Genomic DNA, 113,488 nt, shown 5'->3' on the forward strand with positions numbered 1-113,488 from the left:
CGCCGGAGTCGTCTCCTCGAGACGACACGGCGCACCACGCGCGACACGGCGGCCTCGGAGCACCGACGCTTTCTCGCTCGACTCGACCACGAGTTGAAGAATCCCGTGACGGCGATCCGCGTCGCCGTCGCCGCGAGCGAGGCCGATACGCCCCAGCTCGCGACCATCGATGCCCAGACGGCCCGGCTCTCGCGGCTGGTCGCCGATCTTCGCAAACTCTCCGAACTGCAGACGTCCGAGATCGAGCGCTCGCGTGTGTCGGTCGCCGCGCTGGTGACGGACGTCGTCGACGCGGTCCGGGACGCTCACGGGCGCGAGGTGGCGGTGACCCTGCCGGCGGCGCCCTGGCCGCTGCCGGACGTGGTGGGCGATCCCGACCTGTTGTTCGTGGCCCTGTTCAACGTGGTGGCGAACGCGGCCAAGTACTCCGAGCCGAGCGATGTGATCGAGATCCGCGGCGACGAGAAGCACGGTGCCGTCGTCCTCGACGTCGCCGACACCGGCCGCGGCATCCCCGCCGACGAGATCGATGCGGTCTTCGACGAGTTGGCTCGGGGCCGCAACGCGCGTGATCGCGCAGGCAGCGGTTTGGGCCTGGCACTGGTGCGCACCATCGTCGACAGGCACGGCGGCGAGGTCACGATCGCCTCGCGCGAGGGCGACGGCACGCGTGTGCGCCTGGCGCTGCCCGCCGCCGGATGAGCGGCAGTCAGGTCAGACGGTGAGAGCCTTCTCGAGGATCGCGGCCTGCTCGCGCGCGTGCACCTTCGGTGAGCCGGTCGCGGTGGAGGCGGCGGCGGCGCGGGACACGCGGCGGATCGTGCGTCCGTGCAGGTGCTTGACGACCTCGAGCGCGATGAACGGCCAGGCGCCCTGGTTCTCGGGCTCGTCCTGCACCCAGACCAGCTGGGCGTTCGGGTAGCGGTCGATCACGGCGTTCAGCTGATCGATCGGAGCCGGGTACAGCTGCTCGAGGCGGACGAGAGCGACCTGCGGGTTCGGCTTCTTGTCGAGCTCGGCCTTGAGGTCCCAGTGGATCTTGCCCGAGTGCAGCAGCACCTTGGTGACCGCCGACGGGTCGAGGTTGCGATCGTCGTCCAGCACGGGCTCGAACCGTCCGGTGGTGAAGGCCTCGACGGGACTCGTCGCTCCGCGAAGGCGCAGCATCGCCTTGGGGGTGAACACGATCAGGGGACGACGGGGACGGGCGTACGCCTGGCGCCGCAGCAGGTGGAAGTACGACGCCGGGGTCGAGGGTCGCGCAACGGTCATGTTCTCCTGCGCACACATCTGCAGGTACCGCTCGATGCGGGCGGAGGAGTGGTCGGGACCCTGGCCCTCGTAGCCGTGCGGGAGCAGCAGCACGACACTCGACTGCTGGCCCCACTTCTGGTCGGCCGCGGAGATGTACTCGTCGATCACCGACTGGGCACCGTTCGCGAAGTCGCCGAACTGCGCCTCCCACAGGGTGAGCGTGTCGGGCCGCTCGACGGAATACCCGTACTCGAACGCCATCGCCGCATACTCGCTGAGCAGGGAGTCGTAGACGTAGAACCGGCCCTGGCTCTCCGACAGGTTCGCCAGCGGAAGCCACTCCTGTCCGTTCGCCCGGTCGTGGAGCACGGCGTGGCGCTGGACGAACGTTCCACGGCGGGCGTCCTGGCCGGCCAGGCGCACGTTCGTGCCTTCCATCAAGACCGACCCGAAGGCCAGCAGTTCGCCGAAGCCCCAGTCGATCTGGCCGTTGCGGCTCATGTCGAGGCGCTTCTCCAGCAGCTGCTGCAGCTTGTTGTGCACCGTGAAGCCATCGGGCTTGTTCACGAAGGCGTCGCCGATCTGGTGCACGACCTCGGTCGCGACGCCGGTGGTCTCCGGCTCGCCGACCGCCTGCTCCACGCCGCCCGTGACGGCGGGGGAGACGATGCCGGTGGCACCGGTCTCGGCGGCGTGGGTCTCGGCGAAGGCGATCTCGAGACGGTTCTGGAAGTCCTGCTTGGCCTTCTCGTACTCTTCCTCGGTGATGTCGCCGCGACCGACGAGCGACTCGGTGTAGAGCCGGCGCACGGATCGCTTCGCTTCGATGAGGTTGGTCATCAGCGGCTGCGTCATCGACGGGTCGTCGCCCTCGTTGTGTCCGCGGCGGCGGTAGCAGACGAGGTCGATGACGACATCGCGGTTGAACTCCTGGCGGTACGCGACGGCGAGCTCGGCGACGCGGACCACGGCTTCGGGGTCGTCGCCGTTCACGTGGAAGATCGGCGCCTGGATGGTCTTGGCGACATCGGTCGCATAGACCGAGGTGCGACCGTCCTGGGGCAGCGTCGTGAAGCCGACCTGATTGTTGACGACCACGTGCACGGTGCCGCCCGTGCGGTATCCGCGCAGCTGCGACATCTGCAGCGTCTCGACGACGACGCCCTGCCCGGCGAAGGCCGCGTCGCCGTGGACGAGGATCGGCAGCCAGGAGAACGAGCCGATCGGCATGCGGTCCTGCTTGGCGCGGACGATGCCCTCCAGCACGCCGTCGACCGTCTCGAGGTGCGACGGGTTGGCCGCCAGGTACACCGGCAGCTCCTCACCGGCATCCGACACGAACGTGCCCTGCGTGCCGAGGTGGTACTTGACGTCACCCGAGCCGCTCTTCGAGCCGATCGCGACGGAGCCCTCGAACTCGCGGAAGATCTGGCTGTAGGTCTTTCCGGCGATGTTGGTCAGGACGTTCAGGCGCCCACGGTGCGCCATGCCGATGGCGGCGCCGTCGAGACCCGCGCCCGCTGCCCCCTGCAGGATCTGATCCAGCAGCGGGATGAGCGACTCGCCGCCCTCGAGGCTGAAGCGCTTCTGGCCGACGTACTTCGTCTGCAGGAACGTCTCGAAGGCCTCGGCCTGGTTGAGCTTGTCGAGGATGCGCAGCTGCTCGTCGTGGCTCGGCTTCTGGTACTTGACCTCGACGTTGTCCTGGAACCACTTGCGCTGGGCCGGGTCCTGGATGTGCATGTACTCGACGCCGATCGTGCGGCAGTAGGAGTCGCGGAGCACGCCGAGGATGTCGCGGAGCTTCATGAGCCTTCTGCCGCCGAAACCTCCCGTGACGAACTCGCGGTCGAGGTCCCAGAAGGTGAGGCCGTGGTTCTCGATCTCGAGGTCGGGGTGCGTGCGCTGCACGTACTCGAGGGGATCCGTGTCGGCCATGAGGTGGCCGCGGACGCGGTAGGAGTTGATGAGCTCCTGCACGCGGGCGGTCTTGTCGACGCGCTCGGCGATGTCGACGTTGATGTCGCCGGCCCAGTGGATCGGGGCGTACGGAATGCGCAGGGCCGCGAAGATGCCCTCGTAGAAGCCGCGCTGACCGGTGAGCAGCTCGTGCACGATCTTCAGGAACTCGCCCGAGCCCGCGCCCTGGATGACGCGGTGGTCGTACGTGCTGGTCAGCGTGATCGTCTTGCCGATGCCGAGCTCGACGAGGGTCTTCTCGCTCGAGCCCTGGAACTCGGCCGGGTACTCGAGGGCGCCCGCGCCGACGATGCAGCCCTGTCCTTTCATGAGGCGCGGCACGGAGTGGACCGTCCCGATGCCGCCGGGATTGGTCAGCGAGATCGTGGTGCCCTGGAAGTCGGCCGCCGTCAGCTTGTTGCCGCGGGCGCGCTTGACGAGGTCCTCGTAGGCAGCGAGGTACTCGCCGAAGGTGAGCGACTCGGCCTGCTTGATCGAGGGGACCATCAGCGCGCGCGAGCCGTCGGGCTTGGGCAGATCGATCGCGATGCCGAGGTTGATGTGCGCCGGCGCGACGACGGAGGGCTTGCCGTCGATCTCGGCGTAGGACACGTTCTGGCTGGGGAAGGCCTTGAGGGCTTGGATCAGCGCCCAGCCGATGAGGTGCGTGAAGCTCACCTTGCCGCCGCGGGTGCGCGACATGTGGTTGTTGATCACGATGCGGTTGTCGATCATGAGCTTCGCCGGCACGGTGCGCACGCTCGTCGCGGTGGGCACGGTCAGCGACTCGTCCATGTTCGCGGCAAGAGTCTTCGGCATGCCGCGCAGCGGTGTGACGACGTCCTCGCGGGCGGCGGGAGTCGGCGTCGGCTCGGTGCTCGGCGCCTGCGCCGGCACAGGCTGGGGGGAGGCGGGGCGGGCCGTCGTGCGGGCGACCGGCTGGGCGCCGACGACCGGGATCGGTGCCGTCATCGGGCGCGGCTCGGCGGCCGCCGCCGGCGACGCGGCGGGAGCGGGCGCGGCGGGCGGAGCGGTGGGAGTGGGCGCAGCATCCTTCTGCGTCTTCTCGTACGCCTCAAGCACAGGCCACCACGCCCGGTCGACCGAGTCGCGATCCTTCGCGAACTGGTCGTACATCTCGGCGACGAGCCATTCGTTGGCCCCGAATTCGCCGTCGCTCGAAGTTCCCACGCCGGTCACCTGACTGGACACGGTTGCGCCTGCTTTCATCGATGAACTTCAGATCGTGCGAGGCCCGCTGCCGTGTATGGCGCGGCCCACACGCACACGTTCATCAAGGGTATCCCAGGTTTTCTGTCGGTACCGTGGGAGTCATGCAGTTCTCCGGCGCACAGCCCACCGTCGACCTCACGTACTCGGACGTCTTCCTCGTCCCGCGACGGTCCGGTGTGACCAGCCGCCTCGACGTCGATCTGTCGCCGCGCGACGGCACCTCCGCGACGATCCCTCTCGTCGCCTCCAACATGAACTCCGTCACCGGACCGCGTCTGGCCGCTGCCCTCGCCCGACGCGGCGGGCTCGGCGTGCTGCCGCAGGACATGGCGCTGCAGGACATCGACGCGGCGATCCGCTGGGTCAAGGACCAGCCCGTGCGGTGGGACACGCCACTCGTGCTGGGCGCCGACGCGACCGTCGCCGAGGCCGCGGCGCTGCTTCCCGCGACGGAGGGCCACGGCATCGTCGTAGTCTCCGGCGACACCGCCCGCGTCCACGTGGACGACATCCTCGGGGTCGTGCCGGCCACGCGCCTCGGCACGGCCCTTCCCGACGCGCGCCTGGGCGATCTCACCCGCGGTCGCGGCGTCTCGATCGACGCCGACGACGTCGCCGATGCCCGGCACGCTTTCGACCTGCTCGTCGCCGCGGATGCCGAGACCGTGTGCGTCCTGCACCACGGATACCTCGTGGGCACCCTGTCGCAGCGCACCGCGTTGCGCTCGACGCTGTACCGGCCCGCGGTCGACGCGCACGGTCGACTGATCGTCGCGGCGGCGGTCGGCATCAACGGCGACGTCGCCGCGAAGGCGAAGGCCCTCGCGGCCGCCGGTGTGGACGTGCTCGTCGTCGACACCGCGCACGGCCACCAGGAGGGCATGCTGCGCGCGCTGCAGACCGTGGCGGGGCTCGGCCTCGGCAGCCCCATCGCGGCCGGGAACATCGTGACGGCGGAAGGCGTGCACGACCTCGTCGGAGCCGGCGCGTCGATCCTGAAGGTCGGGGTGGGGCCCGGCGCGATGTGCACCACCCGCATGATGACGGCCGTCGGCCGCCCCCAGTTCTCCGCGGTGCTGGAGACTGCGCGGGCCGCCGCCGAGCTCGGGGCCCACGTCTGGGCCGACGGCGGCGTCCGCTATCCGCGCGATGTCGCGCTCGCCCTGGCGGCGGGGGCGGCATCTGTCATGATCGGCTCGTGGTTCGCCGGCACCATCGAAGCGCCCGGGCAGCTGCAGGTCGACGAGGGGGGCCGCGTCTATAAGGAGTCGTGGGGCATGGCGTCCACGAAGGCGGTCCAGGGGCGGTTCGGTCGGCTGGACGCCTACGAGCGTGCGCGCAAGGAGCTGTTCGCCGAGGGGATCTCGTCGTCGAAGATCTACCTCGATCCGCTGCGGCCGTCGGTCGAGGACCTCGTCGACATGATCACCTCGGGCGTGCGCTCGTCGTTCACCTACGCGGGGGCGTCGACCGTCCCCGAATTCCACGAGCGTGCCACGGTGGGACTGCAGTCCGCAGCCGGCTACGAAGAGGGCAAGGCCCTGCCCGTCAGCTGGTGACAGCCCGCGGCATCCACTCCCGCTCGCGCGGCCGAAATCGGCTCGCGCTGCGTTGATTTGAGGAGCGGATGCCGATAGCGGCAGCGCGAGCGCGGTCAGCGCAACACCGGATCGCCGGAATGGGGCCGCGGCTTGGTGCTGCGCAGGCCGTCGGCGGTGAGGATGTCGTAGACGCGTTGCGGGCGGTCGGCGTCGGTGGCTTCGAGGCGCGAGAACCCGCGCACCTCGCGGCGGATCTCGTTCTCACGGTTCTTCTCGTCGATGACGATGGCCGCAGGCGTCCGCCCCGCCGTGTATTCGGGACTGAGATACTTCCCGCGCCCGTCGATCTCGAGCCAATGATCGGCATCCGGGAAGTACAGATCGCCGTACACCAGCCGACCGCTGCGCAGCACGCGCCGCTCCTGCAACCGCGTCGGCGGAAACCCGAGCGCCGCCACCAGCAGCCGCACGTGGGTCTCGCGGACGTTTGCCGACAGCGGTGCCGACGATGCGAGCGCACGGCACGCACGAGCATCGCCCCGCACGGGCCTCTTGTCGTCGAGGAGCGCTTCGATCTCGGCCGCTGTCGTGAGCGCTCCTCCGGCGCGTCCGGTCCACAACGCCTGATCGATCGCCGTCACTGCGCGCAGGAACGGCAGCAGACGGGCGATATCCAGCGCGGTCTGGGCGGGAGTGGTGATCCGGTGGCGCCCGAACGGCACCGACATCCGTCCATCGCGCCCGAGCGCTCGCCGAGTGATCGCTCCTCCAGAGCGACCGCCTGTGGCCCGGTCCACCGTCACCTCGACCCGCGTCGGCCAGGCGCCGAGCACATCGATGCCCCACACGGCCGCCGCCGCGAAATGCGAAACGAGCGCGGGAGTGCGTACCCGCGCCATCACCTCCTGGACCCGAAGGCAGTGCTGCGCCACGGGGGACAGCTGCCGCCAGTCGGCGCCCATGACGAATGCCCCCGGCGCGACGCGCACCCAGGTGCCGTCCGCCAGCATCCGCCGTGCGCGCCGATCGTCCAGCGGTTCGCGCAGTTCACGTCGGCGCAGAACCGCGATGCCCACGGAAGCCGTCATGTGTCGACCCTCGCAGGCGCCGACGCCCCGGCATCCACGCCGACCGGACCCCGTGGACACCCGCGCCCGCAGCCCTGCCGGGGGAGGAGGCTGTGTGCTCCCTATCGCGCGGTCGAAATCGGCTCGCGTGGCGTCGATTTCGGGCGCCGATGCAGATTTCGGCAGCGACTGCCCGGTGGATGCCGAGCCGCGGCATCCAGCCCCGACACGGGCCGGGTGCCGTAAACTTCTTCGCACCATGGACGACCCTCCCAGTTGCAGACGATCGCCCCACCGACCCTCCCCGAGCATGATCGGGGGTGACGTGTGATGGAACTCGTCATGCTGGGCGTGGGGCTCCTGCTCACCATCGGAACCGGCCTTTTCGTCGCGAGCGAGTTCGCGCTCGTCAACCTCGACCGCGCCGACCTCGAGGCCCGCCAGGCGGCCGGGGAATCGCGGTTGTCGCTGACCATCAGCGCGTTGCGGATCACCTCGACGCACCTGTCCAGCGCGCAGCTCGGCATCACGCTGACCACGCTGCTCACCGGCTACACGATGGAACCGGCCCTCACCACCCTGCTCAGCCCCGTGCTGACCGCGTGGGGCGTTCCCGACGCGGTGGTTCGCGTCGTCGCCACGACCGTCGCCATCGCCGTCGCCACGACGTTCTCCATGATCCTGGGTGAGCTCGTGCCGAAGAACTTCGCGCTGGCCATCCCGCGTCAGACCGCGAAACTCGTCATGCCGTTCCAGGTCGCGTTCACCACGGTGTTCCGTCCTGCGATCACCGTCCTGAACGGCTCGGCCAACGGCATCCTGCGGGGGATGGGGATCGAACCCAAGGAGGAGCTTTCCGGAGCACGCACGGCAGAAGAGCTCTCCAGCCTGGTGCGACGCTCGGCCAGTGCCGGTGTGCTGGAGGAGGACACCGCCTCGCTGCTGGATCGCACGCTCACCTTCGCACGACTGACGACCGCGGATGTCATGACGCCGCGTCCCAGCATCCATGCGGTCGCTGCCGGCGACAGTGTCGAGGACGTCATCCAACTGGCCCGCCGCACGGGTCACAGTCGCTTCCCGGTGTTCGACGAGTCGATGGACGACATCACCGGCATCGTCCACCTCAAACAGGCCGTCAGCGTGCCGCGCGAGCGTCGCGGCGACGTTCCCGCGGCCGCCATCGCGGAAGAGCCGCTGCGCGTGCCCGAAGCCGTGCACCTGGATGCCGTCATGTCGGAGCTGCGCTCGCGCGGCTACCAGATGGCCATCGTCGTCGACGAGTACGGGGGCACCGCGGGTGTCGTCACCCTGGAGGATCTGGTCGAGGAGATCGTCGGCGAGGTGCTCGACGAGCACGACCGCTCGCGCGCGGGCGTCGTGCGGGTCGCCGGCGCCGTGACGTTCCCGGCGGAGCTGCGTCCCGACGAGGTGCTCGATCGCACCGGCATCCGAGTGCCCGAGGGCGACGTGTACGACACCGTCGGCGGCTTCTTCATGTCGATGCTGGAGCGCATTCCCGTCGTCGGCGACCGCATCGATCTGGAGGACGGCACGCTGGAGGTGCAGCGCATGGACGGCCGGCGCGTCGACCGCGTCAAATTCACGCCGCACCCGCTGCCTCACGCGGCGCTCGACGGTGCCGATGCGTCCGACGCGGCGAACGAGGCAGGTGAGGGTCGATGAGCGACTGGGCCGGAATCGCGTGGCTGGTGGTGCTGCTCGCGTTCAACGCGTTCTTCGTCGGTGCCGAGTTCGCCGTCATCTCCGCGCGCCGATCGCAGATCGAGCCGCTCGCCGAGAAGGGCTCCAAGACCGCGGTGACCGCGCTGTACGCGATGGAGCACGCCACGCTCATGCTCGCCACGAGCCAGCTCGGCATCACGATCTGCTCGCTGCTGATCCTGAACGTGTCGGAGCCGGCGATCCATCACCTGCTCGAAGTGCCCCTGGGACTGACGGGCTGGAACGAGGCGGTCATCGGCGGCGTCGCGTTCGCGATCGCCTTGATCCTGGTGTCGTACCTGCACGTGGTGTTCGGGGAGATGGTGCCGAAGAACCTCGCGTTCTCGCTCCCGGACCGGGCCGTGCTTCTGCTGGCGACACCGCTGGTGTGGACCTCGAAGCTCTTCTACCCGATCATCGTCGCGCTCAACTGGCTGGCCAACCACATCGTGCGCCTGTTCCGCGTCGAACCGAAGAACGAGGCGGCGTCGACGTTCACCCTCGACGAGGTGGCCACGATCGTGAACCAGTCGCGGATCGAGGGTGTGCTCGATGACGCCTCCGGCGCCGTGACGGCCGCGCTGGAGTTCACCGACAAGAAGGCGGGCGACGTCGCCGTGCCCCTGTCGGAACTCGTGACGCTTCCCGAGTCGACGACGCCCGAAGAGATCGAGCGCGCGGTCGCCAAGCACGGATTCTCGCGCTACGTGATCGTAGATGCCGAGGGCATCCCGCTCGGCTACGTCCACCTCAAGGACGTGCTCCGCGCGGCCGAGGGCGCCGGCGCCGAGGAGACGGTCGCCGCGCCGATCAAACCGAAGCGCATCCACCACATGGTGCCGGTCGCCGAAACGACCGACCTCGAGGATGCATTGGCCCTGATGCGCCGCAGCAGCCGGCACCTCGCTCAGGTGCGCAACGCCCGGGGCGAGACGACGGCGGTGCTCTTCCTGGAGGACATCATCGAAGAGCTCGTCGGCGAGGTACACGACGCGACGCGCCGGGGCTACTGAGCCCGTTGCCGCCGCAAGGCCGGGTGTGTGGACCCCGCCCTGCGGCGCTCGCTCACCGAACGGGAGCGATACGGGCGCGTCCGCGCTCGTACTGCGGGGGCCACAGCGCGGCGTCCGCGCCGCCGAGCTCGACCTCGGCACGCAGCGCGAAGTGCGGGTCACGCAGCCATTCGCGACCGGCCAGGATCACGTCGGCGGCTCCGGACGCCAGGATCTGCTCCGCCTGCACACCCGAGGTGATCTCCCCGACGGCACCGACCGCGACGTCGGCGACGCGGCGCACCTCGGCGGCGAGCGGGACCTGATAGCCGGGGCCGGTGGTGATGCGCTGGTGGGCGACGAGTCCGCCGCTGGAGATGTCGAAGACGTCGGCACCGCGCGCGGCAGCCCATCCGGCGACGGTCGCCGTCTGCCCGACGTCCCACCCGCCGTCGGCCCAGTCGGATGCCGAGAAGCGCACGAGAAGCGCGGCGTCCGGCGCCGCACCGCGCACCGCGTCGACGACCTCGAGCAGCAGCCGGGCACGGTTTTCCAGGGTGCCGCCGTACTCGTCGCCTCGCTGGTTGGACAGCGGCGACAGGAACTGGTGCAGCAGATAGCCGTGGGCGGCGTGGATCTCGAGCACCTCGAATCCGGCCGCGACCGCCCGCACCGCGGCAGCGGCGAAGGCATCGACGATACGGCGGATGCCCGCGGCATCCAGCGCCTCCGGCGCCTCGAAACCGTCGTAGGCGATGGCCGAAGGGGCGAACGTGGTCCATCCACCGTCGGCGATGGGGACGGTGCCGCGGCGTCCGGAGAACGGCGACCAGGTCGACGCCTTGCGTCCGGCGTGGGCCAGCTGCACACCGGCGCGCGCACCGCGGGCGCGGATCGCGGCGACGATGGGCGCCCAGGCGTCGCGCTGCTCGTCGTTCCAGAGGCCCACGTCCTCGGGAGAGATGCGCCCTTCCGGAGTCACCGCGGTCGCCTCCGCGATGACGACGCCGGCGCCGCCGGACGCGAACTGGGCGAGGTGCACGTGGTGCCAGTCGTTCGGTACGCCGTCGGTCGCCGAGTACTGGCACATCGGCGCGACCCACAGGCGGTTGCGGACGGTGCGTCCGGCCAGTTCGTAGGGGGTGAACAACAGACTCATCGCGACTCTCCGTAGGGGTGAGGACATTCCGACGCGCGGCGGCGGCGCGCCCGACGACCGGGGGACGGGGACGGGTAGGGTGGCGCGCATGAGCACACCCTCGCCGTGGACGGCACCCGAGACGGCCACCTTCCTCAGGATGCCAACGGCGAGCGACGACAAGTATTCCCGAGGCGTTGTGGGCATGCGCACCGGATCGGAGGAGTTTCCCGGCGCGGCTGTTCTCGGCGTCGAGGCCGCGTGGCGGACAGGCACGGGAATGGTGCGCTACCTCGGTCCGCGTCGGGCCGCCGACCTCGTGCTCCAGCGTCGCCCGGAGACGGTGACGGCCGACGGACGGGTGCAGGCGTGGGTGGTCGGTTCGGGGACGTCCCCCGACGCCCGCACCGCTGTCGAGACCGCGGCGGTCCGGACGATCCTCTCCGGGGACGTGCCCGTCGTCGTCGATGCCGGCGCGCTCGATCTCGTCGTCGCGGCATCCGCCGTCACGGGCGATCGCGCGCCGCTGGTGCTGACGCCCCACGATCGCGAGCACGCCGCATTGCGCGATCGGCTGGGGCTGGCCTCGCTGGACGACCGTGAACAGGCCGCTCTCGACACCGCCGCGGCCACGGGCGCCGTGGTCCTGCTGAAGGGGGCGACGACGCTGATCGCGACGCCCGCGGGCGCGGTGCGCTCGGTGACGTCGGGCGTCGCATGGCTGGCGACGGCCGGCACCGGCGACGTGCTCGCCGGCATTCTGGGAGCGCTCGTGGCAGGGGCTCCGGATCGTCTCGCGGATGCCGCCGCGTGCGCGGCCTGGCTGCACGGCAGCGCCGGAGCTGCCGCCTCCGCCCGACACGGCGGAGGGCCGCTGGTCGCTCTCGACGTCGCCCGTGCGGTGTCGAGCATCGTGGGCGAGCTCGTCTCGGAACACTGAGGTCGCCTCCCTAGGATGGGGGGATGATGAGGCGGAGCGTGCTGTGGGCCGCCTTCGCGATCGTTCACGTCGGTGTCGCCTGGCTCGGCTTCGTCCTGCCCAACGAGCCCATGGGAGACGTCTACCGCGTCTACGAGCCGTGGTCGACGAGCGCGCTGCAGGGGCACGGCATCGTCGGCATCGACCAGTCGTGGGTGTATCCGCAGCTCGCGCTGTTGCCCATGCTGCTGGCGCACGCGTTCGCGTGGATCGCCGGGTACACCGTCGGCTGGGCGATCGTCGTCATCGCCGCGGATGCCGTCGCGTTCGCCGTCCTCATCGGGCGCGCCCGCTCGGTGGGACGCGTGACGGCGGGATGGTTCTGGCTCGCCTACGTGGCGCTTCTCGGTCCGGTCGGGTTGTACCGGCTCGACGGGTTCACCGTGGCGCTGGCCGTGCTCGGCTGCCTCTGGCTCGTCGGCCGTCCGTGGGCGGCGTCGGTGCTGCTGTCGGTCGCGACATGGATGAAGGTGTGGCCGGCCGCGGTGCTGGCCGCTGCGGTCATCGCGCTGCGTCGCCGTGGCGCGCTCGTGGGAGGTGCCGTGCTGGTGAGCGCGGCGACGCTGCTCGTGATCGCCGCTCTCGGGGGTGGGGCGCACGCTTTCGGCTTCATCGGCGACCAGACGACGCGGGGACTCCAGGTGGAGGCGCCGGTCAGCATGCCCTACCTCTGGGGCGCGCTGCTCGGCATCCCGGGGTTCTGGGTGTACTACGACCAGCATCTGCTGACGTTCCAGGTCACCGGCACTCAGATCGATCCCGTGATCGCCGCGATGACTCCCGCGCTCGTCGTGGCGATGCTCGTGGTCGCCGCTCTCGGGCTGTGGGCCGTGACGCGCGGCGTGCGGTACGCGACGCTGTTCCCGACGCTCTCGCTCGCCTTCGTTCTCGGGTTCATCGTCTTCAACAAGGTGGGCTCGCCGCAGTACCTCTGCTGGCTGGTGCCGTCGGTGGTGCTCGGGCTCGTCATCGATCGCCGCCGCTGGATGGCCCCGGCGTCGACGGCGCTGTTCGCCGCGCTGCTCACGCAGCTCGTCTACCCCCTGACCTACAACGGCGTCCTCTACCCGCAGCTCGTGCCCGTGAGCCTTCTGACCGTTCGTAACCTCGTTCTCTGCGCGATGTTCGTGTGGATGATCGTGCGCCTCGTCTCCGTTGCCCGCCATGCCCCCGCCTCGACGCTTTCGACGCGGGCGCTCCCCGAGAACGCCGCGACGGGGCTCGTTCCCTGATCCCGTTCCCGCCGACCCGAACCCGCCGACCCGAAGGAGCCCCATGCTCGTCGCTTTCTCCGTCGCTCCGAGCGGCACCGCCACTCCCGTCGGGGCCGCCGCCGACGGCTCTGTACACGACGCGGTCGCGGCGGCCGTGAAGGTCGTCCGCGACTCGGGACTACCGCACCGCACGACCTCGATGTTCACCGAGATCGAGGGGGAGTGGGACGAGGTCTTCGCGGTCGTGAAGGCCGCGACCGATGCCGTCATGCCCTTCGGCTCACGCGTCTCGCTGGTACTCAAGGCCGACATCCGCCCCGGTCGCGTCGGAGAGCTCGACGGCAAGATCGAGCGGTTGGAAACCGCGATCGCCGCCCTGGAAGCCGACACCGATGGCGGCCCGGAGGCTGCCGGCGACCGGTAGCATGAGCCGGTGATCTCCTCGACCCCGTCGAGGGGTGCGGCGGTGTGGGCGCTCCTCTCCCTCGCCATCGGCTCGTTCGGCATCGGCATGACCGAGTTCGTCGTCATGGGCCTGCTCCCGAACATCTCCGCCGACCTGCTGCCGGCGACGTGGGCCTCCTCTCCTGAGGACGCCGTCGCGCAGGCGGGGTGGCTCATCACCCTCTACGCGCTCGGCGTCGTCATCGGCGCGCCGACGATCGCGGGCGTCGTGGCGAAGTATCCACGCCACCGTGTGATGCTGGCGCTGGCGGCGGCTCTGACGCTCGGCAACGCGCTGACGCTGCTGGCTCCGACCTTCGAGCTGGTCGGGGCATCCCGCGTGCTGGCCGGGCTGCCGCACGGCGCATACTTCGGTATCGGCGCCCTTGTCGCCGCCGACGTCATGGGGCCGGGAAACCGCGCCAAGGGCGTCGCCTTCGTGCTCACGGGCCTCACGGTCGCCAACGTCGTCGGTGTGCCGTTCGGCACCTTCCTCGGCCAGCGCTTCGGGTGGCGGATCGCATTCCTCGTCGTCGCCCTCATCTTCGCCCTCGCCGCAGTGATGATCGCGCTGACCGTGCCGGCCCATGCCGGCGATCCCGGACGGACGCTCCGCGCCGAGCTGCGCGCGCTGCGGATCGGCCAGGTATGGCTGACCCTGGGGGTCGGTGCGATCGGGTTCGGCGGGTTCTTCGCGGCCTACAGCTACGTCGCCTCGATCGTCACCGATGTCGCGGGAGCTCCCGCCGCGGTGGTGCCGGTGATCCTCATCGTCATGGGCATCGGTATGACGATCGGAAATCTCGTCGGCGGCCACCTTGCCGATCGCGACCTGAAACGCACGATGCTGGCGGGCCTCGGCGCTCTCATCGTGGTGCAGGTGCTCCTCGCCCTCACTGCGGGCGCGCTGATCGCGCTCGGGCTGTTCATCTTCTTGGTCGGCTTCGTGTCGTCGGTGTTGAGCCCGTCGATTCAGACACGGCTGATGGACGTCGCGGGCGACAACCAGTCCATCGCCGCGGCGCTGAACCACTCCGCGCTGAACATCGGCAACGCCACTGGCGCGTTCCTCGGTGGCGTGGTGATCGCGGCCGGCTTCGGCTTCGTCGCACCGGTCTGGGTGGGAGCCCTGCTCGCGGCATCGGGTCTCGTGCTCGCCCTCGTGAGCTTCGGGATCGAGTCGCGCTCCGCGCGAGCCACCGCCGCGGCGGCGTGACGCCGGATCAGCTCTGCAGCAAGCGGCGCAGGTGCGCTCCGACGGCGGCCGTCTCGATGAGGAAGCCGTCGTGGCCGAAGTCGCTGGAGAGCACGACCGCGCCGTCGTCGATCGTCGAGCGGATGCCGCGCGCGATGCGGTGCTGTCCATCGATCGGGAAGAGGCGGTCGCTATCGGTGCCGAGCACGAGCGTCGTCGCGGTGACGCGCGCGAGGGCATCCTCGACCCCGCCACGGTCGCGTCCCACGTCGTGGGAGTTCATGGCCTCGACCAGCGTGATGTAGGTGTTCGCGTCGAAGCGGCGCGTGAACTTGTTGCCGTGGAAGTCGAGATAGCTTTCCACGGCGAAGCGGCCCCCGTGACCGAGCGGGCTCTTTCCCGACTGCCACGAGCGCTGGAAGCGCTGGTTGAGTTCGGTGGGGCTCCGGTAGTTCAGCAGGGCCATGCGGCGGGCGAGCGCGAGGCCGCGGTGCGGTCCCTCGCCGTCGGGAGCGTCGTAGTACTCGCCGTCGGCGAAGCGCGGATCGATCTGGATGGCTTCCAGCTGCACGCCGTTGAGCGCGATCTGGTCGGCCGTCGTCGTCGGCGGAGAGGAGAGTACGGCGAGCCGCGCGACGCGCTCGGGCTGACCCACACCCCACTCGAGCGCGTGCATGCCGCCCATCGAGCCGCCGACGACCGCGGCCCATACGTCGACGCCGAGCGCATCCGCAAGGCGCACCTGGGCGGCGACCTGGTCGCGGATGGTCAGGTACGGAAAGCGTCCCGCCCATTCGTACCCGTCGGGGGCGATCGACGACGGCCCCGTCGAGCCCTGGCATCCGCCGAGCATGTTCGGGGCGACGACGAACCAGCGGTCGGTGTCGATGGGGGCGCCCGGGCCCACGATGTCGTCCCACCAGCCCGCGGTGGGATGACCGGGTCCCGCGGCGCCGCGCACGTGACTGTCGCCGGTGAGGGCATGAAGCACGAGCACCGCGTTGTCACGGGCGGGCGACAGCTCGCCCCAGGTCTCGTAGGCCAGGCGGATGCCGGGAAGCTCCCGACCGCCCTCGGTCGTGAAGGCGCCGAACGCGGCGAAGCGGCGGTCGCCGGCGGGATCGCCGTCGCGCCAGGCGCCCGTCGCCGGCGGGCGGCCGCGCAGCAGGCGCGCGTCGGCCTCCGTGATCGGTGCGCTCGGCACCGTGTCTTCGGAGGTCTGCCAGTCCATGGCGTCCATTCTCCCGGGTCTCGGATAGCGCAAACGGACTGTTACGACCACCATGTCCGCAGAAACGCACGAACTCCGCAGCGGGAAGCGTTTCCGGCTGCGGAGTTCGCGGCATCCTGCGGAGTTCGTGCACCCGTTGCGACGGGTGCGGTGCTCCGCGGAGGGGCAGGGCTCAGGCGCGGGCGGCCTCGGAGACCTTGCGCGCGGCGGCGAGGGCCTGCTCGAGGTCGGCCTTCAGATCCTCGACGTTCTCCAGACCCACCGACAGGCGGACCAGGCCCGGCGTGACACCGGTCGTGAGCTGCTGCTCCGGCGTCAGCTGCGAGTGCGTCGTGGATGCCGGGTGGATGACGAGCGAGCGGACATCGCCGATGTTGGCCAGGTGGCTGAAGAGCTCGAGCGCGTTGACGAACTCCCGACCGGCCTCCACCCCTCCCTTCAGCTCGAACGACAGCACGGCGCCCACGCCCTTCGGCGCGTAGCGGTTCGCGGCCGCGTACCAGGGAGAGGTCGGAAGGCCGGAGTAGTTGACCGAGGCGATGTCGTCGTGGTTCTCCAGCCACTCGGCGATCTCCTGCGCGTTCTGCACGTGACGCTCGATGCGCAGCGACAGGGTCTCGATGCCCTGGATGAGCAGCCAGGCGCTCTGCGGCGAGATGGCGGCGCCGAGGTCTCGCAGCAGCTGCACGCGTGCCTTGATGACGTACGCCAGGCCGTCGCCGACAGCCTGCGTGTAGACCGCGCCGTGGTAAGAGGGGTCGGGGGTGGTCAGGCCCGGGAAGCGGTCGGCGTGCTCGGACCACGGGAACGTGCCGCCGTCGACGATGGCGCCGCCGATGACGGTGCCGTGGCCGCCGAGGAACTTGGTGGCCGAGTGCACGACGATGTCGGCGCCGTGCTCGAACGGGCGGATGAGGTAGGGCGTTGCGATTGTGTTGTCGACGATGAGCGGCACACCGGCCTCGTGGGCGACGTCGGCGACGGTGCGGATGTCGAGCACGTTGATCTGCGGGTTGCCGATCGTCTCGGCGAAGAACAGCTTCGTGTTGGGGCGGACCGCGCGGCGCCACTCCTCCGGGTCGTCCTGGTTCTCGACGAACGTGACCTCGATGCCGAGCTTGCCCAGCGTGTACTTGAAGAGGTTGTAGGTGCCGCCGTAGATCGAGCTCGACGACACGAAGTGGTCGCCGGCCTCCGCGATGTTGAGGATCGCGAATGTCTCCGCCGCCTGGCCCGACGCGACGAGGAGGGCGCCGGTGCCCCCCTCGAGGGCCGCGATGCGCTGTTCGACGACGTCCTGCGTGGGGTTCTGGATGCGGGTGTAGATGTTGCCGAACTCCGCCAGCGCGAACAGGTTCGCGGCGTGGTCGGCGTTGTCGAACACGTAGGAGGTGGTCTGGTAGATCGGCGTGGCTCGCGCCTTGGTCACGGGGTCGGGCTGCGCGCCCGCGTGGATCTGCGTGGTCTCGAAGCGCCAGTTCTCGGATGCGGACATGTCGGGCTCCATCGGGTGAATCGGAAGTGGTGGGGAGCCGGGGTCGGATGCCGCGGCCATCACCGACAGTAGAGTTCGCGCCGGTTGTCAACAACGGTCGGGAAATGTGACGTAATGAACGCACTCGCCTCGGCATCCGACTGCCGTGACGTAGCGTGGGGGCATGACTTCGCCGCAGGAGAGTTCTCAGGACCATCGTCGTCGCGCCGTGGTGACGGGAGCCAGCTCCGGCATCGGCGCGGCGACCGTCCGTGCCCTGCGGGCGTCGGGCTGGGACGTGGTGGGCGTGGCTCGCCGCGCGGAGCGGCTGGTCGCGCTGGATCGCGAAACCGGGTCGGCATCGTTCGCCGCCGACCTGTCGAACGAGGCCGACGTGGCGGCGCTGGCCGAGCACCTGGCGCGCACCGGGGCGGTGCACGCCCTCGTGCACGTCGCCGGCGGCGCGCGGGGCACCGACCGGGTCGAAGACGGCGACCCGGCGGACTGGCGCTGGATGTTCGAGGCGAACGTGCTGTCGGCGCAGCTGGTCACGGCGGCCCTGCTGCCGTTGCTGCGGGCAGGGATCGACGACGGCGGTCACGCCGACACGCTGTATGTCACCTCGACCGCGGCGCAGACGGCGTATCCCGGAGGAGCCGGCTACAACGCGGCGAAGGCGGGCGAGGCGATGCTCGTGCACGCCCTGCGTCTGGAGCTGAACGGCGAGCCGATCCGCGTGACCGAGGTCGCGCCGGGCATGGTCTACACCGAGGAGTTCACCCTCAACCGACTGGGCGGCGACCGCGCCACGGCTGAGAAGGTCTACGAGGGCGTCGAGCACCCGCTCACCGCGGACGATGTCGCGGATGTCATCGCGTACGCCCTTCAAGCTCCCGGCCACGTCAACCTCGACCTGGTGACGATGCGCCCGGTCGCCCAGTCCGCGCAGCACCTGCTCGCGCGCGGTCGCCTCCGCCCGCGCGCCTGACCCCGCGGAAGAGGCCGGCGGCATCAGGACGCGGGGGCGTCGGCGAACGCGACCTTCGGAACGAACACGAGCAGCAGGGCGGCGAGGAATCCGCCGCCGGCGCAGATCGCCCACACCGTCAGGTAGCCACCGAGGGAAGCCGCGGTCTGGCTGGCCACGGCGCCGGCGCCGGCCGCGAGCACCACGCCGAACACGGCTGAGGAGAACGACCCGCCGATCGTCTTGGTCGTGTTGGTCAGTGCCGTCGCGATGCCGGTCTGCCCGCGCGGGGCGGCGGCGGCCGCGGCGGCGGGAAGCGCACCGACCAGCGCGCCGCAGCCGAGCCCGGCGATCGAGAGGTTGAGCAGCACCTGCCACAGCTCCACGTGGAACGGCAGGAAGAGCAGATAGCCGATACCCACGAGCAGGGATGCCGCGATCAGTACGACCCGTGGGCTCGCCCGCCGCGAGGTCACGGCGAACAGCACGGCGCCCACGATGAGTGAGACGAGGTAGACCCCGATGATGTTCGAGCGCTCCGTGGCATCCAACCCGAGCCCGTAGCCGAGCGAGGGATCGGTGCCGGCGTACGTCGACAACGGTCCCTGCGCGCCGAGCAGGCTGATCCCGATGAGGAAGGCCGTCGCCTGCACCGGCCACATCTCGGGTCGGCGCAGCACCCGGATGTCCACCGCCGGGTCGTCCTGGCGTAGTTCGAAGCGCACGAACCACACGAACACCGCGACCCCGGCCAGCAGCAGGGCAACGACCCAGATCCAGGCGGTGGCGCCGAGCGCCAGCTCACCGATCATCCGCATCCAGGCCAGACCGCCCGTCACGAGCAGCAGTGCCCACGCGAGGAGCACGAAGCCCCTCGTGTCGAGGCGTCGTCCACCCTCCGGGGCGGATTCGGGAACACCGATCCAGATGACGAGTGCGACGAGCGTCACGGCGATCGCCGGCACGATGAGCGTCGCGGTGAGGTTCTGGCCGCTTGCGGCGAAGATCCGTCCGGCGGCGAGAGCGCCGACGATCGCGCCGACCTCCAGCCCGACGACCAGCAGACCCGCCGCGCGGCGGGTCGTCGACACTCCGCGCTGCTGCACCCGGCCGCGCTCGAAGATGAGGGCGATCTCCAACGGCAGCCAGACGACGTAGAAGCCCTGCAACGCCCAGGCGACCAGAAAGCTCCAGAACGAGGTCGCGAACGCCAGCCACCACGTCGCCCCGGCCGTGAGGACCGCGGCGATCAGCAGGATGCGCTTGTGGCCGTACATGTCGCCGAGTTTCGCGAGCACCGGGACGACGAGCGCCGACAGCAGCAGCTGCGCCGCCTCGAACCAGTTGACGTCCGAGTCGTGGATGCCGAGGGAGACGACGATGTCGCTGAACAGCGGCACGTAGTACCCCTGCAGGATGCCGCTGACGATCTCGACCAGGATGAACCATCCGATGAGGCCGGCGGTGATGCCGAGGCCCCGGGGAAGGCGGTCCGAGCGGGTGCGGGGGCTCTTCGCCGTCGAGGAGCCTGCGGAGGAGGAGGTCACGGCGTTCACTCTAGCCACGCGTGTGTGTCGCGCACCGCAGCGGCGCCTAGGCTGAATGCCGTGACGAGCGAGCGCGAAGTACTGACATGGGACGGTTTCGGCGAGGCGACCCGGGCGCTGTCCCGATCGATCGTGGCGGACGGGTTCGTTCCCGACGTCGTGGTGGCGATCGCCCGCGGGGGTCTGCTGCCCGCCGGCGCGATCGCCTACGGCCTGGGCGTCAAGAGCTGCGGTGCCCTGAACGTGGAGTTCTACACCGGCATCGGCACCGTGCTGGAGGCTCCGGCACTCCTTCCCCCCGACCTCGACCTCGGCTACCTTCCCGGCAAGCGCGTCCTGCTCGTCGACGACGTCGCCGACAGCGGTCGCACACTCGCCCTCGCGGTGAAGATGCTGCGCGACGCCGATGCCGACGTGCGATCGGTGTGCATCTACACGAAGCCCGGCAGTGTCGCCCAGCCCGACTTCTCCTGGCGCGAGACCGACCGTTGGATCGATTTCCCCTGGTCGGCAGCCGGTTCTGTGATCGAGGAGGATGCGGGCGCGGAGGCGAGCGCCTGATGGCGATGGCCCTCGACGAGCTGGCCGATGCCGGACTCATCGACGCCGATTGGGCGCACGCGCTCGCTCCGGTGGCGCCCGACATCGCGGCGCTCGGCGAACGCCTGCGCGCCGAGACCGCGGCAGGGCGGCCGTATCTCCCCGCGGGCGACAAGGTGCTCCGCGCCTTCGCGAGACCGCTCGCGGACGTCAAGGTCCTCATCGTCGGGCAGGACCCCTACCCGACCCCGGGCCACCCGATCGGGCTCTCGTTCGCCGTGGACGCGCACGTGAGGCCCCTGCCGCGAAGCCTCGCCAACATCTACCAGGAGCTGGAAACCGACCTCGGCATCGCACGGGCACCGCACGGCGACCTCTCCGCATGGAGCGACCAGGGCGTCATGCTGCTCAACCGCGTGCTGACGGTGGCCCCCGGCGCCCCCGCATCGCACCGCGGGTGGGGATGGGAGAAGGTCACGGAACACGCCATTCGCACCCTCGTCGCCCGCGACCGACCGCTCGTCTCGGTGCTCTGGGGGCGGGATGCCGCGAACCTGCGGCCCCTTCTCGCGGGGACCCCGACCGTGGAGTCCGCCCACCCTTCGCCGCTGTCGGCCAGTCGGGGCTTCTTCGGCTCGCGTCCCTTCTCGCGTGTCAATGAGCTGCTCGTCCAGCAGGGTGCGACGCCGGTCGACTGGCGTTTAGGCTGAGCGACATGCTGGAGGAGGAGTACGACAAGAGTCGGCGGCGGCTGCCCGTGCACCTGCGCCGCAGCGAGCAGGAGCGCCCCTTCTCCTACGAGATCCGGCCCGTGCGGGACGGCGATATTCCGGACATCCGCGAGATCTACAACTACTACGTCACCAACTCGGTGGTGACCTTCGACGAGAAGAAGTGGTCGCTCGCCCAGTGGCGCGAGAAGCTCGAGCATCTCTCCAAGCTCGGCATGCCGTTCCTCGTGGCGCAGTCGCCCAGCGGGCAGATCCTCGGCTATGCACTCGTGCAGCCGATGTCGGCCAAGTCAGCGTACCGCTACAGCGTGGAGAACTCGATCTACCTCGGCCAGGCGGCGACGGGAAAGGGCCTCGGCCGCGCGCTCCTGGAGGCGCTGATCGCGGCCAGTGAGGCGGCCGGCATCCATCAGATGGTCGCGGTGATCAGCGACAAGGGGGCCGAGTCCTCCATCGCCCTGCACGAGAAGCTCGGCTTCGTCGAGGTCGGACGCATGGGACGCGTCGGCTTCAAGTTCGGCCGCTGGCTCGGCACGATCTACCTGCAGAAGCAGCTGTCGCCGGTGAAGAAGAAGCGCTCGCTGTTCTCGCGCTCGGAGCGCTCAGAGGGGTGAGGGCGCGGCGTCGCGGACCGCGTCGATCAAGGTGCGCCAGGCGCCCTCGGCGTCCGCCTCGCTGACGATCGCACGGTGGGAACGACCGTCGACGTGAGCTTCGATGGTCCAGGTGAATCGGTCGGCGCCCTGCGCGGTGGGGGCAGCGGCCGAGCCCGGGAGATGATCGCCCCTGTCCTCGGCATCCCAGGGGCAACGTTCCACGAGCTGCTTCCAGCGCGCACTCTCGTGGGGAGGTGCCGAGAGGTGCCAGCGGCGCGTGAATCCCGCGACGCCGCCGGAGCGGACCATGCTCACGGTCAGGGCGTGCGCATCGGCGTCATTCGCGGTCTCCGGCAGATCGCGCGGATCGGGATGGTTCGTCACGGCCGGTCACACCGACGGCGTTCCACGCGGTGCGGACGGCGTCGGCTTCCTCCGATCTCTCACCGTACTCCCGCTGCGCGACCGCCGTGGTCGCCGCCGCGAACGCCGAGAAATCCGCCGTCGGCGGCACGGCGCCCTGCGTCACCGTGAGGTACCAGATGCGGCCCGCTCGTTCCCACGCGTGACCGCCGAGCGCGGTGGCGACGAGGTGGAAGGCCTTGTTCGGGATGCCGGAGTTGATGTGCACGCCGCCGTTGTCCTCGCTCGTGCGGACGTAGTCGCGCATGTGGGCGGGCTGCGGGTCTTTGCCGAGAACATCGTCGTCGTAGGCCGTGCCGGGTGCCTTCATCGAGCGCAGCGCCACGCCCTGAACGGCGTCGGTGAAGATGCCGGCCCCGATCAGCCACGACGCCTCCGCGGCGCTCTCACCGGCGCGATGCTGCTCTGTCAGCGCGCCGAAGACGTCGGCGACGGATTCGTTGAGCGCTCCCGACTGTCCCTGGTACTCGAGACCGCCGCCGTGCTCGATCACGCCGTGGCCGAGCTCGTGCCCGATGACGCTGATCGAAGAGGTGAAGCCCCGGAACACCTCACCGTCGCCGTCGCCGAAGACCATCCGCTCGCCGTTCCAGAACGCGTTGTCATAGCGGTCGCCGTAGTGCACGCTCGCCGCGAGGGTTCCGCCGGCGCCGTCGATCGAGCGGCGTGCGAACGCGTCCCAGAACAGCTCGAAGCTCGCGCCCAGCCCCTCGAAGGCCTCGTTCACGGCGACGTCGGCGACGGCCGGGTCGTCTTCGCCGCGCACGCGCACGCCGGGAAGCGTTTCGCGGTGCTGCGCGTCGGAGATCACGCGGTCGGGCGCCGGCTCTCCCTGCAGGATGAGGGCGTCGCCGTCGACCGACAGATCGAGCCGTGCCCGACCGCGCGCGGGCGCTGGGTGGGAGGGCCGTGCGATCGCCAGGGTCGCGCGGGCGGCCTCTGCGGCGTTCGCGAGGTGCGGCGCGTCGGTGGCGGCCAGGCGAGACAGCAGGTACGGCGGAACGATGGCGAACATGGCGTCACCCTACGCCCGGCATCCGACGTGCGCGCCTGTCCGATGCCTCGCCCACGCAACGATCAGTCCCGCGGTGGGTCGATCACCGGGATGGAGGCGAGCAGCCGACGCGTGTAGGCGACCTGCGGCGCGAGCAGGACCTTCTCCGTCGGGCCCTCCTCGACGATGCGGCCGTCCTTCATGACGATCACCTCGTCGCAGAGGTTCTGCACCACGCCGATGTCGTGCGACACCATCACGAGGGTGAGCTGTTCGCGCTGGCGCAGCTCGCGCAGCAGCTCGAGGATCTGCGCGCGTACGGTGACATCGAGCGCCGAGAGCGGCTCGTCGCCGACGAGGATGCGCGGGCGGTGCACGATCGCGCGCGCCAGGGCGATGCGCTGGCGCTGCCCGCCCGAGAACTCGTGCGGGTAGCGGTCGGCCATCGCCGCCTCGAGGCCGACCGCTTCGAGCACCTCGCGCACGCGCGCACGACGATCGCCCGGGATCTCCAGCGCCCAGAGCGGCTCGCCGATGATCCGTCCGACGCTCATCCGGGGATCGAGCGAGGCGTAGGGATCCTGGAACACGATGCCGGTCTCGCGTCGCAGCCAGTGCAGCGAGCGGGCCGAGGCCCTCGCATCCACCGTGCGTCCGGCCACCGTCACCGTGCCGGTCGTGGGCGTGTCCAGCCCCAGCAGCACACGCACGAGCGTGGACTTGCCCGAGCCCGACTCGCCGATGATGCCGACCGCGGAGCCCTCGAAGACGTCGATGTCGGCGTCCTCGAGCGCCGTGGTCCATCGTGCCCGCTCGAACAGTCCGGTTCCGCGTTGGCGGAAGCGACGGCTGACGGCCCGCGCGCTCAGCAGGGCGTCCGCACTCATGCCGCACCCCCCGGTCGCCACAGTGTCGCGGTGGCATCGCGCAGCAACCCCTGGGTCACCGGTGATGCCGGCGCGGTCAGCAGACGCGAGAGCGGACCGTGCTCGACCACGCGCCCGTGTTCGAGTACGACGGCGTGCGTGGCGATCTGGGAGAGCACCGCCAGGTCGTGCGTGATGAACACCAGCGACATGCCGTCCCTCGCGACGAGGCCGGCGAGCAGCTCGAGCACCTCGGCCTGGATGGTGACGTCGAGCGCCGTCGTCGGCTCGTCCGCGATCAGCAGGCGAGGACGGCAGGCGAGGGCCATGGCGATGGCCACCCTCTGGCGCTGACCGCCGGAGAGCTGGTGCGGGTAGCGACGGACGATCTGGGCGGGTTCGGGAAGCCGAACCCGCTCGGCCTCTGCGATGGCGCGGGCCGCGGCATCCCTGCGTCCGAGGCCCTCGTGGATGCGCACGGACTCGGCGATCTGGCGGCCGACGGTGCGGATCGGATTGAGGGCGGTGCGCGGCTCCTGGAAGACGATGCCGATCTCATCGCCGCGCAGTCGGGCGAGCTCGCGGTCGGGCAGACCGATCAGCTCGCGCTCGTTCCATCGGATGCTGCCCGTGGCCGTGGCGGCATCCGGCAGCAGGCCGAGGATCGCGAGGGCGGTGAGTGACTTGCCCGACCCCGACTCTCCGATCAGGCCCACGCGCGCGCCGTCGGGGACGTCGAAGGAGATGTCGTCCACGACGCGGCGACCGTCGATCTCGATCGACAGATTGCGCACCACCAGGCTCACGAGATCACCGCCGTCGTGTGGGTCTGCGCCGCCGTGCGCCGGCGCGTGAGAGTGGGGTCGGTCGCTTCGCGCAGTGCGTCCCCGAGGAGGTTGAGCCCCAGCACCGTGATCGTGATCGCCAGTCCCGGCCAGACGACGCTGAGCGGGTGCACGGAGATGTACTGCTGCAGATCCTTCAGCAGCAGCCCCCAGCTGGGCTCGGTGAGTGGGGCGCCGAAGCCGAGGTAGCTGAGCCCGGCCTCGGCGAGCACGGCGACGGCCATGCCCCACGACAGCTGCACGATGAAGACCGGCGCGACGTTCGGCAGCAGGTGGCGGTACAGGTTCTGGAACGGGGTGAGGCCGGCGGCGCGACCGGCGAGCACGAAGTCGCTGTGCAGCACGCGGCGGAGTTCCGGGCGCGTCACCCGCGCGATGTTGACGCCGAAGCCGATGCCGACCGAGACGATCACCACCCACAGCGAACCACCCCACACCGACGAGATCATCATGGCGATCAGAAGAACGGGGAACGCGATGAGGATGTCGACGAGCACGGCGACGCTCTCGCGCAGCCACCGCGCGGTGAGTGCGCCGAGGGCCGCGAGGACGACACCGATCACCGTCGCCACGAGACCGGCGCCGAGCGCCACCCAGACCGTCGTGCGAGCTCCGGCCATCAGCAGGCTCAGGATGTCGCGGCCCGCGCCGTCCGTGCCGAGCAGATGCGGCCACCCCGGCAGAGCCCACCGGCCGTCGACGTCGACCGCCTGCGGATCGAACGGCAACCAGAACCGTGCGACGAGTGCGACGACGCCGATCGTCAGCACGACGAGGAGACCGAAGCGTCCCGTCGACAGCGCCCACAGCCGACGCAGCCAGGCGAACCTGCTCATTCCGCCTCCCGCTGCCGAGGGTCGATCAGCCGGTGGACGAGGTCGACGGCGAAGCCGACGACGAGCACGAACCCGGTGAGCGCGAGCAGTTCGCCCTGAACCTTGAGCAGGTCACGCTTGCCGACGTCCTCCACGAGCATGCGTCCGATGCCGGGCAGGCTGAACAGCTGCTCGATGACGACGGCGCCGACGATGATGCCGGCCACCTGCAGCCCCAGAACCGTGATGATCGACAGACCCACCGTGGGAAGTCCGTGCCGGATGAGGGCCTGCGTGCGGGTGAGCCCTTTCGCCGCCGCGGTGCGGACGAAGTCCTCTCCCGTCGCCTGGAGGGTCGCCGAACGGACGAACCGCATGAGCATCGCACCCTCGACGACGCCGATCGTGATCGCCGGCAGCAGCAGCGCCCGCACGGCGGATGCCGGGTCGCTCCACCCCGCGCGGGGAAAGCCCTGGGCGGGCAGCCACCCGAGCCAGACGGCGAACACCAGCACCAGCATCATGCCGGCCCACACCACGGGGACCGCGGCCACGGCCTGGGCGCCGACGGAGAGGGCGGTGCCGTCGGGACGGCCGCGGCGAACGGCGGAGAGCACTCCGAACGGCAGTGCGATCAGCAGCGCAACGGTCATCGCCATGAGCCCGAGTGGAATCGTCACCTGCGCCTTCTCGGCGAGCTGCCCCGCCACGGGGGCGCCCGTCAGCAGCGACTGGCCGAGATCTCCGCGAACCACGCCGGCGATCCAGCTCAGGTACTGCACCGCGATGGGCTCGCCAAGGCCCAGGCGCTCACGGATCGCGTCGACCTGCGCGGGGCTCGCGTCGATCCCGGCGATGAGCTGAGCGACATCGCCGGGAAGGACCCGGAGCGTCAGGAAGATCAGCGCACTGGCGACGAACAGGCCGAGCAGCAGCAGGGCCAGTCGCGTCAGCGCGTAACGGATCACCCCTTGCTCTTGGCCAGCTCGGCGAGGTTGATGCGCTCGTTGACGTTGACCGACGGGAAGCCGCTCACGTTCGTGCCCACCGCGACGATGGACGCACCGTTGTACAGCCAGTCGGCGGCCTGATCGTTCGCGACGATCTTCGCGGCCTGCTTCAGCAGGTCGGCGGATGTCTGCTCGTCGGTCGCGCTGAGCGACTGCTGGTAGAGCTTCTGCACCTCCGGGTTGTTGTAGGTGAAGTAGTAGTTGGGGTTCGCCCAGTTCTCGAAGTCACGGGCCTCGGTGTGCAGCACGAAACTGAGGTCGTAGTTCTTGTTGGTGTAAACGTCGTTGACCCACGTCGGAAACTCAACCTGCTTGACTTTGAGAGTGATTCCGACGTCGTTGAGGTTCGATACGAGGATCTGAGAAACTGTCGTTCCGTACCAGGACGGGATGGTGAGCGTCAGCGTCAGGTCCTGTACACCGGCCTCCGAAAGAAGCTTCTTCGCAGCGGTCGGGTCGAACGGAGCGGTGGAGGACAGATCCTCGTAGCCGGGGTCCAACTCAGGGATCGGGCCGTACAAGGTCTGCCCGGCTCCGAGCGCCTTGACGATCGCGTCGTGGTCGATGGCCTCGCGGATCGCCTGGCGCACCCGCTTGTCGGACAGAGGGGCCTTCGTCGAGTTCATCGCCAGCGTGCCCTTGTCGGTCGACTTTCCGACCTCGACAGTGAACTCGCCGCTTGCCTTGATCTGATCGCTGAGGTTTGCGTCGAAGCCAGTGACGACGTCGAGTTCTCCTGCTAGGGCGCCGTTGAGCGCTGCCTGGTTGTCGGGGATGTAGCTGAACACCACCTCTTTGACCTTCGCCTTGTCGCCCCAGTACCCGTCGTTGCGGTCGAAGGTGATCGAGTCGCCCTGCTTCCAGTTCGTCAGCTTGTACGGCCCGGTGCCGTTCGCCTTCGTCTTGCGATCGGTGGGGTCGTCCTTCTTAAGCACGAGACCGGCGCGCCCGGTGAGGTTCCACAGCAGCCCCGAATCGGGCTGGCTGAGGGTCAGCACGACGTCCTTGCCGTTCGCGGCGATGCTCTGCACGCGAGAGAGCGTGTCGGAGTCGCGGTACGAAGCGTTGGCCTTCACCTGCTGCAGAGACCACACGACGTCGTCGACCGTCAGGGGCGACCCATCGTGGAAAGTCACGCCGTCACGCAGGGTGAACGTATAGGTGAGCTTGTCGGACGAGACGGTGTGGCTGGATGCGAGCGTGTCGACGATCTGCTGGTCGGGCGTGCGCGAAACGAGACCCTGGTAGACGTTGTCGATGAGGATCTGGTCGAGAGCCGAGCCCGCCGTGGTCCTGATGTCGAGGTTGCCGGGTTCCGCGACAAGACGTACGTTCACGACCGCGTCGGGGTCGGGCGTGACCGCGGTCGGGGACGCATCGGGTGCGGACCCGCCGGAGCAGGCGCTCAGCAGCAAGGCCCCGGCGGCGAGAAGCGCGGCGGCGGCGACGGTGGTGCGGCGAAGCATGTGAGAGGTGTCCTTTCGGCAGCGCGGGCGTGCGCGTGTGCTGTGCGCAGCGGCCCGCGGACTCGGGTGCGCGTTACAGCCTAGGCTTTGCGGCGGTCGGTGCGGTCATCGGTCTTCGCTGAAGTGACACCGAGCGTCATGCGACCGGTCGACTCAGCCGCGCGCGACCTGTGCGATGAGGCGGGCAAGCTCCACCGGCTGCTCCTCCTGCACGTTGTGGCCCGAGTCGACCTCGACGACGGATGCCGTCGGGAGGCGGTGCTGGAAGTCGTCGGCATCCGTTGGCGTCACGAACCCGCGACGTCCGCGCACGAGCGTGATCGGAGCGGTGGTGGCGGCGAGATGGTCCCATCCCTCGGTGGTGAGGGCGCCGCGGATCGCGTGTCGTTGTGCCTGCGCGCTCGCCGCGGCATCCGCGTCGCCGGCCATCGCGTTGGCGAGGTGCGCGAAGTGGTGCTTCCACTCGACGCGGCCGTCCGCGCGCACGCGCGAGTTGAGGGTGACGCCGCGCGTCGCAGCCCCACGGGATCCGCCGAGGCCGAACGAGAGCGCCCGTTCGACGAGCTCGTCGCGGCTGGCCCAGTCGGTGGGGCCGGCGAAGAAAGCGGCGATCTGTGCGGCATCGCCGTCCGGGTCGATGCCGGGGGTGATGTCGACGACGATCAGCTCGCGCACCAGCTCCGGGTGCGCGGCGGCGAGCGCGGCTGCTGTCAGGCCCCCGAGCGATTGGCCGACGAGCACCTGCGGCGTGTCCCGGGTCCACGCGGCGACAGCGGGCGCGATGTCGGCCGCGAGGACGCCTCCGGTGTACGCGGCATCCGCCCGCCATGACGAGTCGCCGTGACCCGGGAGGTCCACGGCAAGGGCGGGGACGCCGAGGGCGAGCACCGTCGTATCCCAGGTGTGGGCATTGAGGCCCGCGCCGTGCAGCAGCGTCACCTGCGGGGCCGTGAAGGCGGCGGTGACCGGATCCCCGTACTGCAGAGCGCTGACGGCGCGGCCGTCGTCGAGGAGGTGCGTGAGACGGCGCACGGGCGGGACGGCGTCGATGCCGAGCTCGGCCGCCTGGTCGGCGAGGAAGGAGAACTCATCCATCCGGCCATTGTGCCTCGATCCGCGCTCGCAGCGGTCGTCGCCTACCCGTCCTAGGCTGATCGCATGAGCACCGAGCGTCGCGTCCACCTGTCCCGGTCGGCCCGTCCCGCGTATGACGCCCTCGAGGCGTTCTCCCAGACGGTCGGCACGCTCGCCGCCGAGGCGGGCATCGATGCGCGGTTGCGTGAGCTGGTGCTCATCCACGCCTCGCAGCTCAACGGCTGCGCCTACTGCGTGCGCGTGCACGTCGACCGTGCCGCTGCCGCGGGGCTCGGGGTCGACGAGATCGCCCAGCTCGCCACCTGGCGGGAGTCGGGGGTCTTCTCGGCCCGCGAGCGCGCGGCGCTCGAGCTGGCCGAGTGCTACGTGTTCATCCACGAGGGCGGCGTACCCGACGAGGTCTACGATCGCGTCGGCGGCATCCTCTCCGAGCAGGAGTACGTCGCGATCAGCTGGCTGCTGGTGTCGATCAACGCCTTCAACCGCATCACGATCGCCGGCAAGTACCCCGTCCCGCCGCGCGCGGTCCAGAGCGGCGTGGGAGAGGATCCGGCGTGAGCATCGTCTCCGGCGCCCTGAACTTCCGCGACGTCGGCGGCCTCCCGGCGAGCGGCAGCGTGACGCGAGCCGGAGTGCTGTTCCGTTCCGGCAATCTCGCCGGGCTGGACGATGCCGGACGCGACGCGCTCGTCGCTCTCGGCATCCGTCGCGTCGTCGACCTCCGCGCCGACGATGAGGTCGCCGTCGAACCCAGCCGTGTCGGCGATCTGGACCTCGAGACGATCCGGATCCCCCTCTTCCTCGGCTCCGTCGCTTCCTTCTTCGTCGAGGATCGCTCACTCGCCGACGTCTACCGCGGCCTCGTCGACGAGTCGGCCGATCGCATGGTCGCCGTCGCCCGCGCCGTGATCGCGGGTGCACCGGCGCTTGTGCACTGCACCGTCGGAAAGGACCGTACGGGCGTCGCCGTTGCGCTGCTGCTGGACGCCGTCGGCGTCGAGCATGACGCGATCGTGGCCGATTACGCGCGCACCGAAGCCATGCTTCCTGCCCGGCGCAACGCTCGCGTGCTGGCCTATCTGCGCAGCGTGCACCCGGACGCCCGCCATCTCGAAGACCTCGCCACGCGCTCGCCGGCACCGGTGATGCACGAGCTGCTCGAGGACGTGCGCGAGCGCTTCGGGTCGGGCGCCGGCTATCTCGTCGCGCACGGTCTGCGCGTCGACGAGGTGGACGCGCTCGCGGAGATCCTCATCGAACGCTGAGGTAAGGCTCGCCTTAATGAGCGTATGATGGGGCATCATGACCTCATCCGCCCCGCACGCCGTGCACGACGAGTCCGCGTGCAAGGCCTCTCGTCACGCGCGGGTGCAGCAGCTCATCACGGCGGACGAGCACGCCCTCGTCGAACTCGAGGCGCTCCTCGCGACGCTGCCGATCTGTTCGACGGGCCGCGTCTTCATCGAGGTTCCCGACGCATCGTGGATCACTCCGATCACGGTCCCGGCGCGGATGGTCGTCACCTGGCTCGATCGCTCGCACCGCAGCGGAGAGCCCGGAACCGGTCGTCCCTGTGCTCCCGGCCAGGCCGTGAGTCGAGCGGTGACCGCGTGGGCGGACGAGATGCTCTGCGCCGACGGCGACGAGTCGGCATGTCAGGACGGCACGCGCATCCACCTTCTTGGCGGCTTCCTCGGCACGGCCGACATCTTCGACCACCTCACCGAGCGCCTCGGCATCTCGCCGGCGGCAGTGCATACACCGGCGCGCTTCGGGCTGCTCAGCTCTCGCTGACCGCGCCCGCCGACGCTCCGTGGGGCACGTAGTTGCCCTCTTCGAGCCCGGCGAGGATCTCGAACCTGTTCGTCAGCGGGTTGCGCCCCGCCAGGGCGTACAGCATCGGCATCAGAAAGCCGTAACGGCGCCACTGGCGGGCGTGCACCGCTTCATGCCGCAGCACGGCCTCGCTGATGCGGGGTGAGTCGGTCAGGAAGCAGCCGCCGACGCAGACACCTCCGCGGCCGAACGTCCACGACGGCATCCCCGTGAACACCCAGAGGCCCCCGCGACGCTCGATGCGACCCGTCGACCACAGCGACCCCCAGATCCAGCCGACGGCCGTTCCCCACCAGAAACCCACGAGGCTGACGGGGGAGTCGAGCAGGATGCCGGGGATCAGTGCGTCCAGACGGCGTCCGCGCTCCACCGCGCGGGCCGCACGCTGCTGCCAGCCGGGCGGCGGCGACGCGATCACGCGAGAGCTCCGACGACTCGCAGGATGGTCCCCAGATCGTCGACGGCGGCGGCGGGCGAAGCCGGCGCGAAGCCGGCGATGGACGCTCCCACCAGCGGAGCCGTGCGTCGCACGGCGGCGATGGCTGCGGTCAGCTCCCCGAGCGTCGCACCGAACGGCGTCGGCTGGGTCACGCCGGTGAGCTCGGCGGGATCGAGCACGTCGAGGTCGACGTGGATGTAGACGGCGTCGGCGCCCGTCGCCGCCACGGCGGCGGCGACCGCGGCGCCGTCGCCGATCGCGTCGGCCGGGATCCCGCGGATGTCGCTGCCGGCGAGGTACGCAGCCTCAGCGGGGTCGAGGTCACGGGCGCCGACCAGTACCACGCGATCGGCCGTCACGGCACCGCTTCCCTGCACCGGTCCGCTTTCGCACGCCGCCCGCAGCGCCATGCCGCCGAACGCGCCCGACGGTGACGTCGCGGGCGTGTGGAGGTCGCCGTGCGCGTCGAACCACACCACCGCGAGGTTCCGGTGTCGGGCGGCGGCATGGGCGATCGCGGGGACGGCGATGCCGCAGTCTCCGCCCACGACCAGCGCCGGCTCACCTCCGGTCGCGAGTTCCGCGGTGAGAGCGTCGGCGACCCGGCTCATCGCGCTGAAGCGGCGCACGCCGGTCCCCAGCGCCTCGCCGGCCTCGGCGGGCACCTCGACACGGGCAGTCGCCGCGCGGGGCAGATCGCCGGCGATCGCCTCGGCGCCGTCCACGAGCAGCATCGCACGCGCGGCGGGGGAGCCCTGCCATTGCGGAACCACCACGAAGCGGGTCATCTTCCCGATCCTCCCTGCGCGTTCGCGCGGCGCGAGGCCGGCGTCCCGGCGCCCACGTGCGGGCGGACGCCGGAACGCCGACCGTCCTGTCTACTGCTCGAGCGCTGCCGTGCCGGTGCCGCCGCTCTTCAGGGCGGCCAGGCGCGCCTCGACCTCGGTGAGCTCGCCGACATCCTCGAGCTCGTTGAACTGGGCGTCCAGACTGGATGCCGCGAGCTCCGCCTTGCCGGCGGCGAGAGCCTCCTGGCGGCGCACCTTGTCTTCGAAGCGACCGAGCTCGCTCGTGGGATCGAGCACGTCGATCGACTTGACCGCGTCGTGCACCTTGTTCTGCGCCTCGGCCGTCTTCGCCCGCGCCAGCAGCTCGCTGCGCTTGGCCTTCAGCTGCTCGAGCTTCTGCTTCATGCCGTTGAGGCCGTCCTTGAGCTTGTCGACGACCTCTGTCTGAGACGCGATCGTGGGAGCCACGGCCTTGGCCTCGTTCTCCTCGCTGATCTGGCGCTGCAGGGCGATCTTGGCGAGGTTGTCGAACTTGTCGGCATCCGCCGTGTTGCCGCTCGCGCGCAGCTCATCGGCCTTGCGGCTGGCGGCGAGGGCCTTGTTGCCCCATTCGGCCGCGGCGCGCACGTCTTCCTCGTGGTCGCGCTCGAGCAGACGGAGGTTGCCGATGGTCTCGGCGATCGCCGACTCGGCGTCGGCGATGGAGTTGGTGTAGTCGCGCACCAACTGGTCGAGCATCTTTTGCGGGTCTTCGGCGGCGTCGAGCATCGCGTTGACGTTCGCCTTCACGAGCGTCGAGATGCGACCGAAGATGGACTGCTTTGCCATCGTTTTTCCTTTCCTAACGGGAGAATTCCCAGCGTGCGAGGGGATCGTGCGGTCGGAGGGGGCGAGCGGATGCCGAGCTCAGAAGCGACCTCCGCCGCGTCGCGAGCGGCTGCCGGCGCCGCCGAAACCACCGGGGGAGATGCTGCCGCCCCCGCCGAGGCCGCCGAAACCTCCACCGGAGCGCGAGCGGCCGCCCCCGCCGCCGTTCAGCAGCGAGTTGATGACGATGCCGCCCAGGATCGCTCCCATCATGTCGCCGCCCGTGCCCGTACGCGGCGATCCGCCGGATCCTCCGAACATGCCGCCCTGGAAGACGCCGACGTCGCTCTGCGCCGCCTGCAGGGACTGCGTCGCCAGCTCGTGCGCGCGCTGCGCGGCGGCCAGCGCCTGCGCGGGATCGTTCTGTTGCAGCTGGCGGGCCTGCACGAGTGATGCGCCGGCTTCGGCGAGGCGGGTACGGGCCTCAGCGCCGACCGCACCTCGGCGCGAGGAGATGAAGTCCTCCGCCGCGGAGATCTCGCCCTGCGCCTGTGCGATGAGTCCGCCGAGCTGCGCCGACGCGCGCGCGGCACGCTCCTGCTCGTCGCGGATGCCGGCGAGGACCTCGTCGATCTGTGCGTTGGCGCGGTCCAGGCCCTCGCGGGCGAAGAGCGGGCGCTTCGCGGGGCCGGAGACCAGCGGCCGTGCCGCCTCCACCTGGGCGCGCGTGGCCGCGATCACGGGAGCCAGGCGGCCGTCCCGATCCGGCAGGGCCGTCGCCGCGGCGATGTCGGTCTCGAGGTCGGCGATGAGGGCCGCTGCATCCGTCTCCGCCTGTGCGAGGTCGGCGCGCGTGCGGGCGATGGCGTTCTGCAGCACCTCGGCCTGTGTCACGGCATCCTCCGCGGCGCGGATGCTGACCGCCGCGGCTGCCGCATTGCCGGCGGCGATCTGGGCGGCGGCGGTGCCGAGCAGAGTCTCAGCGAACGCGAGGCGCTGCGATGCCTGCTCGGGGTTGTCGGCGATCGCGGCGAGGGCGAGCGGGTCGTACGCGCCCGTCAAGTCGGTGAGTGTCGCGGCGGCCGCGTCGTGCGCGCCCGCGACGCTCACCTTCTTCTCGCGGAGGCGCGCAAGCGCGTCGGGCGCGTTCTGCTCGAGCTTGCGCAGTTCGTCGAACGCCGCCGCCTTCTCGTCGAGCTGCGCGTTGGCGGCTTCGCACAGTTCGATGATGCGCGTATTCCAGGCGCGCGCGTCGTCGTCGCTGTCGGGAGTCTCATCGTCGAGCTTCTGCTTGAGGGAGAAGGCCTCGTCGAGCTGAGCCTTCGCACTGGCCAGCGCCGTTTCGAACTCCCGGGAGGCCTCGTCGCCGAACTGCGCCCGGGCGAACCCGAGCTCCTGCTCGCTCGTCTTGACGGCGTCGTCTGTCTGGACGAGGGCCGAGGACGCGCGGCGCGCGAGATCTTCGAGGCTCACCGGCGGGGGCGAGGGTGATCCCGGGAACGAGCTCGCCGGCGATCGACGCCTGCGCGAGCGGATCACGATCCAGATGACCAGCCCGGCCAGGGCGACGACGACGATGACGAGCAGGATCGGCGTGATGATGCCGACGGGGTCGACCGCTGCGCCACCGGTGCCGCCGGCGATCGCGTCGGCCAGTCCGTCTGCGGCGGCGGTCGCGGCGCCGACCCAGTTACCCGCTGACAGTGCCGGCTGCACCCGTTCGCGTTCGATCGTGGTGAGCTCATCACCGGTCACGGGGCCGGCGGAGGAGCCCGACAGGTAGTACTGACGGCCATCGGTCGAAATCGCCAGGAGGTACTGGTGCGGTCCCAGACCGTTGTTCTGCGCCGTCTCGTTCGCCCAGTCCTCGGGCGCCGACGGATCGGTGAACTGGGGGACGTACGCGACCCAGAGATCGACGCCCGACTTTGCGGTGAGGGCGCGCAAGCGCGTATCGACCTCGGAGATCTGCGCACCGGTCAGCACGCCGGACTGATCCACGACGCGCGACGAGCTGAGAGCCACGGGGCCCGTGGCGATCGCCGCGGTCGCGGCGCCCAGGACGATCGACGCGGCGCCCAGGACGATCGCCGCTGCCGCCGTCAGCGCCAACCACAAACGCGCACGCATGCGTGTTCCTCCCCTGCGCGAGGTGCGGGAACCTCGCTCCTCACGCCGATCCTATGTCGCGAACGGCATGACCCGATAGGCGAGCTGCGGGCATGCCGTGGGTCTTGCCCTCCCCGGCCTGTCCGTGCGCCCGCGGCGGCGGGGGCGGGTATGGTGTCGCGTTCGGAGGAACCATGAACAACGACGGATTCGGCCCCGATCGCTATGGCGCAGACGTCCTGGCCGCGGGATGGCGGGACGCGGGGCGCCGCGCGGTGCCGCGCGTGGCGGCCGCGCCGGACCTCGTCGTGGAGATCGCCAGCGACGGCTTCTGCGGCGCCGTCATCGGCATCCAGTCGGGTCATGTCGAGCTGGAGGACCGCCGCGGTCGCCGTCGACTGTTCCCCCTCGGCGGCGGCTTCCTGATCGATGGACAGGCGGTCGTCCTGGAGGCGCCGAAGGCCGCGGCATCCGGACCCCGCCGCACCGCTTCCGGCTCGTTCGCCGCCGACACGACTCGCGCCCGCGTGGCCCGCGCCTCGCGGATCCTCGTCGAAGGCCGCCACGACGCCGAGCTCGTCGAGAAGGTGTGGGGCGACGATCTTCGGGTCGAGGGCGTCGTCGTCGAGTACCTGCAGGGCGTCGACCTGCTCGAAGAGGTGCTGCGCGAGGAGCCGCCCGGACCGGGACGACGCTACGGAGTGCTCGTCGATCACCTCGTGCCCGGGTCGAAGGAGTCGCGCATCGCCGACGCCGTCGCCCGGGGGCCGCACGGCCCTCACGTGCGGATCGTCGGCCACCCCCACATCGATGTGTGGCAGTGCGTGACCCCGCGTGCGCTCGGCATCGCGGCGTGGCCGGACGTGCCCCGCGGCATCGAGTGGAAGGTGGGCGTGAGCCGGGCTCTCGGGTGGCCCGCCCGCGACCAGGCCGACATCGCCCGCACATGGCAGCGCATCCTCGCAGCGGTGCACAGCTACCGCGACCTCGACCCGGCGCTGCTGGGACGCGTCGAAGAGCTCATCGACTTCGTCACCGCGTGAACCCGTCGTCACCTCTATAACCGGAGTGCTCGCCGGTACCCTGGTCGGATGCCGCACGAGACAGATGCTCCCCGTTTCCGCGACAAGCCCGTCTCGTTCGTGCGCCGCAGCGGCCGGATGAGCGACGCGCAGGAGCGCGCCTGGGCGGAGCTGGCCTCGCGGTACGTCATCGACGTGCAGCGCGATGCCGCGGCGACCAGCGTGCTTCCGGGGACCTCGATCGTGCCCGCCGAGGTGTTCGGCCGCGCCGCGCCCCTGACCGTGGAGATCGGATCGGGCCAGGGTCATGCGATCGTCAGCGCTGCGGCCGCCGCGCCCGACCGCGACTTTCTTGCGGTGGAGGTGTTCCGCGCGGGGCTGGCCCGTACGATGCTCGACGCCGACCGCGCCGGCATCCGCAACCTCCGCCTCGTCGAGGCGAACGCGCCTGAGGTCCTCGAGCACCTGCTGCCGGAGGCCAGCGTGGACGAGTTGTGGATCTTCTTCCCCGACCCGTGGCACAAAGCCAAGCACAACAAGCGCCGACTGATCGCGCCGCCGTTTCCGCCGCTGGCGGCACGGGCGCTGCGCGACGGCGGACGCCTGCGACTCGCGACCGACTGGGAGGACTACGCGCGGCAGATGCGTGAGGTCCTGGCCGCTGCCGAGGAGTTCGTCCCGGCGTTCGACGGTGAATGGGCCGAGCGGTTCGACGGTCGCGTGATGACGGCGTTCGAGCGTAAGGGCATTGCGAAGGGTCGCGAGATCCGCGACCTGGATTATCGCCGTCTGCCGCGCACGGCGTCGGGCGCGTGAGCGCGCCGCCGACCGTGACAGAGGGCGCCGGCGCGCGGCGGCTCGGGATGGGCGTCATTCCCGCCGGGGCGGTGTGCCTGGCCGCCCCGGCGTTCTTCGTCTTGCGCCAGCCGCTGCTCGGCATCGCCCTTCTGGTCGTCGGGGTCGCGGGCGCGATCGCCCTCGAGCGGGGCCGGGTCGCGGCATCCACGCCGTCGCTCGCGCGGGATCTGTCGCTTATCGCGATGGGGATGCTCGTGGTGAGCTCGATCTCGTTGGAGGCGAAGCTCGACACCGTCTCGATGCTGCGGTTCACTCTGGCGCTGGGCGGCGCGGTCGCGCTGCCGTATGCCGTGTCGCGATGGGTCTACCGCGATCGCGCGATCCGCTTCCCCTGGCGCGGCGGGGGACGATGGCGCGGCTGGCAGTGGGGGTGGCTCGGGGCCGTGCTGGCGCTCGGCTGGCTGATCCTGCCGTTCTACTTCATCACGTCGGGCGTGTACCGCAACTGGCCGGTGGTGGACACTCCCGACCTCATCGCCCGGCTCTTCGTCGGCGTCGGCGCCGTGGGCATCTGGGACGAGCTCTTCTTCATCTGCACGGTGTTCGCGCTGCTGCGCCGTCATCTCCCGGATGCCGCGGCCAATCTGCTGCAGGCGGTCGTGTTCGTCTCCTTCCTCTGGGAGCTCGGCTACCGCGCCTGGGGGCCGGTGCTCACCATCCCGTTCGCTCTCCTGCAAGCGGTCATCTTCCTCAAGACCCGTTCGCTGGGCTACGTCGTGACGGTGCATCTGCTCTTCGACGCCGTCGTCTTCGCGGTCCTCGTGCACGCACACAATCCGGGGCTGTGGGACGCGGTTTTCCTCGTCGCGCCCGGGTCGTGATCAGGAAGAACCGCTAGTCTGCACGAAGACCCCGACAGGGTCTCCGGACGAGGGATCCCAGTACCCGGTGAGCGACAAGACTGGCCGGAAGGTCACGTCATGTCCTGGGTCATCCTCATCGTCTCCGGCGTTCTCGAAGCGGTCTGGGCGACCGCGCTCGGCAAGTCCGAAGGTTTCAGCCGACTTGTTCCGACGATCGTGTTCGCCGTCTCGCTGACCGCCAGCATGGGCGGTCTGGCGTGGGCCATGCGCGACATCTCCACCGGCACCGCGTACGCCGTGTGGGTCGGTATCGGGGCCTCGCTCACCGTCGCCTACGCCATGATCACCGGCGACGAGCAGTTCTCGCTCGTGCGGCTGCTGCTCATCCTCGGCCTCGTCGGGTGCGTCGTCGGACTCAAGCTCGTCGGTCACGACTGAGCGCGCCGCGGCATCCGTCGACGCTCAGCGCTCGCCGCGCAGCAACTCCAGCCCCGCGCTCGCGAACTGCCGTGTCGTCGCGGAGGGCAGGAACGCACGCGTGAGTCCGGCGCCGATCCGCGGCAGGTCGGCCTCGTCGCGGAACAGCAGCGACATGGTCTCGTAGCGCGGGTGGAACTTCTGCTTGAAGCGGTGCAGCGACTGGAACCCGTACACCGGCTCGAGCGCATCGGACAGGCGCGTGCTCAGCGCCGCGAGCCCCTGGGCCTCGGGCGGGTACTCGTGGGTGAGCGGTGCGCCGGACAGCGACATGAACTCGGCACCCTCGTCGCGGAAGGCGACGGCCGAGCTGCCGATGAGGTACTCCATCACCGGCCCGAACCCGTGCTCGCGGCGACGCATCAGGTCGAGGGTCCATCCGCGCACGACGCCCTCGCCGTACACCGGCATCCACGACAAGAAGCCGTGCACGTCGCCCCGTGCGTCGAGGGCGAGCGCGATGCGCACCTCGGGGTCGTCCGCTTCGGCGAGCGTTCCGAGCGTGAAGCGCATCTCGGGCAGTTGCTTCTCGCCGACCCACTGGTTCGAGATCGCCTGCAGCTGTGTACGCACACCCCACGACTCGTCGCGCAGATGCGTCAAGCGGAAGGTCATCTCCTCGCGTCCGGCGCGGTTGAGGGTCGTGCGCACCGAGTTCCACCGCTTGCCGGTGTACGCGAGCCCGGGCAGATCGACGATGGTGTCGTCGGCGACGACGAGTGCGCGCCACCCGCCCGGCACGGCCGCCTGCGTGGCCGCCCCGGCGCTGAAGAAGCAGGGGATGAGCGCCGCCTCCTCGGCTGCCGCGATGAACTCGGCCACCGACGCCGCCCGACCCTCCTCGGGACCCAGGGGATCGGCCAGAGCGATCGCCGCCCCCGCACGGATCTGGTAGGCGACGATGCCGGTGCTCGTGCGCAGGTAGCTGTTGCCGTCCCACGTCGTCATCCATGACAGCGTGCCACCGCCGTGGGCGCGGATGAGGTCGGCCACCTCCCGGGAGTCCGGTTGAGCGTCGGGCGTCCCGAGCCCGCTGCGCCGCGCACCGGAGAAGGCGCCGCGCACCACGATCAGATAGACGAGCAGCACGAGCGCGATCAGGCCGCTGCCGATCTCGATTGCGGTCTCGCCGTCGACGGGGACACCGAGGTCGAGACGCACGTCCAGCGTGACGATGACCGCGAGCAGCGCCGCGGCCAGGATGTTCAACGCCAGCAGCACGAGAGCGCAGATCCACGCCCAGCGCCGCGCGCGCCGCAGTCCCTGGGCGATCACGAGCACCACGACGACGTCGATGGCCGTCGTCGTCCAGTCGCTGGAGAGCGGGTCGGTCGTCCCGAACGGGCCGTAGGTCGGGATCAGCGTCAGGATCACTTCGATGCCGACGAAGGCGAGCATGCCGAGGAAGGCGATCAGTCGCTGCTCGCGGATGGTGGCGCGACGCGGTCGCAGGGTGCGGTCGAACACGAGCACGACGAGCACGGCGATGAGGTGGGAGAGGTCGGCCACGGTCCCCAGGACCAGGACCCCGACGATGACAACCGCGATGAGAACGAGCCACGCCCGCAGACGCCACGGCGAGGCCAGCAGGCCGATCACGGCGGCGATGCACGCGAAGGTACCGCCGCTGGCGCCCACGTCGAGGGTGGTCGCGGTGTCCTGCACCCACTCCCAGCCGGAGAAGACGCTCAGCACGGCCAGGAGCAGTGAGGTCGCCAGGACCGCCACGACCTGCCCGATCCAAAAGTACGCGAGTGCGACGCGGGTGCCGCGGGCGTATTCGAGCAGGCCCATCCCGACGAAGCCGAGCAGGGTCGGCACGAACAGCCACGGCTCGGCGACGAAGAAGGTTCCGGTGAGGGGAGTCCACCATCGACCGGCCTCCAGCGCCGGCAGGCCGTACGCCCAGGTGTCCATTCCCGTGCTCTCGTCGAACGGCGACCACAGCCCTTGCGAGAGGATGCCGACGACGAGGATCGCCCCGACGGTGAACAGTGTCGCCGGCACGTGGCGCACGATGCGGATGAGAGCGTGTGCACGGCCCGCGGGGTCGGCGGGCGCGGGGGAGGCGGCGGGGACGGTCTCCGTCATCCCTTCACCGTAGCGGCCCGCAGGCGTCGCATCGAGGACGCGACGCCTGCGGGAAGGCTCACAGCCGTTCCAGCAGTGCGGGGCCGAACACGAGCGCTGCGGCGAGAGGGACGACGAGCAGACCGATCGCGATGACGGCGATGGCGAGCATGCTGCCCAGCACCGAGAGGACCGCGGCGCCGGCGGTGGACGAGGAACGGGTGAGGGTCGAGGTGGTCATGTCTCGACGCTACGAACCGCGGGGTGGGCTCCACATCGTGCCGCGGATGCATCGGCATCCTTCGGGAGGATGATCCTCCCAGGCCTCTCACACCGGGGCGATAGGTTGCCTCTGACACGATCTGTCGGTGTCTCGAACGTCTCGTCCCGTCTCACGCCGCGTGCAGATCCGGCGCCGCCGGGTGACCGTGGGAGTTCTCGCCGTGCTCGCCGCCGCCGTCATCGCGGTGGTGGCCGTCGTGGCTTCCGACCTCAACGGCATCCACCGCTCCGACATCGCGATGCCGTCGGCCAGCCCCGGCGTCGCGCAGAACACGGGAGAGGTCAACATCCTGGTGATGGGACTGGACAGTCGCGTCGATCAGGACGGCAAGCCCTTCCCGCAGGAGATCTACGACGCGATCCACGCGGAGGATGAGAGCGTCGGCGGCTACAACACGAACGTGCTGATGTTCATCCACATCCCCGCCAACGGCGGCAAGGCGGTCGGAATCTCGATCCCGAGGGACGACTACGTCGACTACGCGAACGCGCCCGACGGAGTCACGAAGGGCAAGATCAAGGAGGACTACGGCCGCACGTTCCAGGCCACGTACGACGAGCTGACCGGCAACGGCACCGACGATGCGACGGCGTATCAGCGAGCCCGCGACGCCGCGCGGCAGGCGCAGATCCAGACCGTCTCGTCGTTTCTCGGCGGCGTGCGCATCGACCACTTCGTCGAAGTGACGATGGCCGCGTTCTATCGCGTCGCACAGGCGGTGCAGCCGATCACGGTGTGCCTGAACCAGGCGACGGCCGACACGTTCTCGGGTGCGAACTTCGCCGCGGGGATGCAACAGATCGATGCCGCGCAGGCGATGGCGTTCGTGCGGCAGCGTCGCGACACGCAGTACGAGAACGTCGATCTCACCGACCTCGACCGCACGCGCCGGCAGCAGGCGTTCATGATCTCCCTCGCCGTCAAGCTGAAGAGCGCCCAGACCTTCACCGACTTCGGCGCGATGCGCTCGCTCATCGACACGGCGAAGCAGTACGTCGCGATCGATCAGGGCTTCGACCTGCTGAGCCTTGCGAGCACCGCGCAGCGCCTCGCGGGCGGGGACATCACCTTCCAGACGCTGCCGGTCGAGCGGTTCGGCACGATCGACGGAGAGAGCGTCAACATCGTCGACCAGGACAAGATCGCGGGCATCGTGCGCGACCTGCTCAACCCGCCGTCGCCGACCGCCGCGCCGACCGACGCGCCCACCGACGCCGCGAGCGACGCGCCGAGCTCTCCCTCCGACGGGGCCGACGGGTCATCGCCGTCGCCCTCGGGGTCGCCGACCCCGCAGAGCTACACCAACTCGCAGCAGCCGATGGTCTCGGGTGCGGTGCCCTGCGTGAACTGACGCGGGGCAGATCCATAGCCGCACGCCCTCCCGGTGCCGTCCTGATCGGCGTACCGTCGAGATGACAGCGACGATCCGGCCGCTGCCGTTGCATGCGAAGGAGCAGCCATGGAACAGGCGTCGGGATTCACGGGGCAGACGATCATCGTGACGGGGGCGGGATCGGGCATCGGTCGGGCGACCGCGTTGCGCTTGCATCGTGAGGGCGCTCGCGTGATCGGCGCCGACGTCTCCGCCGAACGTCTCGACGCACTGCGTGCCGAGGCGTCGGACGAGCGAATGGTGACGGTGGCCGGCGACATCGCCGAGGCGGCGACGATCCAGCAGATCATGGATGCCACCGGTTCGACCGTGGAGGGTCTCGCGAACGTCGCCGGGATCATGGACGCGTTCCTCCCGCCGGCCGAGGTCGACGACGAGACGTGGGATCGGGTGTTCCGCGTGAACCTGACGGCGCCGATGCGGCTGGCCCGTGCCGTGCTTCCCGGGATGATCGCCCGTGGCGGAGGCGCGATCGTCAACGTCGCGTCGGAGGCGTCACTGCGCGCATCGGCGTCGGGCGTCGCGTACACGTCGTCGAAGCATGCGCTGGCCGGGTTCACGAAGAGCGTGGCCTTCTTCTACGGACCGCAGGGCATCCGCGCCAACGCCGTGGCCCCGGGCGCCGTCGCGACCAACATCGAAGCGCCGATGAGGAGCGAGTACGCGGCCGGCCGGATCGGACCGATCATGCAGGCGCTGATGACCCCCGTCGCGACCGCCGAGCAACTCGCCTCGGCGATCGTGTGGCTGCTGAGTGATCAGTCCGCCAACATCAACGGCGTGATCCTGCCGAGCGACGGCGGCTGGTCGACGATCTGAGGGTTCAAAACGATGCGCGCGGTCGCAGGGCGAGGGCCGTCGACCAGACGATTCCCGCGATCGCACACGCGAGCGAAGCAAGCCACCATGTGAGGGCGAGCTGCAGCGTCCACGACCCGTAGCGGTGGGGCTCTTCTGCGCCCAGCTCGGAGAAGGGCAGATCCCAGGCGACCAGAACGATGAACCACGACGTCGCGATCGCCGCCCAGATCCACACCGACCCACGCAGCAACGTCATGCGGATCCACGGCTTCGTGCGGATGATGACTCGCGCTCGCACGACCGCGGCGGCGAGCACACCCATCGCAAAGATGACCCACACCACCGTCGCCGCCACCGTTCTTCCCGTCACAAGCGTGAGCGCGTGGGCCGGGGTGTAGCCGTAGCTTTCGGGAACGCCGACTGTCGCCGCCACCACACCGATAACGATGCTGGCGGTCGCGACCACCGTGAAGACGACGATGATGCGCGTGCGCGCGGTCACCATGGGCGAGATCGTACGCCAGGTGACCTCGGATATGTGGAGTGCCCCCGACAGGAATCGAACCTGCGACCTTTGGTACCGGAAACCAACGCTCTATCCCCTGAGCTACGGAGGCGTACCGATCGAGGGTATCACCGACGGGGCGTCCGCTACGCCGCCGGTCGGCCTGGATCGGGGGTGATCGACGGCCGGCGCCGGCGTGCCTCGGCATCCCTCTGGAGGGTGTCGACACCGGTGTACGCGGACGCCGTCGCGGCGTGCGAGGATACTCCGGTGCAACGCCTCGTGACCGCCGAACTGGACCTCGATCTCGGGGCTTCCGTCGACCTCATCTTCCAGATCGCCGCGGCCCAGCCGGCGCCCGTTCTGCGGGAGGAACTGACGTTCACGCAGGGTGATCGCGTGTACACGCCCACGGAGATCATCGACCAGTCCGGCAGCCGGCTGCACCGTCTGCTCGGCGAGGCCGGACGCCTCGACGTGCGCTACGAAGCGCTGATCGACGGACAGGTCGCTCAGCGCGCCACGAGTGACCTCGAAGCCATCACCTACCTGCGTCCCAGTCGCTATTGCCAGTCGGACGAGGTGTTCTCGCAGGCGCGCCGCCAGTTCCGCGGCCTGCAGGGGCTCGAGCTGATCACCGCGGTCAGCGAGTTCGTCGCCTCCAGCACGACCTACACGCCGGGTCTGAGCCAGGGCACCGACTCCGCCGTCACCACACTCATGACCGGTCAAGGCGTCTGCCGCGACTACGCGCATGTCGTGATCGCGCTGCTGCGGGCCATGGACATGCCCGCCCGCTACGCCGCGTGCTTCGCTCCCGGCCTTCGCCCCATGGACTTCCACGCCGTCGCCGAGGCCTACCTCGACGGCAGCTGGTACGTCATCGACGCGACCCGCCTCGCCAACCGTCGCTCGCTCGTGCGCATCGCCACCGGTCGCGACGCCGCCGACTGCGCATTCCTCAGCTACCACGGCGGCTACGTGGGCCTGCAGCGCATGCGCGTCGACGCGTGCGTCCTGCCCGACGACGCGGCCGACGCCGAGGCGCAGGATGCCGCCGCCGCGGCATCCGATCCCGCCCTCGACGACTTCGCCGAGCTCGTCCAGCTCGTCTGATCCGCACCGGGTGCCGCCGGGCCGGCGTGCGCAACTCCGCCTGAATCGGCCCCGGCCGCACGGGTGGGCGCCTCGCGCCCTTCTCAGATGGAGTTGTGCACGCGCCCCGGTCCGCGGGCGTGCGGGGGCGGAGCGGGGCGGTCGTGCCGTGGCCGCACCGGCCGCCGCCGGGCCGGCGTGCACAACTCCGCCTGAATCCGCGCGGACCGCGGGGTTGGGCTCCCTGCGCCGGCCTCAGACGGAGTTATGCACGCCATCGGGGATCCCACAGGCCCGCGCGCCGGCGCGGATGCCGAGGGACGCGCGCAGGCTGCGGACAGCGGGCGCCCGTAGACTTGACGGGCTATGAATCCCGATGCCCTCGCCGCCGCCCTCCTCGCCGCCATCGCCCCGCTCGCCGAGGCGCGACGACCCGGCGCGAGCGCCGGGCTGACCGCGGCCGACTTCCCGCTGGAGCGTCCGCGCAACCGTGATCACGGCGACTGGGCGTCCAACGCCGCTTTGAAGCTCGGAAAGGCCGTCGGTGCCAACCCGCGCGAGTTCGCGCAGGAGATCGCCGACGCGCTCGCCGCGACCGACGGCGTCGCCAGTGTCGAGGTCGCCGGGCCGGGGTTCATCAACATCCGCCTCGAGGCGGGAGCCGCCGGCGCCCTGGCGAAGACCATCGTCGACGCCGGCGCGGCCTACGGCACCAACGACAGCCAGCGCGGACAGAGCATCAACCTCGAGTTCGTCAGCGCCAACCCCACCGGGCCCATGCACATCGGGCACACCCGGTGGGCAGCCCTCGGCGACGCGATCGCCCGCGTGCTGCTGGCCAGCGGCGCGACGCTCGTCCGCGAGTTCTACATCAACGATGCGGGCGCGCAGATGGACCGCTTCGGGCGGTCGGTGCTCGCCGCGATCAAGGGTGAACCGACACCCGAGGACGGCTATCCGGGCTCGTACATCGGCGATCTCGCGAGCCGCGTGCGCGCCGAGCTGCCCGGAATTCTCGATCTGTCCGACGACGAGCAGCTGGTGCAGGCGCGTGACCGTGCCTACGCCCTGCAGCTTGCAGATCTGCAGGCGTCGCTCGAGAAGTTCAACGTGCACTTCGACGTCTTCTTCAGCGAGCGCGCGCTGCACGCCCACGGCCCGAACGGCGAGCCCAGCCTCGTCGACGAGGCCGTCGACCGCCTCCGCGCGCAGGGCCACGTGTTCGAGCAGGACGACGCCATCTGGGTGCGCACGACCGACTTCGGCGACGACAAGGACCGCGTGATTCGTCGTTCCAACGGCGAGTACACGTACTTCGCCTCCGACGCCGCGTACTACCTCAACAAGAGCGACCGCGGCTTTGCGCACAAGATCTACCTGCTCGGCGCCGACCACCACGGCTATGTCCACCGGCTCAAGGCGCTCGCCGGTGCCGCCGGCGACGACCCCGACAAGGACATCGAGGTGCTCATCGGCCAGCTCGTGTCGGTCAACGGTGCCCGCCTGTCCAAGCGCGCCGGCAACATCATCGAGCTGGACGACCTCCGCGACTGGCTCGGCACCGACGCGCTGCGGTACTCGCTGGCGCGCTATCCCGCCGATTCGCCACTGACCCTCGACCCTGAGATCCTCACGAAGCGCACGAACGACAACCCGGTCTTCTATGTGCAGTACGCACACGCCCGGACGCACAACGTCGCTCGCAACGCCGCCGACTCCGGCGTCGATCGCAGTGTCTTCGCGCCCGAGCTGCTCGACCACGAGAGCGAGTCGGCGCTGCTCGGAGCACTGCAGGAGTTCCCGCGCATCGTGGCCTATGCCGCCGAGGTCCGCGAGCCGCACCGCGTCGCCCGCTATCTCGAAGAGCTCGCGAGCCTCTACCACCGCTGGTACGACAACTGCCGCGTCACGCCGCTGGGCGACGAGCCGGTCACCGACCTGCACCGCACCCGCCTGTGGCTCAACGACGCCACCGGCCAGGTGCTGCGCAACGGCTTGGACATGCTCGGAGTGAGCGCGCCGGAGCGGATGTGACGTGAACGACCAGCACCCCACGCAGCCGCTTCCGGACCCGTCGGCGCGGTGGGTGCTGTCGACGGATGCCGCGGCATCCGCCCCGCGACGGCGAAGCCGCCGCTGGCCCTGGCTGATCGCCGTGATCGCCGTCGCGGTGCTCGCGACGGGCGCGTGGTTCGCGGGGGAGTACATCGCCCGCGGCATCGTCGAGCGGACGATCCGCGATCAGATCGTCTCGCGCCTGGACATCCCCGCCGACCAGCACGTCGACGTGGATGTGCGCGGCGCGGTGATCCCGCAGCTGATCGGCGGACGTCTCGACGACGTCACGGTCTCGGCCGCCGATGTGAGCCTCGGAGCGCTGACCGGCGACGTCGAGGTCCACGCGGCCGGGGTGCCGATCCGCGGGGACGCGCCGCTGACGAGTGCCGCCGCGACCGTCCGCCTCGACCAGGATCAGGTTCGTGCCCTGCTGGGCACCGTCGACGGGTTTCCCGCGGATGCCGTGACGGTGGAGGCGCCCGACATCGTCATGTCGACGGAGCTGAAGGCGTTCTCCCTCTCGGTGCCCGTCGGCGTGAGCCTCACGCCGTCGGCATCAGGCGGCGATCTCGTTCTCACCCCTCGCACCATCCGTGTCTCGGGAGCCGAGGTGTCCGCCGATGTGCTGATCGACCAGTTCGGAGCGCTGGCGCGCACCGTGGTGCGCGACTGGAACGTGTGCGTGAGGCAGTACCTGCCGGCCGGGCTCACGCTCACCGCCGTGCGCGTGGACGGCGCGCAGGTGGTCGCCGACATCGCCGTGGACCCGCGGATCACCGTCGATGCCGCCCTGCAGCAGAAGGGAACGTGTAGCTGAGCGGGCGGTGACGGCGGCGCGGAGCGTCTCGACGCGCTGCGCTCGCTCACCGACCGGGGCGCGCGGGCACCGACGGGAGGGCGTCACATACGCGGGCCGGTATGCGGCGGTGCCCTAGACTTCTAGGACTGCCGGGCGTGACGTCACCGACGGCAGCCCGACCCCACACGATTGGTTCCGCACGTGTCCGCCGCCTCCGACCGCCCGCTCGTGCCCGCGTGGCTCGCCGAACCGGCCGACGCCAACGCGCTCGCCCCGCTGGTGTGGCCGTCCTCGGCCGCGCGTGACGACGACGGCCAGCTCGAGATCGCCGGCGTCGGCGTTCGGGACCTGCGCGCGCGGTTCGGCACTCCTTTGTACGTCCTCGACGAGGACAGTGTCCGCTCACGCGCGCGCGAGGTGCGTGACGCCTTCACCGCGGCCGCGGCCCGTCGCGGCGTGCAGGCACGCGTCTACTATGCCGGCAAGGCGTTCCTGTCGACCGACGTCGTGCGCTGGGTGACCGAAGAGGGCCTCGCGGTCGATGTGGCCACCGGAGGAGAGCTCGCTGTCGCGCTCGCCGCGGGTGCTGACCCCTCCCGCCTCGGCCTGCACGGCAACAACAAGTCGGTCGCCGAACTCGAACGCGCCGTGGAGATCGGCATCGGCTCGATCGTGATCGACTCGCGGATCGAGCTCGAACGACTTGCCGCCATCGTCGAGCGGCGCCTCGCGGACGATGCCGCTCCCCAGGCGGTGCTCGTCCGCGTTAACAGCGGCGTGCACGCGGAGACGCACGATTTCCTGGCGACCGCGCATGAAGACCAGAAGTTCGGCTTCGCTCTGTCCGACGCGCCCGCTGTCGTCGCCCGCATCCGCGAACTACCGGGCCTGCGCTTCGTCGGCTTGCACTGCCACATCGGCTCCCAGATCTTCGGCACCCGCGGATTCGAGGAGTCCGCTGCGCGTGTGGTCGACCTCCACGCGCAGCTTCTCGCCGGCGGTGAGATCCCGCTGCTCAACCTGGGCGGCGGTTTCGGCATCGCGTACACCTCCGTCGACCAACCCACGCCCATCGCCGACCTCGCCGACGGCATCGTCGAGGCCGTCGCGCGCGAGTGCGAGGTGCGCGGCATCGCGCTGCCGAACCTCGCGTTCGAGCCGGGCCGCACCATCGTCGGACGCGCCGGTGTCACGCTCTACGAAGTCGGCACGGTCAAGCCCGTCCGCGCCAGCGACGAGGTGACCCGTCTCTACGTGAGCGTCGACGGCGGCATGAGCGACAACGCCCGACCGGCGCTATACGGCGCGCAGTACTCGGCGCGCCTCGCCTCGCGCACGTCGGATGCCGCGCCCGCCCTGTCGCGCGTCGTGGGCCGTCACTGCGAGTCCGGCGACATCGTCGTCGACGCGGAGTACCTCCCCGGCGACATCACACCCGGCGATCTCCTCGCCGTGCCCGCGACCGGCGCATACTGCTTCTCGCTGTCGAGCAACTACAACTACGTGCCCCGTCCGCCGGTCGTCGCCGTGCGGGGCGGCACCGCCCGCGTGATCGTCCGCGGCGAGAGCATCGATGACCTGCTGGCGCGCGATCTGGGGGTCGCGACCCCCGCATCCGCCGACACGTCCCCGGCCGAGGAGAAGGAATGACCGACTACCGTCGACTGCGCGTGGCCCTGCTCGGAGCCGGAGCCGTCGGATCCCAGGTGGCCGACCTCCTGCGCAAGCACGCCGACGAGCTCTCCGACCGTGCCGGGGCGGCTCTCGAGCTCGTGGGGATCGCCGTACGCAACCCCGACGCTCCGCGCGACGCCGATCTGCCGCGCGAGCTGTTCACCACCGATTCGGAACAGCTGATCGTCGGCGCCGACATCGTCATCGAGCTGATGGGCGGCATCGAGCCCGCGCGCACCGACATTCTGCTCGCGCTGTCGTCGGGCGCCGATGTCGTCACCGCGAACAAGGCGCTGCTGGCCACACACGGCCCCGAGATCTTCGACGCTGCCGACCAGGTGGGCGCCTCCGTCTATTACGAGGCCGCCGCCGCCGGCGCCATCCCGATCATCCGCCCGCTGCGCGATTCGCTGGCCGGCGACCGCGTGCAGCGCATCATGGGCATCGTCAACGGCACGACGAACTACATCCTCGACCGCATGGACACCGAGGGCAGCGAGTTCGCAGACGTCCTCGCCGACGCGCAGCGGCTGGGCTACGCCGAAGCCGATCCGACGGCCGATGTCGAAGGCTTCGACGCGGCTCAGAAGGCCGCCATCCTCGCGTCGCTCGCGTTCCACACGGCCGTTCCCTTGGAGGCGGTGCACCGCGAGGGCATCACCGCCATCGACCGTCAGACGATGGAAGCGGCCCGCCACGCCGGGTACGTCATCAAGCTGCTCGCGGTGTGCGAGCGGATCACGGATGCCGAGGCGAACTCGCCCACCGGCGAAGCCATCTCGGTGCGGGTGTACCCCGCGCTGATTCCGCGCGAGCATCCGCTGGCGAGCGTCCACGGCGCCAACAATGCGGTGTTCGTGCAGGCCGAGGCCGCGGGAAACCTCATGTTCTACGGTGCGGGCGCCGGTGGCGTCCAGACCGCTTCCGCTGTTCTTGGCGACGTCGTCTCGGCCGCCCGACGCCACATCGCCGGCGGTGTGGGCGTCGGTGAGTCCACGCGCGCGAACCTTCCGGTCGTGCCGATCGGCCGCGTGACGACGCGCTACCAGATCACCCTCGAGGTCTCCGACGAGCCTGGCGTCCTCGCCACCGTCGCCGGCATCCTCAGCGAGGGGCGGGTCTCGATCGCGACGATCGAGCAGACCATCGAACCGATCGACCCGCAGCACAACCTCGTTCCGGTCGAACAGGACGTCGCGGGCATCGCGCGTCTGGTCATCGGCACCCATACGGCACGCGAGCAGGACCTCAGCGACACCGTCGACCGTCTCGCCGCCAGCGGCGTGGTCGACCGGGTCGTGTCGGTTCTGCGCGTCGAAGGCAACTGAACTCGCGGTCGCGGCACCGCAAGAAGGAGACATGGAGATGGCACACGTCTGGCAGGGAGTCCTGCGTGAGTACGCCGATCGACTCGGAGTCGCCGAGACCTCGACGGTCGTGACGCTCGGCGAGGGCGGTACACCGCTCATTCCGGCGGCGGCGCTGTCGCAGCAGACCGGCGCGAACGTCTTCATCAAGTTCGAGGGCATGAACCCGACGGGCTCCTTCAAAGACCGCGGCATGACGGTGGCCCTCTCTCGCGCCGTCGAGCACGGCGCGAAGGCCGTCATCTGCGCGTCGACCGGCAACACCTCGGCATCCGCTGCCGCCTACGCGGCGCACGCGGGCATCACGGCAGCGGTGCTCGTGCCGGAGGGCAAGATCGCGATGGGCAAGCTCAGCCAGGCGGTCGTCCACGGCGGCCGGCTGATCCAGGTGCGCGGCAACTTCGACGACTGCCTGGAGATCGCGCGAGAGCTGGCGGACAACTACCCCGTCCACCTCGTCAACTCGGTCAACCCCGACCGCATCGAGGGGCAGAAGACGGCCGCCTACGAGGTCGTCTCTCAGCTCGGCGACGCGCCCGACTTCCACCTCATCCCGGTGGGCAACGCCGGCAACTACACGGCGTACTCGCGCGGATACCGCGAAGAGGCCGCACGCGGCGTCGCGACCAAGGTGCCGCGGATGTTCGGCTTCCAGGCAGACGGTTCGGCGCCGCTCGTGCGCGGCGAGGTCGTCCGCAACCCCGAGACGATCGCCTCGGCCATCCGTATCGGCAACCCGGCGTCGTGGGAACTCGCCCTCGAAGCCCGCGACGCGACGCAGGGCTGGTTCGGCGCGATCGACGACGCGCGCATCCTCGCGGCCCAGAAGCTGCTCGCCAGCACGGCCGGCGTCTTCGTGGAGCCGGCGTCGGCCATCGGTGTTGCGGGCCTGCTCGACCGTGCCGCCGCGGGCGTCATCCCCGCGGGCGCCACGGTCGTCATCACGGTCACCGGACACGGTCTGAAGGACCCCCAGTGGGCCCTGCGCAACGCCGATGGCACCGAGGTCGAGCCCACGGTGGTCGATGCGACCACCAGTGAGGTCGCGTCCGTCCTCGACCTGGCATGACCACCCTCGCTTCCGTGGAACGCTCCGTCGCGGTCCGTGTACCCGCCACGAGTGCCAACCTCGGTCCCGGGTTCGACACTCTGGGCCTCGCTCTGAGCTCGTATGACGAACTCACCGTCACCGCTCTGCCGGAGCGTGGACTGGAGATTCTCGTGTCGGGCGAGGGGGCGGCCGATGTCCCGACCGATGCTTCGCACCTGGTCGTGCGCTCGATGGCCTACGCCTTCGAGGCGGTCGGGCGCGAGATGCCCGGCATCCGTCTGGAGGCGCACAACACGATTCCACACGGGCGGGGCATGGGATCGTCGGGTGCCGCCGTCGTCGCGGGTCTGCTCGCGGCGAAGGGCCTGCTCGCCGGCGAGGTCGAGATCGGCCCCGATGCGCTGCTGCGCCTCGCGACCGAGCTCGAAGGACATCCCGACAACGTCGCTCCCGCGCTGTTCGGCGGACTGACGATCGCGTGGATGGACGAGAACGGTCCGCAACACAAGAAGCTCCTCGTGCACCGCGGCGTCTCGCCGCTCGTGTTCGTTCCCGATTTCACGATGTCGACCGCCGTCGCCCGAGGTCTCGCACCTCTTCAGGTGCCTCGTGAGGATGCCGTGTTCAACGTCTCTCGCTCTGCGCTGCTGATCGCAGCCCTCACGCAGAGCCCGGAGCTGCTGATGGCCGCCACCGAGGACAAGCTGCACCAGTCGTACCGCGCGCAGGCGATGCCGGCGACCGATCAGCTCGTCCGCGCGCTGCGGGCACGCGGCTTCGCCGCCGTCGTCTCCGGCGCAGGGCCCAGCGTGCTCGTGCTCGCGGACGGCCCGGGTCAGCGTCTGGAGGCGGCGGAGGTCGCGGCATCCGTGACGGACACCCCGTGGGAGCCGCGCATGCTCGCCGTCGACGTCAAGGGTGGTACAGTGAGGAACCATACGGAGGGTGCCACGGCGTGACCGTGAATCTGGCCTCCGTCGCAATTCTGCGAACCACCGCATAACCCTCACGTTGCACCATCGCGCGTCTGAGCTAAGACGTGCATGCGCGCACGAGAGCGGTAGCGCCTGTCGTGGACGGCGCGATGCGGACGGTATCCGTCCACATGCCTACGAAGGAGAACTCGTGGAGTCCCTCTCCGAGATCCAGACTGAGAACACCGAGAACGTCGAGGGCGCGCAGTCCGCCGGCGCCGAGGAGACCACCGCCGACGAGACCACCGCTGCCGCAGAGGAGTCGGCTGCCGAGGCCGTCCAGACCGAGGCGCCCGACGTGGAGGTGCCTTCGGATGCCGAGGCACCCGCCGCGGCGGAGCCCGAGGCCGCGGCGGAGCCTGAGGCCGCGGCGGAGCCTGCGGCGGTCGAGCCGGCTGCCGCGGAGGTCGAGCCCACCGCCGAGCCCACCGCCGCTGAGGCCGAGCCCGTCGCTGCGGAGGCACCGGCTGTCGCCGAGGAGAAGCCCGCGAAGGCTCCCCGCAAGCGTGCGCCGCGCCGCGCGAAGAGCACCGATGTCCCGCCGGCCGAGCCGGCCGCGGACGAGGCTGCTGCCGACGTGACCGAGGGCTCGACCGCAGAACCCGTCGCCGCGACGCCGACGACCGCCGACGAGGCTCCCGCCGCCGAGACCGCGCCCGAGAGCGCCGAGAGCGACACGGGCGCCGCCGTGGCGGAGACCGCAGACACCGCCGAGACGGCCGAAACCGAGGGTGCAGCCGCCGACGCGACGGCCACCGCGGAGGGCGCGTCGGAGACCGAAACCCCCAGCCGCAGCCGCTCGCGCAGCCGCAGCCGCAGCCGCAACCGTGGGCAGCGCGGTGAGAACGCCCAGGGCGCGCAGAACGCTCAGGGCAATGCGTCGCCCGCCGCCGCCTCCGACGAGAGCGCCGACAGCGACGACGAGCAGTCCCCGGGCCGCGGTCGCCAGCGCAACAAGCGTCGGGGCCCGGCGCAGAACGGCGACGAGTTCGAGACCGAGATCGGCGAGGACGACGTCCTCATCCCGATCGCCGGCATCCTCGACGTCCTCGACAATTACGCCTTCGTGCGCACGACCGGCTACCTGCCGGGTGCGAGCGACGTCTACGTCTCGCTCGGCCAGGTCAAGAAGTACAACCTGCGCAAGGGCGACGCCGTCGTCGGCGCCATCAAGCAGCCGCGCGAAGGCGAGCAGTCCAGCCGCCAGAAGTACAACGCGCTCGTGAAGGTCGACGCCATCAACGGGCTGTCGGTCGACGACGCCGCCGAGCGTGTCGAGTTCGGCAAGCTCACGCCGCTGTACCCGCAGGAGCGCCTGCGCCTGGAGACGGCGCCCGAGAAGCTCACGCAGCGCATCATCGACCTGGTCGCCCCCATCGGCAAGGGCCAGCGCGGCCTGATCGTCGCGCCCCCCAAGGCCGGCAAGACGATCGTGCTGCAGCAGATCGCGAACGCGATCGCGACGAACAACCCCGAGGTCCACCTCATGGTCGTGCTCGTGGACGAGCGTCCCGAAGAGGTCACCGACATGCAGCGGACGGTCAAGGGCGAAGTCATCGCCTCGACCTTCGACCGTCCCGCCGAAGATCACACCACGGTCGCTGAGCTGGCCATCGAGCGCGCGAAGCGACTCGTCGAGCTCGGTCGCGACGTCGTCGTGCTGCTCGACTCGATCACGCGACTGGGGCGCGCGTACAACATCTCCGCGCCCACCAGCGGTCGCGTGCTCAGCGGCGGCGTGGACGCGTCGGCGCTCTACCCGCCCAAGCGGTTCTTCGGCGCGGCCCGCAACATCGAGAACGGCGGGTCGCTGACCATTCTCGCCACCGCGCTCGTGGAGACCGGCTCCAAGATGGACGAGGTCATCTTCGAGGAGTTCAAGGGCACCGGCAACAGCGAGCTGCGCCTGTCGCGCCAGCTGGCCGACAAGCGGATCTTCCCGGCCGTCGACGTCAACGCATCCTCGACCCGCCGCGAAGAGATGCTGCTGAACCCGGACGAGGTCAAGATCACCTGGAAGCTGCGTCGCGCCCTCGCCGGCCTCGACCCGCAGCAGGCCCTCGAGGTGGTGCTCGGCAAGCTCAAGGAGACGAGCTCCAACGTCGAGTTCCTCTACCAGATGCAGAACGTGCAGATGAAGTCGGTGTCCACGGCCGGCGGCGGCCACAGCCACGGGCACGAGAACAGCATCCGCTGAGCGGGCTCGCCGTGTTCGAGTCCGTCCAGGCGCTGATCGACGAGCACCGCGCGGTTCAGGAGGAGCTCTCCGACCCCGCTGTGCACGCCGATGCTGCGCGCGCCAAGCGCGTCAATCGTCGCTACGCCGAGCTGTCCCGGATCGTCGCTGCCCACGATGCGTGGCGAGCGGCGGACGACGACCTCGCGGCGGCGCGTGAGCTCGCCCGTGAGGACGACGCCTTCGCCGAGGAGGTTCCGGCGCTCGAAGAGCGGGTCGCTGCAGCGCAGGAGAAACTGCGGCGCCTGCTCATCCCGCGCGATCCGGACGATGCGCGCGATGTCATCCTCGAGGTCAAGGCGGGGGAGGGCGGAGCCGAGTCGGCGCTGTTCGCGGCCGATCTGCTGCGGATGTATCTGCAGTACGCGGCATCCATGGGCTGGAAGACCGAGCTGCTGGAGCGCAACGAGTCCGACCTCGGGGGCTACAAAGACGTCCAGGTCGCGATCAAGGGTTCCTCCAGCGACCCGGCGCAGGGTGTCTGGGCGCACTTGAAGTACGAGGGAGGGGTGCACCGCGTGCAGCGTGTGCCCGCCACCGAGTCGCAGGGCCGGATCCACACCTCGACGACGGGCGTGCTCGTCTTTCCCGAGGTCGATGAGCCCGAAGAGGTGCAGATCGATCCCAACGACCTGAAGATCGACGTGTTCCGCTCCTCCGGTCCCGGCGGCCAGTCGGTCAATACGACCGACTCCGCGGTGCGCATCACCCACCTGCCCACCGGCATCGTCGTGTCGATGCAGAACGAGAAGAGCCAGCTGCAGAACCGCGAGGCCGGCATGCGCGTGCTCCGCGCCCGCCTGCTCGCCAAGCAGCAGGAGGAGCGGGATGCCGCGGCATCCGATGCCCGTCGTTCGCAGATCCGGGGGATGGACCGTTCGGAGCGCATCCGCACGTACAACTTCCCCGAGAACCGCATCGCGGACCACCGCACGGGCTACAAGGCCTACAACCTCGATCAGGTGATGGACGGGGCGCTCGGCCCGCTCATCGAGTCGGCGATCGCCGCCGACGAAGAGGCGCGACTCGCGGCGCTGGGCGCCGACTGACCCCCGCGGACGGATCGAGGCTCCGAGGGGCGCTACGCTCGCGTCATGATCACGTTCCTGCTGCGAGCCGTCGTCTTTCTCGCCTCCGCTGCGGTCGGCCTCATCGTCGCCGACATCGTGCTGCCGGGCTTCAGCATCGATTGGCGCAGCCCGGTGGGGTTCATTCTCGCAATCGTCATCTTCGCCGTGCTGCAGAGCGTCCTCGCGCCGTGGTTGGCCCGGGTGGCGCAGCGAAACGCTCCCGCCTTCCTCGGCGGCATCGGGATCGTCTCGACCTTCGTCGCGCTGGTGGTCACAGCGCTCATCCCGGGCGCCGGACTCACCATCGGCCTCCCGTGGTGGACCTGGATCGTCGCGCCGATGATCGTCTGGGTCGTCACCGCGATCGCGGCGTTCCTGCTGCCGGCCGTGCTGCTGAAGAAGAAGGTCCAGGACCGACGCGAGAGCTGAGGCGCCGGGTCCGGCGGTGGTGGCGGCGCGGTGGTCCTCGTCCCACTTTCGGTGACCGTTGTCCCCTTTGCTGCGGCGAGTGTCCCGGAAGGTGCTGTTGTGGCGGCGTGTCGCCAGCGTTTTGTGGGACATGGACGGCGGGCCGGCGTCCGCCACCACCGGCATCCGCACCGTCACCGTTACTCGGCACCCCACGCCGCCACCCGTAGCAGCGGCCATCACCCGCATCGCCACCCGGCGCGCGTCTCAGATGAAGTACTCGGGCGTCGTCAGCAGCGCGCGCGTCTCTTCCCCCGCGCGGCGGGAGCGAGCCGTGGCGGGGACGCCGACCAGCACGGAATCCGCGGGAGCATCGCGAGTGACGACGGCATTGGCGCCGACGACCGAGCCGGCGCCGATCGTGATCGGGCCGAGGATCTTCGCTCCCGCGCCGACCGCGACGCCGTCACCGAGGGTGGGGTGCCGCTTACCGGCGTCGCGTGTACGTCCGCCCAGCGTCACGCCGTGGTAGAGCATCACGTCGTCGCCGATCTCGGCGGTCTCACCGATCACCACGCCCATGCCGTGATCGATGAAGAAGCGGCGGCCGATCGTCGCGCCGGGGTGGATCTCCACGCCCGTCACCCACCGCGCCGCCTGGGAGAGAGCCCGCGCGGCAAAGCGCCACCCGCGACGCCACAGCGCGTGCGCGACGCGGTAGATCCAGATGGCGTGCAGACCGGAGTACAGAACCGCGATCTCCGCTGCGCCGCGGGCTGCGGGGTCTCTCAGCTTCGCGGCCGCGATGTCTTCACGGACGCGTGCGAAGGCCCCGAGCCGCGGCGCAGCGGTATCGGTAGAGGTGCCACTCACGCGGGGGATCAGTCCTCGCGCAGGTGCTCGTAGAGCGCGGTGGAGAGGTAGCGCTCGCCGAAGGAGGGGATGATCACGACGATGTTCTTGCCCTCGGCCTCCGGACGCGCGGCGATCTGCAGGGCTGCCCAGATGGCGGCGCCCGACGAGATGCCGACCAGGATCCCCTCGGTGGTCGCCACCTCTCGTGCCACGCGGATGGCGTCGTCGAACTCGACATCCACGACCTCGTCGATCACGCCCTGGTCGAGGATCTCCGGAATGAAGTTGGGACCGATGCCCTGGATCTTGTGGGGTCCGGGGGTTCCCTTGGTCAACAGCGGGGAGTCGGCGGGCTCGACGGCGATGACCTTCGCCTCGGGCACGCGCTCCTTGAGGACCTGGCCGACACCCGTGATGGTTCCGCCGGTGCCGATGCCGGCGACGAAGTAGCCGATCTCCCCGTCGGTGTCGCGGAGGATCTCCTCCGCCGTCGTCTTGCGGTGGATGGCGGGGTTCGCCTCGTTCGCGAACTGCTTGGCCAGGACCGCGCCCGGTGTGGCGGCGGCGATCTCCTCGGCCTTCGCGACCGCGCCCTTCATCCCGAGTGCGGGCTCGGTGAGCACGAGCTCCGCCCCGTATGCCTTCAGGAGCATGCGGCGCTCGACCGACATCGATGCCGGCATCGTGAGGATGACCTTGTAGCCGCGTGCGGCGCCGACCATCGCCAGTGCGATGCCGGTGTTGCCGCTCGTGCCCTCGACGATCGTGCCGCCGGGCTGCAGTGCACCGGAGGCTTCGGCCGCATCGACGATGGCGATGCCCAGACGGTCCTTCACGGAGGACGCGGGGTTGTAGAACTCGAGCTTGGCGAGCACCGTGCCGGGCAGGCCCTCGCTGATGCGGTTCAGGCGCACCAGTGGGGTGTTGCCGAATGCGCTCGTGATGTCGGAGTGGATGCCGGACATGGCTTGCCTTTCGTGCGGGGCGGGTGTCGCCGGGTCGCGCGTTCGTGCGCGCCCTCGTCAGCGTGTCGAACCAGCCTAAGCGTCGCCTGTATTCCCGAGTCGAATGTGACGAATCTTCACGGTGGGTGCGGGGCTCCCGCGGCGGGTCCGAGCGCTCGCGGCTAGGGTGGAGAAGCTGATGACCTCTCCGCCTGTCTCCGGCCCGCCCGCCGATCTGTCCGCGCTGCTGCGCGCCGCATCGGCGACCCTCGCCGCCGCGGGCGTCCCCACGCCCGACGTCGATGCCGAGCTGCTCGCCGCCCATGTGCTCTCCCTTACGCGGGGTGAACTGCTCGCCGCCGCTCTGCGCGGCGATCGGGCGCCGGACGATACCGCGGCGTTCGACGAGCTCATCCGCCGCCGTGCGACGAGGGAGCCTCTCCAGCACCTCATCGGCGTCGCACCGTTCCGCCATCTGGAACTGCGCGTCGGGCCCGGGGTGTTCGTCCCGCGTCCCGAGACGGAGATGGTCGCCCAACTCGCGATCGACGCGTTGCGTGCCGTGCCGGATGCCGCGCCCATCGCCGTCGACCTCGGGACGGGATCCGGGGCGATCGCCCTGGCAATGGCGACCGAGGTTCCGCACGCGCGCGTGCACGCCGCAGAGAACGCCGTCGACGCGTATGTCTGGGCGAAGGAGAACTTCGCGGCCCACGCCCCCCAGGCGCGACTCGCGTTCATCGACCTCGCCGATGCCTTCCGCGAACTCGACGGCACGGTCGCGGTGCTGGTGTCCAATCCGCCCTACGTTCCCGATGCCGCCATCCCGCGTGACCCGGAGGTACGACACTGGGACCCTCCGAGCGCCCTCTACGGCGGAGCGGACGGCCTGGACGTCGTCCGAGTGCTCTCCGAGGTCGGTCTGCGCCTGCTGCGTTCCGGCGGAACGCTCGTGATCGAGCATGGCGAGTGGCAAGGAGCGCCCATCCGTGCTCTCCTGGATGCGGCCGGGTGGCGGGCCTGCGCCACACATCCCGACCTCACCCTCCGCGACCGCGCGACGACGGCCATCCGTCCCTGACCGCTCCCGTCGCTGAGCGCGTCGAGCCGCTCGAAACGTAGACTGGTGGGGATATGTCTGAGTTCTTCGACGCACGCGACGCCGAGCAGCTGCTTCCCGGGCTGCGCAAGGCGCGCCAGGCCATCGGTCGCGGCGAGCTCATCGTGATGCCGACCGACACGGTCTACGGCATCGCCGCAGACGCCTTCAGTGCGAGCGCGGTCGCCGCGCTCCTGGCCGCGAAGGGCCGCGGGAGGCAGTCGCCACCGCCGGTGCTCGTCGCCGGTCTGTCGACGATGCGCGCGCTCGTCGCGGAGGTCCCGGCCCCGGTCGAACGTCTCGTCGAGGAATTCTGGCCCGGCGGGCTGACGATCGTGCTGCCGTCGCAGCCCTCGCTGTCGTGGGATCTGGGAGACACGCACGGCACCGTCGCGGTGCGCATGCCCGCCGATCGCATCGCGCTCGAGCTGTTGGAGGACTGCGGGCCGCTCGCGGTCTCCAGCGCCAACCTCACGGGCAAGGCCGCGGCCGTCGACGCGCACAACGCCTACAACATGCTGCGTGACAGTGTCGCGGTGTATCTGGACGGCGGCCCCTCCACGCACGGCGTCGCTTCGACGATCGTGGACGCGACCGGACTGGTCGGCGCCGGCGATCGTCCCGTCCGGGTCCTGCGTGAGGGCGCCGTGTCGCGCGCGCGCCTGCGCGAAGTGCTCGGTGACCTGCTCGAACCCGATCCCGAACCGCTCGACGACGCCTCCGCGTCATGAGGTTCTATCTGCTCACCGTCCTGCTGACGGGCGCGGCGACGCTCGCCTTCACGTGGGCGGTGTGGCGGATCGGCATGCGCTTCAAGCTCTATCCCGAGATCCGCGAGCGCGACGTGCACACCACACCCAAGCCGCGCGTCGGCGGCGTCGCGATGTTCCTCGGCGTGCTCGTCGCCTTCGCGCTGTCGTCGCAGATCCCGTACTTCTCCATCTTCTGGGCCGATCCCGCCGTGATCTGGTCGCTGCTGGGCGCCTCCGCACTGATCGTCGTCGTGGGCGTCGCCGATGACCTCTTCGACCTGGACTGGATGATCAAGCTCGGGGCGCAGTTCCTGGCCGCCGGCATCGTCGTCGGCTTCGGCGGCATCCAGATCTTCTTCATCCCGTTCGGCCAGCAGTTCGTCGTGTCGAGCTTCGCCAGCTTCGCGATGTCGGTCGTGGCGATCGTCATCGTGATGAACGCGGTCAACTTCATCGACGGCCTCGACGGTCTCGTCGCCGGCGTCGCGCTCATCTCCAACGCCGTCTTCTTCGTCTACTCGTATCTCGTCGCCCGCGATACCGGCGCGTCGAGTTACTCGAGCCTGGCATCGTTCATCGCCGTCGCGCTGATCGGCGTGTGCATCGGGTTCCTTCCCCTCAACTGGAATCCGTCGAAGCTGTTCATGGGCGACTCCGGAGCGCTGCTGCTCGGCCTTCTCATGGCGTCGTCGGCGATCGTGTTCACGGGCAACCTGCCGCCGGCGCTGCTGGGCGACAACGACGTGTTCGGGCGTTCGCAGCTGCTCGGCGCGTTCATCCCGATCCTGCTGCCGGTCGTGGTGGTCCTCCTGCCGCTGCTCGACTTCGGGATGGCGATCGTGCGTCGCATGGCTCGCGGCAAGTCGCCGTTCTCGCCCGACCGCAAGCACCTGCACCACCGCATGCTCGATATGGGACACAGCGATCGTGATGCGGTGCTCATCTTCTACGCGTGGACCGCGGTCGTCTCGGTGGGCGTGCTGCTCATGTACATCGGCACGACCCAGGGGTGGCCGGGCGATTACACGGTCGGCGTGGTCTTCGTCCTCATCGGCGTCGCGGCCTGCCTCGTCGTCACCCTGCAGCCGTCCGTGCGTCCGCCCGCGTCACCGACCGGTGCCGCCACGTTGTCCGATCCGACCCCGAGGAATCCATGACCTCCCTCTCCAGCACCCCCGTCCTGCGCACCACACTGCTGTGGTCGGCCGCGGCCACGGCCGCGCTCGCGGTGGCCGGCGCGATCATCGGATTCGCCGTCGCCGGCGCCTCCGGGCTGTGGAGTGCGATCATCGCCATCGTCCTCGCCGCCGTGTTCCTCGGCTTCACCGCGGGGACCATACTGATCGCGAACCGGTGGTACGGCGACGCGCTCTACGTGCCGATCTTCTTCGGCGCCGTCATGGGCGGCTGGCTCCTGAAGTTCGTCGTCTTCCTGGTCGTGCTGTTCCTGCTGAGGGGACAGCCGTGGCTCAACCCCGGAGTCTTCTTCGTGGCGCTGGTGGTCAGTGTGGTCGCTTCCCTCGTCATCGACGCGGTCGTCATGACCCGGATGCGCATCCCTGCCGTCAGCGACGTGACGCTGCCCACCCTTGCGGATATCGCCGACGAGGCGCGTCAGCCGGCACCGCCGGAGGAGGGGGATGCCGCGAGCGGTACGTCGCACGCGGACGATAATGCCCCGCGGGGCTGATAGGCTGTCTCTGCGCCCGTTCGCGCTCCGCGAAACGCGTGCGCAGTGACGCTCACACCGACCATCGTCGCACCGGATCACTCCGGTGCCCCGAAGCTGGAGCCAGCGCTGTTTACCCAAGCTGCGACACTGATCGCCAAGACCGCCGAAGACGGCGGCTTCCACGGCCCGTCCATCGATGAGTTCTTCCCGGACGTCCTTTTCAGCGTCCTGGGTGTCCCGGTCACGCGGATCCACCTCATCCAGTTCATCGCGACGATCGGTCTCGTGCTCTTCCTGTGGCTCGGCACTCGCCGTATGCGCGTGGTTCCGGGTCGGTTCCAGAGCATCGCGGAGATGGGCCTCGACTTCGTGCGGGTCAACATCGCCGAAGACCTGCTGGGCAAGAAGGACGGCCAGCGGTTCCTGCCGATCCTGACGACCATGTTCTTCATGATCCTGTTCTTCAACATCACAGGAATCATCCCGTTCATGAACCTGGCGGGCACGAGCATCATCGCCGTCCCGCTCATGCTGGCGGTCATCAGCTACGTCACGTTCATCTACGCCGGGATCAAGAAGAGCCCGAAGAACTTCTTCAAGAACGCACTGTTCCCCTCGGGCGTGCCCCCGTTCCTGTACATCATCGTCACGCCGCTCGAGTTCCTCTCGACGTTCATCATCCGACCCGTCACCCTGACGCTGCGACTGCTGATGAACATGATCGTCGGACACCTGATGCTCGTCCTGTTCTTCTCAGCGACGCAGTTCTTCCTCATCACCCTCGGTGGCTGGTGGTCGGCTCTGGCGGCGGGTTCGCTCGCCTTCGGTCTCGCCTTCACGCTGTTCGAGATCCTGGTGGCCTTCCTCCAGGCGTACGTCTTCACCATCCTCACCGCGGTCTACATCCAGCTCGCGGTCGCAGAAGAGCACTGAGCGGGAGCGGCTTCCGCCTCTCCCACCCAACCCCGAAAGGAAACACCCCGTGGACGCAATTACGGTTCTCGCCGAGCTCAAGGGCAACGTCGCGACGATGGGCTACGGCCTCGCCGCCATCGGCCCCGCCATCGGCGTGGGCATCGTCGTCGGCAAGACGATCGAGGGCGTCGCCCGTCAGCCCGAGCTGGCCGGTCGCCTGCAGGTCCTGATGTGGATCGGTATCGCCTTCACCGAGGCGCTCGCCTTCATCGGCATCGCCGCCGGCTTCATCTTCGTCTGATCGCCCGCACCAGTTCTTAAGGAGACAGGATGCGCAATCTTGTCGCGTACGCCGCGGAAGAGTCGGGTCACAACCCGCTCATCCCCGCCTGGTACGACATCATCTGGTCGGGTGTCTGCTTCGTCGTCATCCTCATCGTTGTGTGGAAGGTCGCCCTCCCCAAGATGAAGGTGCTGCTGGATCAGCGCGCCGCCGCCATCGAAGGCAACATCGCGAAGGCCGACGAGGCCCAGCGAAAGGCCGAAGCCGCTCTTGAGGAGTACACGGCGCAGCTCGCCGAGGCTCGCAAGGAGGCCGGCGAGATCCGTGACGCCGCCCGCGAGGACGGCAAGAAGATCGTCGCCGAGGCCAAAGAGACGGCATCCGCCGAGGCCGCGCGCCTCACCGCCACCGCGCACACGCAGATCGAGGCGGAGCGCCAGTCGGCGCTCGTGTCGCTGCGCAGCGAGGTCGGCACCCTGGCGCTCGACCTGGCCGGCGGGGTCATCGGCGAGTCGCTGACCGACGACGCCAAGGCGAAGGGCGTCGTGGACCGCTTCCTCGCCGACCTCGAGAAGGCGAAGTAATGGGCAGCGCGACCACTCAGGCACTGGCGACGACCACGGCGGAGCTGACGACGGCGAACGTGGGGGACCTCGCGGTCGCTCGCGAGCTGTTCTCGGCCGCGCGCGAGATCGCCGACTCGGCGCAGCTGAGCGGCGCGCTCTCCTCGTGGGGTGCGCCCGCAGAGGCGCGGGCACAGGTCGCCAAGGTCGTCTTCGCCGGGTACAGCCCCGTCGCGGTCCAGCTGCTGACCTCGGCCGTCTCGCAGCGCTGGTCGTCCACGACGGATCTGATCTCCGGCATCGAGGAACTCGCGATCCGCGCCGCTGCGATCGGCTCACCCGCGACCGACGTCGAGGGCGAGCTGTTCCAGATCGCCCGCCTGGTTGCGGCGAACCCGGAGCTCGAGCTCGCGCTCGGCAGCCGCCTGGGCGATGCCGCTGCGAAGGGCGAGCTCATCGAGAAGCTCCTCGGCGGACGCGCGGGTGAGGCGACGGTGCTCATCGCGTCCCAGCTCGTGCAGCAGCCCCGGGAGCGCCGCGTGCGCTTCCTTCTGAACCGCGCGCTGCAGCTGGTCGCCGATCAGCGTGGCAAGAAGGTCGCGACCGTGCGGGTGGCGGGCCCGCTGGATGCCGCGCAGCAGGAGCGCCTCGCGGGCGCGCTCAGCACCCGATACGGCGCCGACGTCACGGTCAACGTGGTCGTCGATCCCGAGGTGCTCGGCGGTATGCGCGTGGAGATCGGTGACGACGTCATCGACGGCACCGTCTCCTCTCGAATCAACGACTTGCGCCAGCGCCTCGCTGGCTAGAACAGAAGGAACACCATGGCAGATCTGACCATCAGCCCCGACGTCATCCGTGACGCGCTGAAAGACTTCGTCGCCGCTTACGAGCCCACCGGCGCCGCCGCCACCGAGGTCGGCACGGTCGTCGACGCCGCCGACGGCATCGCTCACGTCGAGGGTCTTCCCGGCGTCATGGCCAATGAGCTCGTGCGATTCGAGAACGGCGTCGAGGGTCTGGCGCTGAACCTGGACGAGAACGAGATCGGTGTCGTCGTCCTCGGCGAGTTCTCCGGCATCGAGGCAGGCCAGAAGGTCACCCGCACCGGCGAGGTTCTCTCCGTCGCCGTCGGCGATGGCTACCTCGGGCGCGTCGTCGACCCGCTGGGCAACCCCATCGACGGCCTCGGCGAGATCGCGACCGAGGGCCGCCGTGCCCTCGAGCTGCAGGCCCCCGGCGTCATGCAGCGTAAGAGCGTGCACGAGCCCATGCAGACCGGCATCAAGGCCATCGACGCGATGATCCCCGTCGGACGTGGCCAGCGTCAGCTGATCATCGGCGACCGCCAGACCGGCAAGACCGCGATCGCGATCGACACGATCATCAACCAGAAGGCCAACTGGGAGTCGGGCGACGTCAACAAGCAGGTGCGCTGCATCTACGTCGCGATCGGTCAGAAGGGCTCGACGATCGCCTCCGTCAAGGGAGCGCTCGAGGATGCCGGCGCGATGGAGTACACGACGATCGTCGCGGCCCCGGCATCCGACCCGGCCGGCTTCAAGTACCTCGCCCCGTACACCGGCTCGGCCATCGGTCAGCACTGGATGTACGGCGGCAAGCACGTCCTGATCATCTTCGACGACCTGTCGAAGCAGGCCGAGGCCTACCGTGCCGTGTCGCTGCTGCTGCGCCGCCCGCCGGGCCGCGAGGCGTACCCCGGTGACGTCTTCTACCTCCACTCGCGTCTGCTGGAGCGTTGCGCCAAGCTGAGCGACGAGCTGGGCGCGGGATCGATGACGGGTCTGCCCATCATCGAGACCAAGGCCAACGACGTCTCGGCGTACATCCCGACCAACGTGATCTCCATCACGGACGGCCAGATCTTCCTGCAGTCCGACCTGTTCAACGCCAACCAGCGCCCCGCGGTCGACGTGGGTATCTCGGTCTCTCGCGTCGGCGGTGACGCCCAGGTCAAGTCGATCAAGAAGGTCTCCGGAACGCTCAAGCTCGAGCTGGCCCAGTACCGCTCGCTCGAGGCGTTCGCGATGTTCGCCTCCGACCTGGACGCGGCCTCGCGCCGCCAGCTCGAGCGTGGTGCCCGTCTGACCGAGCTGCTCAAGCAGCCCCAGTACGACCCGTACCCCGTCGAGGAGCAGGTCGTGTCGATCTGGGCCGGCACCAACGGCAAGCTCGACACGATCGCGGTCGAGGATGTGCTCCGTTTCGAGCGCGACCTTCTCGACTACCTCAAGCGCAACACGACCATCCTGGACACGCTGCGTGACACCAACGTGCTCGACGACGCCACCGTCGCAGAGCTCACCAAGGTCACCGACGAGTTCATCCTGGAGTTCCAGGGCGGCAAGGGCCAGGCGATCAACAAGCCGGGTCACGAAGAGGTCGCCGCCGCGCACGAGGAGGACGTGAACCAGGAGCAGATCGTCAAGGGTCGTCGCGGCTGAGGCCGGGCGCAATCTGAGACCGAGAACTCATGGGAGCACAACTCAGGGTCTACAAGCAGAAGATCGCTTCTGCTCAGACGACCAAGAAGATCACGAAGGCGATGGAGCTCATCGCGGCTTCGCGCATCCAGAAGGCGATGGCGCGCGTGCGCGCATCCTCGCCCTTCGCGCGGGCCGTGACGCGAGCCGTCTCCGCCGTGGCGACGCATTCGAACGTGCAGCACCCGCTGACGACCGAGCGCGAGACGATCCGCCGGTCGGCGGTCGTCATCTTCGCCTCGGACCGGGGCCTGGCGGGCGCGTTCAACTCGCAGATCCTGCGCGAGGGGCTGCAGCTCGGCGAGCTGCTGCGTTCGCAGGGCAAGGAGGTCGAGTACTTCCTCGTCGGGCGCAAGGCAGTGGGCTACTTCCAGTTCCGTCGGATGGCATCGGCAGGGGAGTGGGTGGGTGACACCGACACGCCGCACTTCAACACGGCGGAGCAGATCGCCGGCGCCCTTCTGGACGCCTACGACCGCGGTGGCCAGGAGCAGGGCGGCGTCGACGAGATCCACCTCGTGTTCAACCGCTTCGTCAGCATGATGACGCAGGAGCCGCAGACCGTGCGTCTGCTGCCCCTGGAAGTCGTCGAGGCCGACGAGGTCGTCGAGTCCGCCGGAGCGAGCAGTCAGGTCTATCCGCTGTACGAGTTCGAGCCCAGCCCCGAGGTCGTGCTCGATGCGCTGCTGCCGGTGTACGTGCAGAGCCGCGTGTTCAACGCGCTTCTGCAGTCGTCGGCCGCGAAGCACGCTGCGACCCAGAAGGCGATGAAGAGCGCCAGCGACAACGCCGACAAGCTCATCACCGACTACACCCGCCTGCGCAACAACGCGCGTCAGGCCGAGATCACTCAGCAGATCGCCGAGATCGTCGGCGGCGCCGACGCGCTGGCGTCCGGCAAGTAACGACCACACCGAAAGAGACAGACAATGACTGCCACCGCCACCGCCGATAAGGCCGAGACGACGGTCGTCGGGCGCGTTGCACGCGTCACCGGCCCGGTCGTCGACATCGAGTTCCCGCACGATGCGATCCCCGACATCTACAACGCGCTGAAGACGACCATCACGATCGGCGACGAGTCGACCGAGATCACGCTCGAGGTCGCACAGCACCTCGGCGACGACCTGGTGCGCGCCATCTCGCTCAAGCCCACCGACGGCATGGTCCGCGGTCAGGAAGTGCGCGACACCGGCGGCCCCATCACGGTTCCCGTCGGCGACGTCACCAAGGGCAAGGTCTTCAACGTCACCGGTGACGTGCTGAACGCCGCCCCCGGTGAGACCATCGAGGTCACCGAGCGCTGGGGCATCCACCGCCAGGCGCCGAACTTCGACCAGCTCGAGTCGAAGACCGAGATGTTCGAGACCGGCATCAAGTCCATCGACCTGCTCACCCCTTACGTCCAGGGCGGAAAGATCGGCCTGTTCGGCGGCGCCGGCGTCGGCAAGACCGTCCTGATCCAGGAGATGATCCAGCGCGTCGCTCAGGACCACGGCGGCGTGTCGGTGTTCGCCGGCGTCGGTGAGCGCACCCGTGAGGGCAACGACCTGATCGGCGAGATGGAGGAGGCGGGAGTCTTCGACAAGACGGCCCTCGTCTTCGGCCAGATGGACGAGCCGCCGGGGACGCGTCTGCGTGTCGCTCTGTCGGCCCTCACGATGGCGGAGTACTTCCGCGACGTGCAGAAGCAGGACGTGCTGCTGTTCATCGACAACATCTTCCGCTTCACCCAGGCCGGCTCGGAGGTCTCGACGCTGCTCGGCCGTATGCCGTCCGCCGTGGGCTACCAGCCCAACCTGGCCGATGAGATGGGTGTGCTCCAGGAGCGCATCACCTCGACCCGCGGTCACTCGATCACCTCGCTGCAGGCGATCTACGTCCCGGCCGACGACTACACCGACCCGGCCCCGGCGACGACGTTCGCCCACCTCGACGCGACGACCGAGCTTTCGCGCGAGATCGCGTCGAAGGGTCTGTACCCCGCCATCGACCCGCTGACGTCGACCAGCCGGATCCTCGACCCCCGTTACATCGGTGAGGACCACTACCGCGTGGCCACTGCGGTCAAGCAGATCCTCCAGAAGAACAAGGAACTGCAGGAGATCATCGCCATCCTGGGTGTCGACGAGCTCTCCGAAGAGGACAAGATCGTCGTGTCGCGCGCACGCCGCATTCAGCAGTTCCTCTCGCAGAACACCTACATGGCGAAGAAGTTCACCGGTGTGGAAGGCTCCACGGTTCCGATCAAGGAGACCATCGAGTCCTTCGACGCGATCGTGAAGGGCGACTTCGACCACGTCGCCGAGCAGGCGTTCTTCAACGTCGGCGGCATCTCCGACGTCGAGGAGAAGTGGGCGCAGATCCAGAAGGAGAACAGCTGACATGGCGCTGACCGTCACCCTCGTCTCCGCGGAGGAGGAGGTCTGGCACGGCGAGGCGAACCTCGTCGTGGCGAAGACCGTCGAGGGCGAGATCGGCTTCATGACCGGTCACGAGCCCGTCCTCGCGATCCTTGCCGAAGGCCAGGTGCGTATCACGCAGTCCGACGGTACAAAGGTCGTCGCCAGTGCGCAGGACGGCTTCCTTTCGATGGAAGGCAATGAGCTGACCATCGTGGCCGGACACGCCGCGCTCGAGTCCTGATCGCCCACGGAGAACTGTCCGTCACCACTCCCCGCTCGAGAGGCATCGCTCTCGAGCGGGGAGTGGTTTCTCGTTGTGCGCGAGGAGAGCACCCATGTTGATCCTGTTGCCGCCGTCGGAGACCAAGCGCCCGGGCGGTCGCCCGCGCGCTGTCGACATCGCCGGGTTTGCGCTTCCCGAGCTCCGCGCCGCACGCGAGTCAGCCGTGGACGCCCTTGTGGCATTGAGCGCCGACGAGGAGCGCGCTGCGCACGTGCTCAAGCTGTCGCGGCGCCAGCGCGAGGACATCACCCACAATGCGACGCTGCGCAGCGCACCGACGTTGCCGGCGGTCGACCGCTACACGGGGGTGCTCTTCGATGCGCTGGATGCTGCCACCCTGACCGCGGCGTCGCGGCGCTGGCTGGGCGCTCACGTGCTCATCCACTCCGCGCCGTTCGGACCGGTCGCCGCGCTCGATGCGATCCCGACCTACCGGCTCGCCGCCGGAACGGCGCTTCCCGGCATCCCGCCCCTGAGGCGTCACTGGGCGGGTGAGGTCACCGAGGCTCTGCGCACGGCCGCGCCGTCGTTCGTCCTGGATCTGCGCTCCGAGGCGTACGTCGCCCTCGGCCCCGTTCCGTCGGACGTGGCGTCCGCCTACGTGCGCGTGGTGACGATCGGCGAGGACGGCGCGACACGCGCACTCAACCACTTCAACAAGCACGGCAAGGGAGCCTTGGTCAGAAGGCTCGCGGAAACCCGCCCGCGCATCGCGACGCGCGAGGCGCTCCTGGCGTGGGCCGAGACGGCGGGCGTGACGCTGCAGGACGGCGCGCCGGGGGAGATCGATCTCGTCGTGTGATCAGTCGCGCGCGGTGTGGGCGGCGGTTCGTTCTGTGTTCTCGGCAATGGCCACGAGGGCGACCCCGGACTCGATGATGAAGCGCAGCACGACGACGGCGAGGAACGCGACGACGGGAACGACGATCAACGTCGACAGGATGAGCGCGATGCCACCGCCCAGGTTCCACCACAGCGAACCGATGCCGGAGATGAGACCCCACAGGAACGTCGCGATGAAGGCGATGCCGATCGCGACGAGGCCCACGAGATAGAAGACGCTTGCCAATCTGCGAGTGATGAACCGCGTGAACGACAGGTCGAACAGGGCGGAGAGGAAGCCGCGACCGATGTCGTCGAGGTCGCCGACCAGCCGTGGAACCCCCGTGTCGTCGACACCGGCGATGCCCGCCCCGGATGCCGTGTCGCGCGCCACCTCTTCCGCGGGACGCGGCGGCAGCGGCGGGAGAGAGGACTCGGTCATCGGCGTTCCTTCCGGCGCGGACGGCAGTGCGCCCAGGCTATCGGCTGCGTCGCGGACGGGTGGGGACACGCGCGCGAAAGAGACGTCGCGCCGGTGTGCTCGCTACCAATACGATGTGAGCCGGAGCCGGCCAGGGTGGTCGCGCTCGACGGCGAGAATCGCCGGGGGAGGTACTCATGGATGATTACTCGGGCGGGAGCGCTGCCGCCGCTGCAGCTGCCCTGATCGTGTTTGCGTTCTTCGTCTTCATCTTCGCGGTGATCGGCTATGTGATCAGTGCGTTCTTCCTGATGAAGATCTTCGACAAGGCGGGAGTCCAGGGCAAGTGGCGCGCCTGGGTGCCGATCTACAACTTCATGGTGTTCGCAAAGCTCGGCGATGTCAGCCCATGGGTCATGCTGGGCGCCGTTGTGGCGTCGGGCCTGCTGAGCCAGGTCCCCGTTCTCGGTTGGATCATCGCGCTGCTCCCGATCGTCGTGGGCGCCCTGGCCGCGTGGCGCGTGGGGCAGAAGCTTCAGAAGGAGACGCCCTGGGTCATCCTCTACGTCCTGCTCGGACTCGTGTGGCTCGGCATCCTCGCCTTCGACAAGTCGCGCTGGAACCCGAACGTGCCGCCCGCGCCGTGGGCGGCGAACGGCTTCCTCGCCGACCGCACCGTCTGGCAGGGCGTTCCCGTCCAGACGTCGGCGGCGCCCGCGGGCTACACCCCTCCTGCGGGTTACCAGCCGCCGGCGGGTTACCAGCCGCCGGCGCCTCCGGCCGGATATCAGCCGCCCGCGCCGCCGGCAGCCACCGCACCGCCTGCTGCTCCCGAGCCGCCGACCACGGAACCGCCGACCGCGGAGCCGCCGACCGCTCCGGAGCCGCCGCGCTCCTGATCGTCCTCACCGCTCAACCGCCCGGGTTCGCTGACAGCGCACCCGGGCGGTTGAGCGTGGCAGCCCGGCGGGCGTAGCGTCGATTCGCGCTTGTTGTGGCGGGCGCGGAAAGGCGGCGCCGTGCTCGGCAGGATCCTCGTGCGCTATCTCGCGCCCACGTGGCCGTTGCTCCTCCTGGTGGTGATTTTCCAGCTCGGCCAATCGGTCGCGTCGCTGCTGTTGCCCACGCTCAATGCCGACATCATCGACAACGGCGTGATCACGGGCGACATCGGCTACATCTGGCGGACCGGCGGCGTGATGCTCGGGATCAGCGTCGTCCAGATCGTCTGTTCGCTGGTCGCGGTGTACTTCGGTTCGCGGCTGGCGATGGGCCTCGGTCGTGCGGTGCGCGCCGATCTCTTCCGCCGCGTCGTCGCCTTCTCGCAGCGCGAGGTCGGGCAGTTCGGGGCGCCGTCGCTGATCACCCGCAACACGAACGACGTCCAGCAGGTGCAGATGCTCGTTCAGATGTCGGCGACCGTGATGGTCTCCGCGCCGATGCTCGCGATCGGAGGCATCGTGATGGCGGTGCGCCAGGACGCGGGATTGTCGTGGCTGGTGGCGGTGTCGGTGCCCGTGCTGCTGGTGATCGTGTCGCTGGTGGTCGTGCGGATGGTCCCCGCCTTCACCACCATGCAGGCGCGCATCGACCGGCTCAACCAGATCATGCGCGAGCAGCTCACCGGCATCCGCGTCGTCCGCGCCTTCGTCCGAGAGAACGAGGAACGGCACCGCTTCACGCGCGCCAGCGAGGACGTGATGGAAACCGCCCTTCGCGCCGGAAACCTCATGGCCGTGATGTTCCCGGCGGTCATGCTCGTCATGAACCTGTCCTCGGTGGCGATCATCTGGTTCGGGGCCGCCGAGGTGCAGAACAACGGCGTGCAGATCGGCACGCTGTTCGCGTTCCTGAGCTACATGATGCAGATCCTCATGGGTGTCATGATGGCGACGTTCATGTTCGTGATGATCCCGCGCGCGGCGGTGTGCGCCGATCGCATCGGAGCCGTGCTGGAGACGGAGCCGTCCGTGCACGCCCCCGAGGCGCCCGTGCGAGCCGCCGGGGCCGGGGGACGCGTCGTCTTCGACGACGTCGAGTTCACCTACCCCGGTGCCGAGTCGCCAGTGCTCCAGGGCATCGCCTTCGCCGCCGAACCCGGAACCACGACGGCGATCATCGGTTCGACCGGCGCAGGAAAGTCGACGCTCGTCGGCCTCATCGCTCGGCTCTTCGACGTCACGGGGGGAGCGGTCACCGTCGACGGTGTCGACGTCCGCGAGCTCGATCCCGACGACCTCTGGGCCCGCGTCGGTCTCGTCCCCCAGCGCGCATTCCTGTTCGCCGGCACCGTCGCGTCCAACCTCCGCTACGGCGACGCCGCCGCCAGCGACGCGCAGCTCTGGGCGGCGCTGGATCTTGCGCAGGCGAAGGACTTCGTCGCGGCCCTGCCGGGCGGACTGGACGCCCCGATAGCGCAGGGCGGCACCAACGTCTCGGGTGGCCAGCGCCAGCGCCTCGCGATCGCTCGGGCATTGGCGCGGCAGCCCGAGATCTACATCTTCGACGACTCGTTCTCCGCGCTCGACCTGCGGACCGACGCCGCCCTTCGTCGCGCGCTCGATGCGCATCTTCCCGAGGCGACGCGGATCGTCGTCGCGCAGCGGGTATCGACCATCCGCCACGCGGACCAGATCGTCGTGCTCGATCACGGCCGGATGGTCGGACGCGGCACGCACGACGAGCTGGTGGAGACCAACGAGACGTACCGCGAGATCGTCGAGTCGCAGCTCGCGGCGCAGGAGGCATGATGAGCGGTCCGGGACCTCGAGGACCGCGCGGCGGTCCGATGGCGGGCGGTGCGCCCGTCCAGAAGGCGCAGAACTTCGGTCCGAGTGCGCGGCGGCTGCTGGGCACGTTGCGTGTTGATCGTGCCAGCCTGGCACTGGTGTTCCTGCTCGGTGTGCTGTCAGTGGGTCTGTCGGTGCTCGGTCCGAAAATCCTCGGCGACGGCACCAACGTCGTGTTCGCGGGCTTCATCTCGATGCAGGTGCCGGCCGGGGCCACGAAACAGCAGGTCATCGATCAGCTGATCGCCAGCGGCAACCAGCAGCAGGCCGACATGCTCTCGGCGATGGACTTCACGCCCGGAGCGGGCATCGACATGTCGCGACTGGGGGCGATCCTCATCGCGGTGCTGGCGATCTACATCTTCGCCGCGCTGTTCAACTGGCTGCAGGCGCGCCTGCTCAACGGCATCGTGCAGCGCGCGATGCACCGGCTCCGTGTGCGCGTCGAAGAGAAGGTCCATCGTCTGCCACTCGCGTACTTCGATGGCGTGCAGCGCGGGGAGCTGCTCAGTCGCGTCACCAATGACGTCGACAACATCGGCCAGTCGATGCAACAGACGCTGTCGCAGGTGATCATGTCGCTGCTGACGGTGATCGGCGTGCTCGCGATGATGTTCATCATCTCCCCGCTTCTGGCGGTCATCGCGCTCGTGACCATTCCGTTGACGGTGATCGTGACGATGCTCGTCGCGCGCCGCTCGCAGAAGCTCTTCGTCGCCCAGTGGAAGGCGACCGGCATCCTGAACGCGCGTGTGGAAGAGACCTTCTCCGGCCATGCGATCGTGAAGGTGTTCGGCCACCAGCGGGCCGTCGAGCAGGACTTCGCCGCGGAGAACGACGAGGTCTATCGCGCGAGCTTCGGCGCGCAGTTCCTCTCCGGCGTGATCATGCCGGCCATGATGTTCATCGGCAACCTGGTCTACGTCGCCATCGCGGTGGCGGGCGGCCTGCAGGTCGCCGCCGGGGTGCTGTCGATCGGCGACGTGCAGGCCTTCATCCAGTACTCGCGACAGTTCACCCAGCCGCTCAGCCAACTGGGCTCGATGGCCAACCTGCTGCAGTCCGGCGTTGCCAGCGCCGAGCGCGTCTTCGAGCTTCTCGATGAACCCGAGCAGACGCCCGATCCCACCCCGGCGGACAGCGTTCCCGCCGACACCGCAGACCTGGCCTTCGAGGACGTCTCGTTCCGCTATGCATCTGACAAGCCCCTGATCGACGGGCTGTCGATGCACGCCCGCCCGGGCAGCACCGTCGCCATCGTCGGTCCGACGGGCGCCGGCAAGACGACGCTGGTGAACCTGATCATGCGCTTCTACGACGTGGATGCCGGTGTCATCGCCCTGGGCGGGCTGGACACTCGGCGGATGACCCGGGACGACCTGCGCGCACGCACGGGCATGGTGCTGCAAGACACCTGGCTGTTCTCCGGAACCATTCGCGAGAACATCGCCTACGGCAGACCCGACGCCTCCGAGGAGGACATCGTCGAGGCAGCGACGGCCGCGTACGTCGATCGTTTCGTGCACGCCCTGCCCGACGGCTACGACACCGTGCTCGACGACGAAGCGACGAATCTGTCGGTGGGGGAGCGGCAGCTGATCACGATCGCCCGCGCGTTCCTGGCGGATCCGAGGATCCTGATCCTCGATGAGGCGACGAGTTCGGTCGACACACGCACCGAGTTGCTCATCCAGCGCGCCATGTCGCGGCTGCGGGCCGACCGCACCGCGTTCGTCATCGCGCATCGCCTGTCGACGATTCGCGACGCCGACCTCATCCTCGTCATGGAGAACGGCACGATCGTCGAACAGGGCACCCACGAGCAGCTGCTCGCCGCCCACGGCGCGTACCGCCGCCTCTACGATGCCCAGTTCGAGGCTCCGGTCGACGACGAGGCCGACGCCGCCGCTTCGCAGCCTGTCGGCGGGGTGCAGCCCCGACCCGTCCACTAGAGTGGGACCGTGCCCGAAGCCGCGACTCACTCGCGCACCATCCCGCTCGCGGACGGTGCCGTCGACCTGCAGTGGGCGGAGCTGACCCATACGGGCCGTCGGCGAGAGATCAATCAGGATGCCGTCCTCGCTCGCTATCCGCTGTTCGTGGTCGCCGACGGGATGGGTGGCCACATCGGCGGTGAGATCGCCAGCAGCAGCACGATCGCACGCCTCGAATCGATGGTCGGCAAAGGCGAGGTCAGCCCGAAGAACATCGAGAAGGCGCTTTCCAAGGCCGTCGGCGACATCGCCTCGCACCCCGAAGCCACCGATGACGGCACGGGGACGACGGTGACCGGGGTCTACCTCGACACCTCCACCCCCGAGCCCACGTGGGTGACCCTCAACATCGGCGACTCGCGGGTCTATCTCTTCCGCGACGGCGGCCTCGCCCAGGTCACGACCGATCATTCCGTCGTCCAAGAGCTCATCGCCGCGGGGCGGCTCAGCCCTGAAGAGGCCGAGAACCACCCCTACGGAAACGTGATCACACGCGCCGTCGGTCCCTCCGACGGCGTCGCGCCCGACTACGTGCGACTCGAGGTCATCGACGGCGACCGCTTCGTGATCTGCAGCGACGGCCTCACCAAGGAGCTGACGGACTACGGCATCCTGCACTTCCTCCTGCAGCACGACGATCCGGCCGCCGCAGCGGCTGACATGCTCGACGCTGCGCTGGAGAACGGCGGTCGCGACAACATCACGATCATCGTCCTGAACGTGCACCGCACCGGTTCCTCCCCAGCGACGGACTGACGTCCTTCGCGCACCGGTCGCTCCGGTGCGCGTCGCCTCGTGGCGCCGGCGCGCTTGACTGCCGACATGACCGATGTCGACGATCTCGACGACGAGCCGCTGCGCCTTCCGCCCGCCCCGACACCGCCGGCGCGGGCACCGCTGCCGGTCGTGACCGCCATTGTTCCCGTCGTCGGTGCGCTCGTGCTGTGGCGCGTCACGGGGTCGGCCCACGCCCTCTGGTTCGCAGCTCTCGGGCCGCTCGTCGCGGTGGCGTCCTTCGTCGACGGGCTGCGGACGACCAGGCGTGTTCGGCGGCGTGCGCGCCGCGAACACCTCCGTCTGCTGGCGCACCTGGACGAAGCGGTCGATCGGCGCCACGACGCGGAGCGGCGTGGAGCGTGGCGGCGCACGCCCGACGTGGCGACGCTGTGCGCCGATGAGGCGGAGGTATGGCGTTCGGTGCCCGGCCGCGAGGAGGTGCTGGTGGTCGGGCGTGGAGAGGGGCCGAGCAGCCTGCGGATCGAGGGTGAGCCCGCCGACGATGCCGCGCGTGAGGTGCGACGGCGAGCTCGGCGCCTCGATGATGCGCCCGTGACCGTGCCCCTGCGGGCGGGGCTGGCCGTACGCGGTCCTCTCACACAGACAACGGCGGTGGTCCGAGGGCTCGTGATGCAGATCTGCCTCGTCCATGCTCCCGGCCGCGTCCGGATCGTCGACCTCGACGCCGTGGAGGCGATCGTGGGTCACGTGCCGCTCCCGCACGCGTTCGCGAGCGCCGGCGATGCTCTCGTGGTCGCGGAGGGCGCGGCCCGCCTCCCTTCGGATGCGCAGATCCCGATCGTCGTCGTGGCGGGCGACGCGCCGCCGCCGCCGCGCTGTCGCGCCGTTCTGACCCTCGTGGGCGGCGACGAAGCCGTCCTGGACCATGAGGGCTCGACGCGGACGGTGCGGATCGAAGCGTTGTCAGCGGTGCAGGCAGCCGAGGTCGCGGCGATGCTGTCGGAACGCGCGCGTGAGCTGGGCCACCGCGGCGACGCTCCCGTGGGGTTCGAGGAGCTCGTCGGCGGTCGCGCCGGCCCGGGACTGAGCGCCGCCATCGGTGTGAGCGCAGGGGAGATCGTCACCGTCGACCTCGTGGCCGACGGACCCCACGCCGTCGTGGTGGGCATGACCGGCTCCGGCAAGAGCGAGCTGCTCGTCACGTGGGCGGCCGGCCTGTGTCGCGGTCGAGATGTCGGGGAGGTCTGCCTTCTTCTCATCGACTTCAAGGGCGGCCGCACCTTCGACGCCCTCACCGTTCTTCCGCACGTCACCGGCGTCGTCACCGATCTCGATGACCGTGCGGCCGTGCGGGCGGTCGAGAGCCTGCGAGCCGAGATCCGGCGCCGAGAACGCGTCCTCGCCGCTCACGATGCCCGAGATGTGGACGAGGCCCCGGGGGCGCTGCCGCGACTCGTCGTGATCGTGGACGAGTTCGCCGCGCTGGTCGGCGCTCACCCCGAGATGCACGAGCTGTTCTCGGATGTCGCGGCGCGTGGGCGCGCACTCGGCATCCATACGATCCTGGCGTCCCAGCGCGCGGCCGGAGCCTTCCGTGACGGGCTGCTCGCCAATGCACCGCTGCGGATCGCACTGCGTACCCTCGATGCCGCAGACTCGCGCGCCGTGATCGGCCTCGACGACGCGGCGCGATTGTCCGGCCGCGCCGATGCCCGAGGGACGGCGCTCGTGCGTCGCGCGGCCGACGTCGATCCACAGCGCGTGCGGATGGCGCGATGCTCCCCGGTGGCGCTCGCGGCGATCAGAGACGCGGCGGGAGACGAACGCGCGACGGCGCCGTGGCTGCCTCCGCTCCCGCTCGCGGTGGAGCTGGATCGGGTAGCGGTGACCGGTCGTATCGCGCTGGGACTCTCGGACGAGCCGCAGCGGCAGCGCCAAGCGCCCGTGCTGCTGCCGCGGGCGGCGACGGCGCTGGCGGTGATCGGAGCACCGGGAAGCGGCCGCTCGTCCTTGCTGCGCGCCGTCGCCCGCCAGCTGCCGCACGCGCCGACGTGGGTCCCCGGCGACCCCGAGGCTGCGTGGGACGCTGTCGCCGCCGCCGTGGACCGGCGCGCGGGGACGGGCGTGGTCGTCGACGACCTCGACGCGCTCCTGGCGCGCTATCCCACCGACTATGCGGCGGAGATGATGTCGCGCATCGAGCGGCTCGTGCGTGACGCGGGGCAGACCGGAGGCCTCGTGGTCTTCTCGGCGGCGCGATGCGCAGGGCCGCTCGCCCGCCTGCTGGATCTGGTTCCGCACCGCGCCATCCTGTCGTTGGCGACGCGCGCCGACCACGTGGCGGCTGGGGGTGAGGGGGCCGACCACGACCGCGATCAGCCGCCCGGGCGGGGGCGATGGGGTCGCCTCCTGGTGCAGTTCCTCCACGACGGCGCCCGCGCGACCGCGCCAGGGCACGCCTCCCCGCCGCCGACCTGGAATCCCGGCGAAGCCGGCCCGGCCGGTCTGGTGGTCGCGCCCGGGTTCGCCCGTGACGCGCTGAATCGCGCGAGCGTGGAACGCGATGTTCCGATCGTCGGCGTCGCCGACGCCGCGACGTGCAGCGCGACCGGGGGACGGGCACTCGTCGTCGGCACGCCCGAGGAGTGGCTCGCCCACTGGAAGCTCCTGGGCGAACTGCGCACGCGTCATGAGCTGGTCGTCGCCGCAGAGTGCATCGCGGACTATCGTGCCCTCACGGGCCGACGGGACCTGCCCGTCTACGCCGCTGCGGGTGCCGGCCGCGCCTGGCGACTCGCGCCGGACGGCGTCGCTCAGCGCGTCCTGCTGCCCCGGCCGTGAGCGGCCGTGGACCGGAACGCGAGGGATCAGACGGTGGGACGGATGCGCCCCACCTCGCGCCCTCCACCGGTGATCTCCAGCGGCAGCTGGTCGAGCGTCGCGGCGACGTCCGCCGACGACAGGGCGCCGACGCGCTCCAGCAGACGGATCGCGACGGCCGTCGCGACGCGGCCACTGCCGTCCAGCGTCTTCAGGGCCACCGTCGCGCCGTTGGGGGCCGTCATGATCATGATCCCCTCGGCGCCCCCCTTGGCGAAGACGCCGAGCCGCTCGATCGCGATGGTGTCCGGGCGGCCCGGCCCGTCGATCGCCCACGGGTTCTCGCGGACCGCGCGCACGAGCGCTCCGGCCAGACGGTGCAGGGCGAAGGGGGAGCGCTCCGAGGCGGTGCCGATCCGATGCGCGGCGCGGGCGAGGGCGGTCAGGCTCATGGCGTACACCGGTGCTCCGCAGCCGTCGATCGCGGTCGTGGAGATCTTCGTCCCCGTGAGCCGTTCGATGACCTCACGGATATGCACCTGCAGCGGATGCTGCGGGTCGAGGTAGCTCTCGATGTCCCACCCGTTCGCGGTGCAGGCCAGCAGCATCGTCGCATGCTTTCCGGAACAGTTCATGCGAATTCGCCCCGGCTGTCCGAGTTCGCGCACGAGCTCATCGCGCGTCGCCGTGTCGCCGGGCCACGCGGGCGGGCACTGAAGGTGGTCCTCGCCGAGACCGGCGGTCGCGAGGATCTCCCGGACGACGGCGGCGTGGCGGTCGGTTCCGCTGTGGCTGGCGGTGGACAGCGCGAGCTGCTCGCCTTCCAGGGAGACACCCGCGGTCAGGCAGCCGAGTGCCTGCAACGGCTTCATGCTCGAGCGGGGCAGGATCGGTGTGTCGACGTCGCCGAGGCTCAGTTGGACGACGCCCTCGGGGTCCAGCACGATCGCCGCTCCGGCGTGCCGCGACTCGATGAAGCCGCTGCGCTCGACGACGGCGAGTTCCACCGCATCGGTGACGGCGATGGTGCCGGAGGGTGCGGAGGGACGGGACACGGTGAGAGGATCTGACACGCACAAGAGCCTACTTTCTTCGCGTGCCGCGGAAAGGGTCGGCTGGGACCACCGAGGAGACGGGGATGCGCCAGCTGGACGAGGTCGCCGATGGGATCTGGGTCGCGACGAGCCGGCGCATGGCCACCACGAGCACCGTCATCGTGGGTGGAGCCGAGGCTCTGCTCGTCGATCCCGCGTGGGACCCGGACGAGCTCGACGCGCTGGCAGCCACGCTGAACGCCCGCGGGCTGCACGTTCGCGCGGGCTTTGCGACCCACGCCCATCACGACCATCTGCTGTGGCACCCGGCGTTCGGGGACGTCTCGCGCTGGGCCTCCGACACCACTGCCGCGCTCACCGTCTCGCAGCGCGCTGAACTCGTCGCTGCGTTGGACGACGAGGCGCCGCCGTGGTTCGCCGAGCTCATGGGCCGTGTCAACGGCATCGGAGACCGCTTCCCCGCCGACGGTCTGCCGAAGGGGGTGCACATCGTGCCGGTCGTCCACGACGGTCACGCGCCGGGACACACGGCGCTGTGGCTGCCGGAGCGGCGTGTGCTGATCGCCGGCGACATGCTCAGCGACGTCGAACTGCCGCTGCCGTTCTCTCCCGACGACCTGCCGGCCTACCTCGACGCTCTCGACCGGCTCGCGCCGTTCGCGGCGCGCGCCGCGGTGGTCGTTCCCGGTCACGGAAACGTGGGCGCGGACGCGCGTGCTCGCCTCGACGCGGACCGACGCTACCTCGATGACATGATCCGCCGAGGACGCTCCGACGATCCACGTATCGCCAACCCCGGCATGGCCGAGGAGCACGCGCATCTGGCGGAACTGGCGGCCGCGTACCGCGCTGCGGGTGGCAGACTGGCGAGATGATCGGTGAACACCGTTACGCACTGCAGGCGCGGTGGACAGGAAATCGCGGTACCGGAACGAGCGGGTACCGCGACTACGACCGCTCGGTGACGCTGTCGATCGACGGCAAGCCGGCTCTGGAGGCTTCGAGCGATCGTCCCTTCCGCGGCGATCCTTCGAAGTGGAACCCCGAGGACATGCTGCTGGCCGCGCTGTCGGAGTGTCATCTGCTGTCCTACCTCCACGCCTGCGTGCAGGCCGGTGTCGTCGTCGTGTCCTACACCGACGACGCGACGGGGCGGATGACCGAGGACGGTCGAGGCGGCGGCGCCTTCACCGAGGTCGTGCTGCGACCGCGGGTCGAGGTCGCCGCAGCGTCCATGGTCGCCGCGGCTGAGGCCGCACACGCGCAGGCGCACGAGTGGTGCTTCATCGCGAACTCGGTCAACTTCCCGGTTCGTCACGACGCCGTCGTCACGGTGGCCCCGGATGCCGCGGTCAGCGGCGTTCGTGCGGAAGGACCTGCTTGAGGCGTTCGACGGGATTGGACGCCGGAGCCTCGTTGTAGGCGTTTGCCAGCTCCTGACCGGAGAGCGCGTGGATCGCGGCCATGATCTCATCGGTCGCCTGACGGCGGGCGCGCCCGGAGTCGGCGGAGCCGTGATGAGAGAGGTCGAGGGGTTCGCCGAAGCGCACCGTCACCCGCGGGCGCAGGCGGGGAAACTTCGCTCCGACGGGCATGATCTCGTTGGTTCCGACCAACCCCACGGGAATCACGGGTGCGCCGGTCTGCAGCGCGAGGAACGCGACACCGGTGCGGCCTTTGTACAGACGCCCGTCGAGGGAGCGCGTCCCCTCCGGATAGAGCGCGGTCGACCACCCCGCGTCGAGCATCCGTCGCTGCTGCTCGAGAGCATCCAACGCCGCCTGGCCCGCTCCGCGCTGAACGGGGAACGCGCCGACGGCGTAGAAGAACTGTCGGGAGAACCACCCCTTCAACCCGGCGCCGTCGAAGTAGCTCGACTTGGCGAGGAAGCGCACCGGCCGCGGAGCGGCCATGGGGATGACGAAGGAGTCGATGAACGACAGGTGGTTGCTGGCGAGGATCACCGCGCCCTTGCGGGGGAAGTTCTTGCGTCCCTCGATGCGCGGACGGTACAGCAGCCGCGCGAGCGGGGCCACGACCCACCTGCCGATGACATAGGTGGGGCCGATGCCGGTGACGTCATGGGCGTCGGCCGAGGCCTGCAGCTCGCCGGCGGCGTCGGGGGCGGGCTCTGCGGATGTCACCAGACGAGGGTACTCCCGATCGCATGCCGCCATGAGCATGGCGAGAGCGTGGCGCTCCCAGCGCACGCAGAACAAAGTAGGGGAGGATGGGTGTGAATCCGTCTTCCATCTGTGAGGTCCTATCGTGCGCCTGCGCCCGCTCGTCGCTGTTTCCGTCGCCGCTGTGTCCGTCATCCTGCTTGCGGGCTGTTCCGGCTCCAACGGCGCCACCGCGTCCGGGAGCCCGACCGCCGCGCCGGCGGCGGATCTCTGCGACGCGCAGGTCTCGTCCGGCGCCGCGGCCGACGCGGTCACGGTCAGCGGAGACGCGGGAGCAGCTCCCACCCTGTCGTTCACGGCGCCGATCCAGATCGACAAGCTGCAGGCGAAGACCATCGACAAGGGGTCGGGTACCCCGGTGACGGCGGGGCAGTTCATCTCCTACGCCATGACGGCCTACGACGCCGAGACGGGCCAGAAGCTCGGCGATATCGGCTACAAGCCCGGTCAGCTCCTGCCCGCGCAGATCTCGGCATCCAGCCCCCTCGGCCAGGTCCTCGGTTGCGGCGCGCCCGGCGAGCGCGTCGTCGCGACCTTCCCGGCGAGCGAGCAGGGTGCGGCCCAGGTGTACGTGGTCGACCTGCTCGGAATCGTCCCGAGCGCCGCCTGGGGCGCCGAGCAGGCTCCGGTGGCGGGGATGCCGACGGTGTCGCTGGCCGACAACGGCGCGCCGACGATCACGCTTCCCGGTGGCAACCCGCCCACCGAGACGCAGATCGCCACCCTGAAGAAGGGCGACGGTGCCACGGTCCAGAGCGGCGACCAGGTGCTGGTGCAGTACACCGGCGTGCGCTGGTCGGACGGCAAGACCTTCGACTCGACGTGGGACAAGGGCGGCGTGCCGACGAGCTTCACCACCACCGGTGTCGTCCCCGGCTTCCGCAAGGCCCTGGAAGGCCAGACCGTCGGCTCGCAGGTGCTCGTGACGATGCCCCCGGCGGACGGCTACGGCGAGGGCGAGATCAACACGAACGACCTCAAGGGCGAGACCCTGGTGTTCGTCGTCGACATCCTGGGCGCCCAGACCTCCGCGGCCCAGTAACCGGCCCGCCGGTAGGCTGGCCGCATGCGGCGCATCCTGATCCTCGGTTCGACCGGTTCCATCGGCACCCAGGCTCTGGATGTGATCCGCACCCGCCGTGATCAGTTCGAGGTGGTGGGACTCGCCGCCGGACGCGACGCGGCGGGCGTCGCCGCGCAGGCGATCGAATTCGGGGTCGAGCACACCGCGCTGGGCGCGGTCGAAGCCGAGCAGCTCGTGCGGGATGTGGAGGCCGATGTCGTGCTCAACGGCATCACCGGATCGGTCGGCCTCGGCCCGACGCTCGCCGCGCTCGAGACGGGGCGTACTCTTGCGCTGGCCAACAAAGAGTCGCTCATCGTCGGTGGCGATCTGGTCACCGCCCTCGCTGCGCCGGGTCAGATCGTCCCGGTCGACTCCGAGCACTCTGCGATCGCGCAGGCCCTGCGCGCCGGGACGAGCGACGAGGTGCGTCGGCTCGTGCTGACCGCCTCGGGAGGGCCGTTTCGCGGTCGCACCCGCGCCGAGCTCGAACGGGTGACGCCAGCCCAGGCGCTGGCTCATCCGACCTGGGACATGGGACGTGTGGTCACCACGAACTCGGCGACGCTGGTCAACAAGGGGCTCGAGGTGATCGAGGCCCATCTGCTGTTCGACGTCGACTACGACCGCATCGACGTCGTCGTGCACCCTCAGTCGATCATCCACTCGATGGTCGAGTTCATCGACGGGTCGACGATTGCACAGGCGTCTCCGCCGGATATGCGGCTGCCGATCTCGTTGGGCCTCGATTGGCCACACCGCATCGGCGGCGTCGGTGCGCCCCTGGACTGGACTCGGGCGAGCTCGTGGGGCTTCGAGCCCCTCGACGAGGAGGCCTTCCCGGCGGTCATGCTCGCCAAGCAGGTGGGGCGCGCCGGCGCGACCTACCCCGCCGTGTTCAACGCGGCCAACGAGCAGGCTGTCGATGCGTTCCACGAGGGACGCCTGAGCTTTCCCGGCATCCTGGACACCGTCCAGCGGATCGTCGATATGCACGAGGCGCCGTCCACGCTTTCGCGCGAGACCCTCGCCGCCGCGGAGGCCTGGGCACGTGCTGCCGCCGATGAGGCGATCGCCGCCGCCTGACATCGATGCGCCCCGCGCCGGCAGAGGGGACCGGACCGCCCGCAGAGGATGGGGAGGGCGGTCCGGTCAGCGCCCGATTCGGGGGACGATCGGGGCGCGAGGCCGCGAGGGGAAGCGGCGGCCGAGACGAGGGAGAGCAGGGAAGGTCAGTACGTAAGCAGGCCGTGTGCGCGGAACTGATCGCGGACGCGGTCGACGAGTTCCACCGAGGGCGGTTCGGTCTCGGCCAGACGGTAGTCGCGTCCGAGGGCGTCCCACTTGTCGCGACCCATCTGGTGGAACGGCAGCACCTCGACGCGGGTAACCGTCCCGGAGCGGATCTCGTTGAGTGACGCGGCATACGCGGCGACGGCCTCGACGTTGTCCACGTCGTCGGTCAGACCGGGGACGAGGACGAACCGGATCCACACCTCGGGACCGTCGGGTCGTGTCGCCAGACGGCGGCCGAAGGTGAGCGTGGGCTCGAGTTCCCGTCCCGTCACCTCGCGGTACGTTTCGGGGTCGCCGCTCTTGACGTCCAGAAGGACGAGGTCGACGTCGTCGAGCATGGCGTCGGAGGCCGCGGCGCCGAGGTAGCCGGACGTGTCGATGGCGGTGTGGATGCCGAGCTCCTTCGCGCCGCGCAGGATCCGCGCCGCGAAGGCGGGTTGCATGAGCACCTCTCCGCCGGAGAGGGTGATGCCGCCGCCGGTCGCCCGGAACACCGCGGTGTAACGCTCGATCCGTGAGAGCAGCTCGTCGCTCGTGACGGGCTGTCCATCCTTCATCGCGAGGGTGTCGGGGTTGTGGCAGTAGAGGCACTGCAGCGGGCACCCGCTGAGGAACGTGGTCAGCCGCGTTCCCGGCCCGTCGACGGCGGTGACGAGCTCCCAGGAGTGCACGGAGCCGAGTCGCCCCTCGCGCATCGCGGTGAGGCGCTCGTGACGGTCGACGTCCGAGACGGCGAGACCGTCGAGGCCGGCGCCGGTGCGCCGATGGGCGGGCGCCTGGAGGGGGACCTCCAGGCGCACCGCGTCATCGGGCAGGGCGGGGCGGGCGGACGGCACCGCGTTGCACGGGTGGCGGCGGAGCATCGCCCTGGCCATTGTCCTCAGCTTCTCTCTGCGTGTCGGTTCGTGTGCCGGGGATGCGGATCACATGGAGCCGTGGAACGTACGCGACAGGACGTCGAGCTGCTGCTCGCGTGTGAGGCGGACGAAGTTCACGGCGTAGCCGGAGACCCGGATGGTCAGCTGCGGGTAGTTCTCCGGGTGCTCCATGGCATCCTCAAGCGTCTCGCGGTTCAGCACGTTGACGTTCATGTGATAGCCGTGCGAGCCCACGTAGGCGTCGAGCAGACCGGCGAGGTTGCGCACCTGCTCCTCGGCGGTGCGCCCGAGGCCGCTCGGGACGACGGTGTTGGTCAGCGAGATGCCGTCCTGCGATTGGGCGTAGGGGATCTTGGCGACCGACAGCGCCGAGGCGAGCATGCCGTGCGTGTCACGACCGTTCATGGGGTTGGCGCCCGGGGCGAACGGCTCGCCGGCGCGGCGACCGTCGGGCGTGTTGCCCGTCGCCTTGCCGTAGACGACGTTCGAGGTGATCGTGAGCACCGACTGCGTGGGCAGGGCGCCCCGGTACATCGGGTGACGGCGGATCTTCGACATGAAGCTCTCCACCAGGCCCACGGCGATCTGGTCGGCGCGGTCGTCGTCGTTGCCGTAGCTCGGGAACTCGCCCTCGGTGACGTAATCGACCACGATGCCGCGTTCGTCGCGCACCGGGGTCACGGTGGCGTACTTGATGGCCGACAGCGAATCCGCCGCCACCGAGAGCCCCGCGATACCGCAGGCCATCGTGCGCAGCACGTCCTTGTCGTGCAGAGCCATCTCGATGCGCTCGTACGCGTACTTGTCGTGCGACCAGTGGATGCAGTTGAGGGCCTCGACATAGGTCTCGGCCAGCCAGTCCATCGTCTTGTCGAAGCGTTCCATGACGTCGTCGAAGTCCAGCGGTCCGTCGCCGACGGGCGCGGTGGCGGGCGAGACCTGCTTGCCGGTGACCTCGTCACGTCCGCCGTTGATGGCGTACAGCAGAGTCTTGGCGAGGTTGACGCGAGCACCGAAGAACTGCATCTGCTTGCCGACACGCATCGGGCTCACGCAGCACGCGATCGCGGCGTCATCGCCCCAGGCGGGGCGGATGATCTCGTCCGACTCGTACTGCACGGCCGACGTGTCGATGGACACCTGTGCGCAGTAGTCCTTGAAGCCCTGCGGCAGCTCGGGGCTCCAGAACACGGTCATGTTCGGCTCGGGCGCCGGACCCAGGTTGTACAGGGTCTGCAGGAACCGGAAGGAGTTCTTCGTCACGAGGGGACGACCGTCTTCACCCATGCCGCCGATCGTCTCGGTGACCCAGGTCGGGTCGCCGGAGAACAGGCTGTCGTACTCGGGGGTGCGCAGGAAGCGGACGATGCGCAGCTTGATGACGAAGTCGTCGATGATCTCCTGCGCCTCGGTCTCGGTGATCAGGCCCGCCTGCAGGTCGCGCTCGATGAAGACGTCGAGGAACGTCGAGGTGCGTCCGAGCGACATCGCGGCGCCGTTCTGCTCCTTCACGGCGGCGAGGTAGCCGAAGTACAGCCACTGCACGGCTTCACGCGCGGTGGTCGCCGGCCCGGAGATGTCGAAGCCGTACGCCGCTGCCATCTGCTTCAGTTCGCCGAGCGCGCGGATCTGTTCCGCGTGCTCCTCGCGCATGCGGACGACCTCTTCCGAGAACGGCGTGGTGTCCAGACCGAGCTTGTCGACCTTCTTGGCGGCGATCAGCTGGTCGATGCCGTACAGCGCGACGCGGCGGTAGTCGCCGATGATGCGGCCGCGGCCGTAGGCGTCCGGGAGTCCGGTGATGACGTGCGAGCTGCGCGCGGCGCGGACGTTCGGCGAGTACACGTCGAAGACGGCCTCGTTGTGCGTCTTGCGGTAGCTCGTGAAGATCTCCTTGAGGGTCTGGTCGACCTCGTAGCCGTAGGTCTCGAGCGCGCCCTCGACCATGCGCCAGCCGCCGTTGGGCATGATCGCGCGCTTCAGCGGCGCGTCGGTCTGCAGGCCGACGATGAGCTCGTCGTCCTTCGCGATGTACCCGGGGCCGTGGGCGGTGATGCCGGCGGGCGTGTGCGCGTCGACGTCGTAGATGCCCTTCTCGCGCTCGACCGGGAACATCGCCGACAGGGTGTTCCAGATGCGCGTGGTGCGTGCCGTGGCGCCCGTCAGGAACGACGCATCGCCGAGGTAAGGGGTGTAGTTGCGCTGGATGAAGTCGCGCACGTCGACCGCATCCTGCCAGGGGCCGGCGGTGAAACCGTTCCATGCGGCGGGCTGGGTGTCCTGTGCGGAGGGGGTGACGGTAGTCATGATTCGCTTCCTCAAATCCTCGTGGGAGCGGCCCGTCCACCCATCCGTGGGCGAGTCGTTGAGGTCAGCCTAGCGCTTGTGGTCAGACCACAAAGAGAGCATGGATGCCGCCGACAATCGACTCTCCGGAAAGACGGACGCCCCTTGTGGTCAGTCCACAAGGGGCGTCGCGGGGTCGCGGGTGTCGCTGGTCTCAGGCGGGGCGCGTCGGATCGGAGTCCGGCGTGGAATCCCGCGGGTAGGGCACCACCCACGACGGTGCCGGCGGGGCCCATCCGGCCGCGGCGAGGGCTCGGCGTGCGAGCTCTCGCGCCGAGTACGGCACACGAGCGCCTCGGATGTCGCGATAGTCCTGGTGGCCGGGGCCCGCCCAGAGAATCGCGTCGCCGTCGCCGACGCGCGAGATCGCCTCGACGATCGCCCGTTCCGGCGGCGAGATCTCGAGGATCTCGGTGGCCGACACGGCGGCGCGAGCGCCGGTGAGCAGTTCGGCGCGGATGTCGTCGGGGTTCTCGTGTCGCGGATGGTGATCGGTGATGATGAGGATGTCGCTGCCGAGCGCGGCAGTGCGTCCCATATCGAATCTCTTGGTCGTGTCGCGGTCGCCGTCGGCGCCGAACAGCATCAGAACGCGTCCCGGGGTGATGCGCCGCACGGCGGCGAGTGTCTTCTCGAACGCGTCGGGGGAGTGGCCGAAGTCGACGTAGACCGCCGGGCCGCTCTCTCCGGACACGCGCTGTGTCCGCCCCGGGACAGCCGCCTCGATCCGGCGGCCGTCGAGGGCCGCGGCCAGCCGCTCCCACGCGTAGCCCGCCTCTCGGAGCATCACGATGGCGAGCGCCGCGTTGGAGGCCATGTGCGGGCCGATCACCGGAACAGTGGTCGTCAGCGACTGCCCATCGGGGCCGTGAAGAGCGAAGGTGGTGCCGTGTTGTCGCTCGGCGACGATGTCCACGGTCCAATCCGCCGCGACCGGCTCCACGGCCAGGGCCGGGGTGATGATCGTCGTGGTGGGAACCCTCGCCGCCGCGACGACCTCGGCGCCGTATTCGGAGTCGAGGCTCACCACCGCCCGACGACTGCGTTCGGGGGTGAACAGCGGCAGCTTCGCGCGGAGGTAGGTGCCCATGTCGCCGAAGTCGTCGAGATGGTCGTGCGTGAGGTTGGTGAAGCCCGCGACATCGAAGACGATCCCGTCGACCCGGTGACGTGCCAGCGCCTGCGCGCTCACTTCGTCGGCCACCGCCTCCACCCCGCGCTCGCGCATGTGCGCGAGCAGAGCGTGGAACTCGGGCGCCTCCGGCGTCGTGAGCCGTGAGGTGATCACCTCGGAGCCGATGTGGCGCTCCGCCGTCGACGACAGACCCGCGACGACGCCCAGCTGCTCCAGAACCGCCTTGAGGAGATGCGCGACGCTCGTCTTGCCGTTCGTTCCCGTGACGCCGAGCATGATCGGCACGTTCTGGTCCGTGCCGTAGATCCAGGCCGAGATCTCACCGAGGATGCCGCGCGGGTCGTCCACCACGGCGATCGGCACGCCCGCGCCGGCTGACAGCTCCGCGCCCGCACGGTCGGTGATCACGGCTGCCGCCCCCGCCGCGACGGCAGCCCCCACGAACTGCGCGCCGTGATGGTTGCGGCCGGGGAGCGCGACGAACAGATCGCCGGGACGCACGTCGTCCGTTGCCAGCGTCACTCCGGAGACGATGACATCGCCGTCTCCCTCGCCCTGTTCGCCCCCGAAACGGCGCACCAGATCTCCGAGTCGGACGTGGGGCGCACGCAAAGGACGGACGGTAGGCGGGAGATTACTGTCAGCGTCGGAAGTCATAGTTCTCTCATGCTTTCGCATATATCTATGCGAGAGCTATGACCAGGCTACCTCGTTCATTTCGGCACGCGGCCCGGTCGCCGCATGAGCGGCGGCCGGGCCGCGTGCCGGGACGAGCCGGGTATCCGTCAGGCGCGGCGTCGACGCACCAGCGCGACGACGAGCGCTGCGATCGCGGCGGCGAGGGCGCCACCGCTCAACCAGCGTGCGACCGGGTCGGCATCCGACGCCGCCGCGGCGGTCGTGGCGGCGTGCGCATCTGCATCGCCGTCGGTCGTCGACGCGTGCTCGTGGTCGCCGGAAGCGGTCGACACCGCGCCCACCGCGACGATGGGGGCGGGCGACGTCAGGTCGTCTTCCGTCTGCCCCTCGGCAGCGACCTCAGACCAGTCGGTCGACCCCGTCTCGCACGTCTGGAGCACGGGGAAAGCGACCGAGGTGTTCGCGGCGCTCGACGAGAAGATCACGTCGAGCGCGACCGAGGCCGCCACGCCGGAGTCGACGGGCGTGACCGCCGTGAAGGTGACGGACGACGGGATGCCGTCGGTGTTGAGCTCACGGGAGATCTTCCAGGCGCCGTCGAGCACCGGCTTCACGCCGTCGATGCCTTGGGGGATGGTGATCTTCACTGCGGTGGTCGGCGAGTCCTCGCAGCCGTGGCTGAACGAGAACGCGAGCCGTGTGGTCGATCCGGCATCCGACGCGTCCGGCGTGACGTGCACGTGGGCCGACGCGGCGAGCGGCGCCGCGAGCACGAGCGCCGCGCCGGCGAGAACGCCGGCGATCGTGCGCGCGCGGCGGCGGGAGGGGGAGGTGACAGTCATCAGGGTGCTCTTTCTGTTCGTTCGGTGCGCGGCGGATGCCGCGATGACGGGTGCGGCGACGCCGCGGGGTGCCGCGGAATGCGGCGGTGCTCAGCGTGCGAACGCCGGCGGACCCCGTCGAGTGAGAACGGACAGGTGGGCCTTGTCACGCGCGACGCGTGGTGCGAAGGACGGAAGGACGACCCACGGGAAGGCGGGCGGCGCCACCGCGCGCGGGCGGCTCAGGACGCGCCGGATACCGCGACCCAGCACCGCCAGAAGCTGCTCGCCGTAGGAGACGAGTGCGACGGTGGTGACCGCGGCCAGGACGTGGGCGATCAGCATGCCGAGGGTGAAGTGCGCGGCATGGTGCCCTGCGTCGGCCGCGGTCGGCCCGACCGTCAGCGCGCCGTGCACGTGCCCGGTGCCGGCCGCGGGCAGCGACGCGGGGCCAACCTCGGCGAACACCGTGTGCAGCGCGATCTGAGCCGCCGCGATGGCCGCGGCCGTCCTCGGCAGACTGCGTCGCCGGCCGACCAGCGCGACGGCCACCGGCGACGCGAGGATCGTGACAGCGACGATCAGCCACAGCGGGGGCGCGTCCGCGCCGCCGAAGGTGTGCCCGGTCGAAGCGATCGTGGTGGCGATCGCGGCGGCGCTCGTGCCGCGCAGAGCACGCACGCGGCGGCTCATCGATCGCTGGGGCACCTGACGAGCCTATCGGGGCCGGGGACGTGCGCGCCGCGGGGACGGAGCGCACTCGAGCGCTGAGCGAACTCAAAGCGGCGACCGGTACCCTCTTGGCTCGTGACCCTCATCGCCTTCATCGTCGGCGTCGTGCTGCTGGTCGTGGGGCTCGCGGCATCCATCGCTCTCCACGAGGTCGGGCATCTCGTGCCCGCCAAGCTCTTCGGCGTGCGAGTCGGTCGCTACATGGTGGGTCTCGGGCCCACGCTGTGGTCACGTCGGATCGGCGAGACCGAGTACGGCGTGAAGGCGCTGCCGCTCGGTGGCTACATCTCCATGGCGGGTATGTATCCGCCGGTCCCGCAGACGGTCGCGGCCGCGGCATCGTCGCAGCGGCGCGCCGGCTTCTTCGCGTCGATGGTGCAGGACGCGCGGGCCGCCAACGAGGAGACCCTCGACGGTGAGGACCGCGCCGGCACCTTCTACGGACTCCCGGTGTGGCGGCGGATCGTCATCATGCTCGGCGGGCCCGTGATGAACCTTCTGCTGGCGATGCTCCTCTTCGCGATCGTCTTCAGCGGCATCGGTGTGCAGACCGCGACGACCACCATCGCGGCTGTCAACCAGTGCGTGCTGCCCGCAGGATCGACCCAGACCGCGTGCGCGGCGGACGATCCCGTCTCACCCGCGGCGGCCGCCGGCATCCAGCCCGGTGACGTGATCGTCTCCGTGGACGGCACATCGGTGTCGACGTTCGAGGAGGCGTCGGCGATCATCCAGGCCTCGCCCAACCGTGCCATCGCTGTCGTCGTTCGCCGCGACGGTGTCGAGCAGACCCTCCAGGTCACCCCGATGCTCGCCCAGCGTCAGATCGCGGGGCCTGACGGCACCACCGTCACCGCCGACGTCGGCTTCGTCGGAATGACGGCGACGACGGACTACGTGCACCAGCCGCTGTGGGCCGGTCCCGCCGCCGCGGTGCAACAGGCCGGTCAGGTCGTCGGGATCATGTGGCAACTGCCGGCGCGGGTCTACCAGACAGCGTCCGACATGATCACCGGGGCTCCGCGCGATCCGAACGGGCCGCTGTCGGTGGTCGGCGTCGGCCGGCTCGCCGGCGAGGCCGCGGCCACCGATGCGCCGGTGCTCAACCGCGTCGCCACCATTCTCGGGCTGTTGGGCTCGCTCAACCTGGCACTGTTCGTCTTCAACCTCATCCCGCTGCTGCCGCTGGACGGTGGACACGTGGTGATCGCCCTCTGGGAGGGCGTGAAGCGCGCCTGGGCCCGGCTGTGGCGCCGCCCGCCGCCGCGCCCCGTCGATGCGACCACGCTCGTCCCGGTGACGTTCGTCGTGGTCGTCGCGATCGTCGTGATGGGCGGCATCCTGATCCTGGCGGACATCGTGAATCCGCTCAAGATCTTCGGCTGAGTCAGTCGAGAGCCCAGGACACCAGTCGTTCGAGCGTGGCGAGGCCGTCGCGCGAGAGGATCGACTCCAGGTGCCCCTGCACCGAGGCGTAGCCCGGTCCGCGCAGGGCGTAGACGTCACCGGAGGCCCCATCCGCCGAGATCTCCGTGCGCCCGAGGCGGGCCGTTCCCGGGTTCACGCGGGCCGTGAACGTGTTGTAGAACCCGATCGACGATGGTTCTCCGAAGACGTCCACGGTCTTCTGCAGGCCCTGATGGGGCGTCGCCAGGGGAGCGAGGTCCAGGCCGAGCCGGTCGGCGAGGATCTGGTGGCTCAGACAGACCGCCAGGAGGGGCCGGCCGCCGTCGAGGCGGGCGGCGACGACGTCGCGCATGGCGCGGATGCGTGCGCTGCCGTCGTCCCGCGGATCGCCCGGGCCGGGTCCGGCGACGACGATGTCGGCCGCCGCGAGAGCGTCGGCTTCCGCCGCGGCGCGGCTCCAGGGCACGATCGAGGTGGCGAAGCCGAGGTGACGCAGCTGGTGGGCGAGCATCGTGGTGAAACGGTCCTCGGCATCCACCACCACCGCCGTGCGGCCGCCCGAGGGACCCGCGGCAGCGGTCTGCTGCGGGTTCAGCCAGAAGGGGGCGAGCCGCTCGTTGCGCGCCGCGAGCAGCGCGGCGATCGACGGGTCGTCGGCCAGGCGGGGCGCCGTCGATGCCGGGGCGTCCTCGTCGAGGAGCGTGTCGGAGGCCGCATCGCGTGCCACGGCGCCGATGGCCCCGAGCACGCCGGCCGCTTTGCCGTGGGTCTCTCCGACTTCGCCCTCGGGGTCGGAGTGGCGCACGAGCGTGGCGCCCACGGGAACGCGCAGGGTGCCGTCGACCAGGTAGGCGGTGCGAATGAGGATGGGCGCATCCAGGTCGTGGCGACCGTCGGCGGTGGGGGTGAACAGTGCCGCGACGCCGGAGTAGTAGCCGCGGGGCTCGCGTTCGTGCCGCTGGATGACCGTGCACGCGTTCTGCATGGGCGATCCGGTGACCGTCGGTGCGAACATCGTCTCGCGCAGGATGTCCCGCGGGTCCATCGTGCTCGTGCCACGCAGCATGTACTCGGTGTGCGTCAGCCGCGACATCTCCTTGAGATGCGGGCCGGTGATGCGGCCACCGTCGCTGCAGACGGCGCTCATCATCTTGAGTTCCTCGTCGACGACCATGAAGAGCTCTTCGGTCTCCTTCGTCGACGACAGGAACGCGGTGAGCGTCTCGGCCGTGGCTCCTCCGACGGGGTGGCGGAAGGTGCCCGAGATCGGGTTCATCGTGACGACGCTGGTGCCCGCGATCGTCGCGCCGGCGCGCCGCGCGCTGACGTGGGCCTCCGGGCTCGCGCCGACCGCGAGATGACCGGGCGTGGACACGAGGAAGGTCCAGTAGGCGCCGCGTTCGTGCTCCAGCAGGGCGCGGAACCAGGTGAGTCCCGCGGTGACCGCGTCGGTGTCGACGGATGCCGTGAAGTCACGGCGGATGACGAAGTTCGCGCCTTCGCCGCGGCCGATCTCGTCGGCGATGACGCGGCGGACGATCGTCGCATACTCGTCATCGCTGACGTCGAATCCGGCGTCGGCCAGCGGAACGGTCTCGGACGGCAGGGTCGACAGCAGCGCGGCGCGCTCGAGTGTCACGTGCTCGTCGACCACGAGACAGCGCAGCGGCGCGCCGTCGTCGTGGCACGCGAAGCCCCGCTCGACGACCTGCCGATAGGGCACGAGCGCCAGCACCTCTCGCGGGGTGCCCGTCGCATCCGTCAGCGGGATGTCGGACAGCAGGGGGACGTCGACCACCTCGCCGACGAGGAGCTCGACGGTGCCGGCATCGCGGGCGATCAGGGCGAACGGACGTTCCGCGCGCAGCACGGACTCCAGCGGGGAGGGGCTCGGGGTCATCGCCGGGCCTTTCTTCAGGTCGGGCGGGCTGCATTCGTCCGGGAACGAAAAGACCGCCTCGAGGGCGGTCTGTGTCGTGGGTCGCGAGCACACCGCCTCAGCGGGTGGGCCACCAGGAGGTGTTCGCGAACATGCGGTCACGATATCAGAACGACACGTGCGCGTCGGCGCGGCGGGCGTCGGCCGCCGGTGCGCGATCACGATCTCGAAACGAACGGCCGCTGCCCCATGCGCCTCTGCAGCGCCGTGCGTCAGGGTGGAGGGATGAGCGTCTCCGCCCCCCGATCGGTCCCCGTCGTCATAGCCGCAGCGGCATGTCTCCTGGTGCTGGCGGGCTGTGCACGGGGCGCTGCGGCACCCGTCGAGTCCGCATCGCCCGTCGCCTCGGCGACGTCCACGCCGACAGCGACGCCGCCCGAGGAGCACACGATCGCCTTCGGGGGCGACTGCGACGCCGTCCTGAGTGAGGATCAGCGGGCGTCGCTCTTCGCCGTGGAGTCCACGCGTGTCGACGCCGACCCGGGGCAAGATGTCGGCATCGGAACGCTGGGCGGTGTCGAATGCACGTGGCGCGGAGTCGACTGGCAGCCGTTGGGCGCCGACACAGCGGCCGTGTCCGTGCTCGCGTTCCCGACCTCGGTGATACCTCAGGATCTGCGGGCCGAGGCGGAGGCGGGGACGTGCATTCAGATCTATGACGCGATGTCATGCACGCTGGGCGCTGACGTGGGCGGCGTCTGGCTCGTTGTTCAGGCCGTCCAGGCGGCGGAAGAGGGCGTCGATACTCCCGCCGCGCTGCTGCGGTCCGTGCTCGACGCGGTCACGGCGAATACGGCGGGCGCAATTCGACCCGTTCCACTGGCCCGCACGGTCGGATGGTGGAGCACGGACATCTCCTGTGAGGATCTGGGCCAGCGTCTCGGACTCGCCGACTACCTCGGGTCGACCTATGTCACCGGCTGGTGGGAGGGCGACCCCAGTCAGGAGTGGACGTGGCGTCTGCTCGAGAGTGCCGGAGTCTCACTCACGTGCATGTGGTTCCCCGATTTCAGTGATCCCTCCGCCGATCCGACCTACGGGCTGACGAGCCTTCAGCTCTCGCCCGGCGGGGCTTGGGCGGTGGACGCGGCGTTGGCCACCGGGGAGCGCACGAGCCTCGCGGGCGGGCTGTCCGCGGCGGTGGACGGGAAGACCGCGCTCGCCGCCGACGGCGTCAACCTCGCCCGGGTCAGCATCGGCGACAGCGGCACCGGAGATCCGACGACGCTCCTTCTCCGCGTGTTCGACAAGTTCGCGACATCCCCCTGACGTCAGCCGCGCCGCCCTCGCGCAGCGTGTGCGGCGTAGTCTGGTGCAGTGCCAGCAGTGAACATCGGGATGCCGCGTGTGCCGGACGTCCTCGCCCCCCGCCGCAAGAGCCGTCAGATCAAGGTCGGGAAGGTGCTCGTCGGTGGCGACGCCCCTGTGAGCGTGCAGTCGATGACCACGACGCCGACGACCAACATCAACGCGACCCTTCAGCAGATCGCCGAGTTGACGGCATCCGGCTGTGAGATCGTGCGTGTGGCCGTCCCCAGCCAGGATGACGCCGACGTGCTGCACATCATCGCCAAGAAGAGCCAGATCCCCGTGATCGCGGACATCCACTTCCAGCCCAAGTACGTCTTCCAGGCCATCGACGCCGGGTGCGGCGCGGTGCGCGTGAACCCGGGCAACATCCGCAAGTTCGACGACCAGGTCGGCGCCATCGCCAAGGCGGCGAAGGATGCCGGGGTCTCGCTGCGCATCGGCGTGAACGCGGGTTCGCTCGACAAGCGTCTGCTCGAGAAGTACGGCAAGGCGACCCCGGAGGCACTGGTGGAGAGCGCCGTCTGGGAGGCGTCGCTGTTCGAGGAGCACGACTTCCACGACTTCAAGATCTCCGTCAAGCACAACGACCCGGTCGTGATGGTGAAGGCGTACCGCATGCTCGCCGAGCGGGGCGACTGGCCCCTGCACCTCGGTGTGACTGAGGCAGGTCCCGCGTTCCAGGGCACGATCAAGAGCGCCACCGCCTTCGGCATCCTCCTCGGTGAGGGCATCGGCGACACGATCCGCGTCTCCCTGTCGGCGCCGCCGGCGGAAGAGGTCAAGGTCGGCCACCAGATCCTGCAGTCGCTGAACCTCCGCGAGCGCAAGCTCGAGATCGTGTCGTGCCCGTCGTGCGGCCGTGCGCAGGTGGACGTGTACACGCTCGCCAACGACGTCACCGAGGGTCTCAAGGACATGACGGTGCCCCTGCGCGTCGCTGTGATGGGATGCGTCGTCAACGGACCGGGTGAGGCGCGGGAAGCCGATCTGGGCGTCGCCTCGGGCAACGGCAAGGGCCAGATCTTCGTCAAGGGCGAGGTGATCAAGACCGTTCCCGAGGCCGAGATCGTCGCCACTCTGATCGAAGAAGCCAACCGCATCGCCGACGAGATGGGCCCCGACGCCCCGCTCGGCACGGCGCAGGTCGTCACCGCCTGAGCCGCGTTCTTCGTGGACGGCCTCGTATGCCGTCGGCGGCATGGGCGTGATCAGATCGTTGTGAGTCCGAGCGAGGCCCGCCTCAGGGGCGTGCGACCATGGGGCCATGGCAACCTTGCCCACTCTTACCAAGGACCTCGTGCGGCGCGCCGCCCTTCTGCTCGCGCTTGCGGTCACCGTCGTGTCGCTGCAAGCTTGTGCGTCTGGCGGTCCCATCGCGAGCTCCCCTTTGAACAGCGAGGCCGTGGCCCCAGCCCCCGAGAGCCCCACTCCCAGCTCGACGATCGACACGGCCGCGCGGCCCGCCTTCGGAGGCGATTGCGCCGCCGTCGCGGACGTGGCGCGGCTCTCCGCGGTCGTGGGCAGAGAGCTCGCAGCGGCTTCTGAGCAGACCTCGATCGGCGTGCGTACGCTCGGTGGCTTGGAATGCGTCTGGCGGGCGGTGAGCGGCGCGGCTGTGCGGAGCTTTGCAGCTCCCGTCGATGTGATTCCGGACAGCACTCAGTCCCGCTACGGCGGCGTGGTCTGCGAGGGATATCTCTACGACGGTTGGGGATGCCGGGTCGCGATCAGCAACGAGACGACCTGGCTCTTGATCACGATCGACGGCGAGGTGGGCGACGAGGCGCCGGAGTCCAAGGCTCACTTGAGCGAGGACGTGGTAAAGCTCGTCCCGCTCTTCGGGGAGTCCCTGTCGACGTCGCCCGCGCCGCGAGCTGCGACGCCGAGCACGCAATGGTGGGCATCGCCCACTTGCGAGGACCTGGGAAGCCGGCTTGACCTTGCGGGTATTCTCGGCTCAGCCGACTTCGAGTCCGGCTATCCATCGGGCTTCGGAACCGACGTCCCATCGGAGCTTGCGATTGCACATGGGACGACGATCGACTGCAAGTGGTACTCGTCGTCGGCAGAGGGTCTGACGGCCATCGTCATCACCGCCTATCCCGGTGCCGCAGATGAATGGGAACGGATCGAGAAGAACCTGTCGTCGCGGAAGTCGCTGACGCCCGTGGTCGTCGCAGGTGCCCAGCAGGCGCTCGAGGGCACAGGCGCCATCCGTCCGGACAGTTCGTTCGTGGTCGCCACGGATGGGATCAACCTCATCAAGGTCCAGGAGGCGCCCCGCATCGCCGACGCGACGGCATCCGTGATCGCCGCGCTGAGCGAGGGGTGAGCGACGCCCGCGAGTGTCGTCAGCGCGCCGCTCTCATGGGCCCGCTGCCCTCGCGCGTGAGCGCTAGCGCCTGCGTCACATCGGCGATGAGGTCGTCGACGTGCTCGAGTCCGATCGACAGGCGGAGGATGTCGGCGTCCGGGCGGGCGTCGGGCGCAACGGGGCGGTGAGTGAGGGCTGCGGGATGCTGGATGAGCGAGTCGACGCCGCCCAGAGAGACCGCGTGGGTGAACAGGCGAGTGGATGCCGCGACCTGCGCGGCGGCGTCATAGCCGCCGCGCAGGCGGAGTGACACCATCGCGCCGGTCCCGTGCTGCTGGCGGGCGAGCAGCCCCGTCGGGTCGCCGTGCAGTCCCGGGTAGAACACCTCCGCGATCGCATCGTGCTCGAGCAGGCGCCGGGCGATCTTCGCGGCCGTCTCCTGCTGCGCACGCATCCGCAGGGGCAGGGTCGGGAGGCCACGATGCAGCAGATACGCGCCGAGAGGGTGAAGGATGCCGCCGGTGATCGCCCGGACGCGGCGAAGAGCAGCGGCGGATTCCGCGCCACAGGCGATGACGCCGCCGACGACGTCGCCGTGGCCACCGAGGTACTTCGTCGCGCTGTGCAGCGACATCGTCGCCCCGTGGGCGAGTGGCTGCTGGAGCACGGGCGTGGCGAACGTGTTGTCGACGAGAACCGGAACGCCGTCGGCCTCGGCGACCACGGCGGCGATGTCGACGAGCTCGAGCGTGGGGTTCGCGGGCGTCTCCACGACGATCAGTCCGCTGTCCGGCCGCAGCGAGGCGGCGACCTCGTCCGGACCGCAGAAGGTCACCTCCGTGCCCAGCAGTCCGGTCGCGAGCAGGTGATCGCTGCCGCCGTAGAGCGGGCGCACCGCCACGACGTGGGGGCGACCGATCGAGACCGTGTGGGAGAGGATCGCTGCCGTCAACGCCGCCATTCCGGACGCGAAGGCGACGGCGGCCTCGGCTGCCTCGAGCGTGGCCAGGGCCTCCTCGAACCGAGCCACGGTCGGATTCCACAGGCGTGCGTACACGTGGCTGCCGCCCGGAATCGGCGTGCCACCGGTCGCGAGCGCCTCGTAGGAGTCGCCGCCGCGCTCCACATCCGGAAGCGGAGAGGTGGATGACAGGTCGAGAGGCGGGGTGTGCACCCCGAGTGAGGCGAAGTCGGCGCGTCCGGCGTGCACGGCGAGCGTGTCGAGATGTTCCATGCCGCGAGTATGGAGGAAGGCGCAGCGAAAGTCGTGAACGGTTGGGCATACCGCAATCAACTGGCGAGACAGCTGTAGGACGAGCAGAATGACATCGACGTCAGGAGGCGCACTTGGCTGAATCGCAAGCCACGGCATCCGCCCTCGATGAGCTCGACCTGCGGATTCTCGCGGCCGTGGTCCGCGCGCCCGGCCGGTCCAACAAAGCGCTCGCCGAAGAACTCGGCGTCGCGGAGTCGACCTGCGCGTACCGCATTCGCTCCCTCCGCGTTCGCGGGGTGCTGGCCGGCGTCCGCGTCCTCGTCGACCCGGCATCCCTCGGTCTTCCGCTGCAAGCTGTCATCCGCGTGCGTCTCGGTCGACACACTCGCGAGGGGGTCGGGCAGCTGTTCGACGCGATCGTGGCGACGCCCGGCGTGATCGAGGCCTTTCACGTGGCAGGCGAGGACGACTTCCTCGTGCATGTGGCCGTGGAGGATGCCGCGGCGCTGCGCGACATCGTCCTCCAGCACATCACGGTGCACGAGGCCGTACTCACCACCGAAACCCACCTCGTCTTCGAGCGGCGCGAGGGAGTGGGGCCGCTCGCCCGCGTCACCGGGAGGCGCTCGGGTCCCAGAGCGAGTGATACGCGTTGATCGCCGGCTGCCCACCGAGGTGCGCGTACAACACGGTGGATGATGCCGGAATGTCGCGGGAGCCGACGAGGTCGATCAGCCCGGCCAGGGACTTCCCCTCGTAGACGGGGTCCGTGATCATCGCTTCCAGCCGTGCGCCGAGTTCGATGGCCTCCATCGTGGAGTCGACGGGGATGCCGTACAGCTCACCCGCCCACCCCTCCAGAACCTGGATCTCGTCATCGCGCAGATCGCGGCCGAGCTCGATGAGCTGCGCCGTATGCCGAGCGATGCGCGCGACCTGATCGCGAGTCTTCTGGAGGGTCGCGGAAGCGTCGATGCCGAGCACGCGACGTCGGACGCCGGTCGCCTCTTCGAGCGCGGCGAATCCCGCGATCATTCCGGCATGGGTCGATCCGGTGACGGTGCAGACGATGATCGTGTCGAAGAAGACGCCGAGCTGCTTCTCCTGCTCGGCGACTTCGAACGCCCAGTTGGCGAAGCCCAGACCTCCGAGCGGGTGCTCGCTCGCTCCGGCGGGGATGGGGTAGGGCGTACCGCCGCCGGCTTCGACCTCGGCCAGCGCCTGCTTCCACGAGTCGCGGATGCCGATGTCGAAGCCGGCATCGTCGAGCCGCGAATCCGCGCCCATCATGCGCGAGAGCAGGATGTTGCCGACCTTGTCGTTGGTGGGGTCGTCCCACGGAACCCACTTCTCCTGGACGAGTCGCGCTTTCAGCCCGAGGTGCGCCGCGACGGCCGCGACCTGGCGCGTGTGGTTGGACTGGTAGCCGCCGATCGACACGATCGTGTCGGCGCCGGAGGCGAGGATGTCGGGGACGATGTACTCGAGCTTGCGCACCTTGTTGCCGCCGAACGCGAGGCCGCTGTTCACATCCTCGCGTTTCGCCCAGATCTGCGCGCCCCCGAGGTGGTCGCTGAGCCGCGCCAGGTGCTGCAACGGGCTGGGGCCGAAGGTGAGCGGGTGGCGCGGGAACTCGTGGAGCTTCATTCGGGGTCCTGTTCGGTCGGAGCGGGCGAGAGGATGAGGGATTGCCACGTGCTTTCGGCGAGGCGGGCGGCGCCGTCGGCGTCGCCCGCCTCGCACAGCGCCACCAGGCGGTCATGCCGCTCAGCGGAGGCGGCCGCTTCGTCGGAGGCGAACCTCAGCCGCTCCACGCGGCGCAGGACCGGCTCATAGCGGGCGATGACGGCCGCGGCTGCCGCATTCGCGCACACGTCGAGGGCGACGCGGTGAAAGCGCGCATCCGCCTCGAGGGCGCCGTCGAGGTCGCCGGCGCTCAGCGCGGCACGAAACGCCGCGTTCGCCGCGCGCATCGCATCGAGGTCGCGCGCCGTCATGCGCGGTGTCGCCGTGCGGACGGCAAGGGCATGCAGGGCGCCAACGACGGCCTGCGCGTCGCGGAGGGCGCCGGGGTCGATCGGGGCGACGACGGTGGAGCGCCCGGGTGTCGCCTGCACGAGCCCGGCCTGAGCGAGTTCGAGCAGCGCCTCTCGCACGGGCGTGCGACTGACGCCGAGTCGCTCGGCCAGTTCTGCGTCGCGCAGTTGCTCACCGGGGGCGAGGCTGCCGTCGACGATCGCCTCCTGCAGGCGCGCGTGCACGTCGTCGCGAAGAAGGGCGCGGGGCACGGGGAGGGCAGCGAGTGGCACGATATGCAATATATCGCAGGTTGGACGCGACGCCCGCCGCGCATCCGTCTCGGGCGGGGGTCGTCAGACCGCGCTGAACCGGACGGTTCCCTCGTCAACGGACGCCGCATCCAGCCGCAGACGTACGAGGGAGCCGGGCGCAGCCGCCACGCCCGTTACGCGCGCCTCGACGGCCGGTTGCATGAGCTGGATGCGTGCCCCGTCCCCGCGTCTGCTGAGCACGAGTGCGTCGAACTCGTCCCCGACGTGTCCGGCCAGCAGCGCCGCCTCGACGCGATCGATCGCCCCGGAGCTGAGCCGGCCGGCGATCGACGAACTGCGCGCCATGATCGCGGGGAGGACGGGAAGTGATGCGCGCGCCCACCCGGGCACCTCTTCACCGTTCACGAGAGCATGGCAGATCACCAGCGACCATCTGTCGACCACGCGTCGCAGGGGAGCGGTCGTGTGGGCGTACGGGGCGCCGATCGCAGCCTGCGTTCGCTGTTCAGGCAGCTCGCCGTCGAAGGTCGCGTAGCCCGCTCCGCGGAACAGGCCCGCCGCGTATTCGCGAACGGCGAGAGCGGCGGGCGAACGGTCGAGGCTGCGCAGATAGTCGCCGTAGGCGACGTCGGTGGTCCACGGCACTCCCAAAGCCACCGTCTGCGACCGGAACTCTTCGACGTCGGTCGACGCGGCCGGAGGCATGGTCCGCAGGATGCCGACGCGACCGTCGATCATGATCTGCGCCCCCGCCATGCCGGTGAGCAACGAGACATCGGCGTTCCAATCCTCCAACGCCACCCCGTCGGTGCGCTCGAGACCGTAGGCGTCGCCCTCCGTCGCCGTGACGATACGCGTCTCCGGCAAGTTCAGGCTCGCGCCCCCGCGCTCGCGCTCCCGTTCGGCCCGGGCGGCGCCGAACCATGGCAGCGCGGCGAGGGTGTCGGGGGCAGTGCCGGCGTCGATCGCCGCCTGCGCCTCGGAGTAGGACCATTGGCGCCGCGACCGCACGATCGCGCGGGTGATGGTCGTCTCCGTCGGGCGGGCGCCCTCGTCCAGCACGAACCGCCACACGTACGCGCGTCGGTCCACGCCCGGCAGCAGGGACGCGTGGTCCTCGCTGATCACCGCCGGGTGCAGGGGGATCCGTCCGTCCGGCGCGTACAGCGTCTGCCCGCGACGGCGGGTCTCGGCATCCAGCGCGCCGTCGGGTGCCACGAATGCAGGAACGTCCGCGATCGCGTAGTGCAGGACGGCGCCCGTCGAAGTGCGCTCCAGGTGCAGGGCCTGGTCGAGGTCGGTCGATCCGGCCGGGTCGACCGTGAGGAAGGCGATATCGCGGAGATCGGCGAGGCCGGTCGCGGTCGGATTCGTCGAGACGCGTGCCGCGGCGGCCATCGCCTCGGCAAGTGCGTCACGGGGGTATCCGTCCGGCAGAGCGAGCTGATGTCGCAGCGCAGACAGCGACGCGGCCAGTTCACCGCGCAGAGATCGAGCGACGAAGCGGGAGCGGCGGTGCGGCACCCGGCCAGTGTAGGGCGGTCGGGTGAGGTGGCTGCGGACTAGGCTTGACGCTCGTGGTCACCCGTCTGTCGAACTTCTTCCTCCGCACGCTTCGCGAAGACCCTTCGGATGCCGAGGTCACGAGCCATCGCCTGCTCGTGCGCGCCGGCTACATCCGCCGCCAGGCACCGGGAATCTTCGCGTGGCTGCCGCTGGGGCTGCGGGTCAAGTCGCGGATCGAGAACATCATCCGCGAGGAGATGGCGGCCGCCGGCGCACAGGAAGTGCACTTCCCGGCACTGATGCCGCGCGACCCCTATGAGGCGACCGGGCGCTGGGAGGAGTACGGCGACGGCATCTTCCGTCTGAAGGACCGCAAGGGCGCCGACTACCTGCTCGCCCCGACGCACGAAGAGGCGTTCACGCTGCTGGTCAAGGACCTGTACGGCTCGTACAAGGATCTGCCCCTGACGATCTACCAGATTCAGGACAAGTACCGCGACGAGGCACGTCCGCGCGCGGGACTCCTGCGCGGCCGCGAGTTCACGATGAAGGACGCGTACTCCTTCGACTACACCGACGCCGGGCTCGACACCAGCTACATGGCTCAGCGCGACGCCTACGAGCGCATCTTCCAGCGGCTGGGCCTGGAGTACGTCATCGTCCAGGCGGATGCCGGGGCGATGGGCGGCTCGCGCAGCGAGGAGTTCCTGCACCCGACGGCGATCGGCGAGGACACGTTCGTGCGCTCGGCCGGCGGCTACGCGGCCAACGTGGAGGCGTTCGAGACCCTGGCTCCCGAGCCCATCGCGTTCGACGGGTTCGGCGAGCCGGTGATCTTCGACTCCCCGAACACGCCCACGATCGAGACGCTCGTGGCGCACACCAACGCCGTGCTCGACGGCGAGTACACCGCCGCCGACACCCTCAAGAACGTCGTCCTCGCGCTCACACACCTCGACGGCAGCCGCGAGCTCGTCGTCGTCGGTCTCCCCGGCGATCGCGACGTCGACGAGAAGCGCGTCGAGGTGGCGTTCGCGCCCGCCGAGGTCGAGCCCGCCACGCCCGAGGACTTCGAGAAGCACCCGCTGCTGGTCAAGGGGTACATCGGGCCGTGGTCTCCCCAGGGCGCGATCCTGGGCGAGGAGTCGGCCACCGGCATCCGCTACGTCCTCGACCCCCGCGTCGTGGACGGCACGCGCTGGATCACGGGTGCGAACGTCGATCAGAAGCACGTGCACTCGCTCGTCGCCGGACGCGACTTCGCCGCCGACGGCTACGTCGAGGTCGCAACGGTGCGGCCGGGCGATCCGGCGCCCGATGGTTCGGGACCTGTCGAGCTTGCGCGCGGCATGGAGATCGGCCACGTCTTCCAGCTGGGGCGCAAGTATGCGGACGCGCTGGGGCTGAAGGTGCTCGACGAGAACGGCAAGCTCGTGACCGTCACGATGGGCTCCTACGGCATCGGCGTCACCCGCATCCTCGCGATCATCACCGAGCTCAACAACGACGACAAGGGTCTCATCTGGCCCGCGTCGGTCGCGCCCTTCGACGTTCAGGTCGTCGCCACGGGGCGCGATGCCGCGGCCTTCGAGCTCGCGGAGAAGCTGTCGGCGGATCTGGACGGGGCCGGGCTGGACGTGCTCTACGACGACCGCCCCAAGGTCTCCCCGGGTGTGAAGTTCGGCGATGCCGAGCTCGTGGGAGTGCCGCAGATCGTGATCGTCGGGCGGGGTGCCGCCGACGGCGAGGTGGAGCTCTGGGACCGCCGTTCCGGCGAACGCACGCTCGTCTCGGCCGCCGAGGCCGTCGCCCGCCTCGCCGCGCGCTGAGCGCGGGCGCGTCGGCCCGGCCGTCGTTCTCCGCACGGTACTGCTCGAACGGGAGTGGCGGAACCAGGACGAGACGACCGGCGACGCGACGGCAGCCGTATCGCTACTCTGGTGGCGGCGAGATCGTCGACGATGCCACCTGTCGCGAGACGCCGAGCGTCCCCGCAGCCGGCATCGAAAGGAATGCGCATGAACGATCGTCGTCGTCTCGGCATCCGGCGCCTCGTGAGCATGGCGGCGCTCGCCGTCAGCGCTTTGCTGGCCGTCAGCACGGTCGCCCCGCTGTCGGCGCAGGCGGCGGCGGACGGCTGGTGGCACACCTCGGGCTCGCGCATCGTCGCCGCGGACGGAACCACCGTCACCATCAAGGCGGCGAACTGGTTCGGGCTGGAGACTCCCAACTGCGCGCCGCACGGACTGTGGTCGATCACTCTCGACGAGGGCCTCGCGCAGATTGCGGCGATGGGCTTCAACACGGTGCGACTGCCGTACTCGAATCAGTGCCTCGCGGCATCCCCGACATCGTCGATCGACGCCTCGCGCAATCCCGATCTGGTCTCGCTGACGCCGTTGCAGCTGATGGACGCGGTCATCGCCAAAGCGCGCGCGCACGGGCTCCGCGTCATCCTCGATCGTCACCGCATCGAGTCGTCCGGCCAGTCCGAGCTCTGGTACACCTCCACGTACAGCGAGAAGCGCTGGATCGACGACTGGGTCATGCTCGCGAACCGCTATCGCGATGACCCGACGGTGGTCGGCGCCGACCTCCACAACGAGCCGCACGGCCCCGCGTGCTGGGGCTGCGGCGACGCCTCCCGCGATTGGCAGGCGGCGGCGACGCGCGCCGGCAACGCCCTGCTCGCCGCCAACCCGCGACTGCTGATCATCGTCGAAGGCGTGGAACGCCAGAACGATGCCAGCACGACCTGGTGGGGAGGCGGGCTGAGGGATGCCGGCGCCAAGCCCGTGGTCCTCGCGACCCCGAACCGGGTCGTGTACTCGCCGCATGATTATCCCGCGTCGGTGTACGGGCAGCCCTGGTTCTCGGCGTCGAACTATCCCACCAACCTGCCGTCGGTCTGGGACGCGAACTGGGGGTACCTGGCTCGCACTGGGGTCGCGCCGGTCTTCGTCGGGGAGTTCGGCACGAAGCTCGAGACGACGAGCGACGCGCAGTGGCTGAAGACGCTGGTCTCCTACCTCGGAGCGAACGGTCTGAGCTTCGGATACTGGTCGTTCAACCCGAACAGCGGCGACACGGGCGGGCTCGTGGCGGACGACTGGAAGACGCCGCAGACGGCCAAGCTCAGCGCGCTCGCCCCGCTGCTCGCCGGCGGGTCCGCCACCCCGATGCCGTCGCCGACCGAGTCCGCCACCCGGACACCGTCGCCCACGCCTACGCCGTCGCCCACGCCCACGCCTACGTCGTCGCCCACGCCTACGTCGTCGCCCACGCCTACGTCGTCGCCCACGCCTACGTCGTCGCCCACGCCCACGTCGTCGCCCACGCCCACGTCCCTCCCGTCCCCGGACTCCGCACCGGTTTCCGCCACCTGGATGCTGCAGAGCGCGTGGCAGGGAGGCTATGTGGCGGAGTTCTCCGTCAGCGCTTCTCGCGCGGTCGCCGGCTGGACGATCTCCTGGTCCAGCCCGGGAGCGACGCAGGTGGTCAACGCCTGGGGCATGTCCTGTACGGTCGCCTCCGGCTCCATCACCTGTACCGGAAAGGACTGGGCCGGCGCGCTCGCCGCCGGTCAGAGTGTGCGCGTCGGCCTGCAGGTCGCCGCGGCTTCCGCGCCGGTGAGTCCGCGCCTGACGGTGGCGGGGAAAGAGACCCGCGTTCGGTGATCGTTCACCCGATGACCGTCGAGGATGCGAGGGTGGGGACATGGCAGAACGCTCCACGCTCCCTCCCGCGGTGACCGACGGCATCCGACGCCTGCTGGACGAGGCCGGCGTCGTCGAGGACGCAGATCTCGTCGCACGCATCCTCGCGACGGGCGTCGGCATGGGTCTCGACCGCGCCGACCGCCTCGACCTCAAGATCACATCGGCTGCTCTCACCGAGATGCGCGCCGCTTTCCAACTGTTCGCGCCGTTTCGAGGCGTCCCGAAGGTGACGGTGTTCGGCTCGGCGCGCACGGCCCCGGACTCGCCGTTGTACCGGCTCACGGTGGAACTGACTGCAGCCCTCGCCGCCCGCGGCTGGATGACGGTCACCGGAGCGGGACCGGGAATCATGCAAGCCGCCGCCGAGGGCGCCGGAGCCACGCACTCCCTCGGCGTCTCGATCCGCCTGCCGTTCGAGGAGAAGCCGAACGCGATCATCGCCGCGCACGAGCGCAACGTCGCGATGAAGTACTTCTTCACCCGCAAGCTCATGCTCGTGAAGGAATCCAGTGGCTTCGTCTGCTTGCCGGGAGGCTTCGGCACGCTCGACGAGATGTTCGAGCTGCTGACGCTGCAGCAGACGGGAAAAGCCGTTCCCACGCCGATCGTGCTGCTCGATCGCCCGGGAGGCGCCTTCTGGGCGGGGCTCCGCCGCTTCGCCGATGAACAGCTCATTCCCGACGGCGTGATCTCCGCCGACGATCTCGATCGCGTCGTGATGACGGACTCGGTCGATGCCGCCGTCGAGGAGATCACGGGCTTCTATCGCAATTACGTCTCGTTGCGATGGGTCGGGCGACGCCTCGTGCTGCGGCTGCGCTCCGAACCGACGGATGCCGAGGTGTCGGCACTCAACGACAGGTTCGCGGATCTGCTCGCCGACGGTGCGATCGAGCGCCGCGGGCCGCTGAAAGCAGAGCGCGAGGACGAGGACGACCTCGCGGCACCGCGCCTCGTCATGACGTTCGCACAGCGCCGCGTCGGTGATCTGCATCACCTGATCCGCGCCGTCAACGCCCTGCCGAGCGCGCCTGCCGAAGCGCGCCCCGCCTGATCAGGCCGACGGGAGCCGGCCCGATGCGGGCCTCAGCACATCAGCTTGCCGTGGTTCATCGTGTCGTCGGGGGCGTCGCGAGTGACCAGAGCCTTGAGCATGCCGGCCGCCATGACGAGCCTGCCGTGGGCGGGCTCCCAGAACTCCGTCTCGACCGGTGTGACTTTCAGCAGTGCGATGTCGGGCGTGTCGAGTCCATCCTCGAACCAGATGTCCAGCGACGGCGACCACAACTGCTCCATGCGTGCGCGGTCGTGCACGAGGGCGGCTCGGCCGGCCACCGACACGTAGCGCATGCCCTTGGCGTCGCAGTACGCCAGGTTGACGTCGCGGTCGGCCTCGACCTCCTCCGCCTTCTTCGTCTCGTCGGACGTGAAGAACCAGATGTCGCCGTTCTTGTCCATCTCGCGCGTGCTCATCGGCCGGCTGACGAGCCGTCCCGCGGCATCCACGGTCGTGAGCATGGTGATGTCGATGTCCTCGACGAGAGCTTTCACACGATCGCGGGCTTCGGTTCCAGTGATTTCGGTCATGGTCCGAGCCTGCCGCTCGGCCGGCGGCTGCCCCAGGGCCTTGACAGCGCACACCCCCAAGGGTTCAGAGCCGCGCGTAGCGCGCTCGGAACCCGCAGAAGACGCCGTAGGCCATCAACCCGACCCCGAGGGCTGTGGCGATCGCCCTCCCGGCTGGCAGCGTGAGCAGTCCGTCGACGGCGCTGTCGAGCCCGCCCGCGCGGGCGGCATCCGCGTGCACGGCGGCCACGATGAGCAGAACACCCAGGGTTCCCAGCGCCGTTCCCTTGGCGATGAAGCCCGCGATTCCCAGTGCGCGCGCCACCGCGCCGGCGGTGGATCGCGGGATGGACATGCGCTTTTCGAACGAGCGACGCACGCCCATCACGACGAAGACCACACCGGCCACCGCGATGCCCACTCCGACGGCGGCCAGGACGAACGGCCCACCCGTCATCGCGAGGATGCCGCGACTGGCCACCCGCGCGCTCCCATCGGCATCGGGCGCCGCACCGAGGGCGATCGACGCGGCGAGGGTGCCGACGGCGGCGAAGACGACGCCCTGGCTCCACTCCGAGGCCCGCCGCCCCCAGCGCCCGTCGCCCCGAGACGTGGCGCCCGCTGCCAGATGCCAGAGTGCGAGGCCCCAGAGTCCGACCGCGATCGCCCACACCACCACGGCGCCCCAGGGCACCGCGGCCACGGCCCGCAGCGCGCCGACCTGGTCGGCCTCGCCGCGACCGCCGGCCGAGATGGCGACGACCAGCACCCCGATCAAGGCGTGCACGACGCCGTTGGCGGCGAAGCCGGCTCGCGCGAGAGCCTGCACCAGCGGATGACGCCGCGTCGCGGCAGCCGCGCGGCGGGCGTCGTTCACGGGTGTTCGGCGGGCACGTCGCCCCGGCGGATCCACGGCGGCCCGAGGGGGACGATGTGGCGACCCATCGTACGCCAGGCGAACTTGTCCACGAGCATGTAGAACGCCAGCGCCGACGCGCCGATCAGCAGCCATGCTCCGACGGTGCCCAGCGTCGCCGCGCCGGCAAAGGCGGCGACCGCTTCCAGTGCCAGGCCTCCCGCCACGAGCAGCAGTGTCAGGGGCAGTGCCGAATTGTGAGTGGCGCCGGCGAAGGTGAACCCGAGCGCCAGCACCGCGAACATCATCGAGAACAGGGGGCGCGCCGGGCCCGACACCTCGAAGAATCCGAGCTCCCCGCCGAGGAGGAATCCGGGCATGCAGATCCAGTACCACCCGAAGGCGTTGTAGACGATGAAATGGAAGTCGTCGCCGACGAAGTAGGACAGCATTCCCGCGATCACCTGGACGACACCCCCGAACACCGCGCCCACCCAGAACACCGCGCTCTCGTTCTGCACACCCAGATGCGCCAGCTGAGCGGTGAGGGTTGCGATCACGAACCCCAGCAGGCCGATCAGACCGGGGTCGGCGCGCCGCGGCTCCGGGACCACATGTGCGCGGGCGGGGACTGCGGCATCCATTCCGCCAGTATGCACGCCGGCGCCGCCGAGCAGCGGAGGCCATCGGGTAAAATCGGGCAGGTGACCGAGGGTGACCTCGCGTCGAGAGCTGAATAGGGAGGCACCTGTGGACATCGATCTGGGACTGCTGCGGACGGTCGAGCGTGAGAAGGAGATCCCGTTCGACGAACTGGTCGGGATCATCGAGCAGGCGATTCTCACCGCCTACGCCAAGCACACCTCTCCCGACGGGGAGCTTCCCGAGGGTGCACGGGCGCTCCTCGACCGCAAGACCGGCCACGTCGCCGTCTACGTTCCGCTGCGTGACGAGGACGGCGCGATCATCGGCGAGGAGGAGTCGACTCCCGAGGACTTCGGTCGCATCGCCGCCTACGCCGCCAAGCAGGTCATCGGCCAGCGTCTGCGCGACATCGCCGATGACGCCATCCTCGGTGAGTTCCGCGGCAAGGAGGGCGACATCGTCGCCGGTGTCATCCAGCAGGGACCGAACCCGCGCATGGTCCACGTCGACCTCGGCACCGTCGAGGCCATCCTCCCGCCCGAGGAGCAGGTGGCCGGCGAGCAGTACGCTCACGGCTCCCGTCTGCGCGTCTACGTCACCTCGGTGTCGAAGGGCACGAAGGGGCCGCAGATCACCGTCTCGCGTACCCACCCCGGCCTCGTCCGCAAGCTCTTCGCCCTCGAGGTGCCGGAGATCGCGTCGGGACTCGTGGAGATCACCTCCCTGGCTCGCGAGGCCGGTCACCGCACCAAGATCGCGGTCACGGCCAAGGATCCGGCGATCAACGCCAAGGGTGCGTGCATCGGCGAACTCGGACGCCGCGTGCGCGCCGTGACGGAAGAACTGGGCGGAGAGAAGATCGACATCGTCGACTACGACCCGGAGCTCGCGAAGTTCGTCGCCAACGCCCTGTCGCCCGCCAAAGTGACATCCAGTTTCGTGCTCGACGCGGGCACCAAGGCGGTGCGCGCGCTCGTTCCGGATTATCAGCTGTCGCTCGCCATCGGCAAGGAGGGGCAGAACGCCCGCCTGGCCGCGAAGCTCACCGGTGCCAAGATCGACATTCAGCCCGACTCGATCCTCGAGTCGTGACGGAACGATCCGGCCCGGCTGGTCGCGTTCGTCCCGCGACGCCATCTCCGTGCGGCGAGTGGGGGTAAGATGGATCCCGTTCGAACGTGCGTGGGATGCCGCGCGCGCGTCTCCCGGTCCTCCCTCCTGCGAGTGGTGGAGCGAGACGGCGTCCTCGTTGCCGACGAGAAGGCCGTCCTTCCCGGGCGGGGTGCGTGGGTGCATGACACGGATGCGTGTGTGGATGCCGCGATCCGGCGCCGCGCCTTCGGACGAGCACTGCGTGTGTCGGGACCACTCGACACGCAGACCTTTCAGAACACCCACCAGCGAAACGGCTGAACGGCTATGGACACAAAGTGAACGGCTCGAAATGAGACCCGTCCGCAAGTAACGGTCTGCCCTGTCCGGGGGAGACCTCAGACAGGAGAATTGTGGCAAACCCACGCGTGCACGAGATCGCTTCGGAGATCGGCGTCGACAGTAAAGTCGCCCTCGCGAAGCTGAAGGAGCTCGGCGAATACGTCAAGAGCCCCTCATCGACCATTGCGCCCCCCGTGGCGCGCAAGCTGCGAGCGGCCCTCGAGGCCGACGGTGCGGCCAAGAAGCCGGCCGACTCCGCCGCCACCCCGGCGGCGAATGCCGCTCCCAAGGCCCCGACTCCGGGCGCACGCCCGGCAGCGCGTCCCGGGCCGGCGAAGCCCGCGGCCCCGGCCGCGCCCGCACCGGCCGCGCCGGCCGCGGCCGCGACGCCGTCCGCACCTTCGGCGTCGGCCGCTCCGGCGGCGCCGGCCGCGCCGGCGGCTCCGGCGAACCCCGGTGCTGCGACCCCGCAGGCTCCGCGCCCCGGTGGTGCCCCGCGTCCGGGCAACAACCCCTTCTCGTCGGCACAGGGCATGGGCCAGCGTCCCGCCGGCCCGCGTCCGGGCAACAACCCGTTCGCGTCGGCGCAGGGCATGGGCCAGCGCCCGACCCCGGGCAACATTCCGCGTCCTCAAGCCCCGCGCCCCGGCGCCCCGCGTCCCGGCGCGCCGCGTCCCGGTGGCGCCGGCCGTCCCGGCGGCGGAGGCCGTCCCGGCGCGCCGTTCCAGCAGCGTCCGGGCGGTCCGGGTCGTCCCGGCGGCGCCGGAGGCTTCCAGCGCCCCGGCGGTACGGGCGGACCCGGAGCTCCGGGTGGGTTCGCGGGTCGTCCCGCGGGTGGCGGCGGTCGTGGCCGCGGCCCCGGCGGTGGCACCGCGGGTGCCTTCGGTAAGGGCGGCGGCAAGAGCAAGCAGCGCAAGTCGCGTCGTGCGAAGCGGCAGGAATTCGAGATGCGGTCGGCGCCGGTCGTCGGCGGCGTCAATGTCCAGAAGGGCAACGGCGAGATCATTCGCCTGCGCCGCGGCGCATCCATCGCCGACTTCGCCGACAAGCTCGAAGCCCTGCGCGGCTACACCGTGCAGCCCGGCACGCTCGTGACGATCCTCTTCAACCTGGGCGAGATGGCCACGGCGACCGAGTCGCTCGACGAGGCCACCTTCGAGGTCCTGGGTGCCGAGCTCGGCTACAAGATCCAGATGGTCTCGCCCGAGGACGAGGACAAGGAGCTCCTGGAGGGCTTCGGTCTTGACCTCGAGGCCGAGCTGGAGGCGGAGAGCGAGGACGACCTCGAGATCCGTCCCCCGGTGGTGACCGTCATGGGTCACGTCGACCACGGTAAGACGCGACTGCTCGATGCGATCCGTCAGACCAACGTCGTGGCGGGTGAAGCCGGTGGCATCACCCAGCACATCGGTGCGTACCAGGTCTGGACCGAGCACGAGGGCATCGAGCGCGCCATCACCTTCATCGACACCCCGGGTCACGAGGCGTTCACGGCCATGCGTGCCCGTGGTGCGCAGGTCACCGACATCGCGATCCTCGTGGTCGCGGCCGACGACGGCATCATGCCGCAGACGGTGGAGGCCCTCAACCACGCCCAGGCGGCCAACGTGCCGATCGTGGTCGCGGTCAACAAGGTCGACAAGCCCGACGCGAACCCCGCCAAGGTGCGCCAGCAGCTCACCGAGTACGGTCTGGTCGCAGAGGAGTACGGCGGCGACGTCATGTTCGTCGACGTGTCTGCGCGCCAGGGCACGAACATCCAGGAGCTCCTGGATGCCGTTCTGCTGACGGCCGACGCGGGACTCGATCTCACGGCGAACCCGAACAAGGCGGCTCGCGGTGTCGCGATCGAAGCGAAGCTCGACAAGGGCCGCGGCTCGGTGGCGACCGTGCTCATCCAGTCCGGAACGCTCCGCGTGGGCGATGCGATCGTCGCCGGCACGGCCTATGGCCGCGTCCGCGCCATGATCGACGAGAACGGCGATGCGGTCGAAGAGGCCTACCCCTCACGGCCCGTCCAGGTTCAGGGCCTCAACTCGGTTCCGCGCGCCGGCGACGTCTTCATCGTCACCGAGGAAGACCGCACCGCGCGTCAGATCGCCGAGAAGCGCGAGGCCGCCGAGCGCAACGCCCAGCTCGCCAAGGCGCGCAAGCGCATCTCGCTCGAGGACTTCACCCGCGCTCTCGAAGAGGGCAAGGTCGAGTCGCTCAACCTCATCATCAAGGGTGACGTGTCCGGTGCCGTCGAGGCGCTGGAGGAGTCGCTGCTGAAGATCGAGGTCGACGACAGTGTCCAGCTGCGCATCATCCACCGCGGCGTCGGTGCGATCACGGAATCGGACATCAACCTCGCCACGATCGACAACGCGATCGTGATCGGCTTCAACGTCCGTCCCGACACGAAGGCGCGCGAGCGCGCCGCCCGCGAGGGTGTGGACGTCCGGTTCTACTCGGTCATCTACAACGCGATCGACGACGTCGAGCAGTCGCTCAAGGGCCTGCTCAAGCCGGAGTTCGAGGAGGTGCAGTCGGGTGTCGCCGAGATCCGCGAGGTGTTCCGCTCCTCGAAGTTCGGCAACATCGCCGGTGTCATCGTGCGGTCGGGAACGATCACGCGCAACGCCAAGGCGCGCGTCATCCGCGATGGTGTCGTGCTCGCCGACGGCCTTCAGATCGAGTCGCTGCGTCGCTTCAAGGACGACGTCACCGAGGTTCGTACCGACTTCGAGGCCGGTATCGGCCTGGGCAAGTACAACGACATCCAGGTGGGCGACGAGATCGAGACGACCGAGATGGTGGAGAAGCCGCGCGGCTGATCCTCCCGTCGGTTCCGGATACGGCTACGGCTCCGGAGGTCGTGCCGCGGAGGCAAGAGTGGGGCCCCTACCCCAATTGCCACCGCGTCACGACCTCCTCCGCCTCCGCCATATCCTGACCTCGATGCAGTCATCCACTGGGGCCTTGAGAGGGAAGAGAAGATGTCGAACGAACGGCAGGCGAGACTCGCCGACCG

104 protein-coding genes, 1 tRNA gene and 1 riboswitch (2 of these 106 running past the window's edge) are annotated in these 113,488 nt (G+C 69.8%); of the genes, 65 read left to right on the forward strand and 40 right to left on the reverse strand.

Annotation, left to right across the window (positions count from 1 at the left end):
- Positions 1-702 carry the 3' portion of a HAMP domain-containing sensor histidine kinase gene (locus tag CEP17_RS13680; protein WP_112932632.1) on the forward strand. The gene continues 186 nt to the left of window position 1, outside the view, so the window shows 702 of its 888 coding nt (coding positions 187-888); its start codon lies off the left edge, out of view; it ends in the stop codon at positions 700-702.
- 12 nt (positions 703-714) lie between these two features.
- Here CEP17_RS13680 and CEP17_RS13685 read toward each other — a convergent pair whose 3' ends face one another.
- Entirely contained in the window at positions 715-4,425 is a 3,711-nt protein-coding gene (locus CEP17_RS13685) for a multifunctional oxoglutarate decarboxylase/oxoglutarate dehydrogenase thiamine pyrophosphate-binding subunit/dihydrolipoyllysine-residue succinyltransferase subunit (protein ID WP_112932633.1), read from the reverse strand.
- A 122-nt stretch (positions 4,426-4,547) separates the two neighbouring features.
- Between CEP17_RS13685 and CEP17_RS13690 the strand changes: the two genes are divergently transcribed.
- Positions 4,548-6,005: a GuaB1 family IMP dehydrogenase-related protein gene (locus CEP17_RS13690; protein ID WP_112932634.1), complete on the forward strand. Its 1,458-nt coding sequence runs from the start codon at positions 4,548-4,550 to the stop codon at positions 6,003-6,005.
- A gap of 95 nt (positions 6,006-6,100) precedes the next feature.
- Here CEP17_RS13690 and CEP17_RS15295 read toward each other — a convergent pair whose 3' ends face one another.
- Positions 6,101-7,075, reverse strand: a complete 975-nt coding sequence (locus tag CEP17_RS15295) for a hypothetical protein (RefSeq protein ID WP_239498539.1) — start codon at positions 7,073-7,075, stop codon at positions 6,101-6,103.
- A gap of 309 nt (positions 7,076-7,384) precedes the next feature.
- Between CEP17_RS15295 and CEP17_RS13700 the strand changes: the two genes are divergently transcribed.
- Together CEP17_RS13700 and CEP17_RS13705 are read left to right on the forward strand one after the other, a co-directional pair.
- On the forward strand, positions 7,385-8,740 hold the full coding sequence (locus CEP17_RS13700; RefSeq protein ID WP_112932635.1) for a hemolysin family protein: 1,356 nt from the start codon (positions 7,385-7,387) through the stop codon (positions 8,738-8,740).
- On the forward strand, positions 8,737-9,792 hold the full coding sequence (locus CEP17_RS13705; RefSeq protein ID WP_039414381.1) for a hemolysin family protein: 1,056 nt from the start codon (positions 8,737-8,739) through the stop codon (positions 9,790-9,792). The genes CEP17_RS13700 and CEP17_RS13705 overlap by 4 nt, the downstream gene beginning before the upstream one ends.
- Positions 9,793-9,844: 52 nt before the next feature.
- Here CEP17_RS13705 and CEP17_RS13710 read toward each other — a convergent pair whose 3' ends face one another.
- Positions 9,845-10,930: an NADH:flavin oxidoreductase/NADH oxidase gene (locus tag CEP17_RS13710; protein WP_112932636.1), complete on the reverse strand. Its 1,086-nt coding sequence runs from the start codon at positions 10,928-10,930 to the stop codon at positions 9,845-9,847.
- 88 nt (positions 10,931-11,018) lie between these two features.
- Here CEP17_RS13710 and CEP17_RS13715 point away from each other — a divergent pair, with 88 nt between their 5' ends.
- From CEP17_RS13715 to CEP17_RS13730, 4 genes are read left to right on the forward strand one after another with little or no spacing between them, the layout of a single operon-like run.
- Positions 11,019-11,849 (forward strand): NAD(P)H-hydrate dehydratase, encoded by an 831-nt coding sequence (locus CEP17_RS13715; protein ID WP_204359833.1) that lies wholly within the window; start codon positions 11,019-11,021, stop codon positions 11,847-11,849.
- Between the two features lie 23 nt (positions 11,850-11,872).
- Complete coding sequence (locus tag CEP17_RS13720; protein WP_239498540.1) at positions 11,873-13,120, forward strand: glycosyltransferase 87 family protein; 1,248 nt, start codon at positions 11,873-11,875, stop codon at positions 13,118-13,120.
- Between the two features lie 43 nt (positions 13,121-13,163).
- Positions 13,164-13,526 carry a thiamine-binding protein gene (locus CEP17_RS13725; RefSeq protein WP_112932638.1) on the forward strand — a complete coding sequence of 121 codons (363 nt, stop codon included), beginning with the start codon at positions 13,164-13,166 and terminating at the stop codon, positions 13,524-13,526.
- Positions 13,527-13,535: 9 nt separating this feature from the next.
- A complete protein-coding gene (locus CEP17_RS13730; RefSeq protein ID WP_112932639.1) occupies positions 13,536-14,762 on the forward strand; it encodes an MFS transporter in 1,227 nt (408 codons plus the stop codon).
- Positions 14,763-14,769: 7 nt separating this feature from the next.
- On the opposite strand, the gene CEP17_RS13735 is transcribed toward CEP17_RS13730, so the two are convergent.
- Both CEP17_RS13735 and CEP17_RS13740 read right to left on the reverse strand, forming a co-directional pair.
- Positions 14,770-15,972: a homoserine O-acetyltransferase gene (locus tag CEP17_RS13735; protein WP_112932640.1), complete on the reverse strand. Its 1,203-nt coding sequence runs from the start codon at positions 15,970-15,972 to the stop codon at positions 14,770-14,772.
- 172 nt (positions 15,973-16,144) lie between these two features.
- Positions 16,145-17,467 (reverse strand): bifunctional o-acetylhomoserine/o-acetylserine sulfhydrylase, encoded by a 1,323-nt coding sequence (locus tag CEP17_RS13740; RefSeq protein ID WP_112932981.1) that lies wholly within the window; start codon positions 17,465-17,467, stop codon positions 16,145-16,147.
- 163 nt (positions 17,468-17,630) lie between these two features.
- On the opposite strand from CEP17_RS13740, the gene CEP17_RS13745 reads away from it, so the two are divergent.
- Positions 17,631-18,434 carry an SDR family oxidoreductase gene (locus tag CEP17_RS13745; protein ID WP_112932641.1) on the forward strand — a complete coding sequence of 268 codons (804 nt, stop codon included), beginning with the start codon at positions 17,631-17,633 and terminating at the stop codon, positions 18,432-18,434.
- Positions 18,435-18,457: 23 nt separating this feature from the next.
- On the opposite strand, the gene CEP17_RS13750 is transcribed toward CEP17_RS13745, so the two are convergent.
- Entirely contained in the window at positions 18,458-19,960 is a 1,503-nt protein-coding gene (locus tag CEP17_RS13750; protein ID WP_204359834.1) for an MFS transporter, read from the reverse strand.
- 60 nt (positions 19,961-20,020) lie between these two features.
- Here CEP17_RS13750 and CEP17_RS13755 point away from each other — a divergent pair, with 60 nt between their 5' ends.
- From CEP17_RS13755 to CEP17_RS13765, 3 genes are read left to right on the forward strand one after another with little or no spacing between them, the layout of a single operon-like run.
- The gene (locus CEP17_RS13755; RefSeq protein WP_016463342.1) at positions 20,021-20,521 is read left to right on the forward strand and encodes a phosphoribosyltransferase; all 501 of its coding nucleotides are present in this window, start codon (positions 20,021-20,023) and stop codon (positions 20,519-20,521) included.
- Positions 20,521-21,210: a uracil-DNA glycosylase gene (locus CEP17_RS13760; RefSeq protein WP_112932642.1), complete on the forward strand. Its 690-nt coding sequence runs from the start codon at positions 20,521-20,523 to the stop codon at positions 21,208-21,210. Before CEP17_RS13755 ends, CEP17_RS13760 begins: the two co-directional genes overlap by 1 nt.
- Before the next feature lie 5 nt (positions 21,211-21,215).
- Positions 21,216-21,845: a GNAT family N-acetyltransferase gene (locus CEP17_RS13765; RefSeq protein WP_036320838.1), complete on the forward strand. Its 630-nt coding sequence runs from the start codon at positions 21,216-21,218 to the stop codon at positions 21,843-21,845.
- Here the strand turns inward: CEP17_RS13765 and CEP17_RS13770 are convergent.
- The 8 genes from CEP17_RS13770 to CEP17_RS13805 form a co-directional block, all read right to left on the reverse strand.
- Complete coding sequence (locus CEP17_RS13770) at positions 21,834-22,136, reverse strand: protealysin inhibitor emfourin (RefSeq protein ID WP_239498637.1); 303 nt, start codon at positions 22,134-22,136, stop codon at positions 21,834-21,836. The two genes, CEP17_RS13765 and CEP17_RS13770, sit on opposite strands and share 12 nt — an antisense overlap.
- Before the next feature lie 28 nt (positions 22,137-22,164).
- Entirely contained in the window at positions 22,165-23,265 is a 1,101-nt protein-coding gene (locus CEP17_RS13775; protein WP_112932644.1) for a M4 family metallopeptidase, read from the reverse strand.
- A gap of 62 nt (positions 23,266-23,327) precedes the next feature.
- Positions 23,328-24,131 carry an ATP-binding cassette domain-containing protein gene (locus CEP17_RS13780; protein ID WP_112932645.1) on the reverse strand — a complete coding sequence of 268 codons (804 nt, stop codon included), beginning with the start codon at positions 24,129-24,131 and terminating at the stop codon, positions 23,328-23,330.
- Positions 24,128-24,916, reverse strand: coding sequence for an ABC transporter ATP-binding protein (locus CEP17_RS13785; RefSeq protein ID WP_112932646.1), 789 nt, complete (start codon positions 24,914-24,916; stop codon positions 24,128-24,130). Before CEP17_RS13785 ends, CEP17_RS13780 begins: the two co-directional genes overlap by 4 nt.
- On the reverse strand, positions 24,913-25,791 hold the full coding sequence (locus CEP17_RS13790; protein ID WP_112932647.1) for an ABC transporter permease: 879 nt from the start codon (positions 25,789-25,791) through the stop codon (positions 24,913-24,915). The genes CEP17_RS13785 and CEP17_RS13790 overlap by 4 nt, the downstream gene beginning before the upstream one ends.
- Positions 25,788-26,738, reverse strand: coding sequence for an ABC transporter permease (locus tag CEP17_RS13795; RefSeq protein ID WP_036320857.1), 951 nt, complete (start codon positions 26,736-26,738; stop codon positions 25,788-25,790). Before CEP17_RS13795 ends, CEP17_RS13790 begins: the two co-directional genes overlap by 4 nt.
- Positions 26,735-28,246 (reverse strand): ABC transporter substrate-binding protein, encoded by a 1,512-nt coding sequence (locus tag CEP17_RS13800; RefSeq protein ID WP_112932648.1) that lies wholly within the window; start codon positions 28,244-28,246, stop codon positions 26,735-26,737. Before CEP17_RS13800 ends, CEP17_RS13795 begins: the two co-directional genes overlap by 4 nt.
- A gap of 153 nt (positions 28,247-28,399) precedes the next feature.
- Complete coding sequence (locus tag CEP17_RS13805) at positions 28,400-29,341, reverse strand: alpha/beta hydrolase (RefSeq protein WP_112932649.1); 942 nt, start codon at positions 29,339-29,341, stop codon at positions 28,400-28,402.
- Positions 29,342-29,404: 63 nt separating this feature from the next.
- Here CEP17_RS13805 and CEP17_RS13810 point away from each other — a divergent pair, with 63 nt between their 5' ends.
- Genes CEP17_RS13810 through CEP17_RS13820 form a run of 3 tightly spaced genes read left to right on the forward strand, consistent with a single transcriptional unit; the run spans position 29,405 to position 31,135 of the window.
- Positions 29,405-29,899 (forward strand): carboxymuconolactone decarboxylase family protein, encoded by a 495-nt coding sequence (locus CEP17_RS13810; protein WP_112932650.1) that lies wholly within the window; start codon positions 29,405-29,407, stop codon positions 29,897-29,899.
- Positions 29,896-30,606: a tyrosine-protein phosphatase gene (locus CEP17_RS13815; RefSeq protein WP_112932651.1), complete on the forward strand. Its 711-nt coding sequence runs from the start codon at positions 29,896-29,898 to the stop codon at positions 30,604-30,606. Before CEP17_RS13810 ends, CEP17_RS13815 begins: the two co-directional genes overlap by 4 nt.
- A 37-nt stretch (positions 30,607-30,643) precedes the next feature.
- Entirely contained in the window at positions 30,644-31,135 is a 492-nt protein-coding gene (locus tag CEP17_RS13820; protein ID WP_039414441.1) for an SIP domain-containing protein, read from the forward strand.
- Here CEP17_RS13820 and CEP17_RS13825 read toward each other — a convergent pair.
- The 4 genes from CEP17_RS13825 to CEP17_RS13840 all read right to left on the reverse strand — a co-directional run bounded on the left by CEP17_RS13825 (position 31,122) and on the right by CEP17_RS13840 (position 35,341).
- Positions 31,122-31,595, reverse strand: a complete 474-nt coding sequence (locus tag CEP17_RS13825) for a Fe-S oxidoreductase (protein ID WP_112932652.1) — start codon at positions 31,593-31,595, stop codon at positions 31,122-31,124. The two genes, CEP17_RS13820 and CEP17_RS13825, sit on opposite strands and share 14 nt — an antisense overlap.
- Positions 31,592-32,404: an arginase family protein gene (locus CEP17_RS13830; RefSeq protein WP_112932653.1), complete on the reverse strand. Its 813-nt coding sequence runs from the start codon at positions 32,402-32,404 to the stop codon at positions 31,592-31,594. The genes CEP17_RS13825 and CEP17_RS13830 overlap by 4 nt, the downstream gene beginning before the upstream one ends.
- 90 nt (positions 32,405-32,494) lie before the next feature.
- Positions 32,495-33,232: a PspA/IM30 family protein gene (locus tag CEP17_RS13835; RefSeq protein ID WP_112932654.1), complete on the reverse strand. Its 738-nt coding sequence runs from the start codon at positions 33,230-33,232 to the stop codon at positions 32,495-32,497.
- 78 nt (positions 33,233-33,310) lie between these two features.
- Positions 33,311-35,341 carry a TPM domain-containing protein gene (locus CEP17_RS13840; RefSeq protein WP_112932655.1) on the reverse strand — a complete coding sequence of 677 codons (2,031 nt, stop codon included), beginning with the start codon at positions 35,339-35,341 and terminating at the stop codon, positions 33,311-33,313.
- A gap of 173 nt (positions 35,342-35,514) precedes the next feature.
- Here CEP17_RS13840 and CEP17_RS13845 point away from each other — a divergent pair, with 173 nt between their 5' ends.
- From CEP17_RS13845 to CEP17_RS13860, 4 genes are all read left to right on the forward strand, one after another.
- Positions 35,515-36,363 (forward strand): DUF3097 domain-containing protein, encoded by an 849-nt coding sequence (locus tag CEP17_RS13845; protein WP_112932656.1) that lies wholly within the window; start codon positions 35,515-35,517, stop codon positions 36,361-36,363.
- Positions 36,364-36,411: 48 nt separating this feature from the next.
- Positions 36,412-37,158, forward strand: a complete 747-nt coding sequence (trmB, locus tag CEP17_RS13850) for a tRNA (guanosine(46)-N7)-methyltransferase TrmB (RefSeq protein ID WP_112932657.1) — start codon at positions 36,412-36,414, stop codon at positions 37,156-37,158.
- A 47-nt stretch (positions 37,159-37,205) separates the two neighbouring features.
- Positions 37,206-38,021 (forward strand): CPBP family intramembrane glutamic endopeptidase, encoded by an 816-nt coding sequence (locus tag CEP17_RS13855; protein WP_112932983.1) that lies wholly within the window; start codon positions 37,206-37,208, stop codon positions 38,019-38,021.
- Between the two features lie 22 nt (positions 38,022-38,043).
- A riboswitch (guanidine-III (ykkC-III) riboswitch) is annotated at positions 38,044-38,110 on the forward strand.
- Positions 38,111-38,120: 10 nt separating this feature from the next.
- Complete coding sequence (locus CEP17_RS13860; protein ID WP_036318175.1) at positions 38,121-38,441, forward strand: multidrug efflux SMR transporter; 321 nt, start codon at positions 38,121-38,123, stop codon at positions 38,439-38,441.
- Positions 38,442-38,465: 24 nt separating this feature from the next.
- Here the strand turns inward: CEP17_RS13860 and CEP17_RS13865 are convergent, their stop codons facing one another.
- Entirely contained in the window at positions 38,466-40,571 is a 2,106-nt protein-coding gene (locus CEP17_RS13865; protein WP_112932658.1) for a DUF2156 domain-containing protein, read from the reverse strand.
- Between the two features lie 58 nt (positions 40,572-40,629).
- On the reverse strand, positions 40,630-40,791 hold the full coding sequence (locus tag CEP17_RS15195; protein ID WP_204359835.1) for a hypothetical protein: 162 nt from the start codon (positions 40,789-40,791) through the stop codon (positions 40,630-40,632).
- A gap of 127 nt (positions 40,792-40,918) precedes the next feature.
- On the opposite strand from CEP17_RS15195, the gene CEP17_RS13870 reads away from it, so the two are divergent.
- On the forward strand, positions 40,919-42,184 hold the full coding sequence (locus tag CEP17_RS13870; protein WP_239498541.1) for an LCP family protein: 1,266 nt from the start codon (positions 40,919-40,921) through the stop codon (positions 42,182-42,184).
- 108 nt (positions 42,185-42,292) lie between these two features.
- Positions 42,293-43,045 (forward strand): SDR family oxidoreductase, encoded by a 753-nt coding sequence (locus tag CEP17_RS13875; protein ID WP_112932659.1) that lies wholly within the window; start codon positions 42,293-42,295, stop codon positions 43,043-43,045.
- A 4-nt stretch (positions 43,046-43,049) separates the two neighbouring features.
- Here CEP17_RS13875 and CEP17_RS13880 read toward each other — a convergent pair whose 3' ends face one another.
- Both CEP17_RS13880 and CEP17_RS13885 read right to left on the reverse strand, forming a co-directional pair.
- Positions 43,050-43,532 carry a hypothetical protein gene (locus tag CEP17_RS13880; RefSeq protein WP_112932660.1) on the reverse strand — a complete coding sequence of 161 codons (483 nt, stop codon included), beginning with the start codon at positions 43,530-43,532 and terminating at the stop codon, positions 43,050-43,052.
- A gap of 39 nt (positions 43,533-43,571) precedes the next feature.
- Positions 43,572-43,644: transfer RNA gene (locus CEP17_RS13885), tRNA-Arg, on the reverse strand.
- Positions 43,645-43,802: 158 nt separating this feature from the next.
- Here CEP17_RS13885 and CEP17_RS13890 point away from each other — a divergent pair.
- From CEP17_RS13890 to CEP17_RS13935, 10 genes are all read left to right on the forward strand, one after another.
- Positions 43,803-44,648: a transglutaminase family protein gene (locus CEP17_RS13890; RefSeq protein ID WP_039414698.1), complete on the forward strand. Its 846-nt coding sequence runs from the start codon at positions 43,803-43,805 to the stop codon at positions 44,646-44,648.
- Positions 44,649-44,993: 345 nt separating this feature from the next.
- Positions 44,994-46,661 carry an arginine--tRNA ligase gene (locus CEP17_RS13895; protein ID WP_036319900.1) on the forward strand — a complete coding sequence of 556 codons (1,668 nt, stop codon included), beginning with the start codon at positions 44,994-44,996 and terminating at the stop codon, positions 46,659-46,661.
- A 1-nt stretch (position 46,662) separates the two neighbouring features.
- On the forward strand, positions 46,663-47,502 hold the full coding sequence (locus CEP17_RS13900; RefSeq protein ID WP_036319897.1) for a DUF2993 domain-containing protein: 840 nt from the start codon (positions 46,663-46,665) through the stop codon (positions 47,500-47,502).
- Positions 47,503-47,685: 183 nt separating this feature from the next.
- Entirely contained in the window at positions 47,686-49,134 is a 1,449-nt protein-coding gene (gene lysA / locus CEP17_RS13905) for a diaminopimelate decarboxylase (RefSeq protein WP_036319894.1), read from the forward strand.
- Entirely contained in the window at positions 49,131-50,486 is a 1,356-nt protein-coding gene (locus CEP17_RS13910) for a homoserine dehydrogenase (RefSeq protein ID WP_112932661.1), read from the forward strand. Before lysA ends, CEP17_RS13910 begins: the two co-directional genes overlap by 4 nt.
- 37 nt (positions 50,487-50,523) lie before the next feature.
- A complete protein-coding gene (gene thrC / locus CEP17_RS13915) occupies positions 50,524-51,594 on the forward strand; it encodes a threonine synthase (RefSeq protein ID WP_112932985.1) in 1,071 nt (356 codons plus the stop codon).
- A complete protein-coding gene (gene thrB, locus CEP17_RS13920; RefSeq protein WP_036317966.1) occupies positions 51,591-52,535 on the forward strand; it encodes a homoserine kinase in 945 nt (314 codons plus the stop codon). The genes thrC and thrB overlap by 4 nt, the downstream gene beginning before the upstream one ends.
- A 166-nt stretch (positions 52,536-52,701) precedes the next feature.
- Positions 52,702-54,747, forward strand: a complete 2,046-nt coding sequence (gene rho / locus CEP17_RS13925) for a transcription termination factor Rho (RefSeq protein ID WP_204359836.1) — start codon at positions 52,702-52,704, stop codon at positions 54,745-54,747.
- 11 nt (positions 54,748-54,758) lie between these two features.
- Positions 54,759-55,835, forward strand: coding sequence for a peptide chain release factor 1 (gene prfA, locus CEP17_RS13930; RefSeq protein ID WP_112932662.1), 1,077 nt, complete (start codon positions 54,759-54,761; stop codon positions 55,833-55,835).
- 45 nt (positions 55,836-55,880) lie between these two features.
- Positions 55,881-56,285 carry a phage holin family protein gene (locus tag CEP17_RS13935; protein ID WP_036317974.1) on the forward strand — a complete coding sequence of 135 codons (405 nt, stop codon included), beginning with the start codon at positions 55,881-55,883 and terminating at the stop codon, positions 56,283-56,285.
- 246 nt (positions 56,286-56,531) lie between these two features.
- Here CEP17_RS13935 and epsC read toward each other — a convergent pair whose 3' ends face one another.
- Entirely contained in the window at positions 56,532-57,137 is a 606-nt protein-coding gene (gene epsC / locus CEP17_RS13940; RefSeq protein WP_036285880.1) for a serine O-acetyltransferase EpsC, read from the reverse strand.
- Positions 57,138-57,145: 8 nt separating this feature from the next.
- A complete protein-coding gene (gene cysK, locus CEP17_RS13945; protein ID WP_036317977.1) occupies positions 57,146-58,084 on the reverse strand; it encodes a cysteine synthase A in 939 nt (312 codons plus the stop codon).
- A gap of 178 nt (positions 58,085-58,262) precedes the next feature.
- On the opposite strand from cysK, the gene prmC reads away from it, so the two are divergent.
- From prmC to yaaA, 13 genes are all read left to right on the forward strand, one after another.
- Positions 58,263-59,144: a peptide chain release factor N(5)-glutamine methyltransferase gene (gene prmC, locus CEP17_RS13950; RefSeq protein ID WP_112932663.1), complete on the forward strand. Its 882-nt coding sequence runs from the start codon at positions 58,263-58,265 to the stop codon at positions 59,142-59,144.
- A 53-nt stretch (positions 59,145-59,197) separates the two neighbouring features.
- Entirely contained in the window at positions 59,198-59,893 is a 696-nt protein-coding gene (locus CEP17_RS13955) for an L-threonylcarbamoyladenylate synthase (RefSeq protein ID WP_112932664.1), read from the forward strand.
- Complete coding sequence (locus CEP17_RS13960) at positions 59,890-61,071, forward strand: MraY family glycosyltransferase (protein ID WP_112932665.1); 1,182 nt, start codon at positions 59,890-59,892, stop codon at positions 61,069-61,071. The genes CEP17_RS13955 and CEP17_RS13960 overlap by 4 nt, the downstream gene beginning before the upstream one ends.
- Positions 61,068-61,604 (forward strand): hypothetical protein, encoded by a 537-nt coding sequence (locus tag CEP17_RS13965; protein ID WP_112932666.1) that lies wholly within the window; start codon positions 61,068-61,070, stop codon positions 61,602-61,604. Before CEP17_RS13960 ends, CEP17_RS13965 begins: the two co-directional genes overlap by 4 nt.
- A gap of 45 nt (positions 61,605-61,649) precedes the next feature.
- Complete coding sequence (atpB, locus tag CEP17_RS13970) at positions 61,650-62,519, forward strand: F0F1 ATP synthase subunit A (RefSeq protein ID WP_112932667.1); 870 nt, start codon at positions 61,650-61,652, stop codon at positions 62,517-62,519.
- Between the two features lie 49 nt (positions 62,520-62,568).
- A complete protein-coding gene (atpE, locus tag CEP17_RS13975; protein WP_005048632.1) occupies positions 62,569-62,802 on the forward strand; it encodes an ATP synthase F0 subunit C in 234 nt (77 codons plus the stop codon).
- A gap of 29 nt (positions 62,803-62,831) precedes the next feature.
- Positions 62,832-63,368, forward strand: coding sequence for a F0F1 ATP synthase subunit B (locus CEP17_RS13980; RefSeq protein ID WP_112932668.1), 537 nt, complete (start codon positions 62,832-62,834; stop codon positions 63,366-63,368).
- Positions 63,368-64,156 (forward strand): F0F1 ATP synthase subunit delta, encoded by a 789-nt coding sequence (locus CEP17_RS13985; protein ID WP_036317401.1) that lies wholly within the window; start codon positions 63,368-63,370, stop codon positions 64,154-64,156. Before CEP17_RS13980 ends, CEP17_RS13985 begins: the two co-directional genes overlap by 1 nt.
- Positions 64,157-64,171: 15 nt before the next feature.
- Complete coding sequence (gene atpA, locus CEP17_RS13990) at positions 64,172-65,812, forward strand: F0F1 ATP synthase subunit alpha (protein WP_039414518.1); 1,641 nt, start codon at positions 64,172-64,174, stop codon at positions 65,810-65,812.
- 29 nt (positions 65,813-65,841) lie between these two features.
- On the forward strand, positions 65,842-66,756 hold the full coding sequence (locus CEP17_RS13995; RefSeq protein WP_036317403.1) for a F0F1 ATP synthase subunit gamma: 915 nt from the start codon (positions 65,842-65,844) through the stop codon (positions 66,754-66,756).
- Positions 66,757-66,780: 24 nt separating this feature from the next.
- Entirely contained in the window at positions 66,781-68,235 is a 1,455-nt protein-coding gene (atpD, locus tag CEP17_RS14000) for a F0F1 ATP synthase subunit beta (protein WP_039414521.1), read from the forward strand.
- A 1-nt stretch (position 68,236) separates the two neighbouring features.
- Complete coding sequence (locus tag CEP17_RS14005) at positions 68,237-68,497, forward strand: F0F1 ATP synthase subunit epsilon (protein WP_039414524.1); 261 nt, start codon at positions 68,237-68,239, stop codon at positions 68,495-68,497.
- A 94-nt stretch (positions 68,498-68,591) separates the two neighbouring features.
- Entirely contained in the window at positions 68,592-69,341 is a 750-nt protein-coding gene (yaaA, locus tag CEP17_RS14010; protein WP_112932669.1) for a peroxide stress protein YaaA, read from the forward strand.
- Here yaaA and CEP17_RS14015 read toward each other — a convergent pair whose 3' ends face one another.
- Entirely contained in the window at positions 69,342-69,803 is a 462-nt protein-coding gene (locus CEP17_RS14015) for a DUF4282 domain-containing protein (protein ID WP_036316030.1), read from the reverse strand. It abuts the gene before it with no gap.
- Positions 69,804-69,979: 176 nt separating this feature from the next.
- On the opposite strand from CEP17_RS14015, the gene CEP17_RS14020 reads away from it, so the two are divergent.
- The 5 genes from CEP17_RS14020 (at position 69,980) to CEP17_RS14040 (ending at position 78,144) form a co-directional block, all read left to right on the forward strand.
- The gene (locus CEP17_RS14020) at positions 69,980-70,681 is read left to right on the forward strand and encodes a DUF5684 domain-containing protein (RefSeq protein WP_036316033.1); all 702 of its coding nucleotides are present in this window, start codon (positions 69,980-69,982) and stop codon (positions 70,679-70,681) included.
- Positions 70,682-70,801: 120 nt separating this feature from the next.
- A complete protein-coding gene (locus tag CEP17_RS14025) occupies positions 70,802-72,532 on the forward strand; it encodes an ABC transporter ATP-binding protein (RefSeq protein WP_112932670.1) in 1,731 nt (576 codons plus the stop codon).
- Positions 72,532-74,523 carry an ABC transporter ATP-binding protein gene (locus CEP17_RS14030; RefSeq protein ID WP_275427294.1) on the forward strand — a complete coding sequence of 664 codons (1,992 nt, stop codon included), beginning with the start codon at positions 72,532-72,534 and terminating at the stop codon, positions 74,521-74,523. The genes CEP17_RS14025 and CEP17_RS14030 overlap by 1 nt, the downstream gene beginning before the upstream one ends.
- Before the next feature lie 9 nt (positions 74,524-74,532).
- The gene (locus CEP17_RS14035; RefSeq protein ID WP_039414538.1) at positions 74,533-75,321 is read left to right on the forward strand and encodes a protein phosphatase 2C domain-containing protein; all 789 of its coding nucleotides are present in this window, start codon (positions 74,533-74,535) and stop codon (positions 75,319-75,321) included.
- Positions 75,322-75,387: 66 nt separating this feature from the next.
- Entirely contained in the window at positions 75,388-78,144 is a 2,757-nt protein-coding gene (locus CEP17_RS14040) for an FtsK/SpoIIIE domain-containing protein (RefSeq protein ID WP_112932672.1), read from the forward strand.
- Positions 78,145-78,170: 26 nt separating this feature from the next.
- On the opposite strand, the gene CEP17_RS14045 is transcribed toward CEP17_RS14040, so the two are convergent.
- On the reverse strand, positions 78,171-79,196 hold the full coding sequence (locus tag CEP17_RS14045) for an asparaginase (RefSeq protein WP_112932673.1): 1,026 nt from the start codon (positions 79,194-79,196) through the stop codon (positions 78,171-78,173).
- 65 nt (positions 79,197-79,261) lie between these two features.
- Here CEP17_RS14045 and CEP17_RS14050 point away from each other — a divergent pair, with 65 nt between their 5' ends.
- Both CEP17_RS14050 and CEP17_RS14055 read left to right on the forward strand, forming a co-directional pair.
- On the forward strand, positions 79,262-80,053 hold the full coding sequence (locus tag CEP17_RS14050) for an MBL fold metallo-hydrolase (RefSeq protein ID WP_112932674.1): 792 nt from the start codon (positions 79,262-79,264) through the stop codon (positions 80,051-80,053).
- Positions 80,050-80,562, forward strand: a complete 513-nt coding sequence (locus tag CEP17_RS14055; protein ID WP_112932675.1) for an OsmC family protein — start codon at positions 80,050-80,052, stop codon at positions 80,560-80,562. The genes CEP17_RS14050 and CEP17_RS14055 overlap by 4 nt, the downstream gene beginning before the upstream one ends.
- Here the strand turns inward: CEP17_RS14055 and CEP17_RS14060 are convergent.
- A complete protein-coding gene (locus CEP17_RS14060) occupies positions 80,531-81,361 on the reverse strand; it encodes a lysophospholipid acyltransferase family protein (protein WP_112932986.1) in 831 nt (276 codons plus the stop codon). The two genes, CEP17_RS14055 and CEP17_RS14060, sit on opposite strands and share 32 nt — an antisense overlap.
- A gap of 85 nt (positions 81,362-81,446) precedes the next feature.
- Between CEP17_RS14060 and CEP17_RS14065 the strand changes: the two genes are divergently transcribed.
- Both CEP17_RS14065 and dxr read left to right on the forward strand, forming a co-directional pair.
- Positions 81,447-82,403, forward strand: coding sequence for an FKBP-type peptidyl-prolyl cis-trans isomerase (locus CEP17_RS14065; protein ID WP_039414551.1), 957 nt, complete (start codon positions 81,447-81,449; stop codon positions 82,401-82,403).
- Positions 82,404-82,427: 24 nt separating this feature from the next.
- The gene (gene dxr, locus CEP17_RS14070; RefSeq protein WP_112932676.1) at positions 82,428-83,510 is read left to right on the forward strand and encodes a 1-deoxy-D-xylulose-5-phosphate reductoisomerase; all 1,083 of its coding nucleotides are present in this window, start codon (positions 82,428-82,430) and stop codon (positions 83,508-83,510) included.
- Positions 83,511-83,656: 146 nt separating this feature from the next.
- Here dxr and pflA read toward each other — a convergent pair whose 3' ends face one another.
- The 5 genes from pflA to CEP17_RS14095 form a co-directional block, all read right to left on the reverse strand.
- Positions 83,657-84,595, reverse strand: coding sequence for a pyruvate formate-lyase-activating protein (pflA, locus tag CEP17_RS14075; protein ID WP_112932677.1), 939 nt, complete (start codon positions 84,593-84,595; stop codon positions 83,657-83,659).
- A 48-nt stretch (positions 84,596-84,643) separates the two neighbouring features.
- Positions 84,644-86,905 (reverse strand): formate C-acetyltransferase, encoded by a 2,262-nt coding sequence (gene pflB / locus CEP17_RS14080; RefSeq protein ID WP_112932678.1) that lies wholly within the window; start codon positions 86,903-86,905, stop codon positions 84,644-84,646.
- A 193-nt stretch (positions 86,906-87,098) separates the two neighbouring features.
- Entirely contained in the window at positions 87,099-88,736 is a 1,638-nt protein-coding gene (locus tag CEP17_RS14085) for a UDP-N-acetylmuramoyl-L-alanyl-D-glutamate--2,6-diaminopimelate ligase (protein ID WP_112932679.1), read from the reverse strand.
- Between the two features lie 128 nt (positions 88,737-88,864).
- A complete protein-coding gene (locus CEP17_RS14090; RefSeq protein ID WP_112932680.1) occupies positions 88,865-89,560 on the reverse strand; it encodes a DUF1775 domain-containing protein in 696 nt (231 codons plus the stop codon).
- Between the two features lie 90 nt (positions 89,561-89,650).
- The gene (locus tag CEP17_RS14095) at positions 89,651-90,247 is read right to left on the reverse strand and encodes a hypothetical protein (RefSeq protein ID WP_239498542.1); all 597 of its coding nucleotides are present in this window, start codon (positions 90,245-90,247) and stop codon (positions 89,651-89,653) included.
- A 99-nt stretch (positions 90,248-90,346) separates the two neighbouring features.
- Between CEP17_RS14095 and CEP17_RS14100 the strand changes: the two genes are divergently transcribed.
- Positions 90,347-91,657 (forward strand): M50 family metallopeptidase, encoded by a 1,311-nt coding sequence (locus tag CEP17_RS14100; RefSeq protein ID WP_112932681.1) that lies wholly within the window; start codon positions 90,347-90,349, stop codon positions 91,655-91,657.
- Position 91,658: 1 nt separating this feature from the next.
- Here CEP17_RS14100 and CEP17_RS14105 read toward each other — a convergent pair whose 3' ends face one another.
- The gene (locus CEP17_RS14105; protein ID WP_112932682.1) at positions 91,659-93,578 is read right to left on the reverse strand and encodes a chorismate-binding protein; all 1,920 of its coding nucleotides are present in this window, start codon (positions 93,576-93,578) and stop codon (positions 91,659-91,661) included.
- A gap of 264 nt (positions 93,579-93,842) precedes the next feature.
- On the opposite strand from CEP17_RS14105, the gene CEP17_RS14110 reads away from it, so the two are divergent.
- The 3 genes from CEP17_RS14110 to CEP17_RS14120 all read left to right on the forward strand — a co-directional run bounded on the left by CEP17_RS14110 (position 93,843) and on the right by CEP17_RS14120 (position 97,260).
- A complete protein-coding gene (locus tag CEP17_RS14110) occupies positions 93,843-94,886 on the forward strand; it encodes a hypothetical protein (RefSeq protein WP_112932683.1) in 1,044 nt (347 codons plus the stop codon).
- Between the two features lie 69 nt (positions 94,887-94,955).
- Positions 94,956-96,086 carry a flavodoxin-dependent (E)-4-hydroxy-3-methylbut-2-enyl-diphosphate synthase gene (gene ispG, locus CEP17_RS14115; protein ID WP_039414575.1) on the forward strand — a complete coding sequence of 377 codons (1,131 nt, stop codon included), beginning with the start codon at positions 94,956-94,958 and terminating at the stop codon, positions 96,084-96,086.
- Positions 96,087-96,225: 139 nt separating this feature from the next.
- On the forward strand, positions 96,226-97,260 hold the full coding sequence (locus CEP17_RS14120) for a hypothetical protein (RefSeq protein WP_112932684.1): 1,035 nt from the start codon (positions 96,226-96,228) through the stop codon (positions 97,258-97,260).
- 19 nt (positions 97,261-97,279) lie between these two features.
- On the opposite strand, the gene CEP17_RS14125 is transcribed toward CEP17_RS14120, so the two are convergent.
- Positions 97,280-98,476: a PLP-dependent aspartate aminotransferase family protein gene (locus CEP17_RS14125; protein WP_112932685.1), complete on the reverse strand. Its 1,197-nt coding sequence runs from the start codon at positions 98,474-98,476 to the stop codon at positions 97,280-97,282.
- Positions 98,477-98,589: 113 nt separating this feature from the next.
- Between CEP17_RS14125 and CEP17_RS14130 the strand changes: the two genes are divergently transcribed.
- Positions 98,590-99,114, forward strand: a complete 525-nt coding sequence (locus CEP17_RS14130) for an Lrp/AsnC family transcriptional regulator (protein ID WP_039414584.1) — start codon at positions 98,590-98,592, stop codon at positions 99,112-99,114.
- Here the strand turns inward: CEP17_RS14130 and CEP17_RS14135 are convergent.
- The 3 genes from CEP17_RS14135 to CEP17_RS14145 all read right to left on the reverse strand — a co-directional run bounded on the left by CEP17_RS14135 (position 99,071) and on the right by CEP17_RS14145 (position 102,273).
- The gene (locus tag CEP17_RS14135; protein ID WP_112932686.1) at positions 99,071-100,105 is read right to left on the reverse strand and encodes a 1-aminocyclopropane-1-carboxylate deaminase; all 1,035 of its coding nucleotides are present in this window, start codon (positions 100,103-100,105) and stop codon (positions 99,071-99,073) included. The genes CEP17_RS14130 and CEP17_RS14135 overlap by 44 nt on opposite strands.
- A complete protein-coding gene (locus tag CEP17_RS14140; protein WP_112932687.1) occupies positions 100,102-100,767 on the reverse strand; it encodes a GntR family transcriptional regulator in 666 nt (221 codons plus the stop codon). Before CEP17_RS14140 ends, CEP17_RS14135 begins: the two co-directional genes overlap by 4 nt.
- A 63-nt stretch (positions 100,768-100,830) precedes the next feature.
- Positions 100,831-102,273, reverse strand: coding sequence for an RNB domain-containing ribonuclease (locus CEP17_RS14145; protein ID WP_112932688.1), 1,443 nt, complete (start codon positions 102,271-102,273; stop codon positions 100,831-100,833).
- Between the two features lie 53 nt (positions 102,274-102,326).
- On the opposite strand from CEP17_RS14145, the gene CEP17_RS14150 reads away from it, so the two are divergent.
- The 3 genes from CEP17_RS14150 (at position 102,327) to CEP17_RS14160 (ending at position 107,028) form a co-directional block, all read left to right on the forward strand.
- Positions 102,327-104,084, forward strand: coding sequence for a proline--tRNA ligase (locus tag CEP17_RS14150; protein ID WP_112932689.1), 1,758 nt, complete (start codon positions 102,327-102,329; stop codon positions 104,082-104,084).
- A 189-nt stretch (positions 104,085-104,273) separates the two neighbouring features.
- Positions 104,274-105,932 carry a cellulase family glycosylhydrolase gene (locus tag CEP17_RS14155; protein ID WP_112932690.1) on the forward strand — a complete coding sequence of 553 codons (1,659 nt, stop codon included), beginning with the start codon at positions 104,274-104,276 and terminating at the stop codon, positions 105,930-105,932.
- A 40-nt stretch (positions 105,933-105,972) separates the two neighbouring features.
- The gene (locus tag CEP17_RS14160) at positions 105,973-107,028 is read left to right on the forward strand and encodes a TIGR00730 family Rossman fold protein (protein WP_112932691.1); all 1,056 of its coding nucleotides are present in this window, start codon (positions 105,973-105,975) and stop codon (positions 107,026-107,028) included.
- Between the two features lie 32 nt (positions 107,029-107,060).
- Here the strand turns inward: CEP17_RS14160 and CEP17_RS14165 are convergent, their stop codons facing one another.
- From CEP17_RS14165 to CEP17_RS14175, 3 genes are all read right to left on the reverse strand, one after another.
- Positions 107,061-107,561, reverse strand: coding sequence for a pyridoxamine 5'-phosphate oxidase family protein (locus tag CEP17_RS14165; RefSeq protein ID WP_112932692.1), 501 nt, complete (start codon positions 107,559-107,561; stop codon positions 107,061-107,063).
- Positions 107,562-107,625: 64 nt separating this feature from the next.
- Positions 107,626-108,417 (reverse strand): DUF1206 domain-containing protein, encoded by a 792-nt coding sequence (locus tag CEP17_RS14170; protein ID WP_162722460.1) that lies wholly within the window; start codon positions 108,415-108,417, stop codon positions 107,626-107,628.
- Positions 108,414-109,040, reverse strand: a complete 627-nt coding sequence (locus CEP17_RS14175; RefSeq protein WP_112932694.1) for a GPR1/FUN34/YaaH family transporter — start codon at positions 109,038-109,040, stop codon at positions 108,414-108,416. Before CEP17_RS14175 ends, CEP17_RS14170 begins: the two co-directional genes overlap by 4 nt.
- A 106-nt stretch (positions 109,041-109,146) precedes the next feature.
- Between CEP17_RS14175 and nusA the strand changes: the two genes are divergently transcribed.
- The 4 genes from nusA to rbfA form a co-directional block, all read left to right on the forward strand.
- Positions 109,147-110,133, forward strand: a complete 987-nt coding sequence (gene nusA, locus CEP17_RS14180; protein WP_036315010.1) for a transcription termination factor NusA — start codon at positions 109,147-109,149, stop codon at positions 110,131-110,133.
- Positions 110,134-110,202: 69 nt separating this feature from the next.
- Positions 110,203-110,454: a YlxR family protein gene (locus tag CEP17_RS14185; RefSeq protein ID WP_039414609.1), complete on the forward strand. Its 252-nt coding sequence runs from the start codon at positions 110,203-110,205 to the stop codon at positions 110,452-110,454.
- Positions 110,455-110,546: 92 nt separating this feature from the next.
- Positions 110,547-113,291 carry a translation initiation factor IF-2 gene (gene infB / locus CEP17_RS14190; protein WP_204359837.1) on the forward strand — a complete coding sequence of 915 codons (2,745 nt, stop codon included), beginning with the start codon at positions 110,547-110,549 and terminating at the stop codon, positions 113,289-113,291.
- Between the two features lie 162 nt (positions 113,292-113,453).
- Positions 113,454-113,488 carry the start of a 30S ribosome-binding factor RbfA gene (rbfA, locus tag CEP17_RS14195; protein WP_039414614.1) on the forward strand. Its footprint extends 400 nt past the window's final position, so 35 of the gene's 435 nt are visible here — the first part of the coding sequence; the start codon lies at positions 113,454-113,456; the stop codon falls past the right edge of the window.

Source organism: Microbacterium sp. PM5 (assembly GCF_003293595.1).
In the GTDB taxonomy this organism is placed as follows: domain Bacteria; phylum Actinomycetota; class Actinomycetes; order Actinomycetales; family Microbacteriaceae; genus Microbacterium.

Excerpts from the sequence above, each read along its gene's own strand:
- CEP17_RS14185 (WP_039414609.1), top strand. The coding sequence starts at position 110,203 with ATGGATCCCGTTCGAACGTGCGTGGGATGCCGCGCGCGCGTCTCCCGG.
- atpA (WP_039414518.1), top strand. The coding sequence starts at position 64,172 with ATGGCAGATCTGACCATCAGCCCCGACGTCATCCGTGACGCGCTGAAA.
- CEP17_RS14030 (WP_275427294.1), top strand. The coding sequence starts at position 72,532 with ATGAGCGGTCCGGGACCTCGAGGACCGCGCGGCGGTCCGATGGCGGGC.
- CEP17_RS13935 (WP_036317974.1), top strand. The coding sequence starts at position 55,881 with ATGATCACGTTCCTGCTGCGAGCCGTCGTCTTTCTCGCCTCCGCTGCG.
- CEP17_RS14015 (WP_036316030.1), bottom strand. The coding sequence starts at position 69,803 with ATGACCGAGTCCTCTCTCCCGCCGCTGCCGCCGCGTCCCGCGGAAGAG.
- CEP17_RS13860 (WP_036318175.1), top strand. The coding sequence starts at position 38,121 with ATGTCCTGGGTCATCCTCATCGTCTCCGGCGTTCTCGAAGCGGTCTGG.
- CEP17_RS14005 (WP_039414524.1), top strand. The coding sequence starts at position 68,237 with ATGGCGCTGACCGTCACCCTCGTCTCCGCGGAGGAGGAGGTCTGGCAC.
- CEP17_RS13855 (WP_112932983.1), top strand. The coding sequence starts at position 37,206 with ATGGGCGTCATTCCCGCCGGGGCGGTGTGCCTGGCCGCCCCGGCGTTC.
- CEP17_RS14105 (WP_112932682.1), bottom strand. The coding sequence starts at position 93,578 with ATGACCCCGAGCCCCTCCCCGCTGGAGTCCGTGCTGCGCGCGGAACGT.
- CEP17_RS13725 (WP_112932638.1), top strand. The coding sequence starts at position 13,164 with ATGCTCGTCGCTTTCTCCGTCGCTCCGAGCGGCACCGCCACTCCCGTC.
- ispG (WP_039414575.1), top strand. The coding sequence starts at position 94,956 with ATGCCGCGTGTGCCGGACGTCCTCGCCCCCCGCCGCAAGAGCCGTCAG.
- CEP17_RS14040 (WP_112932672.1), top strand. The coding sequence starts at position 75,388 with ATGACCGATGTCGACGATCTCGACGACGAGCCGCTGCGCCTTCCGCCC.
- CEP17_RS13715 (WP_204359833.1), top strand. The coding sequence starts at position 11,019 with ATGAGCACACCCTCGCCGTGGACGGCACCCGAGACGGCCACCTTCCTC.
- CEP17_RS13740 (WP_112932981.1), bottom strand. The coding sequence starts at position 17,467 with ATGTCCGCATCCGAGAACTGGCGCTTCGAGACCACGCAGATCCACGCG.
- CEP17_RS13770 (WP_239498637.1), bottom strand. The coding sequence starts at position 22,136 with ATGGTCCGCTCCGGCGGCGTCGCGGGATTCACGCGCCGCTGGCACCTC.
- pflA (WP_112932677.1), bottom strand. The coding sequence starts at position 84,595 with ATGGCCAGGGCGATGCTCCGCCGCCACCCGTGCAACGCGGTGCCGTCC.
- CEP17_RS13965 (WP_112932666.1), top strand. The coding sequence starts at position 61,068 with ATGACCTCCCTCTCCAGCACCCCCGTCCTGCGCACCACACTGCTGTGG.
- CEP17_RS13710 (WP_112932636.1), bottom strand. The coding sequence starts at position 10,930 with ATGAGTCTGTTGTTCACCCCCTACGAACTGGCCGGACGCACCGTCCGC.
- CEP17_RS14090 (WP_112932680.1), bottom strand. The coding sequence starts at position 89,560 with ATGACTGTCACCTCCCCCTCCCGCCGCCGCGCGCGCACGATCGCCGGC.
- CEP17_RS13745 (WP_112932641.1), top strand. The coding sequence starts at position 17,631 with ATGACTTCGCCGCAGGAGAGTTCTCAGGACCATCGTCGTCGCGCCGTG.
- CEP17_RS13810 (WP_112932650.1), top strand. The coding sequence starts at position 29,405 with ATGAGCACCGAGCGTCGCGTCCACCTGTCCCGGTCGGCCCGTCCCGCG.
- CEP17_RS13765 (WP_036320838.1), top strand. The coding sequence starts at position 21,216 with ATGCTGGAGGAGGAGTACGACAAGAGTCGGCGGCGGCTGCCCGTGCAC.
- CEP17_RS14085 (WP_112932679.1), bottom strand. The coding sequence starts at position 88,736 with ATGACTTCCGACGCTGACAGTAATCTCCCGCCTACCGTCCGTCCTTTG.
- CEP17_RS14165 (WP_112932692.1), bottom strand. The coding sequence starts at position 107,561 with ATGACCGAAATCACTGGAACCGAAGCCCGCGATCGTGTGAAAGCTCTC.
- yaaA (WP_112932669.1), top strand. The coding sequence starts at position 68,592 with ATGTTGATCCTGTTGCCGCCGTCGGAGACCAAGCGCCCGGGCGGTCGC.
- CEP17_RS14055 (WP_112932675.1), top strand. The coding sequence starts at position 80,050 with ATGATCGGTGAACACCGTTACGCACTGCAGGCGCGGTGGACAGGAAAT.
- CEP17_RS13690 (WP_112932634.1), top strand. The coding sequence starts at position 4,548 with ATGCAGTTCTCCGGCGCACAGCCCACCGTCGACCTCACGTACTCGGAC.
- trmB (WP_112932657.1), top strand. The coding sequence starts at position 36,412 with ATGCCGCACGAGACAGATGCTCCCCGTTTCCGCGACAAGCCCGTCTCG.
- CEP17_RS14160 (WP_112932691.1), top strand. The coding sequence starts at position 105,973 with ATGGCAGAACGCTCCACGCTCCCTCCCGCGGTGACCGACGGCATCCGA.
- CEP17_RS14110 (WP_112932683.1), top strand. The coding sequence starts at position 93,843 with ATGAGCGTCTCCGCCCCCCGATCGGTCCCCGTCGTCATAGCCGCAGCG.
- CEP17_RS13985 (WP_036317401.1), top strand. The coding sequence starts at position 63,368 with ATGGGCAGCGCGACCACTCAGGCACTGGCGACGACCACGGCGGAGCTG.
- CEP17_RS13895 (WP_036319900.1), top strand. The coding sequence starts at position 44,994 with ATGAATCCCGATGCCCTCGCCGCCGCCCTCCTCGCCGCCATCGCCCCG.
- CEP17_RS13820 (WP_039414441.1), top strand. The coding sequence starts at position 30,644 with ATGACCTCATCCGCCCCGCACGCCGTGCACGACGAGTCCGCGTGCAAG.
- dxr (WP_112932676.1), top strand. The coding sequence starts at position 82,428 with ATGCGGCGCATCCTGATCCTCGGTTCGACCGGTTCCATCGGCACCCAG.
- prmC (WP_112932663.1), top strand. The coding sequence starts at position 58,263 with ATGACCTCTCCGCCTGTCTCCGGCCCGCCCGCCGATCTGTCCGCGCTG.
- CEP17_RS14135 (WP_112932686.1), bottom strand. The coding sequence starts at position 100,105 with ATGAAGCTCCACGAGTTCCCGCGCCACCCGCTCACCTTCGGCCCCAGC.
- CEP17_RS13840 (WP_112932655.1), bottom strand. The coding sequence starts at position 35,341 with ATGCGTGCGCGTTTGTGGTTGGCGCTGACGGCGGCAGCGGCGATCGTC.
- CEP17_RS13875 (WP_112932659.1), top strand. The coding sequence starts at position 42,293 with ATGGAACAGGCGTCGGGATTCACGGGGCAGACGATCATCGTGACGGGG.
- CEP17_RS13865 (WP_112932658.1), bottom strand. The coding sequence starts at position 40,571 with ATGACGGAGACCGTCCCCGCCGCCTCCCCCGCGCCCGCCGACCCCGCG.
- CEP17_RS13995 (WP_036317403.1), top strand. The coding sequence starts at position 65,842 with ATGGGAGCACAACTCAGGGTCTACAAGCAGAAGATCGCTTCTGCTCAG.
- CEP17_RS13735 (WP_112932640.1), bottom strand. The coding sequence starts at position 15,972 with ATGGACTGGCAGACCTCCGAAGACACGGTGCCGAGCGCACCGATCACG.
- CEP17_RS14020 (WP_036316033.1), top strand. The coding sequence starts at position 69,980 with ATGGATGATTACTCGGGCGGGAGCGCTGCCGCCGCTGCAGCTGCCCTG.
- CEP17_RS13780 (WP_112932645.1), bottom strand. The coding sequence starts at position 24,131 with ATGAGTGCGGACGCCCTGCTGAGCGCGCGGGCCGTCAGCCGTCGCTTC.
- thrC (WP_112932985.1), top strand. The coding sequence starts at position 50,524 with ATGGCACACGTCTGGCAGGGAGTCCTGCGTGAGTACGCCGATCGACTC.
- CEP17_RS15295 (WP_239498539.1), bottom strand. The coding sequence starts at position 7,075 with ATGACGGCTTCCGTGGGCATCGCGGTTCTGCGCCGACGTGAACTGCGC.
- CEP17_RS13910 (WP_112932661.1), top strand. The coding sequence starts at position 49,131 with ATGACCGACTACCGTCGACTGCGCGTGGCCCTGCTCGGAGCCGGAGCC.
- CEP17_RS13835 (WP_112932654.1), bottom strand. The coding sequence starts at position 33,232 with ATGGCAAAGCAGTCCATCTTCGGTCGCATCTCGACGCTCGTGAAGGCG.
- CEP17_RS13980 (WP_112932668.1), top strand. The coding sequence starts at position 62,832 with ATGCGCAATCTTGTCGCGTACGCCGCGGAAGAGTCGGGTCACAACCCG.
- CEP17_RS14175 (WP_112932694.1), bottom strand. The coding sequence starts at position 109,040 with ATGGATGCCGCAGTCCCCGCCCGCGCACATGTGGTCCCGGAGCCGCGG.
- pflB (WP_112932678.1), bottom strand. The coding sequence starts at position 86,905 with ATGACTACCGTCACCCCCTCCGCACAGGACACCCAGCCCGCCGCATGG.
- CEP17_RS13705 (WP_039414381.1), top strand. The coding sequence starts at position 8,737 with ATGAGCGACTGGGCCGGAATCGCGTGGCTGGTGGTGCTGCTCGCGTTC.
- CEP17_RS15195 (WP_204359835.1), bottom strand. The coding sequence starts at position 40,791 with ATGACCACCTCGACCCTCACCCGTTCCTCGTCCACCGCCGGCGCCGCG.
- atpD (WP_039414521.1), top strand. The coding sequence starts at position 66,781 with ATGACTGCCACCGCCACCGCCGATAAGGCCGAGACGACGGTCGTCGGG.
- CEP17_RS13955 (WP_112932664.1), top strand. The coding sequence starts at position 59,198 with ATGTCTGAGTTCTTCGACGCACGCGACGCCGAGCAGCTGCTTCCCGGG.
- CEP17_RS14050 (WP_112932674.1), top strand. The coding sequence starts at position 79,262 with ATGCGCCAGCTGGACGAGGTCGCCGATGGGATCTGGGTCGCGACGAGC.
- CEP17_RS14125 (WP_112932685.1), bottom strand. The coding sequence starts at position 98,476 with ATGGAACATCTCGACACGCTCGCCGTGCACGCCGGACGCGCCGACTTC.
- CEP17_RS13830 (WP_112932653.1), bottom strand. The coding sequence starts at position 32,404 with ATGACCCGCTTCGTGGTGGTTCCGCAATGGCAGGGCTCCCCCGCCGCG.
- CEP17_RS13800 (WP_112932648.1), bottom strand. The coding sequence starts at position 28,246 with ATGCTTCGCCGCACCACCGTCGCCGCCGCCGCGCTTCTCGCCGCCGGG.
- CEP17_RS13845 (WP_112932656.1), top strand. The coding sequence starts at position 35,515 with ATGAACAACGACGGATTCGGCCCCGATCGCTATGGCGCAGACGTCCTG.
- CEP17_RS13720 (WP_239498540.1), top strand. The coding sequence starts at position 11,873 with ATGATGAGGCGGAGCGTGCTGTGGGCCGCCTTCGCGATCGTTCACGTC.
- CEP17_RS14155 (WP_112932690.1), top strand. The coding sequence starts at position 104,274 with ATGAACGATCGTCGTCGTCTCGGCATCCGGCGCCTCGTGAGCATGGCG.
- CEP17_RS13700 (WP_112932635.1), top strand. The coding sequence starts at position 7,385 with ATGGAACTCGTCATGCTGGGCGTGGGGCTCCTGCTCACCATCGGAACC.
- CEP17_RS14060 (WP_112932986.1), bottom strand. The coding sequence starts at position 81,361 with ATGCTCATGGCGGCATGCGATCGGGAGTACCCTCGTCTGGTGACATCC.
- CEP17_RS13880 (WP_112932660.1), bottom strand. The coding sequence starts at position 43,532 with ATGGTGACCGCGCGCACGCGCATCATCGTCGTCTTCACGGTGGTCGCG.
- CEP17_RS13805 (WP_112932649.1), bottom strand. The coding sequence starts at position 29,341 with ATGGATGAGTTCTCCTTCCTCGCCGACCAGGCGGCCGAGCTCGGCATC.
- cysK (WP_036317977.1), bottom strand. The coding sequence starts at position 58,084 with ATGTCCGGCATCCACTCCGACATCACGAGCGCATTCGGCAACACCCCA.
- CEP17_RS13960 (WP_112932665.1), top strand. The coding sequence starts at position 59,890 with ATGAGGTTCTATCTGCTCACCGTCCTGCTGACGGGCGCGGCGACGCTC.
- CEP17_RS13760 (WP_112932642.1), top strand. The coding sequence starts at position 20,521 with ATGGCGATGGCCCTCGACGAGCTGGCCGATGCCGGACTCATCGACGCC.
- CEP17_RS13790 (WP_112932647.1), bottom strand. The coding sequence starts at position 25,791 with ATGAGCAGGTTCGCCTGGCTGCGTCGGCTGTGGGCGCTGTCGACGGGA.
- CEP17_RS13775 (WP_112932644.1), bottom strand. The coding sequence starts at position 23,265 with ATGTTCGCCATCGTTCCGCCGTACCTGCTGTCTCGCCTGGCCGCCACC.
- thrB (WP_036317966.1), top strand. The coding sequence starts at position 51,591 with ATGACCACCCTCGCTTCCGTGGAACGCTCCGTCGCGGTCCGTGTACCC.